Genomic DNA, 115,343 nt, shown 5'->3' with positions numbered 1-115,343 from the left:
ACAAAATAAGATTTCTAGTCACATTAAGGATAGCAACATTGATAATGTGGTTTTTGTAACTGGCGACACCCATTCTTCCTGGGCTTTCGAAGTGACAAATGATCCTTTTCAAAGCTATGACCCAGAAACTTCGGAAGGCGCGTTTGCTGTAGAATTTGGTACAACCAGCATTAATTCAGCGAACTCGAATGAACGTGCGAGTGATGAAGAAGTGTTAGAACATGAATCGAAAATCGTAAACAGCCCAGTAAATCCGCATTTGAAATATGCGAACATGCGGGATCACGGTTTTCTGGTCCTGACGTTGACGGAAGATCAGGCCAAAGCCGAATGGAACATCGTCTCGACTGTTAGAGATAAGCAATTCAATACTACGGTTGATAAGACTTTAACAGTGAATTCCGGAGAGGTGAAATTAAGAGGGGTGAATAAATAATCCTAAAAAGTTAACTATCCCGATCGATATAACCCTGTTTGGGTGCTATAATAAATAAGGAAAAATCGTCGAAGAGATACCCTAACTGGGCGTCCAGTAATTTTTCAAAATCCGTCGGAATTTATATTGAAAAAAACTAGCCGGGCACCCAGCATGATTTCATTTTATATGCGGATGAGCAGAGCCACAAATCATGTTTACTCCGATTTAGACAGGTCCTTGATGTGAATGTTTCGGAACCGGACCACATCACCGTGACCGAGGAATCCGATATGCCCCGAAGTGCGTGCAAGGCCAGGATGTTCTCTGCCATCCATCGTTCCATTTTCGCTTTGATCCAGGTAATCTCCTTCGAGGATCACGTTACCATTCAGGATCACCTGAATCCATGAGCCACGCACAGTCACCTGTTGGCGATTCCATTCTCCAACCGCTTTTTGAAAGCCACGTTTGGCTGGCATTACGCCATACAAAGAGCCATGATACTGGTAAGGTTTAAGGTTGGCGTACTTCTCCGCCGTGTTTTCCAGGATCTGAAGTTCTTTGCCCACATAAGCAGCATCTCCTTCTGGTGGTGCATGGAAACCCAATCCATTATTGGCGCCAGCCGTCAATTGAAACTCGAAACGGAAAACAAAATCGCTGTACTCCCCGGAGGTATAGAGATTGCCGCCACTGCCACCACCTTGAGGATCCACGATGATCATGCCATTTTCGGCACGGTAGGCGCTTTTGTTTCCTACCCATCCATCCAGGTTTTCTCCATTGAAGAGCACGTCAAAGCCTTTTTCTACGCGCTGGCCGTATGAAACTGTGACTAAGGATAACAACATCCCAATGATCAGTACACTGCTTTTTATTTTGATATTCATTGCTGCCTGTTTTAACTGATGACCTCCAAAGGGTTAGTATTTTTCCATTCTCCCCGTGTAAAGTCCGGGAAAGGTTGTGGTGCGCCATCGGAAGCTACAGATCGCTCACTCAATGGAGAAACTGCACTCCAGAAGCAACCTTCATACACATTTTGGTCCAATGGTAAACCTTGTCGCAGGCATTCTACAATGCGATAGACCATCAGGCCGTCCATACCTCCATGTCCGCTTTCTTTGGTCTTTTCACTCAACCTTTTGTAAAGCGGATGATCATATCGTTCATAAAGCTCCTGCAATTGTTCCCCCTGCACCCATCTGTGATGGTCTTCCGTGAGCCCGGGTACTCCTCCTTCAAAGGCCACTCGCGTAGGGAATCCGGCTAGTGTACCCATTGTTCCTTGCACCAGGTTGAGTCTCGAATACGGACGAGGGCTGGTTTCATCCCACTGGACCATAATTGTTCGTCCAAGATTCGTTTTGATGATGGACGTATTCATGTCACCTCCTTTGTAGTCCAGCTGATTCCACTGGTGATCGGGACCGTAATTGTTCTCCGCGTATTCCTTACGGCCAAGGGCAGGGGAAGAAAAAGAAACCAGATTTTTAAACGTATCTTCCGTTCGGCCGAGGTTCATGTATTGCGCAACCGGACCTAATCCATGTGTGGGATAGAGGTTGCCATTTCTTTTGGCATAGTGGAGGGTCCTCCAGGAGCCCGTACCTCGCTCCACTTCATTCATTTGCCAACGCAGCTCGTGAATGTAGGCGGCTTCGGCATGCAGCAGGTTTCCGATACGGCCCTGACGACACATGTTCAGGAACATCAACTCATCTCGACTGTAGTTGACGTTTTCCATCATCATACAGTGCTTTTGAGTGGCCTCGGAAGTATTCACAATTTCCCACATTTCTTTAAGTGTCACGGCGATCGGTACTTCCACAAAAACATGTGCCCCTTTTTTCATGGACTCTATGGCCATTGGGGCATGGTTATGCCAATTGGTACAGATAAATACCACATTCGGTTTTACTTCATCAAGCATTTTCCTCCACTCGTTCTCTGCGCCAAAATAAGTTTTGATGTTCTTGTGACGTTTGCCTTTGCCAACTTCTTCGCAATAGGCTTTTTCTTTCAGGACCAGATCTTCATAGAGATCTGAAATGGCCACAATTTCACAACCATCCAGTTTTGATAAGAACCGCAAATGACTGGGTCCTCTGGCGCCCACACCAATTACTGCGATGCGGAGTTGATCCAATTTAGGAGCAGCGAAATCTCCCATATAACTAGATTGTGAGGGGCGTGGATTCGATTCTTCCGCCTTCAAAGAATTGATAGCGGCTACTCCTGCAACAGACAAAGTGCTTTTGCGGATAAAACTTCTACGGTTGAGTTGCTTCATAGTGAGAGATGAAAAACTTTCTTTTAGGGTGAGGATTAAATATAGGCTTTCCCGGTGAAAGACAATAATCCAAATGGGATAAAGGGCGTGTCCTACACTGATCGTTAGAAAGTCTCCATTCATCGTTGAATTCAACGGGTTCAACCATCAAAAAAGGAATTTCGAAAAGGGATTTCTATCTTAGAGATATGGAAGCTAACCACTTCCGGCAAACTAAGGTCCCGGCATCGCCACTACCTGTGACTGAGCGCCTTGGCGCTCATTTCACAACCACATGGGTAGGTAAATTCTGCCAATCGAGCACTTCAAAAGGGGTGCTCTTTTTTTTTTTTTTATTGTAGGATGTTTTGAGTTGGGCGATGTGGAAGTCCGTGATAATGCAAACTTAGGTTGAGCGAAAGGTATTACTTGATTCTTTAATTGCAGTAAAATAGGGAGGATGTCCATCTTCCCCATTCATGTGACCTGATCAGATTTTGATACAAGACATTGATAGGCTTTTGGGTGCGCTTTAGCACTTTACCAATTGCCCATTGATTGTTACTAAGTTGTAAGCCCTTACTGTTAAGGTATAATGTACAGTCACCAATTCACCATCGTGTGCAAATGTTACAAATTATCGCTATATGTGTCATTTGAAACAGTATTGATAACCTGCGTTGCTCTCTGATAATCCCGAAAGGAAGAAAGGTATTCCTTCTAGACCTGTCTTAGGATAGATTGGGCAGTAGAGTGACTGAATATTCATTGTCACTATTTTTAATTCAAGGCGAACTTCAAGTGGTTCGATCCATGGTAAGTTCTGCTTCCGGTCTTCCGTTATGAATAGATAGTAATTGTCCTGGCTATTCGCAGTATTTCGCGATATAATTCTGGGAAATCTCACTGCCATGGGTAATAGCTGAATTGAAATCTTCACAGGCAGCGGCTAATTTTTTCTGTCTGAGTCTCGCCTGAGCCCGGTTATGGTAAGCCATGAAATTAGTCTCATCGATGGATAGTACTTCAGAGAAGTCCTTTTCAGCTTCTTCATATTGTCTGTTACTGAGGAAGCAATTGCCACGGTTATAATAACAGCTCAAGTCATCGATGGCTACACCACTACTGTCTTGATATTGCAGTGCCTGTGAAAAATAGTCAATGCCTTTATCGAATTGCTTGCTGCGGTAGGCGATGTTGCCAGCCATGACATGATAGGTCGCCTCAAAGGGCTGTAGCGAGAGCGACCATTGAATTTTATTCAATGCCTCGTCGTATCGCTTCAATTTATAAAGTGCATAAGCGGCGGCGTAGGTGTAATCACTGTTGCCTTTGTAAAACTCATAAGCTTGTCGCAGGTATTCGACCGCCTGGTCAAACTGCCCTTCTTCGATCAATAACTTGGACTCTTCAAAAAGCGCCATGCTGGCCTCAAAATCAGCAGCGGAATTGTCTTCTGTGTCCACTGAGTCTGACATCATGGTGTCCTGAGCCTGGCCAATCGAGGAGAGTCCACTACAAATGAGAAGGATTATAAAAAAGCGTCGCATTACTTACATAACTATTTACAGGTGAAGACGTTCCATTGAGAGGATGAAAATATTGGCCATAGTCATGACCTTAGGGCTCCTCTCTTGTCAATTCACGATTTCAGAGGATAAAGTAAAAAAGGAATTCAAAAGCAAAGAGATCGTACCGAAACTTTCTCAATTGAAGGTTGGGGAACGGACCATGAACTATGCTTTTCTGGACAGGGGCAAGGAGACCTTAGCGGTATTTATTCACGGGTCGCCGGGTTCATGGAATGCTTTCATCGACTTCTTTAAGAATGATAGCCTGATCAATGAGGTAGATATACTTTCAGTTGATCGACCGGGGTTCGGCATGTCTGATCCAGGATTACCTGAATCTAGTATGGAAAACCAGGCCTCGCTTATCCACCAGGTGCTCCAGCAGTTCGATCATGAACGCATCTTACTGATTGGACATTCACTTGGCGGTCCGGTGATCGCACGAATGGCCATGGATTATCCGGATGCGTATCATGGATTAATTTTTGTAGCTGCTTCAATAGATCCGGAAATGGAAAAGGAAGAGTGGTATCGTTCATGGATCAAAACCAAAGTAGGAGGCTGGGTCACACCTGAAGGGTTTTGGGTCAGCAATGAAGAGATTGTTACTTTGAAAGCGGAATTGCAGGAAATGATTCCATACTGGAAATACATAAAAGCGCCTTCCATCGTTATTCAGGGAACCAAGGACATGTTGGTGCCCTGGGAAAACGCGGAATTTGCAAAGAAAATGCTCAGTGATCATGCACAAGTCGATGTACGTTACCTGGAAAAGGTGAATCACTTTATTCCTTGGAGTCACCCAGAAACCATTGTTCAGGCTATCTTTGATTTTTTATAAGATATCATGCGTAAGTTCAAATTCAGCAGACAACTATTGATCGCGGCTTTTGCCCTTCCTTTGTTGGCTACCGCTCAAACCAACATCAATATTACCGTCAATGGCCTGGAAGCCTCAGAGGTCTTATTGGGGTATTACCTGGCCGAACAAAAGTATGTGGAGGATACCCTGACCGTGGGGCCAGGAGGAGAGGTTGTCCTCAACTACGAAGAATCACTGCGACCAGGATTGTATTTTCTGTTCGCTGATCCGTTTTATCAGGAGTTTGTCATCAACGAACCTTCCTTTTCCCTGACCATGGGTCGAGAAGGATTCAAAACATTTGATCCGGTTGGGTCACCGGAAAACGAACTATTCAAAAGGTTTCAGTTAGAAGGAGCAGAAATTCAAATCAAGCGCAATGAATTGATGCAGCAACTTCAAGGACTATCGGGAGAAGATTCCCTTCAGTTGGTTACGCAGATACAAGACCTGAGAGAACAAGGTGTAGCTTCCAGAAGTGCGTTGGTTACGGAAAATCCTGATCTTCTGATTTCAAAAATGCTGACACTCATGCAGCCAATTGAATTCAAAGAATTTCCAGAAATAGCCGATGAACGTGAAAGAAAGATTGCCAGTTACCTGGATTACAGGGAACAATTCAAACAGCGACTGGATTTTACAGAAACCGGACTGTTGAGAACGCCTGTCTTTAAGACAAACGTCATCAAGTATTTTAGAGATGTGGTTCGTCCACAGGTTCCTGATACGCTAAATGCTGAAATCGATGAAGTTTTGGCTACGGTCAAAGATGATCAAGTATCGTTCCGGTACTGGCTAGTGACCTTGTTGGATTTCTATCAGGCTAGTAAAACCATGGGACATGATGCGGTATTGGTGCATATTCTGGAGAAATACTACCTCTCTGGAGCCGCAGACTGGATGGAAGAAGAAGGTTTGAACAAAATGAGGGAAGAAGTGGCTTTTCTAAAACCCAATTTGATTGGGCAACCTGCTCCTGCTCTGAATTTGTTAGATACGCTCATGAGCCCGGTCAATGTGTTGAACCTTCCGGATGATTTCCTGGTACTTTTCTTTTATGATCCAGATTGCGGGGTTTGTAAAAAGAAAACGCCATTATTACTGGATGCCTACTACGATCTGAAAGATCTGGGCGCGGAAGTGGTTGCCGTTTGTGTCCCCACCGATATCGAACGATGGAAGGAGTACATCAACGAAGGCCAACTCGATTGGATCAATCTGGCTGATCCTTTCAGGAGAAGTAATTTCAGGGCAGAATATGACGTCCGCTCTTTCCCGCGGGTTTTCGTATTAGATAAGAATCGTAAGATTATTGCCAAACGCCTGGCAGTGGAGCAATTAGTTGGTTTTATTACCGACTACAAAAGACAAGCAATGCCATAAGACTCAACTACTCGTCGTGGTTGATTTTTTCACGTAATTTCCCACGACCATTGTAGTAGTTCCAATAACCAACTTTTTCGCCTTGGGAGAAACTACCATTTGATTCCGGCTTGTCATTAGTGTGCCAGTAGGTCCATTCGCCTTCTTGTAGGCCATATGCCATCTGGCCTTGCGCTTGTCGGTTTCCTGTCGAGTAGTAGATCGTATATTCTCCGTGAAAGAGTCCATCAACGAGATTAGCTGAAATATAAAGTTCTCCTTCGGGGTAGTACTCAAAGTAGGTTCCGGAACCTTCTTTCAACGTGCCCGCTTCCAGGGCCTCGCCTTTGATGGAATAGAACTCCGATGTTTCCATCAGGCTCCCGTTTTTCCAGGTTTGTTCCTGTTGTAGCTGGTCATTGGTATAAAATAGTCCCCAGAGTCCGTCTTTTTCGCCCAATCGATAGCTTCCTACCGCCGACAAGGTACCATCTTCGTAGTAGTAGATCCATTGCCCGTCTCGCAAATCATTCTTGTAACGACCTTCGCTTCGCAAGGTCCCCGTTGCAGAAAAATACTTCCAAAGCCCCGATTTCTGATCCCGAAAGTATCGTCCAATCGTTGCCAGTTCGCCTTCTTCATGAAAAGTGAGCCACTTTCCCTCCCGTTGGTCATAGCTGAAATTACCCTCTTCTTTCTTCTTTCCGTTGCGATAATATTCATTGTATACTCCCTGCAACAGCCCGTTTTCATAAGTAAAGCTCTTTTCGAGCTGTCGGTTGAAATAATAAAATCGCCATTCTCCATGTTTTACACCGTAGCGATAATTTTCAATGGCTTGGATGCGATCATAACTGTATTCCTGATCATAGTAGTAAACACTTTTACCGTGCAACTTACCCTTGGAGTAATTCTCTTCAAATCCTTTTCGCTGATAGCCGAGGTGCTCGGTCCAGGTGCTGTCCTTCAATCCGTTTGAGAAAAATCCTGACAAAGCCACAGATCCGTCATTATAAAATTCATTGTGGTGTCCTTCTTTGATCCCATTGACGAACATGGTTTCACTCACCTTGATTTCTTGTTCATCGTAATACAGCGTCGGGCCACTGATCGTATCATTGTCATATTGGACGATCGTGTTCACCGTGCCATCTTTGCGATAATAGATCCATGGGCCTTTTCTCATTCCAGCCTTCATGCGACCTTTGAACCACAACGACTTGCCGTCTTCATGGTAAACCCTCATGATGCCATCTCTGATGGTATCTTCTTGGAAGATTTTGGTAGAAGGGGACACCTCTTGAGCACTCATAGATAGTGCTAAACCGGAAAAGAACAACGTTGTTAAGTACTTTACGAGCATAGGTGATGCTATACAGGAACTTGGTGCTTCTTCGTGAAACTCAAAAATAGTACCAGAATGTCGCTTACCGGAGACTGTCAAGCATTTTTGCGAAAGTTGTTGCCGCGAAATCCGGTAAATCCTGGATTTGTTCCAGAGGAAGTCGGTCAGTCATTTTATGAAAACCAAATTGATCCATATGGGTTTTTACCTCCTCAGGGCCTATTTTAAAGGCATTCTGGTAATTATCAGGCCCGAAATGATATTCCCAGGGGGAGGAGTGCACAGAAATATATGCTGATGGGTCTTTTTGAAAATTTTTTAGAATGAAGGCTCGAAAATTTTCCAGGTCAGTGCCACCAATATGAAAAAAGCAACTGATTTCATGCCCCCACCAAACCATAGTACGGAAAGAAAAAGTGGCTTCTTTACTGAATTTTCTGGGGTAGTCCAATATCCAATAGGGTAGTCCTTGGTACTGCTCCCCTCGTGAAATCTTACCCGCTTTCAAAAAGGCCTGATCCGGAAATGGGAAATCCGATGATTGAATAATTCCTTTGAGCTTTTGCTCCGCTTCACCTAATAATGCGGTGACTTTTTGATTGATGTCCTGCTTGGTGAGGAGGAAATCCGTATCAGCAAGGAACCGGATTTCCTTTTCAGAGAAAGTCGCCAATTACCAGCGGATCAAGGCTGATGCCCAGGTAAACCCACTACCAAAGGCAGCAAAACATACCAGATCACCTTCTTTGATCTTTCCTTCCTGATGTGCTTCACTCAGAGCAATTGGAATAGAGGCGGCCGTAGTGTTGCCATACCGCATGATGTTGTTGTAGACCTTTTCAGGCCCCAGTCCCATTTTTTGCATGATGAAATGGCTGATACGCAGATTAGCCTGGTGTGGGATCAGCATGTCAATGTCTTCAGGCTTGTAACCATTGGTTGCCAGCGCTTCGTGGATCACTTCCTGAAAACGTACCACGGCATGCTTAAACACAAAGTTGCCGTTCATGTGAGGGTAGTAAGAAGCATCATCAGGGTCATTGTCTGCGATGATCTTGTCTACCCATCGGCTGGTTGCTGGTCCGATCAGCGAAAGTTCTTCAGCATGTTGTCCTTCAGAGTGCAGGTGAGTGGAGAGAATACCTCGTTTTTCTTCAGTCCGTTGTAACACTACTGCGCCGGCACCATCGCCGAAGATCACCGTTACACCACGTCCGCGGGTAGATCGCTCCAGACCTCCGGAGTGGTTTTCTGATCCGATTACCAGGATGTTTTTATACATGCCTGTTTTAATGAACTGATCAGCTACTGACAAGCTGTATACGAATCCAGAACATTGGTTCCTTACATCCAGCGCGCCAATTTCTTTGATGCCCAATTGCTGCTGCACCTGTACGCCAGGACCGGGAAAGTAATAATCAGGACTCAGTGTCGCAAACACGATGAAGTCGATATCGTCAGGGGTAAGACCTGCATTTTCAATAGCAATGCGGGCAGCTTTGGTGCCCATTACAGAAGTAGCGTCTTCCGTTGCTGGATCAATCCAGCGACGTTCTTTGATTCCGGTCCGTTCCTGGATCCATTCATCACTCGTGTCCATATATTGCTTCAGGTCATCGTTCTTAACCACATTTTCGGGTACATAGTGGCCTATCCCTGCGATTCTCGAGTTATACATGCTGTTGCTATTTTTGGGTAATCCTCCAAAGATAATAAGAGCGCAGAAGTTGAAAGGTTTAGTTTTGATCAATGGAATATGCCCAGTACAAAATCACCGGCCATCTCTTGCAATAGACGAGAAGTGATTTCCCAGGTCAATCAGTGTAGTACAAGGATGGTAAGGTGAATATTCGTGGGTTCCTTATGTATAAATTTAGCAACTCTGGGATTTAAAATAGTTATGTTGTAAAATGAATGGATATGTCTACTGAAATCAGACCACATCATTTAAAAGCAATTGAAAATCTGGTGTCAGCGTATAAAGGTGATCCGACATTTCAAGCCATTATCATTGGAGGTTCCGTAGCGAAGGGATGTGCCCGGGATGATTCAGATGTAGACTTTATGATTGTGGCCACTGAAAAAGAATTTCAAAAGCGATTCCAAAATAATGACTTGTTTATCAATCGGACAGATCTCACAGATTACCCGGGAGGGTTCGTAGATGGAAAGATCGTTGACATGGCCTATTTGAAAAAAGTACTTGATGATGGAAATGAACCTTCCCGGGCGGCGTTTGACGGAGCCTTCACTCCCTATTCCAAGATCGATGGACTGCAAGAGATGATTGATTCCATTGCCCGGTACCCCGAGGAGACCAGGGCTGAAAAAATGCGGACATTTTATTCCATGGCATTCATCCAAAACTGGTTGATGAATGAAGCGGATCGACACAATAATCTGTATACTAAAACGCGAGCAGCTTCCCAGTTGACCTTGTTTGCCGGCAGGTTGATCCTGGCGTATAATCGCCTTTTATTCCCTTATCATAAATGGTTCTATGAGTATCTCAGCAGATGTAAGGAGCAGCCGGTAGGTTTGATGGACCAAATGAATCAAGTATTGAACGACCCAAGTCGAGAAAATTCGGAAATCCTTTTTCATAACATTAGATCTTGGCGCGATTGGGGCGTTGAAGATCTGGATGCTTATCTGTGGTTCATGAAAGATGTGGAGTGGAGTTGGATGGACGATAAAGCGACTTTAGAAGACTGGTGAACCAACTTCAGATACGCACAAAACTGCTTAACTTCAAATTTTTATAATCTCATTCAATGAAATCTCCCTTTTATTACCCTTATCAATTCCTGTTTCCACTTGTCTGTGGATTGTTATGCGCTTGTCAGACTGGAAAAAGACAAGCATTAGCCTCGGACATCACGCGTTCTGAAATTCGACTCACGGACGATGGATATCGCATTTTTCTGAACGGGGAACCGGTTTACATCAAAGGGGCAGGAGTGGATAATGGAGACCTTGGAGCATTGGCTGCTCATGGCGCGAATGTCGTAAGGACCTGGAGTTCGGAAAACGGCAAGTATGTTTTGGATCAGGCTCATGAACTTGGGCTAAAGGTTATGATGGGTTTATGGGTGATGCCAGAACGTCATGGATTCGATTATGATGATGAGGCTGCCGTAAAAAAGCAGAATGAACGGATTCGAGAGACAGTCATGGCCTACAAAGATCACCCTGCTTTAGTGGCCTGGTTGATTGGCAATGAATTGAATCATGAATACACCAATCCCAGGGTTTGGGAGGCGGTCAACGACATTTCAAAAATGATCCACGAATTAGATCCTTACCATCTCACTACCACTCCCCTGGCGGGTCTCGACAAGCCAGAAGTCGATTGGCTCAAAAGCAAAGCGCCGGATCTGGATTTCATCAGTGCTCAGCTATATGGACCTATAGACCAGCTTCCGGAGTTAATCGAAGCTACAAATTATCAAGGCCCTCTGATGGTCACGGAGTGGGGTGCTACGGGTTATTGGGAAGTGCCTGAAACTGAATGGGGAGCTCCAATAGAAAACAATAGTTCGATAAAGGCCGATCTCTATTTGTCTCGTTACCAAAACGCCATTCTTTCGCAATCTCAACAAGTAATGGGCTCTTTCGTCTTTCTGTGGGGACAAAAGCAAGAGCGAACACCTACCTGGTTTGGGATGTTCATGCCCGAGGGAAATGAAACCGAATCAGTAGATGTGATGCACTATGCCTGGAACGGACAATGGCCTGAGAATCGATCGCCCAAATTGCTGGATTTCACCCTGGACGGTAATACAGCTTTGGATAATGTTCGATTGAAATCCGGGGAATCCTATCAGTCTTCCGTGTCTATAAATGACCCGGATGGCGATCCTTTGGTATACCAATGGGAGATCAGACAGGAAAGCCGATCCACGAAAAGTGGCGGGGACAAGGAATACATTCCGGAAGTCATTGAAGGCTTGTTTTCTGAAGGATCTGGAGACATAGCACGATTTAGCGCACCTAAAGAATCAGGAGCCTATCGCTTATTCATCTATGTCGAAGATGGCAAAGGTCACACTGCACACGCGAACATTCCTTTTTGGGTAGGGCCGTGAATATGTGACATAAAGTGTCCAGAATAACGGTAGAACAGAATGAAGAATTGAGTTCGAGTTTCACTATTTAGGAAGCTTGCCGGTATAGTATGAGGCTTTTCAATCAAAGCACTTCCTCGCCAGGCCCGTTGCGCAGGTCTGGCGAAATAGCTGGTGTGGTGGGGCGTCTTGGATGTGTGCGGAGTAACAATATGTCGTTGAAATCCACAACCCCTCATAATGCTATTAAGTAAAGAGAAATGGACCGTCATCGCGTGGTATCGAAACGATCTCAAATAAGGATTCGTAGTATAATTATTATGGACTAGACTGCTTCAATTCTTCGCAATGACGAATCTTAACTTAATAGTATTGCACCCCTCCCAGAAGGGAGAAGTATCTTGACCTGACAAAAGTCATATCCTACCCTGCAACCCATCAGCAAGGGGGCTTCGCCTGACGTCTAACATTGCTTCCAACAAAATTGATGCACATGGAAGTACTCTTCTTACTGATCGGGATCAGTCTGATCATTGCCGTATTGTTTTTGGTGGCCTTTCTTAAAGCCAGCAAAGACGGCCAGTTTGAGGATGATTATACCCCTTCTATCCGCATCCTATTTCCAGAGAACGACAATTCAAATGATCACTAAATGGAGAATCAGGAAACCTTGACCCTCACCAAGCCTACCCATGCCGAACCGGAAACGTCGGGCGTGGAGGTCTTTTACTATGACAACAAGATCGTGCGGATGTTCATCATCGCTGCGACGGTCTTCGGCATTGTAGGCATGTCAGTCGGGCTGTTGGTGGCCCTGCAATTTGTTTTTCCCGAACTGAACTTCGGTATCCAGTATACGACCTTTGGAAGGATACGGCCTTTGCATACCAATGCGGTCATTTTCGCTTTCGTAGGAAATGGCATTTTCGCCGGGGTATATTACACCCTGCAGCGGCTATGTAAGGCCCGGATGTTCAGCGACCTCTTGAGTAAAATTCACTTCTGGGGTTGGCAATTGATTATCCTGGCTGCGGCCATCACCTTACCACTTGGAATCACGACATCTAAAGAATACGCAGAACTGGAATGGCCAATTGATATTGCCATCGCATTGATCTGGGTGGTATTTGGGGTTAACATGTTCGGCACCATCCTGAAAAGAAGAGAGCGTCACTTATACGTCGCCATCTGGTTTTTCATTGCGACTTTCGTGACGGTAGCAGTATTGCACATCGTCAATTCCTTTGAGTTTCCGGTAACATTATTTAAAAGCTATAGTTTGTTTGCGGGTGTTCAGGATGCGTTGGTGCAGTGGTGGTATGGCCATAACGCAGTGGCATTCTTCCTCACTACGCCTTATTTAGGACTGATGTACTACTTCATTCCCAAAGCATCGAATCGGCCGATCTATAGCTATCGATTATCGATCATTCACTTCTGGGCGCTGATCTTTATCTACATCTGGGCTGGGCCTCACCACTTACTGTACAATGCGTTGCCTGATTGGGCACAGTCTTTAGGTGTGGTGTTTTCGGTGATGTTGATTGCACCATCATGGGGCGGTATGCTAAATGGTCTGTTCACTTTGCGCGGTGCTTGGGACCGGGTTCGCGAAGATCCTATTTTGAAGTTCATGGTAGTTGCTGTGTCTTGTTACGGTATGGCCACATTCGAAGGACCGATGCTGTCCCTGAAAAACGTGAATGCCATCGCACACTTTACCGATTGGATTGTAGCACACGTTCACGTAGGCGGATTGGGCTGGAACGGCTTCCTGACCTTCGGTATGTTGTATTACCTGATCCCAAAACTTTACGGAACACAGTTGTTCTCTAAGAAATTGGCCAATATCCATTTCTGGGTGGGCACGATGGGCATTGTCTTCTATGCACTCCCTATGTACTGGGCAGGCTTTGTACAAAGCCTAATGTGGAAAGAATTCACCGAAGCAGGTATCCTCGCTTATCCTAACTTCCTGGAAACGGTCACTCAAATCCAGCCAATGTACGCACTGCGTGCCTTTGGTGGAGCGATGTACCTTGGAGGTGTGTTTGTGATGGTTTACAATTTGGTGAAAACCGCCAAGCAAGGGAGCTTTATTCCAGAAACCAAAGATCAGGCGGCACCTTTGACGGCAGGTTATGTACCTCCTAAGAATGAGCACTGGCACAGAAGGATTTTCGAATGGAGACCCATTAACTTACTGGTTTGGTCTTTAGTGATGATTCTTATTGGAGGTCTGGTCGAATTGGTGCCTACCTTCCTGGTAAAATCTAATGTACCTACGATTGCCAGCGTACAACCTTATTCTCCCCTGGAACTAGAAGGGCGTGACATCTACATTCGTGAAGGATGTAATGCGTGTCACTCTCAAATGATCCGTCCATTCCGTTCTGAGACGGAGCGTTATGGTGAGTATGCGAAAGCAGGAGAATTTGTTTATGACCATCCCTTCCTGTGGGGATCTAAACGAACAGGTCCGGACTTGTTAAGAATTGGAGGGAAGTATCCGGATAGCTGGCACTATCATCACATGCTGGATCCAAATTCCATGTCACCAGGTTCTATCATGCCGCCTTACCCATGGTTGTTTGAGCAAGTGCTGAATACGGAAAACTCAGAAAAGAAGCTTGATGTGATGCGTCAAATGGGAGTTCCTTATCCGGAGATGACATACGGAGAGGTTTTGACATCTATCAAAGATCAATCCGATGAAATCGCCAAAACCTTGAAAGATCAGGGTATTGAGGTGAGTTCTGAGAAAGAGATCATCGCTCTCATTGCTTATCTGCAACGATTGGGTACGGACATTAGTAAAGTAGATCCTAAACTGAGCGCAAACAATTAAGATCATGCTAAAATTCATTAAACATCATTTGGAGACCATCACGGGGATTGAATTCTTTCCCCTGCTCTCCTTCATCATATTCTTCTTGTTCTTCACCATTTGCCTGATCTGGGTGATCAAAGCCGATAAGCAAAAGATGGACGAGATAGCCAGACTTCCTTTTGACCAAAACGAATCTCAGCCATGAAGAAGCCATTAGTATTTACCTTTTTGTCCGCTTTGCCAGCATGGGTATTTGGACAGTCTAGCGGAAGTTTTGTCGAGACCTATTTCTCTGAGATCGTTCTTTCCATCGCGCTTGGAGTAGCCCTGGTTGCTTTATTACTGTTGGTCGTGACCCTACAAGCCGTGGCGGTTTTCCGAAAAACAGAAGAGGGTGAAAAAGAAGTAAAAGAGACCTGGTTCAGCAAATGGTGGCAATCCATCAACAGCTTCAAGCCAATCGAACAGGAAACGGTTGTATTGACTACTCATGAGTACGATGGTATCCGGGAATTAGACAACAACTTGCCGCCCTGGTGGAAAGGAATGTTCTATGCGACCATTGTATTTGGTGTACTCTATTTGGTCAACTACCACATTATGGGATCAGGACAGTTACAGGTAGAGGAATACGAGACCGAAATGGCTGTTGCGGCCAAAGAAGTCGCAGCCTATAAAGCGGCTGTACTGGCTATGGAAGGCCCTTCAGAAGAACCTGTGACAGGACCTGAGGCCATTGCTGCCGGAAAGGTCGTCTATCAAAAATTCTGCTCTGCCTGTCATGGTGCGCAAGGTCAAGGAGGCATCGGTCCCAATTTTGTCGACCAGTATTGGATCCATGGCGGTAGTATGGCCAACATCATTACCACGATCGAGGAGGGTGTGCCAACCAAAGGGATGATCGCCTGGAAAAATCAGCTTTCCGGAGCAGAGATTCAGCAAGTAGCAGCTTTTATCTACGATTTGGAAGGCAATGATCCTGATGGCCAGAAGGAGCCCCAAGGTGAGCTTTTTGAAAGAGTAACCGAAACAGAAGTAGAAGGGGAATAAGCAAGTAAGAGGTAAGACAATGGAGACGCTGGAAGAGGTATATGATGAGGCTGGTTTTCGTGATGAAATAAGCACCATTGATAAAGAAGGGAAACGCATTTGGGTTTACCCAAAAAAGCCAAAGGGGCGTTTTCACAATTGGAGATTGGTTGTTTCCATTGCTTTACTGGCATTTCTATTCCTGGCACCGATCATTAAAATTGGAGGGCAACCGTTGTTGCTCTTCAATGTTTTCGAGAGACGCTTCGTGATCTTCGGCCAGATTTTTTGGCCACAGGATTTTCATCTTTTTGTGATAGGTATGATTACCTCCGTGGTATTCATTATTCTTTTTACCGTGGCTTATGGTCGAATATTTTGTGGCTGGGTGTGCCCACAGACCATTTTCATGGAAATGGTTTTTCGCAAAGTGGAGTATTGGATAGAGGGGGATTACATGGCGCAGAAGAAGCTGAGAAAGCAGCCTTGGGACACAGAGAAAATTCTGAAAAAAGGGGGCAAACATGCCATTTTTCTGTCGATTAGCTTCCTCATCATGCACACATTTATTTCTTACCTGATCGGGTTTGAAGATACAATCGCTCTGGTGCAAACTTCACCTACCGAAAATATGGCTGGCTTTATCGCCATGATCGGTTTCACCGGTGCGTTTTATGGGGTATTTGCCAAGCTTAGAGAACAAGTCTGTACCACCATTTGTCCCTATGGGCGATTCCAGGGTGTGATGCTAGACCGCAACAGTGTGGTTGTTGCGTATGATCATGTCCGAGGGGAAGCAAGAGGGAAATTTAGAAAAACTCAGGATCGTCCAGCAATAGGATTAGGTGATTGTATCGATTGCCATCAATGTGTGCAGGTTTGTCCAACCGGGATTGACATCAGAAACGGGACACAATTAGAATGTGTCAATTGCACCGCCTGCATTGATGCGTGTGACAACATCATGGATAAGGTAGGACTTGATCGTGGCTTGATCCGATATGCTTCTGAAGCCAATATTGCGGATGGTAAGCCTTTCGAGTTTACAACCCGGCTAAAAGCTTATACCGGGGTGTTGATTGTCCTTATGGGGGTGATGGTGGCACTATTGGTATTACGTTCAGATATCGAAGCGACGATTCTTAGAACACCAGGCATGCTCTATCAGGAGCAGGCGGAAAATAAAGTCAGCAACCTCTACAACTTCAAGGTGGTGAATAAAACTCTGGAAGAAGTACCCTTTGAATTTAGGCTGGAGAACGTAAATGGCGAGATCAAAATGGTGGGTGATCTGCTGCCAGTCGATGGACAATCCATTGGAGAAGGGGCCATGTTCATTCACCTGGACAGGTCGGCACTCACTGGCATGTCGACAAAAATTGAAATAGGCGTTTACGCCGAAGACGAAAAGCTAGAAACGATCAATACGACCTTCTTAGGTCCAAACTTATAACGATATGAATTGGGGACACGGATTGACATTATCATTCATTGGGTTTGCAGGATTCATCATTTTCATGGCGGTCAAAAGCTTCGATCAGAACATTGATCTGGTGACGGAAGATTACTACCGGGAAGAGCTGAATTATCAACAGCGCATTGATCAGATCCAACAAACCAAAGCACAGGGCATGGAGGCTAAGGTGCAACTTTCTGAAGGTTTACTGGAGCTTACGTTTCCCAGTGCGCCCGAAAAAGGAAAAGTGCATTTGTATCGACCTTCCGATAGTCAGTTTGATAAGCGTTTCGAATTAAGTAATGCTGCGACTATGTCCTTCGATCGGTCTGATCTTCTAAAAGGTTATTACATCCTGAAGATCAGCTGGGAAGCCAATGGTCAAACTTTCTATCAGGAAAAAGGCATTGTTTTATGACTGGAGCCCTGCTCATCGGATTATCCATTGGCTTTGTGGGGAGCTGGCACTGCATAGGCATGTGCGGTCCATTGGCCATGGCCTTGCCTTACCGATCTGCTAATCCTTTGGTGCGATTGCTCAAAAGTTTACTGTACACTTTGGGGCGCACGCTGACTTATGTCTTAGTGGGCTTGTTGCTGGCTTCCGTCGGAGAAGGCTTTGCCTTAGCAGGTTTTCAGCGTTCTTTATCGTTGATCGTAGGATTGGTTCTGGTAGCAATTGTCTTGTTTCCTTCCTTCAATAAACGCTTGGAGCTTTCCGTTTCCCGAACCCGGCTGGGCAGATTTGTGCAACAACGAATTGCCCGACTGTATCAATCTCAACGATCTGGTACTTTCTTTTTGGTAGGGATGCTGAATGGACTGTTGCCATGTGGTATGGTCTACATGGCGGCATTTGCTGCACTCGGTAGTGCCGATACTATTTCGGGTATCCTGATCATGACCGGTTTTGGGCTGGGTACTTTGCCTCTCATGACAAGTTTCACCCTGCTTCCGGTCCGTGAATGGCTCGCACGTTTCAGAGGCATGAAAGTAGCCAATGCGCTCATGTTAGTAGCAGGAGCGATCATGATCCTTCGAGCCACCGCCCTTGAATTACCGGATGTTCCGGTTATGGGTGTATTTAACCCTTCTCAATTGACCATCTGCAAATAAAAATATCATGTTAACCGATCTCGAACTTCTCCAGGAATACGCCATCCCCGTACCACGCTACACAAGCTATCCAACCGTGCCTTTCTGGGATCACGATAACTTTTCTATGGCTGATTGGAAAAATAGCATTCGGAATGCTTATTGGGCCAATGCCGGCGAGATCAGTCTTTACATTCACTTGCCATATTGTGAAAGTTTGTGCACTTACTGTGGTTGCAATACGATCATTACAAAAAATCATTCTGTAGAAGATTCGTATTTGAGCTACTTGCTAAGAGAGTGGATCTTGTATGTGCGTGCTTTGCCTGGCACACCAACATTGAAGGAATTACATATTGGAGGGGGGACACCTACTTTTTTTCAGCCTGAAAACCTGAAACAATTGATTGAGGGAGTCTTTGATTATTGTGAAGTAACGGAAGATACAGATTTGAGTTTCGAGGGGCATCCTGCTAATACCACGCGAGAACATTTACAAGCACTTTATGAGCTTGGCTTCCGGCGGATGAGCCTGGGTATCCAGGATTTCAATGAAGCCGTGCAAAAGCAGATCAATCGGAGACAATCTTATGATGATGTTTTGCGAGTCGCCTCCTGGGCCAGGGCCATTGGATTTAAATCCATCAATTATGACCTGATCTATGGTTTGCCGCTTCAGACTCCCGAAACAGTTGCTGATACCCTGGATAAGACCATTCAATTGCGTCCGGATCGGATTGCATTTTATAGCTATGCGCATGTGCCGTGGATGAAACCCGGACAGAAGTCCTTTGAACATCTTTTGCCCTCTTCTGAAGACAAGCTATCGTTCTTTCTTGCTGGCAAGGAGCAATTCAAAGCAAATGGCTATGAAGAAGTGGGTATGGATCATTTCGTTCTACGAGAAGATGAATTGTGCCAGGCCAAAGAAGCAGGTGACTTGCACCGTAATTTTATGGGCTACACCACACAGCGAACCGAGTTTCTGATAGGTCTGGGAGTGAGTTCTATCGGAGATAGCTGGTCCGCATTTGGGCAGAATCACAAGAACATCAAAGACTACAAAAGAGCCTTGGATGCCGGGGAGTTTCCAATTGCTAAAGGTCATTTACATACGAAGGAAGACTTATTTCTACGGGAGTTGATCCGTGACATGATGTGCAATGGAAAAGTGCAGTGGAAGTCCAGCTTCCTGGAAGAATTTGGCCTGGATATCAACTGGAGTCTCATGGATAAACTCGTCGAAGATGAAGTGATCCAGATGAATGAGACGGGCATGGAAATCCACCCGGATCGCATGATGCTGCTTAGAAATGTATGTTCTGCTTTTGACGTAAGGTTATGGCGATCAAAAGGAGGTTTTGATCAGTTCAGTAAAGCCGTTTAAGCAGATGTGATTACTTACTATTTACTTCATGGTTACATTGGAAGATAATTCCCGGATTACTTCCGGGTCAAACTCACCTGCAGTTTGAATCCCTTGAATAATGAGTATGTTTTCTTCTTTCACAATAGCGTGTACCAGGATACTTGTTTTTGCATCTCCCATTGAGCCTGTTGCCCAAATTTCATAGGCATCATACCCATTTATGGCTTCGTCGGATTCATTGACATATGCAACATCGGTTAGGCCTTTTTGCTTCAGGCCTGTGACCATGGCCTCCGCCATTGATTGGGCGGTAGTAAACATGTCTTTTGGCAAGGGTAATACCAGCGCCATTGGTTGATCTTTTTCATTGTTTTCTTTCCCGTCGACAGTATAGATAAACATGCCCGCACCAGAATGTGCAAATTTCAATTTCGTGTTCGATTCATCAATGCTGAAAAAGGCACTTGCAAATGGGTCAAGCTCAAAGTCTTTATTGTATTCAGCCTGCAGGATCGATTGCTTGATGGTTGCTTCTGCTGATTTGTCTTCAGGGAGATATGCGCCCATGATCATCACGGAAAAAGTGGAATCTCCGAAGACTGCATTGATCATGTGGGAGTCATCTGCGGCAATCACCTTTATCATTTTGGCAGGGTAATTCCCGATTTCCAGCTCCTTGTATTCCAGCACTTCAACCCCTTTCGCTTCAAAATTTTCTCGGGAGAAATTAGCGGCATTAGAATAATAGTTCCCACCATTGAGGTCCATGACGTTGATCATCGCTGTTTCACCTTTTTGATAGCCTGAGAATTGCTCACTTTTCGTGAAACCCTCAGGGGTCGGGATGGAAACCCGGGTACCTGGTACCATCACTTTTGGTTCCTGCGCGAAAACTACCGTACTCATCAGTAGTAGAATGAAAGTCATGGCTTGGTTAGTCATCTTGAAATCTTTTGGTCTCTGTATTTGTTAATATCGAGCGTTGTTTTGCCCTTGTGGTTATATCGTCGAAGGTAAATTAAATTATTGGTCCAGCAGCAATGATAAAAGCCGAAGTAAATAGCTAATTTGTATGCTCCGTTTTCAAAAATCCTCTGAAATGATCAAATACCAGTTCCTTGCCTTTCTTTTCATCCTGGCATGTACACCTGCACCGAAGCAAGCAACTTCCGAACAATTGTCCGGCTGGGAAAGCTGGAAAGTGGATCGAATGGAGGAACTGAAATCCAAAGAAGGCTTCCTGAATCTGGCGGGATTGTATTGGTTGCAGGATGGAGAACATTCCTTTGGTTCCGATAGTAGTAATGCGGTCATTTTTCCCGTGGATTTTCCTGCGAAGAGTGGCGTGTTCAAAGTGGAAGCAGGTGTAGTTTCTATTTCGGAGGTAGCTGAAGGGATTTTGATTGATTCTACTTCTCAGGAAGAAGGCCTGGTTTTTGATCTGAGTCAGGAGGTGTCGAAGGAGATGACTTACGGCAATTATGTGTGGTACATCATCGAAAGGGTAGGGAATGTCGGGATTCGATTGAAGGATCTGGATCATCCTATGCTGGCAGCAGATCCAGACATTCATTTTTACGAGTACAACCCTGATCTGGTCGTTGAAGCAATTTTCAAACCGTATTTACCTAAGAAGAAGTTAACCATAGACAATGTGCTCGGGCATCGTTTTGAAATGGAGATTGAAGGGCAATTGCAATTTCAATTCCAGGGAAAAAACTATTCACTGGAGCCACTCGACGATGTGGATTTCTTTGTCATTTTCAGTGACGAAACCAGCGCCATTGAGACTTACGGTAGCGGGCGTTATTTACACGTTCCTTTGCCAGGCCCAGATGGTAAAACCACCATTGATTTCAATCGAGCTTACAATCCACCCTGTGCTTTCACAGATTTTGCAACCTGTCTTATCCCTCCCTCCGAAAATCGCCTGGATTTTCGTGTAGATGGTGGTGAGTTGGATTTTCATATGGAATAGCATTTAAGGTGACTCGAAAATTGGGTAAAGAATTGTTCGTTGTTGATTTTTATTTCCACTTACATGCACACGTCATTTGTAAGTAATCCCATAATCTGTTATTTTGATTCTCTCTTTGTATGACTAGCTTGTGCTGGCCATTGTATGAACGATCGCTATGGAGGAAATCAAATCACTGCTTGTTGCCGCAGGATTGTTGGCTTTGTGTTCTATTTTCTTGATCAGAGCACATCAAAAAAGGAAGGCCAATCGGCCATATATCTATCATCAATTGTATGGGCCTCTCTTCTTTTTATCAGTATTGACCCCATTTGTGATGCAGTTTGCGCTGGCAAGGAAGAACATCACCTTGCCGGATGTATTGCTGATGGCTTTGACCATTCCACTCTATCTGCAATTGGTCATCGCTTTAGTGATGGTGCTACGGCTGCTATTTAATAACCATGACTATCAGGATCCGGAGTTGGTAGAACTTAAAAAGTATCCGAAGGTAGCGATCATCCTTCCCACGTATCACGAACCATTTGAAATCGCCAAAATGACGCTGGACAGCCTGATTGCGATGGAATATGAGGGGGACTGGAAGATCATTGTCGTAGATAATAGTCGCGATTTTGAAGACCTGGAAAGCTGGAGATCTTATGTGACCCATTTGAACGAATTGTTTCAGGGTAGCAATCTGGAAGTGGAATGGATTTCCAGAGATCCGGAATTGAAAGGTTTTAAACCATTGAACCTGGATGTGGCCTACGAACGCTATGTGGCGAACGATTGGGAAGTGGAATATGTGATGTATGCGGATACGGATTCCACTTTCCACGTAAATACCTTGACGGACCTAGTGAAGACATTTGCTGCGGACGAAGATGCTGCCTACATCCAGCTGATGACGGTTGCGAATAACATGGAAGTCAACAGGCTGAGTAAAGCAGTGGGTATGCAGCAGACCATCTTTCGGTACATACTGGGTGAAATCGGCAATTGGGGGATGCCTATTTTTTATGGACATAATGCGATCTACAAACGAGCTGTGATTGCGCAATTAGGTTCTTTTTTAGAAAAGGATTCCCGAGGGGAGTTCATGTTGACAGAAGATTTTTCTATGACCATTCGAGCTTATTTGCAAGGGAGTTATGGGAAAACTCATTGGATACTTAGTGGAGAAGGGGTTCCCACGTCGCTTGCTGCACTGAAAGGCATGTGGGACCGGTGGGCGGTTGGCGGCTTACAAGTGCTATTCAAATACTTCAAGCGAGTTGTAGTTTCAAACAAAATTAACTTTTATGAGAAGGTATCCTTTCTTTATCATGGACTAAGCTACCCGAGCAATGCATTGATCCCCGTATTCATTTTGCTTTCCCCTATGATTAGTTCTGTTGCTTTGATTGCTTTTGTGCTATTGCTCCTGTTTGGTAGTATTTCGGCAATCGGTTTTCGAAAGAAGTTTGGTATGCTGATCGAAGAGACCAGAACCAATCCATCTTCTTTTGTAGATTATTACTGCTCTTTTTTTGCAGTCCATAGCTATATCTTCTGGGTGATGTTCCTTTCTACCTGGAAATTTATCTATCAGATGATCGTGCCCAGGAAATATAGAGAAAAGCTATCCTGGGTGGTTACCCCTAAAGGGAAAGAGGAGAAAATGAAGTGGTCCACCGTGTTGAGGAATAATGTGTCTATTCTGGTTTTCGTTGGAACATTTTTTGCGATTTCGGGCTATTTTCTCTGGAACAGCTATGCTGGCATGAATGACTTTTTGATTCTGCTTCCCGGTGGATTCTTTTGCTTCAATTTATTGCTTACGCTATTGGTGTTTGGACGTTCGAGAAAAACCTCATCTAAACCTTCAGTCAAGTCCCCGGAGCCTTTTCAGTCTGGTGAAATGCTGGTGGATCCATGAATTACATAACATCATTCAAAGGCAATTTATAGTGATGATTCAGTATTTTATATTAATGGTTTATACCTTTTGTATGTATTTATTAAATAAAATATTGCAGCTGCTTATTTTATTTAAAGTACTGAATATCAGATTTTTAATTATCATTTAAAGTTCTTTTCTCTTTATTTTTCCATATTTATTCCTTCCAAATATTGATATTTTTTCGTATCATAGTGGAAAGGTGATCGCTTGGCTAAAAAGTTCACCTGCATAAATACATCGCTTCGAAATCAAAGCCGTAAGACCGACTTGCGTTGGGACTTCAATCGGCGGAGCCTTATCTATCTTCCAATTACATTCTTATGGAAATGCACAACGAGCCGTTGATGTGGCATGTGCTTCATGTCCAGTCTGGCTATGAAAAGCATGTTGCTTCTCAACTAAAGTACGGTGGTGTGGAATGCTATATTCCAGTGACGAAAGAAGTCAAATACTGGGGCAATCAACACAAGCAAGTCTATGTGCCCTTATTTCCCGGGATAATCTTTTGTCATATGTGTGAGGCTGACCGGATGAACATCAGGGACATTGAGGTATTGCAGTCTTATATTATCCCTGGTCAACCTGAAGGACATGTGATCCTTCCAAAGGAAGAGATAGCCATCATTAAACTTTTGGAAAAAGGAAATCCGGGACTTTGTGAGGAGCATCTTTTTAAAGGAGACGCGGTAGTGGTGATGGAAGGGCCTTTTACTGGATTTCATGGGATCATGATTGATGGCAAAGCATCGAAAAGGCTTTTGGTAAGGTTGACAGGTTTGAAGCAGATTGTCGCCGTTGATATTTCCCCATTTCAAATACAGAAAGCTAAATCGAGTCATGTCCTGGCCAGCTGAATCCTTAGTTCGATTCTAAAACACGCCTTTCAGCGCGTCACTCCAGAATTTTCGGTCAAAAATTCCTAGAAGAGCAGAAAATATCAGACGCCCAGTCCGGGGAATCTCTATCGCGCTGATGAGATTCCCGACAAAATGCTCTCTATGGAGAAATGTTGAGCCCATTTTTCTAGAGTCGAACTCAGTTTGGTGGCATTGTCTCCATTAATACGAGATAGTTGAATAATACTCACAAAATGAAAAAATCAATTTTGAAAAAGACTGTGCGAAAGTTCGTGATCATAAGCATGTTGCTTTTTGTTGGACTGTTCATAGCAGGTGAAATCTACTTTAGATTGGCTGCCCACACGGAATATGGTTATTTGTCTTCTGTGCATCGTTACGATGAAGACCTGGGGTTCACCTTTATTCCCGGAGGTGAACATTACCTGGATAACGACACAGTGAAGTTCAACAAGTACGGTTATGTGGATGATGAATGGTCGCTGGAAAAAGAGCCTTCAACTTACCGAATAGCCATGGTGGGTAGCTGTGTGCTTTCGGGAGTCTTTCATATTGTAGATACAGCCTGCTACAATTACCCAAATATGGCAGAGGCGGATTTACGCAAAAATGGATATAACGTAGAGATCATGAATTTTGGTATGCCCGGGGAAACCCGATCGTACTTTACATTTAAAAGCATAGAAAAGGATGTTCTTGACTTTAAGCCGGACCTGGTGATCATGGAAAATGTATTTCCGTATGCCAGAAAGGAATATGCAAAGGATGATTATTTGGGATATCAACTCGAATATATATTCACCTCTGCTAGGAGCAAAGCGCAGGCCATCATGTGGGCTGAACGAATGAGTGACTGGTCATTTTTCGTGACTTTGATGGACCACAGTTGGGTAATCAAAAAACTAGCCCTTAAGTATCAACAAACACATCAAAATGATATCGCAAATTTCATCAGGTTTGCTGTTAAACGACAGATTTCCTTTATCGATGATGCAGTCACCGGGTTTTATACTATGGAAAGGTCCATCGAAATGACACATGAATTGATGGCGTCTTTAGGGAAAGATTCAATCGATTTTAGGGTGCTGTATTACAAAGAAGATGGAGCCACGGATTCCTTGTTAGTGAATTCCTTTGAAAATATAGCTTTGAAGACGGACCTGACCGAAGATTTGTATTATCCCTATGACACTCATTTTAACAATCGAGGGCAACTATACCTGAAAGAGAAATTTCTTGATGAACTGATAACGATCATACCAGATCAATACAAACCACAATACATCAGCACTAACAATATTCCTGTTAATTGACTTGAGATTGAATGAGTAAAAATCTAAAAATTCGGTCAATGAAAGTTTCCAATTTACTTTTTCTAAGTCTATTCATGCTTTCTGTTGGATGCTCAGGAAGAAAAGCAAAATCTGCCATAGTGACGGTTGCTCAAGAGCGACCAATCATTGATGGGAGCATAGATGACTGTTGGAAAGGACTTCCGGAGTACCCGATCGATGGGACGCTGGGAGGAGACATCAACTGGGATGGTGAAGATGATCTGTCTGCTACCTTTCGTGTGTTGATGCATGACAATGATCTGTTTTTTCTTGTGAAAGTCACCGATGATATTGAAGGTTTTCTGGAGGAAAGCATGATGATCCAACATTGGGAGAACGATAACGTGGAGTTTTTCTTTACCAATGCAACAAAGCTGTCCGTTGGTGAGATGTCTGAGACAGATACGATCTATTTCGTCAACTATAGTGCTCCTTATGATCGCTTGCAGAAACTGGGCAATATCCCGGAATACAAATCAAAGAATATTTCATTTGGTCGTCAAAATATTGAGGGAGGCTACTTACTTGAAGTATGTTTTGAAAAGGAATTGGGTGTTTTTGATTTTGAGAAAAGCACGATCCCGTTCAATATAGGGCTAGCGGACAATGACAATGAGATCGTCGAAAAAGGCTTTATGAAAGGAAGTGAAAGTGGAATTTCCTGGGGGTATAACTCAGGATCAACTTCCTGGAAGGAATCAATCAATTATGGGGATTTAGTGATTGATCGCTGAATTTCTTATCCACAGATTTTTCTTTCCATTTTCCTGGCTTCTTCTTCCATTGGACTCAATAAATAGCCTACGGTACTACATTCCAGGATGTACTGTTTTAGAAAATTTTCAATGCCACCCAATTTTTCATATTGTGTGGTATGAGTCATTTCATGAACTAGCAAAGTCCTGGAAGCTAACCAGCCTTTTCGGACAGCAATACCATATCTAAATGATGTGCCTCTTGTGCTGTCAGAGATAAGTCCCAGAAATTCGGCAGCTTTATGCAGTTCCGTGTCTTCAGGTTTTGGCATTTCTTCAAACTCCATCAGTCGGATTCTTGATGGGTCTTTTACCCCGATTAAATGGGCATCAATGGCTTGATCGATACTCAAATCAATGCCGCACTTTAGGATGTGATTTTCTTGTTTCAGAATCCAATTTGCAGCGGCGGGGATCAATTGTTCGAGATGACTATGTAGCTCCATCACTCAAAACCTAAAATGCAATTCGAAGCTCGTTCCCTCTCCTGGAGTTGAGTGTACTTTGATGCTGCCTTTGTGCGCGCGCATGATCTGACGCGATAAGGGTAGACCAATGCCTGAACCTGTTTCCTTCGTCGTATAGAAAGGAACGAAAATGTTGTTGAGTAATTCTTTGTCCATTCCTGGCCCATTGTCGATGATCCGCACGACTGCCGCATCCGAAACTTCGTCGAGCCACACCTGAATTTCCGCGTCCTCTGTTCCTTCCAGGGCTTCAATACCATTCTTGATCAGGTTGATCAGCACTTGCTCAATCATTCCTGGATCGATCTTTCGGATCAACTTTCTTTTTGACAGACTTCTGATCAGCTTGATGTTGGCTTTTTTCATGTCAGCCGCTTCTAATTCCAACATCTGACTCACTAACTCCGTGAGGTCTACCTCCTCCAATTTTGGCTTAGGCACTTTTGCCAAATCGCCGTAAGAGTTCACAAACTTCACCAAAGACTTGCTTCTTTTCCCAATGGTGAAAAGACTCATCCGCAAGTCAGATTCTTCCTCTTCATCCAACTCTGAGATCGGTCGTTCCGAACCGTCGTTATTTTCCAGCATCTGATAGGCCACCTCTGTTAACGTAGAGATCGGGATCACGCTGTTTTTGATTTCATGTGTCAGTACTCTAATGAGCTTCTGCCAGGATTCGATTTCTTGCTGATCCAACTCGGTATTGATGTTGTGAAAAGCCAACACCTTGTATCGTCTTTCTTGTAAAATGAGCACCTTTGACAACACCGATAGGTGCAGTAGCTCGTCTCCGATCTCCGTTTTTACAAGTATTCTTTCGTCACTTCCTAATTCACGAATCTTTTCTAACAAGAGTTCGCTAGCTCGTCCGATCGAGTCAAGTCGAGTAGAGTAGGGTATGCGAAAGAGGTCCTTGGCTGATTCATTCATCAGGTGAATGCGTTCGTCCGCCAGGTCATATGAAAGTAAGGGTACTCCGCTGTATTCTACCAGTGTCTTGAAAAAATGGAAGTTGGACTCCTTTTCGCTTCTGAGCTTGGTGAATTCACGAGTGATCACATTAAAAGCATGGAATAAGGATCGTGATTGTCGGTTGTGTTCCGGATAGATATTGGAAAAGTCATTTTGCCTGATGGCCAATAGGAAGTTTCCAAGATCGCGATTGGTTTTCTCAACATATCGGATCAAGTCGACTAAAATGATGACAGCAAATAGCGTGAGCCAAAAGACCATTAAAGAGAATGGGGTATACACACCCACATAAAAGGCGGCTGACCCAAGAGCGATCACAGCGAGGATTCGAATCACTACTTTGGTTCTGAAAATCAAGAAACCATCGTGCTGCGAGTCTTCTTTTAATGCTTCATTGGCCATGTGTTGCTTTGTGTTTGAATCATGAACAGTGCTTGATCAGATTAGTTTTTACTATCAAGTCTAAGTTATGTAAACTGATTTAGATCAGCAATTGTTGAATGTCTTACCATAGCCCTCAGAGTCATCTGAAGGGGACTCTGAGAGACCTCCGGCCCTTATAATTGTTTTGTTCAAGGCATCAACTTAGAACTTATAACCCATACTTCTTCATTTTACGGTACAAAGTGGTGCGGCCAATACCCAGCTCTTCTGAGGCTTTACTCAAATTCCCTTCAAATCGCTCGATGGCCTTTCGTATGGCTTCCTTTTCCACATCTTCGACTTTCAAGGAATTGACACTCGGCGAATGACTGACTTTGGGCATAAGAAAGTCACCTGACTTCAAGGTGCGTTCACTGCTCATGATCACGGCCCTTTCTACCGCGTGTTGTAATTCTCTGATGTTTCCAGGCCAGGGATAAGCCATCAGTTGTTTCAAGACCGCCGGGTCAATGCGCATACCAAGCTTCTGATATTTGGAAGCATAAACGCCCAGATAATGCTCGACCAATAGCGGGATGTCTTCTTTTCGTTCTCTCAGTGGAGGCAATTCAATTTCTACCGTATTGATTCGATAGAGCAAATCAAGGCGAAAACTCCCATCTGCGACCATGTCCATTAAAGGTTGGTTGGTTGCGCTAACAATGCGTACATCAAAAGGGTAGATCTTGCTAGAACCAACTCGATTGACCGTTTTGTTTTGAAGTACGGTCAACAGTTTGACTTGCATCGCTGGGCTGATGTTGCCAATCTCATCGAGAAAAATAGTGCCACCATCAGCTATTTCGAACCGGCCCTGGCGATCTTCCTTGGCATCTGTAAATGCACCCTTGACGTGGCCAAACAATTCTGATTCAAATAGTGTCTCAGGCAGCGCTCCTAAATCCACTTTAATCATCGATTCCTTCTTTCGGGGAGACATCCGGTGGATCGTACGGGCCATTACTTCCTTTCCGGTACCATTCTCTCCTGTAATAAGCACGGAAGCATCTGTGATGGCAACCTTCTCCACGATCTGCATAATCTTCTGCATGCTGGCCGAGCCGAAGATCAAATCCGAATAGGCTGAATCAATGTCCTGTGTTAGCGCAGATTCACGTCCTTCGAGCTTTTTGATTTTTTTCTTCGATTGCCGAAGATTGAACACGTTTTGGATGGTAGCCAATAACTTTTCCTTTTCCCACGGTTTGATCAGGAAATCAACAGCTCCTTGTTTCATGGATTCTACCGCCAGGTCAATATCTCCATAAGCCGTATTAAGGATTACGTGAATTTCAGGGTCGAGCTCATGGATTCTTTTCAACCAAAACAAACCTTCATTTCCTGACGTGACTCCCGCTTTGAAATTCATGTCCAGGATCACGAGATCGATCTCCTCTTTCTGCAACAGTGTTTCCAGTCGGTTAGGTGAACTTTCAGTAGTTACCTTCTCGTATTCCCGCTTGAGGATCGTTTTTGCTGTAAACAAAACGTCGTGATCATCATCGACGATCAGTATGTGCCCTTTCTTTTTCAATCGCTTAAATTTTCTGTTTCAATGCTAGTGAGTGTTTCATAATAAAACAAATAATTGTTTCATAAAGGAACAGCATGAAACACCTTGACAAAAATTAACTTTCTGTATTACAGTTAGTTAACTATTTGGCACCATCCATGCCAATAGTATGGCAACCAAATATTGGAGTCATGTTTCGCAATTACTTAACTACCGCATTTCGCAACTTTAGAAAGAACCAGTTATATCTGTTTGTCAATATTGTTGGGCTTTCTATCGGGATCTCTTGCTGTCTGGTTGTGTACAGCATCCTGAAGCACGAACTCACTTTTGATTCATGGCATCAAAATCCTGATCGCTTGTTCCGTGTTGTGGAACACTTCACCGGTGATAATGGAATGGACTTTGATGGGGTGTTGCCGAACCCTATGCCTGAGGCCATCTCGCATGAGTTAGCGAGTATCCAGGCAATTCCTATGCTAGGACCAGTGGGAGTGAATGTTGAATTCGAACTCAATGGCCAATACAAAACCTTTGAGGAAGGATATGTCCTTTTCGCTGATCAACAATTCCTTACTTTATTGGATTTTCCACTTTTGCGGGGGGCTTCTGCCGAGGCATTGAATGAGCCCAATAAGGTATTTCTTACTGAAAAACTCGCTAAGAAGTATTTCGGTGATCAGGAACCTTTAGGACGGACCATTACCATTCGTGAAAGCATTAAGCTGGATGTGGTAGGTATTCTGGAAGATACCCCTACGAATACTTCAGCACCGTTCGATATGCTGATTTCATATGGAACTCGTGAAGCGGCTTACCAGGATTTTGTGACGAATTGGGGGTCGTATTGGGCGGCTACTTGCTACGTGTCCATAGATCCTTCGCAAATCAAGCAGGTGGAAACACAGATCAATACCCTGGCCGATGCGAATTTGAGTGAAAGTGCTGCTGAAAAGAATACCTATTATCTCCAACCACTAAGTGAAGTGCATACCGATAATCGATATGGTGACGCGGTGAATTATGTTGCTCCTGCTGAAATACTGATCGGTTTTATCCTTTTAGGCAGCATCACTTTGATTGCAAGTATGCTCAATTTCATTAACCTGGCTACAGCTCAAGCGGTAAAGCGTGCCAAGGAAATAGGCATACGAAAGACCTTAGGGTCTTTGCGTTCAGACCTGATCATTCAGTTCTTAGGTGAAACACTCATGGTAGTGATCATGGCGGTCGTCCTCGGCTTTACTATCGGTCAATTTTTCATGAACAAGATGAATGAGTTTCTGATTGAAGAGAGCTTCCACATTGAGTACGATATCACTACGATTGTGTTTGCCGCTTTGCTTGCTATCGTAGTTACCATATTGGCCGGATTTTATCCTGCAATGGTACTTGCTCGATATTCACCCATCAATGCGCTACGAAGTAACATCGCGCTAAAGTCCGGTTCCGGTCGAATGTGGATCAGAAGAGGTTTGGTGATCAGCCAGTTTGTCATTGCCAATCTTTTGATCGTTTCAACCATCATTGTAGCTGCTCAAATGGATTTTATCAGAAGCAAGGACCTGGGGTTCAGTACGAAAAATGTAATGACCATTAACTTCCCTCAAGGCATGAATGCCAAGATGGATGTGGCGTTACAGGAGTTTGAAAATGCCAGCTATGTAGAATCTGTTTCCAGAAGCCGTTCTTATCCACACGGAGGAACCTGGAATACGGGATTCAAAGTAGAAGGAACTGAGTACGTTGATGGCATGCATACCGCGCTTCATTTTGCAGATTCAAGGTTTATTGAATTATATGACATCCCATTGATCGCTGGGGAGAACATCAGAAACCAATACAACTCAGATACAACGCTACAGATCCTTGTAAGTCGCGAGTTTGTAAAAGTATCTACCGTACCTATGGAAGAAATCATCGGGAAAGAGGTGGCGATATTGGGTTCGTCCAAAGGCAAGATCACTGGAGTGATGGAAGATTTTCATAACTCAAGCTTGCAAGAAAGAATCCGTCCGGTGATCATTGTATACAATCCAGGATACATGAACCTACTCAATGTTAAGGTTGCGGGAAATGATCCCACAGAGTATTTTGGACAGATTGAAAACAAGTTCAGAGAGCTATCTCCAACCGGTCACTTCAGTGCGACCTTATTACTAGATTCGATCAAAGAGTCCTACGTGGTTGAGAATCTGGTGTACGGCATCTTTCAGGTTTTCGCCGGACTTGCAGTTCTGATTGGAATTTTCGGCTTGTATGGATTGGTTTCTTTCATGTCGGAACGAAACAGTAAAACCATTAGTATCCGAAAAGTATTTGGGGCCGGTACCACCGATGTGTTGTGGACATTCAGTCGGCCTTTCGTCTGGATGGTGATTTTGGCTTTCATCATTGCCAGCCCGATCAGCTATTTGTTGACCGGAGAGTGGTTGAACGAATTTGAATACCAAATTTCGGCCAATGTGACGCACTTTCTGATAGGTTTGGGCATCACCATCATGATCACTGCGATCACGATTGGTTATCGATCCTGGAGAGTAGCCACGAGTAATCCTGTAAATGCATTAAGAAACGAATAATCTAAAGGACCATGTTGAAGAATTATTTCCTGACCATACTACGACAAGTTCGCAAGAACCAGACCTTTTCGCTGATCAATATTTTCGGACTAGCAATGGGCATGGCTGCCTGTATTGTAATTGCCCAGTTTGTTTATTTCCATCTTCAGTTTGATAAACACTACGCTGATTCTGATCGGATTGTCAAGATCGAACGAGTGGTTTCCAGAAATGGTCAAGATCTGGGGGTGAGTGCATACACGTCTCCGATGACCATTGAACAGACCATGCTTGATCTGCCGGAAGTTGAGTCACGGGTAAGGTTTCGAAGTATTGATTATCAAAATAATTCCATCACTTACAAGGGGAATGGCGATGTTTTGACTTTTGAACAACCCGAACTTTATGCCGCCGATAAAGAAGCTTTCGATTTGTTTCAAATTGAATTTTTGGCCGGGAATGCTGAGAAATTTGATCAACCGAATAAGATTGTCCTGAATGAATCTTCGGCTCGTAAATACTTCAGTGATTTTGAAGGTGCAATTGGAGCTAAGATTGACATTTCTGGTAATGTAGGGAGCTTTTCTTATGAAGTGGTAGGGATCATGAAAGACCTTCCTGCTAATACGCACTTTGATTTTAATGTCTTGTTTTCCTTTCCCACTTTGGAATCCTATGGCTTACAACCTGAAAGCTGGACTTCAGGGAATGTACACAGCTATTTGAAACTTCAGAGTCTGGAGGATCAGGAAGTTGTTTTGTCTCATATCAATTCGCTTTTTGAAACCCATGCAAAAGAACGCCTGCAGCAGTATGGTTACGATATCACTTTTCAGGTAATTCCGATTGAAGAAATCCATTTATTCTCGGAAGCTTCGAGCGACTTTAAAGAGTCCATGGATTACCGATTGATCATCGCGCTTGCGACCATTGCTTTTATCATTCTTTTCATTGCCTGGATCAACTACCTGAATTTATCTCTGGTGAAGACCATTGATCGCTTGAAGGAAGTGGGTATCCGAAAAGTATTAGGTTCCAGAACTCGTCAGATCACGGCATTATTCACAACAGAGGCAGTATTCCTGAATTTGATTTCCTTCATTGTTGCTCTGACATTGGCACAGCTCACTTCGCCATTTACCAGTCAGCTGACAGGAGTCAAATTCAGCTTCTTCCAAAATATGGAAGTAACGCTACTCCTTTTTGTGTTGGTCATCGTTGGATCGGTAATCATCGGCCTTTATCCGGCTATTATGCTACGCACGTTCAATATGACCAATATTTTGGTGGGCAATAAGCGTAAACAAAAAGTTGGAGGATTTGGCTTAAGAAGCATTTTGGTGGCCATACAATTTACCGTGACTTTCCTGCTGATTGCAGCTACGATAACGGTATATAAACAGGTTTCATTCATGAAATCAGCGGACCTTGGGATCAACATCAATGATATAATGGTACTCAAGTCGCCCCCAGGAGACATTAATAGCAATGATCGCCAGGATGTCGTAAGTTATAATGCTTTTAAAACCGCGTTGACTCAGCAAACAGGTATCGCATCGATCACTAATGCTGGTGAAATTCCCGGAGAACCGATAAGTTGGGGGACTGGAATTCGTCTCAAGAATGCAGATACGGAAGATTCGCAGCAAGTAAGCCTTGTTTCAATGGGTAAGGAATTTTTGGATTTCTTCGAATTGGAAGTGGTGGCTGGCAGGCAAATCCGGGAAGGTGATGATCCATGGACCAAGGGAGATGTTTGGATCAATGAGAAAATGACAGAAATATTGGGTTTTGAAAAACCCGAAGATGCTGTTGGAGTAGAATTGGAAGGGTTTTACGCACCACTTCAGGTAAGAGGAATCGTTGAGAATCATCATCATAATTCCTTGCATTTTGATTACGACCCTATCGCCTATATTTTGAGTTCCTGGACTGAATTCTACTTTGTCAAATTTGACATTGCGAATGCTATGAGTGATGATCAACGCGTGTCAGAATTCAATAGGTTGGTTAACATCGTGGAGTCCGAGTGGGCTGAAGTGTTCACCAACAACCAGATTGATTATTTCTTTTTGGACCAATCATTCAATCGGCAATATGCCTCAGATGAACGCTTCGGACGCATATTCGGAACTTTCTCCTTATTGGCCATTCTCATTGCTTGTTTGGGCTTATTTGGATTGACATCTTTCACCTTACAGCAGCGAACGAAGGAGATAGGCATTCGAAAAGTACTGGGTGCAGAGCTTACTCATCTGATTTTGTTATTGTCTAAAAGCTACTTCATTGTGATTGGTATTGCCTATGCGATTGCGATGCCTGCGGCCTGGTATTTTCTGTCTGATTGGTTGCAGCAATATCACTTTCAAATTGACCTGGGCTCGTGGTTGTTTTGGGTCCCCTTGACGGTGGTAGTGGTCATTGCCATGGTGACGATTTTGTCAAGAATGTTAAAGTTCATCAAACTTAATCCGGTTAATTCATTGAGGTACGAGTAAGTGTCTTTACCTTAACAATTATTCCTATTCACTGCTAAACAGTTGACACACAAGAAGTAATATCATAGATTGGGTTTCCATTCTTGAGCCAGTTTGGAAAGGAATTTTTAACACTGCCACCATGAAAACCTATCTATCTATGATAGTCCTTGGTTCGTTATTCCTTTGTCAACCACTGAAAGCGCAAGAAGGAATCTTCAAGGACTTTAATACATTCTACAGTCTGTATGTTCATCTCGGGAAGGTAAAGTACGATCAGATCCAGTACAATCGGGATTTGATTGAGTTGCTGGTCAAACGGATAGGTGAGCAATCACTCAACAGACAATCAGATGACTTCAAAGCAGCATTTTACATCAATGCTTACAACCTGTTAACCATCTATCAAATCGTTGAAAACTATCCTGGTATTCAGTCGGTGATGGATATACACGGTTTTTTTAAAGGAAGGAAATTCCTTGTTGCAGGAAACTATATGACCCTTGATGAATTGGAATTCAAGGGCTTATTTGAGATAGAAAAAGATCCAAGATATCATTTCGCCCTGGTTTGTGGCGCTCAAAGTTGCCCCTTGTTGTACAACCAGGCCTTTGTGCCGGAGCAATTAGACAAACAATTGGATGCGCGTGCGCGGGTCATCCTGAATTTCGAGGATTATGTTGATTCCAGCAATGGGCAGTTGTCGCTTTTTAAAGTAATGGACTGGTACCGTGCCGATTTTGCCGCAAACAAATCACTGATTGCCTGGATCAACGATTTTCGGGATAGCCCCATTGCGGAAGGAACACCTATTGTTTATGCAGAGTACGACTGGAAGTTGAATAAGGCTGAGCAATAAAACTGAGCTTACTTTTTCTTGAGAGAAGACTTTCTTACGACTAGCTTCGTTTTCAGGGTCTGTTCATTGTAGATGGGCTCATCATCGTTTTTCACAATCTCGATTTCATTGAGCAATCGATCACAAGCTTTTTGTCCCATCTCATAAGCCGGTTGGGAGATGGCACTGAGTGAAGGTTCGATCAATCGGGACATGGTGGAATCGTTGAACGCAACAATCGCTATATCATCCGGAATGCTCACGTTTTGCTTTTTCAGACCTTCAATCAAACCGAGGGCTGTAACATCGGCGAGAGAAAACACCGCATCTACTTTCGGCTTCAATTCCAGTACTTTGGAAGCCAGCTCAATCCCTTCTTCTATGTCGGAAGTTTTCGTTTCAATGACCAGACTGTCCTGATATTTCAGTCCGTTGGCTTTCAAAGCATCTTTAAAACCTTCTACTCGCTGCTTTATGAGTGGGATCATCTTTCCCCTGATGAGGGCAATGTTTTTACAGCCTTGATCAATCAGGTGTTGCGTAGCGCTGTAAGCTCCTTCGTAATCGTCAACTGAGATCTTGGACGTCTGGATCGCATCAGAGATCCGGTCGAACTGAACCACGGGAATGCCGTAATCCAGGAACTGCTCGATGTGTCGGTAATTGGTCGTCTCAAAGGTGGAAGAGATTAGTAGTCCTTCTAACGGGCTTTGTAGGAGCACCTTCGTTTCTTTTACCTCTTTACGGTACGACTCGTTGGTCTGGACAACCATGACGGTATATCCATGTTGATCCGCCATGTCCATGATCCCGCTGACCACTTCACTGAAAAACGTATGGAACAATTTGGGACATACCACACCAATGATCTTGGTCCTTTGGTTTTTAAGATTTAGCGCAATTGGGTTAGGGCGATACTTTAGTTTCTTCGCCAGATCCTTGACTGCCTTCTTCGTTTTGTCACTGATTCCAGGATAGTCTTTCAGTGCACGGGAGACAGTTCCCATGGACACGCCTAGTTCAGTTGCAATATCTTTTAAGGTTACAGGACCGGTTTTCATACCAGATTAGGGCTCAGTGATATGTCCAAAAGTACCGTTTGTTTTGTAGAAAGTGACTATCGTTCTTCTCTTTTTACGAGGAGAATGAAGCCATTGTCCAATTCCAAATAGCCGTGCTCATAACAAAAATGATACTCATCACCCGCTTTGGTGCTGTACACATGCGTGAAGTATTGAAAGTCAAATCCACGTTTGAGCATTTCTTCCCGATGAGTCTTCTTCTTGCCTTCAGGATTCATGTCGGCAAGTATCCGGCGGTTCTTTCTTAAGGTTCCGTTGATCTTTCTTACCAGATTGACAGCATCTGAATTTTGCTTGTTGTTGAAGGCATTACGGCAGGCGTCGGAACAAAACTTTTTATCAGCCCTTCCAAATACCGGTCGGCCACACTCTTCACAGACTCTTTCACTCATGTTGATAGGTTGCTAGTCGTTTTAATCGGATAATTCTTTATGCTTTTTTGAAGAAAGCGAATCTATGTAACTAATTGATTAATAACAATAAAAACAATTGCAAACGACTACAAACGGATAACAAACGACTACAAATGTTTATAAACCGAGTCCCGTTTGCACCTTGATACAACTTTGCTTCAACGATTTGATCATCTACCGATCAGACACAAAAACAAAGTTCAATTTTAACTATTACACACATGAACACTTTAAAAAATCACGTACAATTAATTGGTAGATTAGGAAACGATCCACAAGTAAAAACTTTTGATTCAGGCAAAACAGTTGCCACCTTCCCGCTCGCAACAAACGAGACGTACTACAACAATCATGGCGAACGCATTTCAGACACCCAATGGCACAACATTGTGGTCTGGGGAAAGAAGTGTGATCTTGTAGAGAACTACCTACACAAAGGGAGTGAGATTGCTTTGCAGGGTAAGTTGGTTAATCGAGCCTATGAAAAAGAAGGTGAGAAGCGTTACGTCACCGAGATCGTGCTCAGCGAACTCCTGATGATGGATAAAAAACCGGCTCAAGCTTAAGATTGCTCCTAAAACACAACTAAGGAAAAAGGTCACTTTGAGGTGACCTTTTTTTATTTATTTTTCTCCTTCGGATAAATAACCTCCAGATCGGTTTTTTCATCGGCTTTAACAGTCACGTTATTGATCTTCTTTTTCTTTTTCCCTACAAATTTGAAGCTGATGTTGTAAGTACCATCTGGGACATCCGAAAACGTGAATTGGCCATCAACAGCCGAGAATGTTTCATTGATTAACTGCTTGTCCGGTTAGAGTTCGATGTGTACTCCAGGCATCAAAGCATGATCCTTGTGGCTATTGACAGTTCCTGAAATTTCGCCAGTGGTGGATGATCCAATCGAAAGATGTTCGAGAATGAGAAGGATGGTGTTCATCATAGTATTATTGTTTTAAGTGCGTTTCGAGCGTGTCTTCGTTTTGTTATTGTAAAATAGGTGATTGATCCACGATAATCAAGTCGCTTAATAATTGTGCCCATGGTAATGACATTAATATTTCAAAGTAATGGAAACGCCTAAGATTCCCACTTTTAGGCATAGCCGTCAACTTTAGGATATAAGCCGCTAAAAAGAAAATGAATTTAGATCGTCATTGCGATGGCACCGGCCACCCGGCGTAGTGAAACAATCTTACGATTATAGTCCTATACTCCCGTAAAAGATCGCTTCGATTCCCTCGCGAAGACGGGAGGTTTTACGTCGTTTTCCTTAAGTTGACGGCTATGACTTTTGTCGAGAAATTGTGAGGGATTCGAAAAGAGAAAAAGTTTCAATTACTTCAATATTGAATTGTGAAATTTTTGATTTCGATTACCCTATTACTCCGCCCTAAGCTGAATGGCCCGATCCAAATTCTGCTGGAATACCTCCAAATTCCGATCCTTTGTTTTTTCAGCTAGTTGAACAGCCCGTTGGTGACATTCGATGGCTGTTTCCTTTTCGCCGCAAGACATGAGCCCTTCTCCATAGCTATCCCATACATTAGGTGATTCAGGAAAGCGAACCGTGTTTTCTTTGAAGAATGTCAATGCGATATTGCAACGGTCTTCCAGTAGCTGATATCCTAATGCATTTACTGAGCCTTCGGTGGGTTCATAGTAAGTAAAATAAGCCTGCTTCAGGCTGTCAGCAATTTTGACATCTCCATTTTCATAGTACATGCTCATGATATGCACAATGGAGTTTTCCGAAGGCAATACCTCATATCCTGATCTTTCGGATAATTCGTGAAAAAATCGCTTGAGTGCCGTCAGACCTCCCTCGCGATGGAATCGTTTCATTGAACTTCTGTCCGGATATCCTTTGATGCCAAAGGTGTCTTTCAGGTGATGTGTTGATAGGTAAAGTTGATGGGTCAATTCCTGATCCTTAATTCGATTTGTGTTAGCTAAATAGATAATTGTAGTGCCATCATCAAAAAGGTTGATGGAAGCGCGATGACCGAACAGGGCTCCACCGTGCGTGTACATTTTCACATTTTTGTTACGTTCAATTAATTCATCCCAATTCCGGAACCAGCCGTAGCAGTATCCTGATTGATTCGGGGTGAGCATAAGGTCGGTGTATTCTTTAGAAAGCAAGATGTTGTTGCGGATGGCTTTTGACCAGACCCAAAGATCTTCTACTGTGGAATGAATGCCTCCCGTACTGTATTTATTGGATTGATCCCTGAAGGGAACTTTTTCAAAATCTCCACCGAGTTTATTGAAGATCATCATGAAAGATTCATCTTCTACAAAGGCATAACCTCTTGCGGTTTCTGCAGCGATAAATTCATTTGAAGCAAACCCCGTGTTTTTTAGGCCCAGGGGAGTAGTGATGTTCTGCTGCAGCAGCGTACTGTAGGATTGACCGCTTACTTCCTCCAGAATGACACCCAGAAGCATATAGCCTAAACTACTGTAGTGAAACTTGGTATCGATGGGATAGTCCAATTCGACCTGATCAATGAGTACAGCCAATTCTTTGGGCGTATAGGCTGTCTTCGCAAACGCATTCCTATTGATCACTTCTCCCAGAAGCCCATCGTAATGGGGTAGCCCGGACGTATGGGAAAGTAGCTGATGGAGGGTGATTTGTTCGCTCCAGGTGCTTGCTAAATAGGGTAAGTGTTTGACGATGGGGTCATCTAAATCAAGATCGCCTTGCTCGACCATTTGCATAACCAGCATTGCGGTAAATTGCTTGGTGACAGAACCTACAGGAAACCTGGTGTCCAAAGTGTTTGGCTTTTTCAATGACCGGTTGCTAAATCCGTAAGCCCCTGTAAACACGACCTGATCATTTTTTGCAATGAGCACGGTACCTGAGAAAGGACTTCCTATTTTTCGTCTACCTCGTAGTTCATAATAAGTCATTAAGTCTTCTGTACTGTCAAAGGAGCTTTTACAACTGATCAGAAGAATGGAGAAAAGGAAACATGTAAGACATGTGTGAATGATTGTTCGTTGTGACATTTTTGACCGATAAATTTTCAGGCCAAAACTATTTTTTCGAAAGGTGGAATGTTACGACAATCGTGTGACACTTCTATGTCACTACGCTTGAAATGCGGATAATTCAGTGTTTTTCATTCAAATCCTAGAAAAAGTTAGGGACGGGGCCACTCATTTTAAAGGCCCCGCTGTTGAGTGAAGCGGTATTTCTTAATAGGGTGTAAATATTGTAGGCAATACATAAAACGTAAATGATCAGTCCAATGTATTGTCCGTTGCCGGCATTTCCGGTGACGAGATTAGAGATGAATACCCCAAGGAAAAACAGCAAGAGAGTTGTAAGGCTCCAAAGCAATTGGAAACTCAGCATATGCCTTACAGGCTCACTTGGCATTTTCTTTTTGAAGAACACCACCAGGAAAGTAACTGTTACCAGAACATTGCCAATCGGGATGGCCATAAACAGAATGATCAATAAGTTCATGACCTTGAGCAGTTTGATGGATCTGCGGGAATTTTCATCGGATTCCTCTGAAGCAGGATACTCCGCACCTAAACTTTCAAAGATCAAACTCAAAGTAGAGTTTCTTGGATGGACTTGTCCCAATTCTATGCGCTGAATCGTCCTAAGCGAAACATTGGATTGGTCGGCCAATGCTTCTTGCGTTAGCCCATTCTTGACTCTTAATTGTTTTAAATGCTCCGCCAGCGTGCTCATTTTTCTTGTTATAACCGATACTGGATGAATTAGAACTGCTTTATCTTTCGAAAGTATTCGAATCGCCAGTGTATTCCAATTAAAACGAACATGCGAAGCATTGTAATGATCGGGGAGAGATCATTGATCTTCACTTTTCTCCAATAACTCATCTGCACCGATCTGATCAAAGACCTTTTCAACCGTATCAATCTCATCTTCGAAACTGTCAAGGTTGATAAAGGAACCTACTACGCTGGCCAAGGCGAAAAATACCGTAGTGATCACCACAGATTTGGTCATGGAGACCAAATGAATTCGTCTGAATAATGACCCTAAATAAAACAGTGAGAATACGAGTGCGGTGGTCATGGCCGTTTGAATCACGCTGGTACCTACAGTGCGCGAGTCATTTTCATAGATGATGGTGATCAGTTGAATGAGTACAATGAAAATCACCGAACTCATGAAGGTGGCAGTCATCGATTCTTTGAAGTCGCCTTGTCCTTTGATGAATTTAAAGGCGCCATGAATCATTAAAGACAGTACAAACATGGGAATGAAGGTGATCAGGACATTTAGAATATCGTATTCAGTCAGGCTAAGCACTTTGGCCAGGGATTGTGCTCGTTCCGGCACCCAATCATTGAGCACTTGACTTACCGTGGCAAAAGCGCCAAAGAATGTCACGAACTTTAACGTAGTGATCCTGTCTTTTTTGATCAGGAAAGCGAGTAATGTTGGGCTGAAGATCATTTTCAATTGTTCCTGAACAAATGATTTGTTAGGAAGTTGATCCATCACCTTATTGAATAATTTGTCGTGCCAATGTTGTCCTCGGTTTTCATCCGCTTCTTTTCCGGTGACTTGTGTGATCAATTCCCTGATCTCGTCTTTAGAAACATCTATGGAATATCCAGATACCCTAAGCTTGTCCATGTCAATCCCAAAGGAGGTAAAGAATACATAAGGCCGCTTTTTGTCCAGGGTGCGAAACCGACGTTTTGATTTTTTTCGGAAGGGATTTCTCGCATTATTGTTAAGTCTGTAGATCTGCTCGAACAGTTCATCATCGACTGGTTGCTCGAATACGAAATAGAAAGCGATCCTCAGGTTATGGTTGTCGTTGAAGCCCAATTCATTGCCTAATTGGTCGAATTCATGACTTATGTTGTCTACCAATTCATGTAATTGATCATAAGAATATCCATCCGCTTTGATGAAGAAAATCAGCTTGGTGATGGACATGACAAAATAGTTGGAGCATCTGCCATACACTCCCTGGTATTGCTTGAAGTTTTCGCCAAATCGCTCAGCAACATTCATCAAGCGAGGGTCCAATGCAATCTGATCCTTGATATTGATGTCCACGAATGCCCGGTCTTTGAACTTGGACTGTAATAAGGTGTAGAATTCTGATCGATCGATCTGGTAGGCAGTTCCGCAATTGGAGCAGAAATTTCCCTGTCCTTCAGTTTGACATTTGGGGCAAAGTAGGTTGGCTTTCATATATACTAGGCTAGATCACGCAATATAAACTAGTTGAGAATTATGAAAATGAAGATGTAGTATGGCATGAAAATGGTCCGGAAGGAGCAAGAAATGACAGTTTGCGTGAGCACTGTATTATTTTTAAAAAATATTTCGGGACCCATGCAACCAATCTGGCAACCCTGACATCTTCCTTATGAAGATCAACAAAATGCTTACCATCCAGAAGTCACCAACACTCGATGAAATCTATCGAGGCTGCCAAGCCGGAAAGGCCAGGGCGCAGAAGGCGCTCTACGACCGATGTGCTTCGAAGATGCTCGGTGTATGCTTGCGATATGTGCACGACAGAGAAGAAGCGGAGCACGTGATGATAGGTGGTTTTGTGAAGGTCTTCGAAAAGATCGACCAATTCAGTGGCGATGGAAGTTTTGAAGGCTGGATCCGACGGATCATGGTCAACGAAGCGCTGATGTATATCAGGAAAAACCAGTCCATGTCCGTAGAAGTGGAGATCAACGAAGTGGAGGGTGATCTGGATTATGATACACTGGATCAGTTTCTGAATGTTGAAGACATCATCAAACTCATTCAGGATTTGCCTGTGGGTTACAAGACCGTCTTCAATTTGTATGCGATAGAGGGATATAATCACGCTGAGATCGCGCAAAAGCTTGACATCAGTGAGAATACTTCCAAGTCGCAATTGAGCAGGGCCAGAAAATTACTGCAACAAAAGCTGGCAACTATGGAACAAGAAGTGAATCGAAAAATATTGAGCCATGAATAACGAAAACATGGATCGGCTGTTCCGGGAAGGAGCTGAAAAATATGAAGTAAAGCCCAGTGCAGCTGCCTGGGACGCCATTCAAGGGCAGGTAGGGACAAAAGCTTCCGTTTGGCCGATGGTGTGGAAAGTAGCCGCCGTATTGGTGGTCTTACTCTCTTCAGTAATCGTATTATTCAGAGGTCAGGATGGCATGACTGAAACATTTGCTGGCATTGCGGATCATCCTCAACTAATGGAGAATGCGATTGCCTGGAATTTACCAGAAAGCGCTGAAGAAGTGGAACAGGTTATGGTTTTGGAAGTTTCAAAACGAGCTGAACTTCCGATGCAAGAGGTTAAAGAAGTATTCGAGGTAAGTGTGGCAACCATCGATTCACGACCCTATTTGGAACTGCAAAGTATTCAGGTATCGTGGGAGATCCAGATGCCTCCTAAACCAGCTTTGTTTAACCTTCCAGTAGAAGAATCTAGTGTAAAGATCAGGTACTACGCCAGTACCTCAGATCCTGAGAAAACAAAGAAAAGCTTTGGTCAATTCATAGCACGTGCCCAGCAGAAACTCAATCCGGATGAGTTATTAGCGGACATTCGCACGGCTAAGGATGACCTCTTTAGAAGCAACAGAGGCGATTAACAACAATTCGGGTACAAGGTCAAAAATCAAAAACGAGAAAGAAATGAAAAGTTTAATGAGAGCAATACTTACAGCTTGTTTATTCATACCATTATTTGCAATGGCAGCGTCAGATTCAAATGGTGCCGATACGGTGATCATCGAACTGGAAGGTGGTAGCAGGGTCGTGATCTACACGGAATCCAAAGCAGATCTGAAAGCCCTGGAGGATTATGATTTCAATAAAATGATCGCTGATCTGAATAATTCTGTCGGTACTTCGGGAACGAATTACATCGAATTAACTGACGAAAACGGTGAAAAATACAAGCGAGAAGCAAAAATCGTTTATCGTGACGAACGTAAGTACGATGAAAGAACCCGAGACAGAGATTGGGATGATCGAGACAGAGATCGTGATCGGGAAAGAAGAAAAAGACGCTATTATCGACGGACGCGAAATGTGTGGGAGGTAGAACTAGGAACGAACAATTGGTTGGAGGATGGTAATTTCCCTAACGATCAGGATGAATTGTACTCAGTACAGCCCTGGGGATCATGGTACCTTGCGCTGAACAGTAATTACCGAACACATATCGCCGGTCCTTTGATGCTGCAATGGGGATTCGGGCTCAGTACCTCTCAGTTCCGATTTGAGAATTCAAACGTTAGAGTAGTGAGAGGAGATGATATGACTGAATTTGTCGTGGATTCAACTGGAAATGCCATACGCAGTAAATTGAGAATGTCTCATTTGAACTTTACCATGGTGCCTACTTTGGTTCTTGGAGACCGAGATGGAGGGACAAGATATGATCGTCGTTCATTCCGATTAGGCGTAGGGGGTTACGTAGGATATCGTCTTGGAGGATCAGCTAAGTTCGTATTTGACGATAATGGAGATAAGGAGAAGGACGTAGATCGTGATGATTACTTTCTAACCAATCTTAGATATGGTGTACGGGCACAATTTGGTTACAAAGCTTTTGACGCCTTCATCAATTATGACCTCAATAATGTCTTTGCCGAAGGCAGAGGACCAGAGTTGAATGCCTTCACTTTTGGAGTGATCTTCTAAATCCCCGTTATAAGGGGGTGGCAGGAAGCCTGCCTGCGGGGGATTTTTACTCAAATTCTCTTTAGATAAAGACAAATAAAAACTCACAGCAGTAGACCAATATAGGTCGAACAGAAGCTGTCTCGAAAGAGACAGCTTCTTTTTTTGCTGTTTCTTCAGCGTCACTCGAAGAGGACTCTAAGTTAAAGTTTGATGTATCCTTTCTATCGCTATCAAAGTCACTTGAAGGGGACTCTGAGTAAGCTAGTCTAAAGAAACGATGTAACCTTCACTTAGAATCAAGCGTATTATTATGATATCAATTTAATATCATAATAATCTTTCCGTCATGAAAAACAACTCCGGATACCTTGAGAAGACCCACGATGCTGTTTCTGGCTACGTGGTAATTGTGATCGACTTTTTTCTATTTTTCATCGCCTTGTTACTTGCTGCTGCGGATACACCCATGGCATTTTTTCCGGCATTGCTGGCAGTGCTTTCATTTCCGGGATTTTTCACGGTCAATCCTAATGGTTCCAGGGTACTTACACTACTCGGAAAATATGTGGGAACAGTAAGGAAGAATGGCTTCTTTTGGGTGAACCCCCTCTATGCGAAGAAGAAAGTTTCTCTCAGGGCACGCAATTTTGATAGCGAGCGACTGAAGGTCAACGACCTGATTGGTAATCCGATTTTGATCTCCGTGATTTTAGTTTGGCGCGTGAAAAACACCTACGCGGCAGCCTTTGAAGTAGATGATTATGAGAATTTTGTGAAAGTTCAGACGGATGCCGCGGTGCGAAAATTGGCAGGAACCTATCCTTACGATAATTTCGAAGACAGTGAAGATGTGGTGACGTTGCGTTCGGGATTGGCAGAAGTCAATCACAAACTAGAAAAAGAGTTAGAAGAACGACTTCAGATTGCAGGCATTGAGATCCTGGAAGCCAGAATTGGATATTTGGCGTATGCCGAAGAAATTGCAAGTGCTATGTTAAGAAGACAGCAAGCCAGTGCCATCGTTTCTGCACGGCATAAGATCGTGGAAGGAGCTGTCGGTATGGTGGAGATGGCCCTTGAAGAGATTGCCAAGAAAGAGGTCGTTTCATTAGATGAAGAGCGGAAAGCGACCATGGTAAGTAACCTGATGGTTGTTTTATGTGCAGACAAAGATGTGTCGCCAGTGATCAATTCAGGTTCACTGTATTAAAGAAGATAAGGAATAACTAGATGGCGAAAAAGAAACCTTTCGCACTGAGATTAGATGAAAAGATGATGGCGGCCCTGGAGAAATGGGCCGCTGATGAATTTCGTAGTACCAACGGACAGATCGAATGGATCATCAATGAAGCCCTGAAAAAGAACAATCGTTTGCCTAAGAAGGACGAGTAAGCGATTGTTTCCTATATGACATAAGGCTAAATCTAAAGGCACTGAACAAACCCATTGCACACTTATTGATGTATCTCTAAGCGATGAAGAAAGTTCTAGCACTCCTAGTTTTTGGCCTAACCACACTACAAGTTTATTCCCAATGCTGTTCCGGAGGTGTTCCTATGTCCGGGAACATTGGATTGCCATCGTCGGAGAAAGGTACCTGGCAATTCACTGCCAGTTATGACCTCAATGTACTGGAAACCCTGAAAGCGGGTACTGAAACGCTGGACGATCGATCCAGAAGGAGAGAAACACATGCTGCATTATTCGAAGCGGGCTATACGATTAGTGATAAGTGGTCCGTGGACCTTTTTCTATCCTTCGTAAGACAAGAACGCACCATCAATCAACGAGGCTTTTCAGAAGATTTTGTCTATACCCAGGGAATAGGAGATGGCGTACTTCTTGTAAAATACAAAGTAACACCCAAGTTCACGGCTGGCCTGGGTGTGAAGCTACCCATCGGATCATCTGATCGCGTACGTTCCAACGGTACGTTTCTCAATGCCGATTTACAGCCAGGTAGTGGCGCCTGGGATCAGGTCGTTTATGGTAGTTACACCACGCAGCTATCCTTTCGTCCAACACTAACGCTTTCCACAACAGGAATTCATCGCTTTACCGGTACCAACAACAACTATTTTGATAATGGTATTTCAAGCTCCACTTACGCATTCGGGGATGAGACCCAATTGATCGTGGCACTGGCTGACCGTTTCACCTTCGGTTCCGTCATCATTGATCCTTCCTTGAAATTCCGTTACCGCCGAGCCGGCCGTGATTTCTTCAACAATGCCCAATTCCCTGCTTCAGGGGGAGATTTCGTTTTCATCAATCCGGGCCTATCCTACGCCATCAACCCCAAGCTGTCCTACCAATTCAACGTAGAGCTACCCATTTTCGCCAAAGTAACCGATACGCAACTATCACCCACAGTACGATTCAATACGGGATTCTTTGTGGTGTTGCCGAGGAAAATAAGTTTATTTAACTGATCTATTCCTTTCGTACCCTTTTTACCATTCTTAAACCATCAATCGTCACAAGCTCCAGCACATAAGGACCCGCTTTGAATGATGAAAGATCAAGTGAAAATGTTGATTGTGGTTTTGTGAATTTTTCGGCGTACATCTTTTGTCCATTGAGGGAAAAGATGCTGATTCTTTCAATGGCGTTGATTGATCTTACCTGAAGATGATCTTTTATCGGGACCGGAAACATTTTTAATTCGACCTTTTCTGCAGCACTGTTTAGTGGCTCTTCCTCTTTTGCTACGATAACCGAATAAGTTTCCTCGGAGCCATCTTCAGCCTTTACTACATAATCGACCTGACTGGTAAAATCATTAACGGTTACGCCACTTACCTGCTCGGTTCCACTGACATATGCGCTGGCTTCTGCTGAGAGTACAAAATTTGAGATCAGACTCGTCACATCTGTGTCAAAAGGCACTTCAAGTTGTACTGTCGTACCACTAATGGTTGCTAACACCACAGGGTCCAGCGACCGGAATCCGAATTCTACCAATTCTTTTTCATCACTTTGAAGTGCCCGTTCTCCCTGCGCGAACCATATACCCCACCTTCCGAACTGGATCAACGGAGAAGGGCTTCCTGAAGCAGTGATTCTGTCTGATTCGAGGGCCAGGCTAGATATGAAGTCCGTTTCTGAACTGAATGTATTGAAAATGAGTTGACTGTCATCTGTTGCGAAGTTTGGATATCCCAGCACATTATTCTCTGTAAGGAAGGAAACCTCTCCGGATTCAATATCGGTGGCTAACAGAAATATTTCCTGCGTGGTAGCATCATAATAGTCGAAAGCCAGAACGTCTGAGGACGTTTTTGAGAAGGAGGGATTAACGATACTTACACCTTCGGGAAGATTAGTGAATAATTTAAAGATTTCACCATCACCAAAACCATTGACATCATTATCCCACACCCTGATAAATCCTACATCCCAGAAGTCGATATCATCTCCGACTTCTTGTTTTATGGTATTGAATCCGTCATAGACAAGAAATTCACCGGAATAGTCCCATTCCATGGCATCAGCGAATTGGACTCCTGCTGCTTGTACACCTTCTGTAAAGGTGGGATTATACAATTCAAATTGTTTGAACTCGCCGGAGACCAGGTCCAACACGTAGATGCTTGGGTCCAGAAAATTTGTATTCAAGGCAATACGATTACCATCTTTCGAAATAGCCACGTTTCCCCAGACCGTCTGATCGTCTATCATCTCTTCGCCATTAGTACCGGTCAGATCAAAGGTGAACAATTGGCTATCTCCGCCTACATACACGGCTAATTCTCCATTATCGGTTACACTAGGTTTATTGCTGACAGTTGTACTGGTCAATGCCACAAAGTCTGTTCCTTGTGTGCTTGATAAGTAAAGTGTGTTGGTATCGTTTTCGTTAGTGTCGAGACTTAGGATAAAATTATCTCCTGTAATGACTTCAAGATCCTCCTCTTCTGGCGTGGGTGCCTGTCCAAAGATACCTACTGCATCAAGTGCATTGGCCAAAGCTGCCACTTCTACCGAAGATTGTCCATGGAGATCAGTGGCTGCCTGTAGTGTGGCTGTACGGAAATCGGCAAAATCAGACGAAGCTGTCAAATAGACATCCAGGGCTCTGTAGAAGATCAATTCGGCAACCTCCAATCCAACTTCCGTGGCAAAAAGGTAATAAGCGTGATTCGGGATGCCGCTGTTAATATGTACGCCGCCATTATCTTCGGGACCAGTAAAAAGATCTCTCATGTGGGCTGGTTGATCACCAATAGCCGGGTTTTCTAAGCTTCTCAATGCGGTTCCATTCAAAACAATATCTTCTCCGATGAGCCAATCATCTCTATCCATCATGGCTCCGAAAATGTCGGCAAAGGATTCGTTCAATGCGCCTGGTTGATCCTGATAAACAAGATCCGCTGTATTGGAGACTACTCCATGTGACATTTCATGTCCGGCAACATCGAGGGAGCCTGCCAGTGGGGAGAAAAAACTATCACCATTACCATAATAAATGGCCTGTCCATCCCAAAAAGCATTGTCCATGGGGTCCCCAGTGTCTGGGTCCGGGACGTTGACAAGTGAAAGAATGTTGCCACCGCTGCCGTTGATGCTGTTTCTTCCGTGTGTTTGTCGAAAATACTCATAGGCGATACCGGCATTAACGTGAGCAGAAACAGCGGAAGCATCGGACCAGACCCCATTGCCGGTTGAGACAATATCATTGTCGGAAGCCGCATCTAGTGTTAGTATGGCACCAACAAGCGTTCCGGCAGCATCAGTTCTGGCCTGATCATACATTTCTCTCGAAATATCGGCCATGTACAGGAGTCCATCTTCCGATACGACATTCATGTTTTGGTTTGTTCCGCTAAGATCTGTCCCTTCGCTAGTCGTCGCATCAAAAAAGCAGATCTTGTTGAATTTATTGAGCACTGTTCCATCATGAGCATCAATGAAATACTCCCAGTGCTCGTGCAAGGCAGACCTAACTTCCAGGTGGTAGGCCAAATACGGGGACTCGTTTACGTGATAAATGACCAGATCACCAGGCATGGACACGTGCGCCAGCATGGATAGGTCGTGTTTGAATTCTGGTAATATTGATGATCCTGTAAGGTCAATTGCGGCCATTTTTTTGGCGGTAGCCAGATCCAGTTGGGGTTCTTTGAGATTGGCTGGTGTCTTGTGAAATATACCGTTGAGCATGTGCAGACCTTTAGCATTCTCGTGAACAATGATTTGGCTGGCGTAAACTTTATATCCCTGGAAATATTGGTCAAATCGAAAGTGTTGGAATCCTTGTTGATCCGTAGTGATACTTTTGAAGTGGAATTCCTCGCTGGGATCCTGGATCAAAAGTTGGCCCTTATGTTGGTTAAGGTATTTTTTGGCATCCGTAACTTTTAGCACATCAGAACCACTTTTCTCATACAGCGACTTTAATGTTCTGGGAGGCCTTGCTTGTTCCCGCGTTTTCACTTGAAGACTCAGGTCTTCGTGATTGAATTTCCTGAGTGCTGTAATGCTGGTATGCTCCGGAGCAGAAGTGGTTACGGAAGAAGTGGTAGGCTTGAATTTCCGTAATGTGATTTCTTCTTTGTTCCTTTCCGATTTCTTTTTGGTATCGAATAATTCCTGAGATTGAGAAAATGCTCCTAAGGTTGAGCAAGTAAGAATAAGTAGTAAAAATCTTTTCATGACGGTGATTTAAGTTGAGGTATTATCTGGCTAAGGTGTATAACCTATCGTACAAGTATTGGAACTTAGGAGGTGCGGTTGCATTTCCTCCCCAGGTAAGCTTATAAGTTTTCCCGTCTTTGTTAAAAGACAAGAATCGATAGGTGTTTCCCGGATTGTTGAGGTCTATTTCAGACCAGTTTAGTCGGTGTGCACCTTTGAATATACTGCGAATTTCTTTTCTATCCAGCCCTTCTTTGGCCAGGGTAAAGCCTCCCTGGATTGATTTTCGGACCATTAGAGACCCATCTCCCTGAAGTTTGTAAGTAGTTTCCTGTCCTGCAAAACCACCGCCTCTACCAAATAGGATTTGATCTTCTGAAGAGAATTGCTTCTGAGATTTACAGGATACACCAACTAGTAACAGGATTATAAAAGCAGATGCAATAAGGAATTGATACACTTTTCCAGATGCATAGAGTTTTTGAGGCAGCATTCTGGAATTTAGGAATTATTAAAATACCAATCCAGTATTTTCAATTGGAATTACCTGTGTGTTTTGCTAGATGTCTGGGGTCAATAGTGAGTTAACCCCCTCCCGAAACCCCTGAAACTCAATTAAATTGTTGTGTTGAGCACCTTCGAGGGTGGTGAAGGTGGCTTTGTCGTGAACGGAATCGTAGAGTTTTTTACCTGACCGGTAGGGAACCACACCATCTTCGGTACCATGGAAGATGTGGATGGGTAGATCAGCTTCTTGCAATCGCTTCCAGTTGAGCATGTCATATTTGACCAGTAGCCTGGTTGGGAGGAAAGGAAAGCGCCAACTGGCCATGCTTTGTAAGCTGTAGAATGGGGTTTCCAGGATCAGCATTTTTGCATCGTTATTGGCAGCTACCTGGCAAGCCATTCCTGAGCCTAAAGACCGTCCATAAAGAATGACCTGTTTGGCCGGCCATTCCTTTAATAATTCGTCATAAACGTGCTGAGCGTCCTGATGGAGTGTTTTTTCGCTTCTTGTTCCGGTACTTTTACCATAACCTCGATAGTCGTAGATCAATACATCGTATCCGAACTGCACAAAATACTCCGCAATGCCGCCCCATCGATCTAGGTTGCCCGCATTGCCGTGATGATAATAGATGATCCCCTTACTGGAATCTGCTTTGAAATGAAGGGCATTGATCACGGCACCATCTGTCATTTCAAAGTTGCGTTCTTCGAAAGGCGAATCAAACGTGTATTGATGATTCTGAGATAGAGGTTCGCCTAGAAAGATGAAATTCTCTTGAAAAAAGTACAAGACCAGGACCATAAGTAGGTACAGCCCGACTATAACACCAATCGTTATTTTGATGAAACTCAAAGTTTGACCTTTTTGCGTTTTTTCTTTCTGGTGAAACTAATGCTTGTCTCTTTTGGACTAATGGCTTCCGGGAGCTTGGAGTTAAGGATTTCGTCCAGCATTCGATGATACTCTTCTTTGGTGTAGAGGTTGTTGTGGCCAGCGCCAATCACAGAATAAAGTCGGGTGATTTTCGGATTGATCTTAGATAGCTTTACTGCTGTTTTATAAGGGATCAATTTGTCATTGGTGCCATGCAGAATTTTGATGGGACATTGCACATGTTTGAGCCATTTATAGGTTCTTATTGGAAACCGTAAAATCAACGAAAGGGGCAGAAAAGGTGTGTAGCGCTTTGCTACGTGCCGCACACTATAATAAGGTGATTCAAGGATCAACATCCTTGGATTATTGGTAGAAGCCAGTTTAGCAGCAAAGCCAGATCCAAGCGAGCGTCCGTAAATGATGATGTATTTCTCTTCGACTTGCTTTTTGATCTCATCGTAGATGTATTGCAAGTCTCGTTTGATGCCATCTTCGGTTCGTTTACCCGTACTCTTACCGAAACCGCGGTAATCTATCATGATCACATCATAACCCAAACGCGTAAAATCCACTGCAAATCGGCCCCAACCTTTGATGGATCGACTATTCCCTTTGAGGTAAAGTACGACACCTTTGGGCTTTTCCTGACAGAAATGAATCCCATTGATGTTGACGCCAGGTACAGGTTCCAGGTTGTATTCCATGAATTCAATGTCGCCATACTTGAATTCAAAGTCTGAGGGAAGTTTTTCAGGCTTGAATAGGAACTTCTCCTGCCAAAAATAGATGACAAAGTTTGCGGCTACATACAGCCCTAGTACCACAAGAACAATGGTCGTGATCATATCCGAAAGGCATAATTTACATGAATTCCGTGAAACTGTAAAAGAACTTCTTTACCAATCCCGGTATTTGATCCGAGTCGCAGCTTTTTTCATTTGACGTTCAAGAATAGCTTTGGCTAGATTTCTGGAGACATTGGTTACATCACCATTGAGGATTTCGGCAACTTTGGATTCGGGAACATCAATGCGATAGAGGGCTTCTACCAGATGTTTGTAATCGTAATCGATGAGGTGGTCTATTTGTTGCGTGAGCCAATCCAGTAGCCGGTCGAAACTAAATTCGTCACCTTTATCAAAATCGCTTTGAGTCGGTAAGGCCGATTGAATAAGTTGTAGGGTAATTAATCCTGTTTCCTTGTCCATCAAATGTAAATTATGAAGTTTCTACGGTACCTGCTCTCAGTCATATCACTCTTTATCATACTGTCCTCACAAGCGCAGGAACAGGAAATCATGAAAGTGGTACAATCAGTCTTTGATGGCATGGCTAGCAATAACGGCGAAATGGTGAAAGGGGCGTTTACGGCAGATGCCGCTATGTTCACGGTGGCTTATGACAAAGAAGGCAAAGTCTTTAAACGGCAAGGTTCATTAGAGAAGTTTGCAGAAGCAGTTAGTGCTCCCAAAGATCAGGCCTATAACGAGCCCATCTGGAACGAACGCGTTGAAATTGATGGTGCGCTCGCTTCCGTATGGGTGGATTACGCTTTTTACCTGGGCAATACTTTTCACCATTGTGGTGTAGACGCATTTCACCTGATGCTAACCGATAATGGTTGGAAGATCTTCCATCTGGTGGACACCCGCAGAACGGAAGATTGTAAGGTGCCTAATTCTGTTAAAAAGAAATATGAGGATTAATCTTTGCTTTCCTCCTCGGCAGGGGTAGCATCTTCTTCCGTGCTTTCTTCGTCAGCATCTGCCGTAAAGACTTCCGGATAATCCGCCGCGAGCTTATTGTACCAGTTGACTAGTTTCTTGATGTCCGATACATATACACGATCCTCATCATAGTTAGGAAGCACGTGTTTTAAAAACGATTTTAACTCTTCAGAATCACTGGTTCCAGATAGCCCGGTATCACCTGCAAATTCTTCATGTATCTTGACCATGACATCCTGCAAAGGAACTGCCCCTTCGCCATCGATCGTGTAAATAGAAATATCTGAAAGTACCGATACTTTCGTTTGCATTCCTGCCACTAACTTCTTTTTGGATCCATCCAAAGACTCAAGGATCACTCCTGTGCGAGTGGGTGTTAGAACTTTGAATAATCCTCCCTTTCCTGAAACTGATGCTACGTCGCTAAACTCCATATGTATATTGATTCGAGCGCAAATCTAATCTAGTTTGGAACTCACTTTTTTTTAATGATGAAAAAATAGTAAAATCGCATGTTCGAGGTATTTGAGATCAACCTTTTCTATACACGCATAGTTATCTTTACCTGGATTCCAGAAAATCTGTCCGATACGAAAAAATGGCCAGTCAAAGCCTTAGAAATGCATTCTTAAGAAAGCCGAAAGACAAGACACAGTTATATAGCTGGTTTACCTCAGGGTCATTCGTATCAGCAAGTTACTTCCTGCTTTTTTATCTCATCTTTGATCCCTGGAGTATGATGTTTTACATCTGTCTGGGCATCGTTCTTGTTTATTTACTGTTGCACTTTTTGGTACTTTGGACCGGAGCAAAGAAGCAATTCTTCGTTATAGCGGTCGGATTTGGTTACCTGAGCTTTTTCATACATATCGCCCTTACCGGAGGAATTTCGTCTTCCGCCGCTCCGCATTTGATCGTTGCAGCCCTGTTTAGTTTTTTCTTCACCTATCAGAAACGCATTTTCGTCTTTTTCGGTATCAGTTTATTCCTTTTGTTTGGATTAGGCATTTCAGATACCTATTTCATTGACCCGATCAATTTGATAAGGGATGATATGTTATTGGCATTTAACTTTTCCAATCACGCATATTCGGCCATTGTTATTTTCTTCTTCGTTTATGTTTTCCGAGCCATGGCCAATGCCAATAACCAGTCTTTGAAGAAAAGCCTGAGTGAGCTTGGAGAGGCAACAAAAAAATTGGTGGAAGTTGAAAAGTTTGCGTCCTTGGGAGAATTGACTGCCGGGCTGGCCCATGAAATCAATAATCCTGTCAACTATGTACAGGGTAATGCCATTCTCATACGTAAGATCGTCGGTGATCTGTTTAAACTTGAAGCGATTCGGGAAGAGCAGGAAGAACAACTTCGAAAATATTTGAGTAATAGAGATGGTCAGGATCCGCAACAGATGATCGAAGAGATGCTGGCAGTCAGTGAAGTCCATAAAAAGAAAATTGAATATTCGATCATCAAAGACGAATTGGCGCAGCTATTGGATGGCCTTCGACATGGGGTGCGCCGTACTTCAGAAATTGTGAAAAGCCTGCGCATTTATTCCTCGGCAGGCAATACGGTTAAAAGTGCCTTTGACCTGAATCAATCTGTAGAATCGGCATTGACGTTGCTCAATCACCTTATTGTTGGAAAAGTTGAGGTGAATAAAGATCTGGGGACCATACCGAAGGTGAATGGAAACCCTGGAAAAGTGAGCCAGGTGATCATCAATGTCGTTTCTAACGCAATACAATCTATAGAGGTAAGTGAAAAGGGCATTATCGCAGTTAAGACTTATTTAGCCGAGGAGGATCAAAAAGTAGTAGTGAGTATATCAGACAATGGCCCCGGGATCCCCGAAAAAGTGTTACCAAAGATTTTCGATCCTTTTTATACTACGAAGGAGGTCGGTACGGGCACAGGCCTTGGATTGTCTATTTCTAAAGGAATTGTTGAAGAACATGAAGGCGAGATCCGCGTAGATACGGCGCAAGGGAAAGGAACCACTTTTCATATTGCTCTCCCTCTGGCCAAGGTAGCAGGATAATTTTTTCGACGTACTGGCAACCATTTGTAGGGTACACTCCGAATTAATGGAAACGTACCTGATATGAACGCTCACCAATCTACCCACCGATCCTCAGCAGTCAAATCATCGGAATTATTTTTTGGCGTTTTGATGCTCATCATCATTTTTCTCACCAGTTGTAGCACAATGGAGGCCAGTCCTAAAGTCAGTTTAGAAAGTACCCATATCGAAAAGACAGCAGAATTCTCCTTAAACAAGTCTGAATGGGTCAATCAGTCTAAATCCGAATTTTATCGAGAAAGCGGGAATTTGATTGTTCCTTTCATGATCATGTTTTTGCTGATTCTTTCTTACAGTGCTTTGACCGGAGGAGCATGCCTGGTTCAGGAATTGAAGAAATAAAACGATTACGTATTTAGGTTGGGGGAGGCTGGCGTCGTGTTGGCCTCCTTCTTTTTTTAAAAAAAATGCCACGGCAAAACCGTGGCATTTTCAAAGAGAATTTTACTACTTAGTTTAAAACGTTCTATTACGTGCTGAAAGCGTGATTCAGCGTCTTATGCTTATCTGGATTTCCAGATCTTCGCTTGCAATTGACCAGTATCCGGATTTAGGGTGGTCTCTTTCAACAGCACAAGGCTTTCATGGTAATACTTGATGGCAGATTTCTTATCGCCAGTCGCGAAATAGTAATCACCCATTACCTCTAAGTTGAAAGAAGTCTTTTGGATCTTAAGGGAGGCGTCTAACCATGATTTGGCTTCTTCCAACGCTACATCTTCCTTGATGATCATGCTTGCAGATTGAGCAAAGACTTTCCAGCTGTTATCAAAATTGCTGGCTACAGCTTTTCGAGCTTTGTTGAGCACTTTGTCCTTGCCGAAATTCGGATTTGCGACGTTCGTGTTTGCGACGTTCGCGTTTACGACGATTGCTGACAGTAGGACCAGTACCGCCAACAAGCTTTTTTTGTTCTTCATAACTTTATTTGAGTTTTAACCTGCCGACTTTATGGCACAGAGTGTTCCATAATTCATAATGCACTGATATTCAGTTGTTTAATTTTACGGAGTTGATTTTCGGTGTACACCTGCGTATAATAAGTGGCCTATTTCGGACAAGACAACTCATAAGGCCCGGATGCGTATAAGGATCCAACGTATTAACCGGATCTTGTGAAAATACCAATCAACTTGTCATACATCCTTATTTCACAAAAACAGAACTTTCAGGACCTCTTTTGGGATAGAATGAGCAACAAAAGGAGCTAAAGTCCCCCTTACAAGGCCGCGCTTTTTTACCATTAAATGAAAGGCTTCCTTATTTTTTACTATTGTTGGTGATCAACTAAATGTCATGTTAAATGATGAGTTAGTTGTAATGCCTTGTAGGGATCAATTCAGTATCCATCGACTTTAAAGAAGGTTATATTGCCATATATCAAATAGTGTACTCTAGTGGACAAGTAATTTTGGATTCATTGTTCGTAAATGAACACTAATTGTGTAATTTACCTGCTTTGAGCGGTCAGAATGCATGTGGCACAATTTCTGACCAATAGAAACTTATGCAAACATCCGTGGAAAAAGAATTAGGTAAAATATTGATCATCGATGACGATGAAGATGTTTTGTTGGCAGCAAAGATGCTTTTGAAAAAGCATGCGAAGGAAGTGACCATCGAAAAGAATCCAAAGAAGATTCCTTTTTTGCTCAACAATCACACGTATGATTTGATTTTGCTGGACATGAACTTCAGCAAGGACATTACCAGTGGAAAGGAAGGCTTCTATTGGTTGGAACAGATCCTGGACAAGGATCCACAGGCGGTGGTGATTCTGATCACGGCTTTTGGAGATGTAGAGATGGCCGTGAAAGCACTGAAAGCCGGAGCTACCGACTTTGTATTGAAGCCGTGGCAAAACGAGAAACTCATCGCTACACTGTCATCGGCTTCACGATTGAAAAAGTCCTACGAAGAAGTCTCACAGCTAAAACAAACCAAAAAGCAGCTACAAGACGACAGTAATCAGGCCTTCAAGGACATCATTGGTAACAGTGAGGCCATGAAAGGTGTATTCAAGATCATCGAGAAAGTAGCGTCTACTGATGCCAACGTACTGATCCTCGGTGAAAATGGTACCGGAAAAGAATTGATTGCCCGTGCAATCCACCAGAAATCCTTGCGGAAAGACAATGTATTTATTGGCGTGGATATGGGAGCAATCACTGAAACCCTGTTTGAAAGTGAGTTGTTTGGTCATAAGAAAGGAGCATTTACAGATGCCAAAGAAGACCGTGCCGGAAGGTTTGAGATTGCCAATAAAGGAAGCTTGTTTCTCGATGAGATCGGCAATCTGAGCTTGCCACTGCAATCGAAGTTGTTGACAGCAATTCAAAAGAGGGAGGTTACAAGAATTGGATCCAATAAAGTGTTGCCCATTGACATTCGACTGATTTGCGCAACCAACATGCCTGTGTACGAAATGGTGGGAGAAAATACGTTCCGACAGGATTTGCTCTACCGGATCAATACCGTGGAGATCCAGTTACCACCGTTGCGTCAACGGATAGAAGATATTCCATTATTGACAGATCATTTTTCCAGACAGTACGCGAACAAATACCGAAAACCGATTTCTAAAATTGCACCGGGTACGGTAAAGAAGCTGCAGAAATACAGCTGGCCAGGAAATATCCGGGAATTACAACATGCGATTGAACGGGCGATCATCATGTCGGATTCGGATACGTTGAATCCGGAAGATTTCTTCTTCCTTTCTCAGAAACAAGAATCCGTTCAAACGGCAGAGCCTGACAGCTACAACCTGGATGATGTAGAAAAAGGTGTCATCGAACGTGTGATCAATAAGCACAATGGCAACATTTCAAAAGCAGCCAAAGAACTAGGACTGACACGGGCGTCACTCTATCGAAGACTGGAAAAGTATGGTCTTTAAGAACTTCAAAGTTCAATTAGTCACCCGAGTTGCTTTACTCATCGGGACCATTTACGTATTTACGAATTTGGCCAATTCTGATGCGTATACTTTCACTCAGGGGCTCTTTTTAGTTTTGATCCTTGGTCAGGTATATTACCTGTACCAATTTCTGAATAAAGTCAATCGCGAACTGGTCACGTTTCTGAAGAGCATCCATTATGACGATTTTTCGCTCACTTATCCTGAACGCGCGACCAAATCCAGCATGGATCTGGTATACCGTGAATTCAATTCGGTGATCAAAAAATTCCGGGAAATCCGAGCGGAAAAAGAGGCGCAGTATACCTACCTCAAGACCATCGTTCAGCATGTGGGCATCGGGATCATTACCGTTGATAAGATCGGGGAGATCCAGATCATCAATACCGCCGCCAGAACACTATTGGGGATCAAACAGATGAAGAACATCTCACAGATCCGAAGTGTTTCTCCGGCACTGGTGGATGCCATGGAGTCCATGAAAACAGGTGGAAGGGATCTGATCAAGATCAATCGGGAAGGTGATGAGGTGCAATTAGCCATTTATGTGATAGAGCTTTCCCTAAGAGGAAAGGAATTTAAGCTCATATCGCTTCAGAACATCCAGAGTGAACTAGAAGAGAAGGAGATGGAGGCCTGGCAAAACCTGATCCGGGTACTGACACATGAGATCATGAATTCGGTGACACCTATTTCTTCTCTAGCAGCAACGGTGGAAGACGAATTGAGCGGGTATCTGGACAATGAAGGAGATGTGAATCCCATTTCCAATGAAGAAGTGGAGGACTTTCACCTGGCCCTGCAGACGATTCACAACAGGAGTGTGAGTCTAATCAAGTTTGTTAGTGATTTCCGGAACATGACCCGGGTGAAACTCCCAACTATCGAGGAGCATAAGGTCTGCGATATTCTCAAACATGTGATTTCACTACTGAAAAATGACATGAAGGAACAGGGTATTGAGCTTGACTATCATGTGGAGCCCGAAGAACTATTGTTCAACGTCGATAAGGAGCAGATTGAGCAGGTAGTGATCAATCTGGTTAAAAATGCCATTCAGGCACTCGCCGAAAACGAAGAGGATGGTAAGGAAAATAAATTACTAAAGATCCGTGCGAATCAAGGTGACGAAAATGCTGTATTGATCACCATTAATGATAATGGACCCGGTATCGAAGAGGAGGCTTTGAAAAAGATCTTTATTCCATTCTTTACCACCAAGAAAAACGGTTCTGGAATTGGGCTTAGTTTATCTAAGCAGATTATGCGCAATCATCGCGGCAACATTTCAGCAAAATCTGTTCTGAATGTTGGTACGGAGTTTACCTTGAAATTTCAGAATTAAGATTTAAAGCTAATTAAGGCTTTTAGTACAACTCGATGTACTTCGTATTGGGATCAATGCCCCTGAGCTTGCGGATCCATTCATAGGTGAGCCCATAGCCATAACCAAACATTTGCAGGAAGGCTGCAATGGGCGTGAGGAATGCGACCGCCAGGGAGCGATTCACGATAAGGCTTTCCACTGCAATCAGGGAAAAGTAAAAGCCATAAGTGGCGATGAGTGGCAGACCCAGAACAGGCCATAAGAAGCTTAACAACAGACTCGCAACTAAGCCCAAACTAAAAATCAATGGAAACAGGTGAATTATTTTGATCTGCTCAGGATGAAATCGCGTCAGGTTGATCCTGGCACGTCCGAAGTACTTGAGCTGCTGATAGAATTTTTTGAGATCCGTTCGACGCTTATGATAAACAAAAGCTTCAGGAATTAGTGCGGTCTTAAATCCATGTTTGATGATGCGCGTACTGAACTCCAGGTCTTCGCCCATGAATGGAATAATATATCCCTGGGTTGCTTCGTAAGTGCGTTTTGATATCCCCATGTTAAAACTACGAGGATGGTATTCCCCTACATGCTTTTTACGGCCACGGATGCCACCAGTGGTGAACACGGAGGTCATGCTATGGCTGATGGCTTTTTGTGTGACGGTAAAATCCGGATGTGCAGCATCGGGTCCTCCGTAGGCGTCCACTTCAGAAGCCGTCAAAAAGTCTGCAACCACCTGTAAGTAGTTTGATGGGATCAGGCAGTCTGAATCAAATACGATCAAAAAGTCCCCCGTGGCGTGCTGATAACCGAAATTTCTGGCAAAACCCTGGCCTTCATTTTCTTTTTCGAGGTATCGGATGGGCAAGGATTGTTCAAAAGACTTTGTGATGGATTTTGAGGAGATCGTAGAGCCATCTTCTACTACAATCACTTCGTCCGGTTTTCTGGACTGTGCGGTTAACGTGTCTAGAAGTTCATTCAACTCATCCGGTCTGTTGTAGACGGGTATGATGATGGAAAGCTTCAGAGACATATTACCCGTTAAGTTTCTCCGCCACCTGATCTTTCTTGCGAGGAACGACGCGCAAAATCAATTCTGCAATAAAGCCGGCCAGGAATAATTGGACACCCACGACCAACGCCACAAGCGCGAGAAAGAACAGCGGTTGATCGACCACATCTCGGACGGGCAGATGCCTGGAAATGCGATAGATTTTATCTCCAATAACGAACGTAGTGATCGAGAGTCCGATAAAGATTGATATCGAGCCTAACCCACCGAAAAAGTGCATCGGCCGTTTTTTGAATCGGGTTACAAAGACTACTGAGATCAGGTCCAGAAAGCCAGTGAGATAACGTTCCAGACCGAATTTGGTTTTACCAAATTCGCGGGCACGGTGTTCGACCACTTTTTCTCCAATCCGGCCAAAGCCATTCCATTTGGCGAGCAGCGGAATATAGCGATGCATTTCTCCATACAATGTGATGGACTTAACGACTTCTTTGCGGTAGGCCTTGAGTCCACAATTGAAATCATGCAATTTGATGCCGGAGACCCAGCGGGTCACGCCATTGAAAAATCGCGATGGAAGTCGCTTTTCTAACGGATCATAGCGTTTCTTTTTCCAGCCAGAAACCAGGTCATAAGCTTCCTCTTTGATCAATCGATACAATTCAGGAATCTCATCCGGGCTGTCTTGCATGTCGGCATCCAGTGTGATCACTACGTCACCCTGCGCCTGATCGAAACCAGCTTGCAGGGCAAATGATTTTCCCTGGTTGCCTTGTAATCGAAGCGCTTTTACCTGTGTTTGTTGTTTACAAAATTCACGTATGATTGGCCATGAACGATCTGAACTGCCGTCATCAATAAAAATGATTTCGGCAGTCAGCTTCGATTCTTTCAATACACGATGGAGCCAATCGTGCAGCTTCGGAAGAGATTCTTCCTCGTTATATACTGGGATTATTAAACTAAGGTCCAATGGATCTTCCGACACTGCTTAAAATTATATGATCTCCGCAGGATCTTGTTTTTTCGTGAACGCTGAGATGATCAATGCCATGATAATACCGCCAATGAAACCACCAATGAGCGCCATGACCGTGAATGCTGCTGGATTCATCATAAAACCAGAAAATTGCTCGGCTGCAGAAATTTCCGCATCTGACATGCCTGCCTCTTCCCAGGTTCTTAGATTTTGTTCGGCCATTCTTTCAAAGTAATCTGTGCTTACAACGGCAACATAGACATACATGATCGCCGCGGACAACAAAGAGCCAAAAAAGGCAGCTGCAGTACCGATACCCATTCCCTGACCAAAGGACATGTAGCCATTACCTTCGTCTTTGAATGCTTTGTGAGCCAAAATCAGGATAACGATGCCAGGTAGGAAACTAATCCATCTTATTTTACTGTCATTAGGTATTCCAGCCAGGTCATAAACGACAAAAAGTACAATGCCGACCAGGCCTGAGATGAGACCATATTTAATACCAATTGATCGGGTTGAGGGTTGGGTTGCTTCTTCCATGAGGATGTTATTTAGGATTCTTTTTTAAAATTATGGAGATTACAGGTGCCACAAAGAAACCGCTGATGATTTTTTTCAACAAGGTGTTCAGGAAAAGTCCAGAAAGCGTGAGGTTCTGGATGTCATTCCACTCCTGTTGGTAGCGATTTTCGTCAAATTTTTGAAGGTATGTCTCTTTTTCTGCTTCCAAAAAAGCCAGAGCTGCTTGTTGATATGCTTCTAGAGGGTCTGCCGAAACAATAAAGTAAATGGCCAACATGATCCCAAACAACAAGGTAGCTTGCGTGTAGACCAAAAATGAGATGGTCATGCCTTCCCAAAATTTCAGGAATCCGGCCTTTTCATGGGTTTTGTATTCGTATGACGCAAATCCGATGAACAATGCAAAAATAAATACATCCAGGATCATATGGCTGACATCCAAGAACGGATTGCCTTCCAGGGCAAAGGTCACGAAAAAGGCTCCAATCGTGAAAACACCACAAATCAGGGCATATTTGATGGATTTTTTAAACATGTCGGATCAGGCCAACGATAGTTTTGATTATCAATTAAGGGATTGATGGGCAAACCTTACCAGAACTACCTCTGCCAATCCGAAAAACAGGGCCAAAAGTAGTGCATATTTCCAAAGCGCTTCCCGATCTTCTTCTCCTGAGAAGAACCCGGCCAATTGAGTTGCATTCTCATAATCTACCCATTCCAATTGCGGAAGCAGTTCGGTTAAGGCGGTCAATTCAGCTTCAGAATACGGCGTAAGGTCCGATTCTTTTTTGGAAGCGTTAAAAGCCAGAGTTGTCAGGGTGTCTGTATCAATGACTACCTGAAAAAAGCCATTATCAAATGCATCAGGAGGCATTTCCATCGTCAGTGCTTTTCCAGTGAAGTAGTAGTTTGGTACGAACTCGCTGCCTTCACCAAATACTTTCACTGCCCCTTGTGCCTCGCCAGGCCTCGCGATAGAAACCACGGACTCATCAAAGGAATGCGCCAATACACCGACTCCTTTAGCACTCAATTGAGCGATTCGATACATGATGGGAACGAATAGGGCATGCTCGGGTAGATCTGTGTATTGCAGGTTCAAGGGCGCGGTAAATAAATAAATATCACTTTGCTGAGCGAAAAGTGTAATGAACGGGCCTCCAAATTCATTGCCGATCAGACTGTTTACTGTAGGTCGATGAGAAAGCACTCTTTTTACTTTTGGTAAGGCCAGGTTACTGTTGGTTTGTTCGATCAGACCATCGAAGAATGGATTGTTGCGATTCATGATGGTGGAGGTGAGAGGGATCGAATCATTTACCTGATTCATGCGGGTGTCCAGGGCTTGCGTAAAACCAGAAGGATTTACATCGTCTGCCGGGACCCAAACCATGTGTCCCACTTGTCCTAATTGCCCTAATACCCAGGCCGGGACTTCTTTCATTCCTTCGATCAACAACAAGTCTATTCCGGCAAGTTTCGAAAAGTCAATGTTGTCCGGTGAAAAAATCGTCAAGTCAAATAATTCGGAATTGCCATAAACCCGGGCCAGATAGGACCGACTATTTTCTGTGACTACTGTCACTTTTACTTTAGGCGATGCAGGAACAGCCAGAGCAAAGTCATTGTCAAAAGTCACTGGGAAATCCTCGAAAGTGAGCATAAGCCGATCGCTCTGCAAGGCAGCCTGGTCGATTTCAAAGTTGACCGTGGATTTGCCACCTGGTGGTATCGTCACTGTTTGTGAACCCACTAGTTTGTTCTCATTCAAAAGCCGCAGCGTCAGGTTATCGTATGCGCTTTCCCTGGTGTTTCTTACATCAAAGATCACTTCATTCTTTTCACCCAGATTTACAAAAGGGTTGAGCAGATAGGTGGTATCTACGTAGACATTTCCCGAAGCGCTTGTTTCAATCAGTGTTGCATAGATCTTTCCTGATGGTGATTCGTCCGTTTCCAATGAACCCATCGTTGATTGTTGGAAATCAGAAAATAGGAATATGTTCGCATCAGATTGTTGATAGCTGGAAATACGGGACATCACCGATGCAAATGTCCTTGATCTGGGACTGAAGCTGATTTCCGTTAAATAATCAAGCGTCTCATCTTGTGACTGGAAACGGCTGGCAAATGAAGCAAAGTCATTGGTCAGGATCACAAACTCATGGTCTCTTGGCTGTCGCTTCACATACGCATTGACCAGATTCAGCGCCTCGTCCAGTCCAGAAATTCCTGGCCCTACTTCTCCTGACATACTGTAGGAATTGTCGATGTACAGAATAGATCTCTTTGATAATTCCTCGCCTTGATTGAAAGAAGGCTGTAAAAAAGCCAGGATCAGTAACAAGAAGAACAACAACCGGCAAGCCATGATCAGGAGGTGCTGCAAACGGCTTCTCGATTTGGTCTCATCTTTGACCTGATTGATCAACGAAATATTAGAAAAATAGACCTTTTTGGTACGTCGAAATGCAAATAGATGGACAATGATAGGGATGGCCAATGCCAGGAAACCCCAAAGAAATACCGGATTTGTTAATGTCATATCAACCTCACGCCTTAGCAGCTTCAATTGCTGAACGATATTAGTGCATTCGGGTTGCTTATCCAATCAATTGAGCACTGGTTGGTGAAGGATTTTTAAAAATGGTTACAATCAGACAAAAGATATTTTTCCAAACATCCATTTCTTAAATAGCTTTTTAATCAGATGTCCATGAGAGTAATTACTGAATTGATAATCAGGAGATTTCGATCATTTTAAGTAATATTTTCGATTGTGCAGGTCGTTATTTCATACCGTTATTATATATGATAAATAAGTAATTACATTATGTATTAAAAATTAGTAATTACATCATGATTCACTTAAATTCCTTCTGAATCAAATCAAATGAACCTATGAAAAATCTGAAAATTTACACACTCGCACTTACTATGATTGCTTTGGCACTGGTTGGTTTCAAACCCGTTGAAGAAGTGGTTGAATTGTCCTATCCGGAAGCTACCGGTTCTGAATTCGTGAATACGGTATGTGATGCATCGTTATTCGAAAGATTCGAAGTGCAATTTGCAGGAATAGAGGAAGTATCCAACATAGAAGCCTATCAATTAGAAGGTTTTGGCTACTACTATGCAGTGACGGCTAAAAATATCGAGGGATTGGAGTTCGTCGAGTATTTCAAGACGACCAAAGAAGAAGTGAATCAGGGCATTTACGACTACATAGAATTGAATGAGAGAACTACGGGAATTTCGTTTTCTCAAACTTGTCGTGAGGATTTCACCAATTTTCCAAACTGGTGTGAAACCTACAATAGCGGACCTGTATGTGGCTACAAGCCTTACCCATGGGGAGGCTGCATCTACTACTAAAATCCAACTAAATCACTAGAACAGAAAAACCAGGCACGAGAGTGTCTGGTTTTTTAATGTTACTGGTTTCTCGATTTGATCTTGTATTTGACCTGATTGATCAGGGAAATAATAGAGAAATAGACCTTTTTGGTACGTCGAAATGCAAATAGATGGACAATGATAGGGAAGGACAATGCCAGAAAACCCCAAAGAAATAGAGGATTTGTTAATGTCATATCGACCTCACACCTTAGCAGCTTCAATTGCTGAACGATATTTGTGCATTCAGGCTGCTTATGCAACGTAGCTTATCTAAATAGTTATCGCCGATGGCGTGCTTGTTTTGATCCTGTATGAGACAAATCTCACCATGCTTGATGGTAGAAATAAATAGAAAATTATATATCAAAAAAAGAGAGTGCCTTTTAAGACACCCTCCTTTTGAAAAGGAAACTCTAATTAACTTCCTAAGAAGCCATTAAGTGCTCCTGTTAACGTCCTTTGAACTGTAGGACTTTGTAATATGGATCCAAAGAAAGACGCTTTGGCTCCAACAGTAACAGCGTCCCCATTGTAGGTTCTGCGCTCTACTGGCCTGGTTTGCACAGGTAGTTTCATGATTTTTAGTTTTAAATTCAACAATAATTAAATCGGAACATGCTGTTCCATTTGTGGGAATATGTTGACTGAGAAGTCAAGCCTACATTTTTGAAAGCATAAAGTGCTATGGCTGTTGCTTTTTACTCATCATATTTCCCTAAATATTGCAGTGATCCCGGGAAAGCTCACTTTTTGATGCGCCTCACTACAATTTTTTCGTTTCTTTTTTAATACGACGGTTGTATCATCTTCTTTTTAAGCTTCCGATGCTCAAGCGTGAATCACACTAACTGGTGAAGACCAGGATTGAATATCTCCCACTATAACAGGTACAATTCCACTAACATCTACTTGCATACTATGTGTTCGGGATGCATGATTCGTATTATCAGGGTTAAAAAAAGTCAACTGTACTTCCCTGAGTAGTGCATTTTGCCGTGAAATTCTTGAGGGGACCACTTGGAGGTGGCTAAATTGCATATGCTGATTAGCGGATTTTTCAACAATATTGGAAATAGTAATGATGTTGTATAAAGCGTAGTTAAGTGCCCGATCCTCTGGTGACTGTCCTCTATTCAAAGTTTCGACGTATAAGCGATTCAAAACATCCTCCACGGTAACTTTTGGAATGCTAGTATTGGCTTCAGTTGAATGTTGATTGGTGCCTTTAATAAGCTCTTTTAATGACCAATTATATAACCCGAAAGCTACTGGAGTCACGCTCTCTATCGAATTCCCATTCATTAGTCTGGTCTGTCCAGAGATGTACCCAGGAAGGACCATTCTCATTAAATCATTTTTGGTATCAAGAATATCTTTCAGATTCGATGTTTCAGTTGGATCACAATCAGTGGATCCCAACTTGTTCTGGTTTATTTTCGACGTATAAGTAATATATTTTTTAGCATCAATTCCGGCGTTATCTGCAAGAAATTCTGCCATCCTTGCGTAAATCTCATCGGAAAAGACTGCAGGCTCCGGGCTAATAGAGTAGGTTGGAGTCTCATTTAGATTTAATAGCCAAATTAACTGGCTTGCCATGAGAATATTTGGATTTTTAATGCCGTCATGATATAAGAGAAATGCTGCCATGGTCTTATGGTCATGAGGAGAATCGGTGAGATACGTTTTGATCGATTTACTTCTATTTCCATCTACTTCATCCGGTAAACTCTCATACCAAGCTCTTATATAAGCTGTGAAGGTGTCCATGTTATTTTGTCTTCCAAAGTCATAGGATGGCTGACCTATGCAGTTGACCAATTGGCTATTTTGAAAAGTAGGGAAGTCTCCGGGATTCAGTGCTGCGTTAAACCTTTCCATTGTTGAGGAAGGGAATGTTCCATTAGAAGGTGTCTGTAGATTATTGGAAGGCATTGTAGCAACTTCATTTTCTTCAACCGGGCTATTGGTCATTGATGATTCATTTTGGTGTTGTGCAACGTTAGAGGTTTCTTCATGCAAAGAAGAGTGTTCCGAATTTTGATCATTTGTATTCATATTATGATTGTTTGATGTTGATGTACTTATTATTTGTTTACTCCTTTCCTTCACAGAACTTGGGTTTGTATTTGACTCTGGGTGGATTTTATAAGACTCTTCAATTATGGTATTCGACTTTATGGAGGGTTGAAGAACTTTATCCATGGCTTTCCTGATATCTAGGTTTCCATTGAGTAGCCTTTGACAAATATTTTGTTCTTTGGTGCATGGTTTGATACTGTCCAATAAAACTTGACGGATAAATCTTAGGTCTTTTTCTTGACCTGTTTGAACTTGTAAGCTTGCCAACAATGCAGCTATACCACTGACCAAAGCCGTAGAGAAACTAGTTCCCGTAGCGATAGCTTTTCCATTATCGGGTATTGCGCCAATTATGTTCTCTCCTGGTACCACCAAACCTTGATTTGGTACTAGGTCCCAATTGCTGAAATCTGATGGTATACCATCTTGACGAATAGAACCAACAGCAAGTACACTTTGATATTTAGCTGGAACATGTAGTTGTCTATCGCCATCATTTCCTGTAGCGGCTACTACCAAGACTCCTCTTTTCTCGCATTCGTCTAGTGCTCTTGCTAAACCATAGATAATTTTTTCATTTTCTTGAAGTTTTTCACCACCGCTTATGTTAATGATATCCGCTTCAGAAGCTAAAGCAGCGAGGATGCCTTGTTCTATATCTGTTTGACTACAAGGTTGAAGATTCCCATTCTCTTCTTCCTTAAAGATCGTTTTTGTTACACCTGAACAATTTGGTGCAATTCCTTTAATCTGGTCATGATTACCAAAAATTAGGCTTGCAACGAACGTGCCATGTGAGGAATAGACTTTCTTTTTCGAAGGAGGATCAAGAGATTTTAAATCAGATGCTTTTAACGTTTTGTGAGCTAGATCAACCGGTCCATCTAATACGGCAATGCTAACCTTTGTATCTCCTTTAGTTCTCGCCCAGATTTCAGAAATTCCCTCTAATGCTTCTAATAAATCTATTGACATTGTATTCTAGATCTCGTTTAACTAATCGAAATATTAATAAGTGATTAGATTTCGTTACAGTGGACCAAGGGGTTTTGAGACCAAAGTACCTGGAATGTTACCTGACCAGTATTGGTGATGATCACTTCGGTTGATTGGTTATATATAATGTCTCCAAATGAGGAATTCGCGGGAACAGGAACCAATATTGAGGAGCCAGCAAATGTGATTCTTATAGTAGAAGGCTGATTTCCCAGGTTAAGAAGATTGAATATTAAGGACCCTCCATTTTGTGTGCTTTTGATGGAGATATTTTCTCCGGGGACTAAAGAACGATGCTCAAAACTGTTATTTTTCATGATACTTTAATTTTGATTTCAATGAGGGAAGATTTTAATTAGTTAAATCTCCCCTCACTCGTTTAGTATGTGAATATTAGGTATTCCAAGAAACCTCAATAGGGCTGGTCGCACTTGTATTTGCTATGGTGATGGCGCTATAGTGATGTGGAATCGTGATCGATTTTGTTCCGCCTGAACCATTGCTGTACTCCGTATGAGACCCATCAGATACAACTGTGTATGTTGCTGCATCTTTGTCATTTAAATTTAAAACAGTTATATCTAAACTTCCTCCTGTTCCACCGGGAATACTAAACTGTTTTCCTGCTTCTAAATATTTAGGACTGTTTATTACTTCAGATCCTGAACTCATAATCTATTCTAATTTTCCCTACTCGTAAGGCTTTTCGGATTTCGCCTCTCGTCAAATTACTGGACGAGAACAGTTCGTTTATTAGTGTGGGTTCTGCTCCACATCAATTTCATTCGCCGGAAGTCTGCAGCCCAAGGCGAAGGCCGTTGATGAGTCAAAGTTGGAAATTGGATAATGCCTAAATAAGAGGGGAATTACGCCTTTGAAGGAATGTAGGTTTCTATCTGAATGCCTTAGTTAGAAATACCTGTTTTATTGAATTGACCAGGCAGAAATATCTGATTTCGTTGACAAGACTTCAATTATTAGCAATGTCCAACTAGGTTGGAAATATGCTAGTGAATCATCATACTTCCGCCCTCTCCATCATAGCTGTCTTGACGCATGGCATTCATCGATGGCCATTTTTCTCAAAGAGGACCAGGTCCATCGGGTCTGCCTATATACTACTGCTGTTAGATGAAATTGTAAAGGAATCTGAATGGTTGTCGGAAGCGTATTACCTGGTACTGGGATGTGTTATTGTTTTGGTGAGCTTTACACTCCAGGTATGTTTTTTTCAGATGCTTTGGAAGACTTACGTCTCTAATCTGTTGCTTCCGATGTTGACCGTCTATTTTCTGACCTATGCATTTGGGAATTTCATCTTTTATGAACATCTAACGATCATCGTACCGCACCTGAGGTGGGTGCAGGCCATTCTGATCCTGATCTTTGCTATTACTTCGATCTACCTGCTTCGCCATCCGGTTTTTCGTAAGTTGAATGACTTATCTTTAAATCGCCTGATTGGTATGTGCGTTGGATTGATTTTGTATTATGTTGGTGTGTTGTTGGGATGGGTATAAATATCTGATTTAAGCAATCTAAGGAGGTGTAATTAACCATTTTCTTATGAATGTTAAGTATTTCAACTAAGTTATATGTAATGTTGATTTACGTTAAACATAAATAGACTAATCATGAAAAAGCATTTATTAATGTTATCGATTCTGTTGAACTTATTATTTCTTTTCTCAGGCTTTTCAATTTTTATTAGTTCTGATGAAAATTATCTACTGCAAGACACGCAGGAAAGTTGTGAAACAAGTAGTTCCAGAGCTGTATCTTACGATCAGTTAGAGTTCGATACTCGGTTTTTGGATCAGTATTGGAAATATGCTCTTCCTGATGCATTAGTATTATCTGAGACAGATAGTGGATCATATATTCGTTATCAACCGAAATTAATCGAGTCTAATTCTCGGGATTCAATGACTGTTTTGGTTTATAATTTTTTAAGAATGTATACTGTAGATGGGATGAAACCTACACTGAATAGAGTTAGTACAGAAGACAATCCCCAGCAGTACATAACATCATATGTCATAGAATCTCGAGATCTTAGTGCTGCACTTAGTTGTAACCCAGAAGTGAGTGGAATTAAAGTTATTGAAGCATTGAAAATGGATACTAATACTAGGGCAATATTGGATAGCGCACTTAATGGAAATACTTCCAAACTGGACCAATTAAATGTAAATTCAATATTATCACATGTTTATGTGGTGCCTGTTAGGCATGAGGAAGATGCAGATTCAGTAAGATATTTTGATATTGAAGTCTTCAGGGATGAAGAGCGTGTGGCTTTTGACTTAACTCTTCCATGTCCAATTTGTGCTAGAGAAGTAAATCCAGATGAATGATGTGTTAGTAGTGATACTACTTTGGATACCAATTCTTCCAATGATTGTGGCGTGTATTTACACGCTGCGGCATTGGAAAAGTACGCCTGTTAGTTTTGATATGATTAAATACTACATCTGCATGTCATTAATAGTCCAATTAGCGGGTAGTGTCATGTGGGTCTTTAAAATCGGAAACCTTTTCCTGTTGCATTTTTATGTCCCTCTGAGTTTTGTTTTACTCTCCAGGTTTTATCAAAACTTATGGCATTCTTTCATTCCATCTTCAATATTAAAAATAGCCTCTATTGGCTTTATACTTTTCTCCATTTGCAATACCCTATACTTTCAGGGATTTTCTACATTCAATACCTATGGCCTTACGTCATTATCCTTACTAATGATTATTTTATCCATAAGTAACTATTATTTATCACTGGAAAAACAGTTTCGAGATAAGCACCAAGGATTAGTTAATTGCATCAATTGGGTCAATTCCGGTTTATTCATTTATTTCTCTTGTACTTTCATTTATCATATCTATGGACGACTTATTAACTTCGATTTACCTCTATTTATAGGGAGGTTGGCCCTACTTCCAAATGCATTATTTGTAACTGTTATGTACGTTTGCTTTTTCATTGGTTTATGGAAGAGTCCCAAGCGTCAGAGTTTGTATCAATCCTAGTCTCCTTTAGCCTCATTGTTTTCATCATTGCTGTAGGAGTGGTGCTGCTCACCTGGCAATTCCGGAAAAACCTGCACCAACAGCAGTTGGAGCAGGAGGCTTTGAAGCTGGCGCATCAGAAACATCTGCTGCAGACGTCTATTGAAGTACAAGAAGAAGAACGTAAGCGAATCGCCAGGGACTTACACGACGAGTTAGGTGCTGCTTTGTCTATGGGGCGCATGTGGCTTACGCAGCTAGAGACGCAAGAAAAAGTAGATACAAACAAGGTAGGAGAGGTGCGTGAATTGGTAGAAAATGCCCTGAATACCTCCCGTCGGATCAGTCATGAATTGGTACCGCTACAACTGTCGGGTCTTGGACTGGAGCGAGCCTTAAGGTCGGTTTTAGATCGAGCGGGAGAAGTCGGTGAGCTTCAGGCTTCGCTTGAAATGAAGCTGCCAGATAAACTGAATAAGAATATTGAATTGGGGCTATACCGCGTTTTTACCGAGTTGATCAATAATACGTTGAAGCATGCAAGCGCTTCAGAAATTCATATTTCTACGGTGCTTGTTGATAATAGGCTGGTTTGCAAGTACGAAGACAATGGTAAAGGCTTGCCGGAAAATCATAACAAAAATGGCCTTGGATTGAAAAGTTTGGAAGGTCGGGTCAGTGCGCTTGAAGGAGAATGGTACCACGGCAATCGGGAAAGCGGCGGTTTCTTTGCCACGATTGACTTGCCACTTGCCTAATCAACTTATGATGATTAATTTTCATGTCATTCTATAAGACGTGAACCGGTAGAAGACATGATAAGCTTAGGCATGGTCGAAGACCAGCAACTTTTCCTCAATGGCATGAAAGCCCTTTTTCGTGAGTGGCCCGAAATGAATTTCGTTTTTGAATCTCCTGATGGACATTCCGTATTACAACGGTTAAGCGAATGTGAGACCATTCCGGATGTGATGCTGGTTGATCTGACCTTGCCCCCAAAAGATAGGGTAGAGCACAGCGGCTGGGAGGTGCTGAAGGAGCTAAAGGAACACTATCCGGATATGAAAGTGATCATCTTATCGGTTCATGATGATGAATACCTCATTGCCCAAATGATTGAACTGGGCGCGCATGGCTACCTGGTCAAAGACAGTGACCCTGATGAAGTTCGCGATGCCATTCATGCAGTATACGATAAGGGAGCATACATCAATACAAGAACGCTTGATGCCATACAAGGGAAAATGGGCGGTAAAGTCAAGACGCCCAAAATACATGAAAACCTCAGTAGACGCGAAGTAGAAGTACTCCAATTGATCTGCCAGCAAATGACTTCCGAAGAGATTGGAGAAAAGCTATTCATCAGTGTGAAAACCGTCAATGGGCACCGAAACAATCTGCTCCAAAAGACGGGTTCCCGCAATGTAACTGGACTAGTCATGTATGCAGTGAAACACCGACTGGTGGAGTTTGTCTAATCATCTACCATCGCCACCACCCTGGCAGGACCGGCGCTAGCTCCTTTGATCTTTAGGGGGAAGGCCGCTACTTTAAATCCTGAATAGGGGAGACTATCGAGGTTAGTAAGCTGTTCCATGTGGCAGTACTCTTTATCCACACCGACGAGATGTGCTTCCCAAAACAGGTCCGAGTTCTGTTGCTTCTTGGCCTCTTCTACTAGATAGGGAAGGGGCAGGTCCCAGCCCCATTGATCAATGCCCATCACTTTCACGCCTTGATCAATGAGCCATGCTGTAGCCTCAGCACTCATGCCTGTGCCATGTGTGAAAAATTGCTGTGTTCCCATGTGTCGATCCCGACCGGTCATAATCAGTACGATCATGTTAGGCTGAATAATCAACTGGTGTTTTATGAGAAAGTCCTGAATATCTTGCTTAGTTATTGCCTGAAAGTCTGGTTTATCTCTCATGTCGATGACCAACCCTTCTCCATAGCACCATTCGAGCGGTATTTCGTCGATGGTTTTGGCCTTTTTCCCCTCACAAAGTGGCCCATAATGCCAGGGAGCATCCAGATGTGTGGTGGAATGGACTCCCATTTTTTGGATCGAATCATCTGCCCAGCCAATAAATTTTTTGGGAAACAATTTGAAAGGCAGGCCCAGGTACCGAATCAACCATTTTGCTTTCTTATGGGGCTTATGTTTGATCTTCACTTTCATGAAGAAAGGATCATCAGGATTATATTGAATGGATTTGGACAGGTCGATGATTTTCATGCTTGCTCCGTTAAAAGTTTCTTGATCAATACCACTTGCCCCAGATGATAATAAGCGTGCTCAATCATGCCTTCAATGTTTCTTCTGTAATCCCCATATTTCTCATCGACAAAAACAGCATTTAGCTGGTCTGCAGTCATTTCTTCCACGGCTAATGCAAATGATTCCACGTCAGACCAGAGTTTTTCCTGCAGATCGGTCCAGTCTTGCTCCGACACAACAGCTGGCATATCGAAGCTGTATTTGTCCCTGATGTCCAATGAGCCACCATTGAATGCCTGTAACACACCAGCGATGTAATAGTCCAGATGGAAGGTCAATGCGGCAATACTATTGAGGGAGTTGATCTTTTTTGTGGCCAGATGAACATCCACCTCAGCTAGTTGCGCCTTAAGATTGGTATTCGCAATCCATTTGCCATCCAGGAGGGGTTCTCGAAAGCGTGAGGCAAGGTTTTTTGGGTCAGTCATGGGATAAAAATAGATATCACCAAGGATATATAGGATTTTATCAGGATATCTATTTCTTAATTTAAAAACACTTTCATCGCACGTTCTAAATTCATATTTTCAATTTGTCATCACCAGACTATGTGTTGATTTTAATAAACCATAGACTGGAATGATTGTTGATTAGAAGAATAATACACCTAAAAATCAAGAGATGAGCGATTTCAAGACACGAGCGAGCAAACTTGGCCATAGTATCGAGCAACTGAAGCATGGCGTGACGCTTATTGGCACTTATCCCATCAGTCATTGGGAGAGGTATGTGGCTAAATCTTTGGACATCAAATCTTTCGCGGACACGGATTTTCATGGATACGCTGTGCATGTGCTAGGGACTTCTGCGCGGGATAAAACAGCCACCAAGGCACACCCGCTGACGATCAATTCCCCGACTTATCTCAATGTCGAAAAACTGACTGTGGCCAAAGGAGGCTTTATAAAAATTGAAGGTGTCGGAGGAAGAATAGTGGTGGATGATCTGGAATTCTGCTGTGATTCAGAAAGTCCGGATGATGCCGACATCATGCTTTATCCGCCAGCTCATGGTGGTTCCCGAAAAGCGGACTTCATCATTCAGGCAACCGAGGCTTACTCTGGTGTGATCAATGTGGGACTGGCTCGTGGAACAGGGAACTTATTTGTCTACTACCCCAAAGGCCAGGAAGCACCTACGTTTGTCGTCAATCACCTGGATGAAGGCCCGGAAGATCAGCCGTATGCGGAAGTAACTCTGGAAGCAGCCTTATTGGATGTTTAATCCAATGAGCCAGCTCTGTCGAATCCGCCTGAAAAGTATGCCTAATTAGGCAGGTTACAGTTTAAGCCACCGATATTACACTTCAAGTGTGACAGAAAATTGGTCAGGTACTGCGGAGGTCGATCTTGTTTTAGAGTGATGGCATACCATTTTCGGTGGATGCCTCTTTTCGTCACTGGTACCAACTCTATGTCATGGCCTTTGAGAAAAGGTTCCACAATCCATTTGGCCATTACATTGACACCAAGGCCAGCCTTGACCATTTCTATGATGGCTTCCAACACCTGCACCTGAATGACATTTTTGGGTTGAATGCCTTCGGGGATCAATACTTGCTTGAATAGGGTAACTGTTTCCAGGGGAAAAGAATGGATGATGATTTGCTGGTTTTCAAAATCCTTAGCCTCAAGATAGGGCTTTTCGGTCCAGGCATGTCCTTTGGGAACAATTGCAAACATTTCGTCCTGGAATAGTTCCACGTAATTGAGGTTGGGATAGTCGGAGGATTCATAGATCACAGCAAAATCGATCTCCCCACGGAGCACCTGCTCTTCTGTGTCGGAGGCATTGTTGTGCAGGATTTCAATTTCCACATTGGGGAACTCTCTTTTGAAATCTGTCAACAAGGACGGCAACCAGTGGTAACAAGTATAGCATTGGGTAGCCAATCGTACGGTTCCTGTTTGTCCGGATACAAAACGCTTGATGGATTGCTCCGTTTGTTCAAGTTCATTCAGGATGCGTTCTGCTGATTCCAACACCATTTTTCCAGCTGTCGTTAGGATCAATTGCTTGTTGACACGATGAAAGATCTGCGTTCCGAGCTGAGTTTCAAGTTCTTTTAGCTGGTGGCTAAGGGCAGATTGTGAAAGAAATAGTGCTTCTTTGGCCTTAGATAGGCTTTTTGTTTGCGCTACTTCACGGATAAGTTTCAGATGCCGGATCTCCATTTCAGTTGGTATTAGAATTTTTCATTGTTTTCTCAAAATCAATTCATCCTATTCATCATACGAAGATATCTAGATACCGTTCATTTACAGGCATATAAATTTTTTGGCAATGAAATTAAAAAGTATACACCTGTTGGTACTCCTGGCCATGTGTTGGGGGCCATCGTTCCTTTTTATCAAGCTGGCACTCTTACAACTAGATCCTGTTTTGCTTTCGGTGCTAAGGATTGGTATTGGCGCTGCGGTGCTCAATATCGTTTTGTTGTTGCGTGGGGACTATCTGCCGAAGGACTTGAAATTTTGGAAGGCATCTGCTGTGGCAGCCTTCTTTTCCGTGGCCTTTCCATTCATGCTGATCAACTGGGGACAGCAATTCATAGACAGTTCATTGGGCGCTTTGCTTAATGGGACAACACCATTTTTCACCGTAATATTTTCGTTTTTATTACTCCAGAGTGAGCCTATTCCAGCGAATAAAGTTCGCGGTATTGTTCTCGGCTTTTTGGGTTTAATAGTGCTGGTATATCCAAACCTTCTTGAAGGAGTGAATGCCAGCCTGAAAGGCATCATCGCTATTGTTTTGGCCTCTACCAGTTATGGAGTAGGATGGGTGTGGGTGAAAAAACACCTGACGAGTACTCCATCCTTTAAGGCTCCGGCGGCTCAGCTTATGATCGCAACCCTATACCTGTTACCATTTACTTTTTTTACAGGTCAAGAGAGTGATCTGGCTTCCTTAAATCTCGTCACCATCAGTTCTATTGTCGCTTTGGGAGTGTTGGGAACAGCCATTGCTTTCATTCTGTATTTCCGATTGATCGCTCAGGCGGGACCTAGCTACGCATCTATGGTTACCTATCTTGTACCCGTGATTGGTGTGGTTTTGGGTATCATTGTTCTCAACGAGACACTGACTCCCTGGATGCTATGTGGTGCTGGAATGATTTTGTTTGGGATCTATCTGGGGAATAAGCCTAAAGGGGAAATACCCAAAGAAAACTGCGCGGACCTGGGGGTGTTGTCAAAGGTCAGGTGATCTGTTGCCTTTGAAGAGGTTTCTACATGAACAATAGTTGGCGATACTGTAGTGATTGTGTTTGTAAGATGTAGTATTTTTAACATTTCTTACAACTTACAGACAACTTATTCCTTATGAAAAGGTCAATACTCCTTGCCACTCTTATTGTTCTGTTGAGTACTATCGTTTATGGACAAACACCAGAAATCACCTCGATAGAGCTTGTTGGTACTACAGTTACAGAAGGTAGTTCAGAACAAATCACATTAAAAGCGGATTTATCATCTCCTGCTGATTTGGATGTGATACTACCCTTAAGTTTTTCAGACTTCCAGGAAGACTTTGCGTTCGAATATGATGGATTATTGGATTTAAGTACGCTTATTACTCTTGATCAGACCAACGCCACGGATTTTGTTTTCGGGGACGATGGCGTTTTGTATTATTCTACGGGTCAAAATGTCTATAAAGTCGATAAGGATGATGTGGAGACCATAATCTACAATGGATCCACAAATGCGATTAGTTCAGGATTCATCTGGAGTATCGATCTTGATCCAGACGGGAATCTGATCGTTTCTGACCAAATGAACAGTTCAATACTTAGGGTGACTCCTGATGGTACGGTGACCAAAATCTCAGGAGGGGACAGTGGTTTTGTTGACGGGAATATTACTGTAGCTCAATTCGATTATCCCACCGATGTAAGGGTTGATAAGGAGGGAAATATTTTTATCAATGACGGAAATAACAATAGAATTAGAAAAATCGATTTGGAAGGAAATGTCTCCAGTGTAGCTGAGATAGATTACATAAGAGCCATGGACCTGGATCAGGATGGTAATCTATGGTTTACAGATGGATACAAAATTCAGGTTTTAACTACCGATGGCGAGGTGGTTACCCGGTATGGAAATGGTAGTTTTTATACGGAAGATGGAAACGCCACAGCGGTAGGTATTGGAAGTATCACAAGTCTCGTGGTAGTAAACAATAACATTTTTTTCTATGATGATAATGCGTATCAGATTAGACAGATTGACCAGTTGGGTAATCTCACGACATTAGCTGGTTCAGGAAGTCAGGGAGTTGTTGATGGAAATGGTCTTGATAGCCAGATAGAAGATGTCGAATCTTTGAGATCCAATGCACTAGGTGACCTCATTTTGTTGGACGAGGATGATGGAGATGGCCATATTCGTAGACTGCAAGTATCTGCAAAAGTATTGATCGACAAGGGGGAAACGTCCGGAAGCATTGATTTTAGTGCAATCAATGATATCATCTATTTGGAACCTGAAGAAGCAGTGACGGTCACCATTGGTGAACCTGAAAATGCAATTTTATCAAGTTCGGTTACTCAGAGTTTTGACTTTTCAGTGGTTGATGATGATGATGAGTTAGCGGATATTACGTTTACCTATGACTCTACTCTTGTCATTAATGAGAGTGGAGAATCATTCAACATTACAGGAAATCTTGATGGAATTGCGGGGGTTGATGTTCAGGTAGATTTTTTGTTTGAGGGAACAGCTATACTGAATGAAGATTTCGAAATAACGAGTGAATCGCTCATTATTTCGGCAGGAGACACGACAGGTAGTATTACGATAACTCCTATTCAGGAAGACTTGGTAGAGGCCATTGAATCTATCCAGATGGTCATCGATACCGTCATTCATGCCAATTCGGCAGTAGATACTTTAATCCTTCAACTTGTTGATGATGATCAACCCACAATTACGTCCATTACCCAAGAAGGTAGTGAGGTTACCGAGGGCAGAGGTGATGAGGTGATACTTAGTGCTACGATTGATGATGCCGCTTCTTTTGACGTTGCCATATCTTTAAATAACAATACACCTGAACAATCAGGAGATATCAGGTATTTCTACCCCGGTTTTGGTACAGTTTCGACTTTGGTCGAGATGTCAGCTGCATCAAGAGGGATGGTGACTGATGCGAATGGAAATATCTATGTTGCCAATGCCAGTAGACATACGATCGATAAAATTGATTCAGAGGGCAATGTCTCAATTTTCGCGGGCTCAAGTTATAATTCAGGAAGCGCAGATGCGTCTGATCCTTTAGATGCTCGTTTTAATCGGCCCACAGGTATCACAATAGATGCGGATGGTAACCTTTATGTTACTGATCATAACAATCACACCATTCGAAAAATTACCTCGGATGGGGTTGTCAGTACACTGGCAGGATCTGCGGAAAATAGTGGAGATGTCGATGGAACAGGTTCAGTTGCACGGTTTTCATCTCCTAGGGCCATTACTATCGGCTCGGACAATAGCTTATATGTGGCAGATAAGTCCAATCATAAAATCCGAAGGGTCACCTTAGATGGAGAAGTGACTACCTGGGCGGGTTCAGGAACTGAAGGATCGAAGGATGGATCAGCCACAGAAGCACGATTGAGTTCTCCGGCAAATGTGTATGCATTGAACAACGATGAATTATTAGTCGCGGATAAGCGTAACGGGCGATTAAGAAAAATCAGTGCATCGGGAGATGTGAGTACTATCGGCAATTACCTGGAAAGGATACAGGGAATCGTGGAAGTAAATGGCGAGATCATTGTCAGTACCACTGCTACAGGGAAACTCTACCGGTTGGTAGATAGTGAATTTGAAGTATTGACCGGGGACGACCAGGGCGCTATTGATGGATCGCTCGATGAGGCAAGATTCAACTATATCTATGATTTAAAGCTTGGGTCTGATGGACGTTTGTACGCGCTGGAGGCGGCGAAGATCAGAGTGCTGGATTTCACGTTGAAGATCCTGGTTCCGGCTGGCGAGACTTCAGGTGATCTTACGATTGTGGCAGTAAATGATACCGAAACTGAAGAAACGGAGACGGTAGAATTAGAAATAAGCGCTGTAACGGGGGCTGATTATACAGTTGGTGATACATTTTCTTTTGAAGTGATCGATGATGAGTTTGTGTTTACTGAAGTTGATAATTCTATTCCTGGTCTAGACAATGCGTCAATTGGTTGGGCTGATTATGACCGAGATGGGGATAAAGACATTGCCATCATGGGAAGCTCTAACACAGAAGGTCGTGTATTGAGGATATATAGAAACGATGAAGCAATCTTTTTAAATAGTAATCAAAACCTGACCAACATGTCAGATGGTGATTTGGCATGGGTCGATATCAATAATGATGGCTTTGTGGATTTAGTAACCATGGGGATTGCCTCCGGAGAAACCAGATTGATCCTTTATCTCAATGAATCCGGAAATTCTTTCATAGGCAAGGAAGATCACGGTATTGAGCCCCTTAGCGACGGTAAGATGGAATGGGGTGATTTTGATAACGATGGATTGAAAGACCTGGTCCTTACTGGTTTGGATGCTAATAATAGTCTTACTACGAAGCTGTACAGAAGTCTTGATGGGCAAGGCAATTTTCAATTGGATGAAGGATTTGGTGAAGCGGGAATTATCAATGGTGATATTAGAATTGTTGATTTCGAACTAGATGGTGACAAAGACCTGATTTACATGGGGGAAGATCTGAATGAGGAAATTTTGTTTGGATATCGAATCAATTCATTGATTGACCCTGCTGATGATAATTATTTCAGTGAGGTAAACAATAGATTGAAGAACAGTACCATTGAGTTTGTGACTCAGTCAGACAGTACCACCATCTTGCTAATCATGGGTGAGGACGAAAACGGATCAACTCAATTCCAATCTGTTTATATCAATCTGGATGATAATGTAGGATTTATCGAGCTGGCCAATAGTACTTTTCTGCAGGAGGTTAAGAACACCTCACGATTCAAAAATGGAGACATGGCTTTAGCAGATGCCAATAACGATGGCCGGCTGGACCTGATCATTTCTGGCGAAGACGAGGATGGTTCTCCCAATACCCATGTATGGTTCTCATCGGACGCTGGACATAAGCTTGTTGATTTCGGATTGAGAGATTTGAGAAACTCTTCTGTCGACTGGATTGATTATGACGGAGATGGAGACCTGGATATTTTCATTTCAGGAACAGATCAAAATGGAAATGTCTCATTGATTTATCAGAATAACTTGATCGAATCCAGAGCCAATTCGAAACCCAATCCACCGACCGATTTGGAAGTAGAGGATTTGGGAAATGGCAATGTCAGGTTCCAATGGACTGCCGGCGAGGACGATTATTCTGATCAATTGGGGTTCAACTTGCGTATTGGGACTTCTACAGGTGAAGCACAGATTTTGAATCCAGCTTCTGACCTGACTTCTGGTGATATCCTGATTCAGGAAGTTGCATTGACCGATAACTCGTTCTATGAAACAAACCTACCTCCAGGAACTTACTATTGGTCTGTGCAGTCTCAGGATGATGGGTTCCGTGGCAGCGAGTTTGCCGAAGAGCAAAGCTTTACCATCCTTTACGAATGGCAAAAGTTAAACCTGGGAGGGATTGTTGATCGCAGACTGCCCGGAACTTCAAACGGTATTTTGGAATTTTTTGATGTCGATTACGACGGGGACATGGATATTCTTTATGTCCGCGATGGATCCAGAGAGCTTTATCTCAACGATAATCAGACTTTTCGACCATTTCGATTTGATAATTATAGTGAAACCATAGGAGCTACCATTGGGGATCTGAATGGGGATGGATTCAGCGATTTTGTTTTTGTCGAGAAATCTGATAACAGCTTCAGAAATAGGATTTATTTTGGAATTAAGGACCTTGCTGAAATCGATTTTAGTAATGATAATGAAAGGACATTCGATTACTTTGAGGTGTTTGAAGACAGTGATTACGGTTTGGCAAATCCACGACTCAGAATCCTGGATGTCAATAATGATGGTTCGAATGATTTGATTATCGCAGGTTCGACAAGTGAATTTTCCAATGGCGTGCCCAAACTCTACATGCTGGGCTTTCAAGACTTTAGTCAAACTTTTGTGGTGGATCTGAGTGATCAAATTGCTCAATTGAGTGATGCGGAATTTGATTTTGGGGATCTGGACAATGATCAGGACATAGATTTCATTATCACTGGATTTGATGACGAATCGGGGATCACGAGTGTGCTTTATTTCAACGAGACAAGCGGTACGAGTACTACTGATGTCAACTTCGTGGCAACGGATGATAATTTGTCATCCACGATTGATGGAACTGTTGATTTAATTGATTTTGATGGAGACGGGGATTTGGATGTCATTTTCACTGGAACCTCGAAAAGCGGTTCGGATGTCTTCGAGCTATATGAAAACAGAGAGAGCGAGGCAGTGCGGACATTTGTGAATGTCTCTATTGGCCTGGATCGGATTCGGGAAAGTAAAATAGATCTGGGAGATTTTAATGGAGATGGTTATTCTGATTTGCTTTTTTCAGGACTAATTGAAGGGGCCGGGCGCGTAACCCGATTAGCAGAATACAACCCGGATACCAGATCATATGAAAATAGTGATTTTGATGTGTCGAGTATACTAAACGCTGAAGTTGAGTTTGGAGATTTGGACGGTGATGGGGATCTGGACTTTATGTTAACCGGAGAAGATGCAGGAAATAGTCAGCAATTTTTGTTTGATGTATTTCTCAATGTTCGAAATGAATCTGCCGTTGCTAGCAGTGCAACTGCTGGGAAATTCTTGGCGAGGCTAAGCAATACAGAGGAATTTGCAGTTAATGAACGGCCGGAACCTCCAACATCGCTGGCCGATCCAGAGGTGGTAGATCTCGGTAATGAGACATATGAAGTAACACTGAATTGGGAGCCTGGTTCAGATGATACTACGCCCACAGATGGTTTATCCTATGCTTTGAAGGTAGGAACTACGCAAGGTGCAGATGACATTCTAAATGCCAATGCCAATGCTGATGGTTTTCGTAGGAAGACTGGAAAAGGTAATGTTGAACATAATACCGGATGGAAGTTGATTTTGCCAGAAGGAACCTATCATTGGGCTGTCCAATCGTTAGATGCTTCCTATAATGGTTCCGATTTTATAGAAGGGGCAACAATTATTGCCGGAGAAGTTCAAAATCAAGCTCCGCTGGCAGAAGATCAGGAGTTTGAGATAGCAGAAAATTCAGAAGTTGGCACAGAAGTAGGTACGATTGAAGCCAGTGATCCTGAAGCCGGGGAATTGACTTTTACGATTTCATCAGGAAACGCACAAGGGGCTTTCGCCCTTGATGAGGATACAGGATTATTGACGGTAGCGGATTCAGAGCCTTTAAACTACGAATTAACCTCTAATTTCCAATTCACGGTAGATATAAGTGATTCCGAAGGCTTAATTACGACGATTAATGTGATCGTGAATTTACTTGATGTCGATGATGGCGAAATGGTAAATGAATTTCCGATATCAGAGAACCAGCAATTTGAATTTAACGAAAATCCTTCTGCTGGATTTGAAATCGGATTCATAGAAGCCACTGATCCGGAAGGAGGTTCACTGACCTATAATATTCTTATTGGTAATGAAGATGGTGCATTCGATCTCGAAGAAAATACCGGTAGGCTGAGCGTTGCGATGGAAGAACAGTTTGATTTTGAGGTGCAATCAGTCTGGGAACTAGAGGTGGAGATCATGGACAGTGTGAGTGCAGGAATCACGATCACAGTGACCGTGAACCTTCTCAACGTTGATGAAACAGTGAATGAATCTCCGATATCAGAGAACCAGCAATTTGAATTTGACGAAAATCCTCCTGCCGGATTTGAAATTGGATTCATAGAAGCCACTGATCCGGAAGGAGGTTCACTGACCTATAATATTCTTACAGGTAATGAAGATGGTGCTTTCGATCTCGAAGAAAATACCGGTAGGCTGAGCGTAGCGATGGAAGAACGCTTTGATTTTGAGATGCAATCAGTCTGGGAACTAGAGGTGGAGATCGTGGACAGTGTGAGTGCAAGTATCACGATCACAGTGACGGTGAACCTTCTCGACCTAGAGGAGACCAATAATGTCCCTACAGTGATTAATGATCAGACCTTTCGGATAGCAGAAGGGCTGACTAATGGATCAGTCGTAGGCACAATTGTATACTCGGATGAAGACTGTTGTACCCCGGAAGTGACACTGATGAGTGGTAATACCGATGGGGCATTTATTGTCGATCTAGCTGGAGAAATCAAAGTTGCGAATTCGACCGCACTAGATATTGACATCAATCCTCAGTTTGAATTAGAAATACAAGTAGATGACCTTAATGGAGGTATCAGCACCGGGATGGTAACCATCCTTTTAGATCCTGTATTATCCGTACCGAGTGAAATCGAAGGATTAAAAATTCATCCGAACCCAGCAAGCTATTCGATATCCTTATCTAACATAAATCCTTCGTGGATTGGAAAACCTTATATCATCACCGACATGACAGGAAAGGTTGTGCTGAAAGGTACGCTGGATACTGTGGACCAGGAAATTCAACTATGGAATCAAAAGGCGGGTGTGTACTTCTTCTCAATTGAAGGACAGCATTCGAAGTTTTTGAAAAAGTAATTTCCATTTTAAGTTAGAAAATGAGCCCGATCAGTGTAGCTGATCGGGCTTTTTTATATCAACCGATTAGAAATGTTGAAACATTAATTCGACATTTACGAATTATATATTAAATTCGTTTTTGTCGAAAAAATAAATCCATGAAGGGAACACATTTAGGAGAACTGGAAGAGATCGTGCTATTGGTCGTTGCCAATCTCTTTGATAATGCATACGGGGTAGTGATAAAGCTAGAGATAGAGGAAAAATGCAACCGGTCGATCACCATTAGTACGGTGCATAATGTGTTGCAGCGCTTGAAGGAAAAGAGCTTCCTTGAATCAAGGTACAGCGATCCTACCGCTGAGCGAGGTGGTAAGCGCAAACTCCTGTTTAGAGTAACCAAAAGTGGTCAGGCAGCACTGGAGAATTCTCGTGGAATGCGGGAAAAATTGTGGGATGGCATTCCTAAAGTAGCCTTTGAATGATCCGGCGACTGATCACTTACCTGATTACGAAACTCTGCCACCCGGAGCTTAAAGAATCCATTTTTGGGGACCTGGAAGAACTCTATGAACTGGATCAGATCAGAAGTCCCGATAAGGCTGATCGCAACTACTGCCTTAATGCGCTCGCCTTCTTGCGCTTTCATCGACTCAGAAAAAAGCAATTGTCAAAAACTCAAAATCACATGTCGTTATTTAAAAACTACGTCAAAGTCTCGTTGAGAGACCTGACACGCAACCGCACCTATGCCACAATCAACCTACTCGGATTGGTTTCCGGACTCACGGTCGCGCTGCTTATTTTTCAGTATGTATTGTTTGAAACTGGTTTTGATCGGTTTCATGCCGAGGCTGATAACATCTTTCGTGTGGTCAATAGTCGCTATCAAAATGGTAATCTGGTCCAACGAGGAACCATCACTTATCCGACCATTGGCCCGACGCTTCATCGTGATTTCCCTGAGGTAGAGGCGTATACACGCATGACCTTGAGCTCTCGGGCTTACATCGGTTTTGAAGAGGAGTTGTACTTATCGCATCGATATATTACAGCGGATGAGTATTTTCTTAATTTCTTCTCGTTCCCCATGTTGCATGGTGATCCTGCTACTGCCTTGAGTGAGCCCTATCAGGCAGTTTTTACAGAAAGTTTTGCGAAGCGATTACTTCCTAAAGGCGAGTCTGTTTCGTCAATGATTGGGAAATCTATTGATCTTTACGGCAATCCAACGAAAGTGACCGGGATCATGAAAGATCCTCCGAAACAATCGCACCTGCAGTTTGACCTTCTGATCTCATATCAAACGTTTATCGCATCAGCAGGGAAAGGTGCTGACAATAGCTGGGCCTGGTCAGATTTTTACCATTATGTGAGATTGACTGAGGGAGTGACTCCAGCATCACTGGACGACAAGCTGGAAGAATTTGGTATCAGGTATTTCAAAGATGGGGAAGTTTCTGGTGGTGTCGAAAGATTTAGTTTACAGCCCATGCTTGACGCGCACATGGACAATACCATGGAGTATGAAATCGGACAGACCATTGATGGAAAGGTGGTTTGGATCATGCTGGCCATTGCCTGTTTCATCGTTGTGGTGGCGTGGATCAATTATATCAATTTGACCTCCAGTCGTTCATTGCAGCGTGCCAAAGAGATTGGCATTAGAAAATCAGTAGGAGCAGGTCAGCAGCAGATTATGTTTCAATTTATTACGGAAGCTTTGTTGTTCAATGTCATATCACTTGGCCTCTCGGTGATGATGATGCTGCTGCTGCAACCCTTCTTCAATTCCCTGACAGGTATTCGATTAGGAATAGATGTCTTATTGGACAATACGGTCTTGGGGCTGCCCTTTGTACTTGTTTTCATAGTCATTTACTTCTTGTTGGTCATGTTTGTAGCCCTGTATCCAGCCTGGTTGATTACTCGATTTCGTGCAACAGACATTACCAACGGACAGTTCAAACTCAAAGGTGAAGCCAGGTGGTTAAGAAAGGGATTAGTGGTATTTCAGTTTGCACTGGCCGTGATTTTGATCAATGCCGCTTTTGGTATATCTCAACAGGTGGATTTTATGATCAAAAAAGACCTGGGGCTCGATATTGAACATTCCATGGTGGTATATGGTCCCGCCATGACGAATTGGGACAGTACCTTCATCCATAAAATGGACCGCTTTAAAAATGAAGCATCAGCAGTCTCTGGTGTAAAGATGGTTTCTTCCACTAGTCGGATGGCGGGTAATCAGATGGGCAGGGTTTTTCAGTTAAGAAATTTGAGTAACCCTGAAGCGAAAGACCTAACCATGAACAATATTCACGTAGATCATGAATTTGATGAAGTTTTGGGTTTGAACATCATTGCTGGAAGAAGTCTGGAGTTTACTGATCATAATTTTGATGGCAATCTGGTGACTTCATTACTGATGAATGAAGCTGCTGTGCCTTATCTGGGTTTTGAAAATGCAGAAGCTTCCATTGGTCGCAGGTTGAATTTCCATGGAAAGGATTGGACCATTGTGGGAGTGGTGAATGATTTTCATCAGATGTCATTACACGATGCCATTGAACCTATTCTTTTCCTGCCGTATATGGGTACGCAGCACAGTTTTCTAGTCAAGTTTGAAGGCAGGGAATCTGAAACAGCCATTGCCAATATCCGTCAGGTATATGATGCCATCTACCCTGGGAATTACTTTGATTATTACTTCCTTGAAGACAGCTACCATCAGCAATATCAGGCTGATCTGAGACTTGGAAAGATCAGTAACATTTTTACCATCCTGTCCATCATCATGGTCGTGCTCGGACTTTATGGTTTGCTCACGATGACCCTGGATCGGAAAGTGAAAGAAATTGGAATTCGCAAGGTACTTGGCGCCAGGATCGATCAGATCCTTATGATTTTGAGTAAGGAGTTTTTAGGTTTGATGATGATCGCCTTGATCGTTGGTATTCCATTGAGTATCATTGGGATTGCCAATTGGAAAGAGGAATTCGCATATGTTGCGGACTTTAGTTCTGTTGGAGTAGTGGTCAGTTCGATACTGATCATTGGCATTAGCCTGTTGCCATTATTGATACAGAGCCGAAAGGTGACGACCAATAATCCAGTGGAGTCTTTGAGGAATGAGTGATCACCACGTTTTGTCAGAAAAATTGACAAAAGCCTTTATCTTGCTTGAAAAGTAAGGACTTTGTCGTATCCGAAATTCTATTTATATCATCGCATCGTTCGGGCGAAGATGTTCATCGATGAACATTTTGCCGAAGACATTGATATAGACAATATTGCGGATGAAGCGAGCTTCTCAAAGTATCACTTCATCCGTACCTTCAAAACGATCTATGGGATTACACCAAGGAAATATTTGATTTCTAAGCGTGTAGATAAAGCGCAGGAAATGTTGAAGGCGGGTAGTACGGTGACTGAAACATGCTTCAAAGTAGGCTTCCAAAGCCTGACGACTTTCAGCGGGCTGTTCAAGAAAAACGTGGGCATGAAGCCATTACAGTTTCAGAAAAAGCAAAAAGCCCTGAAAAAGGATATGATTGAAAAGCCTTTTCACTTTGTGCCTGCCTGCTTCGTTCATCAAAATGGCTGGATCGAGAAAAGCAATTTTCAAGAAGTTTTGGAATAACACTTTTACAACATTTGCTTCATCAATATATAAATCAGGAAGCAAATGATAGCAAGAATGAACCATGTGAGTGTCTATGTCCTCGATCAGGATAGTGCCTACAAATTTTATGTCGATACCCTGGGATTCAAAGTGAAAACAGATGCGCCAATGGGGCCGGGGATGCGTTGGTTGACAGTTTGTCCACCGGAGCAACAAGATCTTGAAATTGTTTTGATGCCTATCATGGAAGGCCCTGTGTTGGATAAAGAAACAGCTGATCAATTAAGGGCATTGATCAAAAAAGGAACCTTTGGATTTGGCGTATTTCAGTGTCATGACCTAAACGCTACCTACGAGGAAATGAAAGCCAAAGGAGTCCATTTTCAGAAACCACCTACCAAAGAATTTTACGGTTATGAAGCATTGTTCTCCGATGATTCTGGGAATTGGTTTTCACTAGGAGAAATTCCCAAGGAAGGATAAAAAGGAGGTCTTGTAGTATTAGCCTCAGAGCACTAAAAAACTATAAGGCCTATCTTCTCTATCGCGGGGAATCCACAGGTGACGATTAAAAAAATTGATCATTGTTGGTTAGTTTTAGTGTCAATGGGCGAGAAGCAAAATCCGATCGTGCCTAAGTGGCTGACCGACCTGCAACAACGAAGTTGGGAACCAGAGATACTGCTTTCAGGTATTGTCCTGTTGGGTATGCTTAGGGTGCCTGCTCTGTTGGATGATCTGCTACGCTATTTTAAACTCAACATTTTTGGTGACCTCAATGACGTAGACAACCTCGTTTCTATGTTCAAGGTGGGCATTTATTGGCTTATTTCAGGATTAATTCTTCATCTGATCTGTCGAGGCGTGTGGATTGGTATGGTCGGATTAAGTTATGCTTTTCCCAAGGGCATCCAAATTGACAAGTTGGCATATAGAGAGCCATTCAAGGATAAGGTGGACAAGATTTTGCCTTTTGAGCAAATAGTTATCCGACTGGAAAAGGTTTGTAGTCTGCTCTTCAGTATTTCGTTTCTACTCTTCATGAGTTTGATCGGGGGCTACTTATTTCTCTTAACACTAGTCATCATTCCTTTTGCGATCAGCTATGTCTTCTTAGATATAGGTTTCTCGGGTACTTTTTTTAACCTCTTTCAGGTCTATGTGCTGATCATGTTGTCCATGGGAATTATAGGACTAGTCGATTTTCTGAGTCTTGGTTATTTCCGAAGGTACAAATGGTTTGCGAAAGTGTACTGGCCCATACATCGGCTGATCAGTGCGCTGACCCTATCGCGCTTCTATCGGCCGATCTATTATGGCATGGTGACCAATTTTAATCGATGGATCTTCTTCATTTTTTTGGCTATATTCAGTGTGGTCAGTTTCATAGGATCAGGTGCCAGTAACGCTTCTTTCTATGATGGAGATGTTTTTTCCCAATTAGAGCTATGGGAAGGAAGACGTGGAACAATCGCTTTTTCGGCTTTCTACCAAAATCAGAATTATGAACGTCCGTCGGAATTTGCACAGATTCCTTCTGATGTTATTACTGGAGATGTTCTTCGTCTGTTTCTGGTAGCCAATATCAAAAAAGAAGGAGATATTTTGACTTACAAGCCCCTTGATTCTTTGCGGCAGGCCAACCCCGAGACTTCTCAGGCCAACCTAAAACTTAAAGCCATTGATGGGTATTATCAGATTTTTCTAGACGATGAAGCTATCGCTACCGATCGATGGTTCTTCCATTTCCATGAGCCTACGAAACAACGAGGTTACCTGACCTATGTTTCCCTGAAGTCAATTGCGCCTGGTACGCACACCCTGCAGCTAAGAGATCCTTCTGGAAATCCCTATGTTACGATCCCGTTTTATCGGGATTGATTCGATGGGCGTAAAAAAAAGGGATGCATGTTTAGATGCATCCCTTTTGTGATTTAATTAACCATCGTCACAGCGCGGCCTGTCTTGCCAGCGCGGCCTGTTCGGCCAATACGATGCACATAGTCGGTGTAATTTCTTGGGATTTCGTAGTTGATGACCAATGAAACGTCCGGCACGTCAATGCCTCTTGCTACTACGTCAGTAGCAATCAATACGTTTATATTCCCTTTTTTGAACTTTCTCAAAGCCGTTTGACGGGCGTTTTGAGTCTTATCTCCGTGAATCGCATCTGCTCGTACGCCTTCGTTTTTTAGTTTTTTAAGCATTTCGTCAGCATTTCTTTTCGTCTCGCAGAACAGAATGACCTTCTCTTCATCTTGTTCAACGATCAGATCGAGCATCAATTGGAACTTATCCTGACCGTTTACACGCAGAACATCTTGATGAATCGCATCCGTTTTTTGCGTATTCATAGCTGCCTGAACTTCCTCAGCGGCGCCTGCGATTTCATCAATCAATTTTCTCTGGGAAGGATCCACCGTGGCAGAGAACAGCATGGTTTGCTCTTTATTTACCATTTCTTTGTTGATCATCTGCATCTCGTCACTAAATCCCATGTCGAGCATTCGGTCGAATTCGTCGAGGACAAGTGTCTCGAAGTTTTCCAGATCTAACAATCCTCGATCATGCATGTCCAATAGACGACCTGGGGTTCCAATAATAATGTGATTGGTTCTCTTCAGTGCCTGTATCGAATCTCTGACAGACAATCCTCCGATCAGGCAAGTGGAATAGATACCTAATCCTTTCACCAGAGAACGGAATTCATCATTGATCTGGCTGGCCAATTCACGGGTAGGAGCGATGATCAATGCGCTTTGGTCTTCAGGCTCTTCCAACAAACGGTCGATGATTGGAATAAGAAAAGCCGCTGTTTTACCGGTTCCAGTTCCTGCAATTCCAATTAGATCGTCACCTTGCAAGAGTACAGGAATGGCCTTGTCCTGGATTTCTGATGGAGCTTTAAAACCTTTCTGCTTGATCCGCTGTAGTAATTCCTGATTCACGTGAAAATCTTCGAAAGAATGATTAGGCTCATACACCGCGGCCTTTTCTTTACTTTCACCTGGTGTGTGAATATACTTACTTAAGTCTCTACCTGAGGATTTTCTGGAGCGATCATTTCGTCGCTTTTTATTTTTACCAAAACGGTCTCGTGTGAATTTTTCACGCTCTTGTCTTGGGCGTTGGTCCTCATAACGATCTCTGGAAGGACGCGATTTTTTCTGCTGGAATTTTTCGTTGCGTTCGCCTTCTACCGGTGTTTCCTCCGTTCGAGATGATTTGCGACGCGCTTGTTTGGCGAGGGCCCAATCAGGAACCTGACGATCTCTTTCTGGTCGATCAAATGATCTTTCACCACGTGCATTATCCTGTCCTCTATGTGGCTTACGGTGATTTTTCGGCTTTCTTTCACCTCGTTCTGAGTTGTCACGATCTGGACGAGATCGGTTTGAGCGGAACTCATTTCGCTCTCCGTAAGATCTTCTTTTGTTTCCTGATGATTGTTCGCCACCCGAACGTCTTCTCGATTGAGAAGGTTTTCTTTTCTTGAAATTGGTATTCTGCATCAATTAAGCAATAAATCCCCGCCTCAACACCAGAGGTGGCGATGATGTGTTTTTCAACCATACTGTTCTTCCTGGAGCAGTGCGGTTGGGCCTTGTGCCTGATTGACTGTTCGGGATTGCAAGAATGACCAGGTGGGTCGTGGATGTTCACCTGGGCCGAGGTATTAAAAATCCTTATGTCCGAAAGACAAAAAGATTCATCGTCTCGTTTGATGCCGCGAATATAGAGAAAGTATTTGCTAAAACCTAAGTATTGTGCAATGTGGTCTTTGAAAAAGAAAATTTACAGCACAAAGTCAACGCTCATCGTCACTAATGGGGTGACCTAAATCAAGGAAAAATACCCTGGTCAAGTCATAAATTCGTTCATCGGCAGCAATCCCTTCTGAAGCGGTACACATACGATCGCAACCGAGACAGACATTTAGAGTGGCAATGACTTGATCCGATTTATCATAGAAAGCAATGGCATCCCTGTAGGTTGGCATACACATTCATTCAGGGATATTGACCGCCGGGATTTTCAGGATCTCCATTAGCTTTTTTACCTCAAGACTATTTGCTGACAAAGAAGTGATTAATTCTGAGGACGGATGAAAATTTCCTTTTTCGTCCATCAACACTTGCGAGGGATGACTCAATTCCATGAGTTCTTCCAGCCCTCGAGACTTCATCTTTGGTGAGCGAGCCAAGTTGTTCCTGCTTTTTCTGCAAAGATTCACGCTCTGCAATCATTGTCCAGATGGAAGCTTTATAAATCTCTTTTCTGAAAAGTGAATAGGTCTCGATTCGGGAAAACTGAATGCTTTCGATAAACTCTTTTGAAGATATCATCTCAATTAATCTGCTTTTTGAATACAAGCCATCGTCCGCTCGAAAAAACCATCTCCACGTTTGTCATCATTCCAGGCCATGGAAGTATTGACTAAACATGACAGATTATTCTTTTTAAGAGTCAAAAACATTTCATGATGTTTATTAAAGTTGTTAATAATGCCTTAATAAATTATTTTGAATAACTGTTATGTTTTTGTGTCTTAAAGATATTTCTAAAATCAACTTTAACAGACAATTCCTATGGCTGATACTTCCAATAAAGATACATGGGTTGATAATACATTGAAAATCACCTTATCAAGGGTTGCTCGCTTTACCACTTATCTGGCAGCTGTAGCGGCTTTAGTTGCAGGATATCAAAAACTTGTTTCAGAATATAATTTTGAGAATTGGCAAGCAATCCTTATTGCTGGAATACCAATTTGTCTAACCGTATTCACTGATACTTATCCGGCATGGCGGCGGGAGCGAAGAAAGAAAAGAGTGGTGGACTATGCGGTGCATGGATCTATTCCTCCTCCCGGTTATTTCCGACTTGTTCCATATAGCGAAAAAGATATTGATGATTTCAATCGAGCTGACGGTCACCATGAGCAGGTTTTGAATTGGATAACAGAAACAAATCAATCAATCCTATACCTAAGTGGTGAGTCAGGTACCGGTAAATCGTCACTATTAAAAGCTTATGTGATTCCAAAGCTTCAAGAACTAGATCCTGCTTTCCGAATAGTAGAAATAAGGGGGTACCACGATCCAGTTCAAGCTTTGATTAAAAGGCTAATAGAACTTAAGCATATACCAGAAAAGAAAGGTAAAGAGAATGACCCGAGGGAATTATTGGAGCAGGCATCTGCAATGTCATCCACTGGCCGAATATTGCTTGTTTTTGATCAGTTTGAGGAATTTTTAATCCTACACGATCACGAAGGCCGCTTGGAATTTGAGAATTTACTGGTATCGCTTGTGGAAAGCCCAATTGATAATGTGACCATTTTGTTGGTGTTTAGGAGCGATTATTTGCCAGAATTGAATCATGTACACATGCCTGCACTTGAGCAGGGAAAGAACTGGTTTCAGGTTGGGTTATTTACACTTCGCGCTTCGCAAGAATTTTTGAAAAAATCTGGGCTTGAGATTAGTGAGGAGCTTATTTACAGTATTGCAAGGGAAGCCGAAGCTATTGAAGGGATTCGGGGGTTAATCCGTCCAATTACACTGAACATGTATGGGGTGGTTCTCGAAAGGTATTTAGGTCGACTTCCCAAAAGTATGGAACCTGGCGCCATGTTGAGGGGATACTTAGAGGAGATAATTAATAACAAGAACATCAAGGAAGAATCAGGATTAATTCTTAAACAAATGATCAGTGATGCTGGTACCAAGAAACCCGTATCCTTATTGGAGTTAGAAGCTGCTACTGGGTTAAAACATAATTTTCTAGAAGGTTTTATGATTCGCCTAGCATCTACAGGTGTAGTCCGCAGAATTGATCGGGTGGCTGGAATTTGGGAAATATCACACGATTTTATAGCGCAACTCCTTTATAAAATTCTTTTTAAATGGAAGAGACCTAAGTTGCATAAAACGACTTTCTGGATAGGACCTATTGCTTTACTGATTTGGTTTATTTCCGTTTTCACTCTTTTACCAATCTATAGAGATAGTGCGCACTATCAAGCTTTGAATAATCTACAGCTTTATGGCTTTGAAACAAGAGTTTTTGAAGATGGAATTTCAGCTAAATTAAATTCGGAATTGGATAGTATCGCGTTATTAAGAGCCTTAGAAGAGTTATCCGACGTTCATAATTTGAGATCATTAATCTTCTCAAAGCCTTTTGATAATGTGAATTTCAATGGTTTAGCTTCCTTAAAAGAAATAAAACATCTAGAGTTAAGTACAAACTATTTTCATATGGATGTTTTGCGTGATCTTCGTAAGCTGGAATATCTCCGTGTTAACAGAGCTACCATTGAGGGTTTGCATAATTTGTCTGGACTAAAAAGCTTAGTTCATCTTGATTTGCAAGGTGCAAGTATTGAAGATATAGATGTTTTGTCAGGTCTTAATGACTTAAAACACCTTAATTTGGGAAGTACACAAATTAGAAATATAGATGTTTTGTCTAACCTAAATCATTTGGAGTTTCTTAATTTAAATTTCACAAATATTGAAGATGTAAATGCTCTTTCAAATCTTAATAATTTAGATCATCTTAATCTGAATGGTACTGCGGTAGATGATATTACTTCTTTACATGGCCTTCAAAGCCTTACAACGCTATTAATAATGGATACACAAATTGTTGATTTAAGCGCTTTAAGTTCTTTATCTACTTTGCGAAGGATTTTTGCTTACGATACTAATATTGAGAACTACGGAGACTTAGATACCTTATCAGTGCGTATTAGAAATTAACTTTATTGTTCAAATTTCTTTATTTAAGGATACAAGCCATCGTCCGTTCGAAAAAACCATCTCCACGATTGTCATCATTCCAGGCCATGGAAGTGATTTTCCATTCCGAGCCGATTTTTACGAATTGTAAGGTATTGATCCCTACTGCAAACGGTTCCCCATCAGGAGTAGTTCTTGCTTCATAGAAGCTGTACCGATGTGCGATGTGATCGTAGATTTTGGTTTTGTGATGAACTTCTACTTCATGCAAACTTGTAATATGCTGCTGTTCAAAGAGTTCATGAAAGTGCTCGATGAATTGGTCTACGGGCAGTGCTTTAGGTGTGTCCTCATTGCAGTTGATCAGCAGGCCATTGTCTATAAACAGGCCCTTGATCCCGCTAATGTTCGGTTCACTACCCGCGTCAAAAGAAATGGCCTTAAACAGGGCTTCGGTGAGTTGATTGAGGTGCTTAACTTCTTCTTTTCCAGGGTAAGACATAGCAAAGTCCGGTTATTGAGTAATAAGTATTTTGGGTATCAATTCAACATCACAAAGGCACCCCAATAATAAGGTTCTTCGTACTGCTCGCGAATCGCGAGTTGTGCACTTTTGAAGGCGGCGAATTTATCTCCAGTAGTTAGCCACTCATCGTAAAAGCGTGTCATGAGTTTTTGGGTCGCTTCATCGTTTACTTTCCATAAGCTCATGATGATGGTCTCGGCTCCGGCAATCTGGAAAGCTCGTTGGAGTCCGTAAACTCCTTCACCTGCCTGGATTTCACCCAATCCCGTTTCACAAGCACTTAGCACGACCATTTTTGTTTCGTCCAGGTCTAGCGTCATGGCTTCATAAGCGGTAAGGATGCCATTGTTGGCATTACTTACTTCTTTGGCATTGGTTATGGTATTTTCAGCGTCCGCCAACATCAGACCAGAACGAAGCAAGGGGTTTTCTTTGGCTTTACTGATCTCAACACCATAGACCACTTCATCGTTTTCAGGGAGGTCGTCTAAAAAGAAACCGTGTGTAGCAATGTGTAATACGCCAGGGTCATCGGTGGCAGATTTAAATTTCGCTTCATTGGCTTGTGCTTGCAGGTACTGCTCCGTTTTTACGCCTTTTGTGCGGGCAATTTTATTGATCTCTTCCAATTCCGCTTTGGTACCGGGCAAAGCAGCCACTTTGCCTGTACCGCCATAATCCGGAAAGCCAAACATGAGCAATTTGTCGTTTAGTTTGCTGGTCTTATTGACTTTCTCTATGTCCCGTGTACTTGACACAGAAATGAGGAGCATTTCATCTCCTAAATAAGATCCGTCCGGTAAGAGGAGGGTGTTCAGGTTGATTTGGTTATAGATGCCATCCATGGACAAGTAAATGGTCTTTTTGTCCGTGACCAAAGGCGCAACGGGTTTCCAGAAGTTGCTGTAGGATCGATTATCCGCTACTTTAAATTCGATGGACCGGCGATACAAGCTTGCCAGTTTCGACTCCATAGCGACCCCATTTTCGAGGACGATATGTTTGATCCCTTCCTTATCCAATACCAGAATAGCATATTTTACCTCATCCGAAAATTGCTTCTTAAAGGCGGGGAACCGTATGATCTCGACTGCTGCTTCGTCATTTCCTAAAGTGGAAGTAAGCGTGGCTACATTCATCGAGGTGAGTTTGCTGGCTTCGGCAAAAGCCTGACTATTCAAACTCATGCGTTTTTCCAGGGCATTGGCCACTCCTTCGATGGAATCCAGGTTGATGCCTTGCTCTGCTAGATCTTGTTTCGACAGGGTATAGTAGTTGGCCAACTCTTCTTTCAGGTACGTCCACTCCAGGTAGTCATTTTTCAGTGATTCGTCATCGCTATTTAGGATCTCCTGCCGCATTTTAGTGGTAGAGCTTAACAATATGCCTTTGATGGCCAGCTGGATGTTGTACATTTCCTCGATGGCTTCGGAGGATCCATGTTCACTCGCAAAGGCGTAGAATTTGATGAACGAGGGGCGAAGTTTTGCCCAGAGCTTGGACTTTTCATTTTCGCTGAGCGCTGGGAAAAACTTGTTGAGTTGTTCCAGCTTCAAATCATTAGCTGCATGAAAATAGTGAAAGGCTGAATCCATTTGATTTTGGTTCCAGGCAATCACCGCCAGATCCTCCTGGATACGTTGATAATCCGGGTGTTGCTCTCCGAAATTGGTAGCTACCAGATTGAATACTTCCTTGCTTTTTATCCAGGCTTGTTCATAGGAGTCGTTCAGGAAATAGAATTGTGCCAGCAACCTCAAAGTACTGGTGTAAGCCGGATGACTTACGGAAAACTTGTTTTTATAGATGTCCAGTGCATGAGTTAAGAGTGATTCCACTTGTTCGGTTTTGCCTTGTCCCATATAGACGGCTGCCAGCAAACTCTCTATGTCCGCATAGTCCTGATGTCGCTTGCCGAGCCGCATTTCTTTGGTTTTTTTCAATTCAAGCAATAAAGACTCTGCGGCATCAAATTGCCTTTGAGATTTGTAGATCAGCGCTTTATTGATCTGAAGTTTGCTGTAATCATCTCCCTTTTTCTTGATGTGTTGTTCGGCAAGGGCCAGCGCGTCATCCATGGTTTCCAGGGCACGATCATATTGCCCGATTTCCTGATAGAGCATGGCCTGGTTGTTTTGGATCACTGCCCGATCCAGCTTTTCTTCATTTCGCCGACCCTGTATGAGCGCGATCGACCGTTCCAGGTATTCTTCGGCTTCACCATAATTGCCCAGGTCGCGTTCGATCAACGCCAGATTGTTGTAGGTGGAGGCCATAGCCAGGCTGGTGCTTCCCAGGTTTTCAGCAATGAAAGGTAGGATGGCCCGATTCAATTGCTCTGCATGCAGGTATTGGCCTCGGGAATGGTAGTAAATGCCAAGATTCATGAAGGTCTTACAAAGCGCATACCGATCAGCAATAGTCAGGGAGTCATTCAAAGTTGCCGGCAGTAGAGAGCCAATGTCTTCGTTCTCATTGTTGCTAAAGAAAGTTTTGAGCTGTTTTGGATCAATATAGGTCTTCAGTGCCAGATTGAAATTGAGCAAGGCCGCTGATTTGTTGACCGTTAGCACCTTGCTGCCAATACGATTGAAATCGAAGGCTTTTTCATGTCGAAGCGGCTTGGCGTCTTTGGTCAGGTATTCGCGGTAACCTTTGGAGGCCGCCAAAACCAGGTTTTGTTCATCATCACGGCTATCGAAAAATGCCACTTTTTCGGCTTGTGCGAGGGTGTAATTGTAATAGGAAGTATCCTTACGAAGTTGCTTGGCTTGTAGTTCATTAAGCTCGGCGATCCGATTCCCCACAAAGGTGCCATTAGTACTGTCACTGGAAGCTTCGGATTCATCACTGTCGTCAGACAATGCATTCACTTCCTGATCCAGCCGTTGCTGGACCTTTTCACCAAACTTCTTGAGTTTTTTTCCAAATTGGGCATAGGTGGGACAAGCGAATGTCAGGATACCCAACACAAAGATCATACGTATCATACAGCGAGTAACTAGCGATGTTCAACTAACTCGAAAATAGCTAAACTCGAGGTAATGTCTTAGTATGGACGCTGGATATTCATGTCGTTAAATGATGGTGCAGTATTCAGTCTCCGCCTTTCTTTCCCAACTTCAATACATTGATGTCAGCCATGACTCCTACAGAAAAAATGAAGGGTTCATGAGAGAACTCAACTTCTTCGTCCATGGGAAGGCTTAATCCTAATTGTCCCGTGAATTTCACATTTTTATGACCAAATCGGAGCGTAGCTGTAGGTTCGAAGAAAGTGTCACGGAATTGTTGATCATTGAGGTTCACCCTGACGAAAGCGATTTTGGGTGTGAAGCCGGCATCAAACTTTTCACTGGAATAGCCGATGGTAGGCTGAATGAAAACTTTATTAAATGTGCTAGAGGTGATGAAAGTATCATCATCGATTTGAACACCGTTGTTGATGGGACCAAAAAGGCTGGTCTCGACATTTTCAAGATTGCCGTGGCCAAAACCTACTATTGCCTCCAGTCGCAATCCATCTTCGGCGATGTGATAATAGCCCAGGCCTGCTTCCCAGATACGATGTTTCTTGTTGTCATTGATGACGATCACATCATCGTCATTTTCCTCAAAGGAAGAAGTTGTAAAATCCCGATCTTTCAAGCTCGCATTGGCGGTAACGACCAGATTTCCGGGAACAGCGGCGGCTACTTGAACATCTAATCCGCTTACACCGGTAGCAATTTCACCATGCATTTCTCCTTCTTCCGTAAAAAGTCCCGTGTTGACTTTGTTGGGGACATAGGCCGGTGAGCAGGAAACAAGCCATAGGCCTATTAAAACGATGATTAGTTGGTGTTGAGAGCATTTCATAGAAAGGCGACTTTAATCGTAGTTCGAGTAGTAAGACAAAACAAAAAAGGGCCACCCCCAAGGCAGCCCTATTATCATTTTTCCAGTCACTTCTGGCATTCAATAGGTAGCCATCAGTTCAGTTTCATTGGTAGTCACCAGTTCGAAAGCAGCTGTCATATCGTTGATCAGATCTTCAAAGTGCTCTACACCCACGGAAAGCCTGATCAGGTCATCATTGATTCCTAATTTCATCTTCAAATCAGCATCCACTCCTACATGGGTCATGGTTGCCGGGTGCTGGATCAGGCTTTCAGTGCTTCCCAGGCTCACAGCCAATTTGATCAATTTCAACTGATTCATGAATTCAAAAGCAGCTTTTTGGCCACCTTCAATTTCAAAAGAGATCATAGCTCCAGGTGAAAGATATTGTCGTTGATAAATTGAGTAATCCGTCGAAGTTTGATCCAGATGCCCCAGGTAATGAACCTTTTTTACCAGGGATTGAGTAGATAGGAAATCAGCAATACATTGTGCATTGTACGCTTGTTGTTCCATCCTCACTTTCAGGGTTTCGAGGCTTCGCATCAAAAGCCAACAAGTATGTGGACTGGCCATATTTCCGAGGAATGTTCTCAGCACTTTCACTCGTCCGATATACTCATCGTTGCCAAGTACTGCACCTGCAATGAGGTCGCTATGGCCTCCTATGTATTTCGTGGCTGAATACAAAACCAGGTCGGCACCATGGTCGAGGGGATGAGACCATAGTGGCCCCATGTAGGTGTTATCGACCGCCACATGTACTTTTTCCTGCTTACTGAAGTAGTCCGCCACTTCCTTGCACATAGAGATGTCAATCAGATCGTTGGTAGGATTGGCAGGAGTTTCCAGATAGATCATTCGCAAGCGATCGGCTTTTCCGCTTTCCTTGATCATTTGAATCAGGGTTGCTTTAGGGGTTCCGGGTAGGAAGCCGATGCTGTCAATTCCTGTGGACTTCAGGTAGTGATTGATGAAGTGATCGGTGCCGCCATAGGTTGGCATGCTGTAAAGGAGGAGGTCTCCGGGTTTGAGGAATTCCAACAATACAGTGCTAATGGCGGACATGCCACTTTCAAATACAGCACAAGCATCTGCACGGTCCCAGAGACAAAGTCGGTCTTCCAGTATTTCCAGGTTGGGGTTGTTGATGCGACTGTAGATCAAGCCGAGTTCTTCTTCTTGTTCCTGATCGCGAAGGCCGTAGGCTACTTCGAAGAAATTTTTCCCTTCTTCAGCGGTTTTGAATACAAAAGTAGACGTTTGAAAGATGGGTGGTTTTATAGCTCCCTCAGATAATTCCGGCTTAAAACCATGGGACATCATTAGACTTTCGGGCTTCATGCGTTTGGGGGTTTTTTCCTCAAAATTAGATTTAATGAAACTGTGTATTGTTGTTGGATGAAATATTGGTAATTGTTCCTGAAATAGTTAAAATTTTAGATTATTTTACTTTTTTGAATAAGGTACGCACGCGTAAAAGGAAAATTTCCGCTTATGAAACTGGATGAAATTGACGTCAAATTACTGGGAAACCTACAAGAAGATTCAAGGGCCAATATCAATGACCTGTCCAAAGCATTGAACCTCACGAAGACTCCCATCTACGAGCGGATCAAGCGCTACGAGAAAGAGGGGTTGATTGAGAAATTTGTTGCCGTGCTGAACAAAGACCTGATCCAGGGAATGGTGGTTTTTTGTTCGGTCTCATTGGATAGTCAGAAGTTAAGCTTGATTGACTCTTTTCGTGAGGATGTGCGTGAGTTGGAAGAAGTGATCGAGTGCTATCTGATGGGCGGTGCCAATGATTTTTTGCTCAAGGTGATGGTGAGAGATCTCAATCACTACCATGAGTTTTCATCCGGGAAATTGGCGGCGATTCCCAATGTACGAGAGATCAAGAGCATGTTTGTCCTCAATACCGTTAAACACACAACTAAACTTCCCATTTACTGAGTTGCTTATACTTGCAACATGAGTTTGATTGCTACCATTCAAGCGCTGGAAAAAGAGAGTGCCGTCCTTTCTCCGAATGAGATTGATAGAGCTTCATTGCGAGAAAGTGTGCTAAAAATCACCGAAGATTTCCTTCAAGAAATTGGAACTTCTCCAGTTTACGGCAAAGATGAAACTGGGAAAAGAACTTATGAACGTCCTTTAAAGGAACCAGAAGGATGGGAAGACCTTCTATCAAAGGTGAAAGATGAACTGGAACTTCCAGGCATTAATGCCGCTTCTGGCAGGCACTTGGGCTACATCCCCGGAGGAGGAATCTACCTGGGGGCATTAGGAGATTATATCGCGGCGGTATATAACAAGTATCAGGGTGTGTTTTTTGCTTCTCCAGGTGGCGTCCGCATGGAAAATCAACTGATCCAATGGATGGGAGATTTGGTTGGTTATCCCGAGGGTTTTGCCGGCAACCTAACTTCGGGAGGGAGTATTGCAAATCTTACGGCTGTGGTAACGGCCAGAGATGCGCACCATATCAAAGGGCGGGACATTGAACGGACGGTGATTTATGTATCGGAGCAGATGCACCACTGTCTGAACAAGGCCTTTCGAATTGCTGGAATGGGAGAGGCGATCATCCGGCAAGTGCCGCTGGATGAACATTTTAAACTCAGACCCGATGCCCTGGAACATCAAATCAAGTCAGATATTTCCGAAGGTTTGAAACCCTGGCTGGTCATTGCTTCAGCGGGAACGACGGACACGGGTGTGATTGATCCGCTTCAAGAAGTCGGGGAGATTGCCCAACGATATGACTGCTGGTATCACATTGATGGAGCTTATGGAGGGTTTTTCTTGCTGTCCGAAGAAGTAAAGGCGCAACTGAAAGGTATCGAATTGTCCGATTCAGTGGTCATGGATCCGCACAAAAGTATGTTTATCCCATACGGGATAGGAGCTGTGGTGATCCGGGATCGGCGCAAGCTGTACCAGTCACATTACTACATGGCAAACTACATGCAGGATACGTTGGAAGCGGAGGAGATCTCGCCAGCCGATCTTTCACCGGAACTGACCAAACACTTTAGGGCATTGCGCATGTGGCTTCCTCTGAAGCTTTACGGCTTGGAGCCATTCAAAGCTTGTCTGTCTGAAAAGATCCATTTGGCCCGGTATTTCCATGTCGAAATCTCAAAAAGAGCGGGTTTTGAAGTGGGGCCTTTTCCAGATTTATCCGTTGTATATTTTCGATATTTACCTAAAACAGGAATGGCCAATGCATTCAATGAAAAGTTGGTCAAGCTCATCATGGAAGATGGAAGGGTCTTTCTCTCCTCTACCGTGCTTCATGGAAATTACGTGATTCGTTGCGCGGTGGTGTCCTTTCGTACCCATCTGACGGATGTTGATCTGGCCCTACAAGTCATTGACGAAAAAGTAGCTGAACTAGAGGCATGAAAAGTCAAACATCGAATCAAAGGAATGTCCTTTACGGGCTGTTGTTAAGCCTGCTGACAGTTGCTTGTTCATTAGAGCAAAGGTCCGCTGAGAGCAATCCAAAAGTTGAGGTATCCTTGAAAGACAAGCAGCGTGGAGCTCATGTGTTTGGACGCATGGATTCCACTGATTTTCAATTCCTGGCAAAGGATCATGTGGAATGGGTCACGCTTGTGCCCTATGGCTACCAGGAAGGCATTGCGAGTTCCGAAGTATTTCATCATCGAGGCGATAGTGCGAGGATGCAACGTAGGAATGAACGCTGGTTGCAGCAGATCAAATCCACCCGAGAAGCCGGTTACAAGGTATTCGTCAAGCCTCACATTTGGATGCGTACTTCAGCTGATGGGAAGTGGCGTTCTGATATCTATCCTGCTGATGATGAAAGTTGGGAGCAGTGGAAATTGACCTATCGCCATTTCATTTTGCGTTATGCACGCCTGGCAGAAGCCGCAGGTGCAGAGATGTTTTGTGTAGGAGCTGAACTTACCCGCCTTACCCTGGAGAAGCCTGAATATTGGCGTGAGTTGATCACAGAAGTCCGTACCGTATTTTCAGGAAAATTAACCTATGCGGCCAATTGGTACCGGGAGTTTGAAGGCATCACCTTTTGGGATCAGTTGGATTATGTAGGGGTTCAGGCGTATTTCCCATTATGCGACCATGAAAATCCGGATGTAGCTAAGATTGCAGAAGGATGGAAACGACATATCCCTGCTTTGGAAAAAATTCATCTGAAGTCGGGGCGTCCAGTACTCTTCACAGAACTGGGTTATAAGAGTACACCTAACAGTGCCCAAAAACCCTGGGAATGGATGGAGTACGAAAATATGGATGAGATGAAAGTCTCTTTTGAAACCCAATCCAATTGTTATCGGGCATTCTTTCAGACCATTTGGCCCAAACACTGGTTTGCTGGTGTACACCTTTGGCAATACCGCAGCGATTTCGAAGCACTCACCAAGGATCTGCAATTCGACTTCACCCCACAAGGAAAACCTGCTGAAGAGGTGATTAAGGAAGGGTTTAAGAGAAAATAGTAAGGAATTTATGCTTCCATTGATTCCAGCTAAAACAGATCACAAATAGGAATAGCAAAACTACAATTAGGAAATAACCTATTTTTTCTTTAGCCTTGCATCAATACTGCAATTAGGAAATAACCATGGGTAAATACCAGTTAGGTGAATTTGAAGAAATTGTTTTGTTGACTGTAGGAGTGCTTTACAATGAGGCTTATGGTGTGTCCATAAAGTTCTCGATTGAAGAGCGCCTGAAGAGATCGGTAAGCGTTGGTGCGCTGCAGTCAGCTCTTAAAAGGTTGGAACAAAAAGGTTACGTGACTTCTCGTGCAGGGGAAGTAACCAATGATCGGGGTGGAAGGCCTAAGCGATATTTTGAATTGACGCCATCCGGTAAAGCGGCGATAGATTATGCTCGTGATCTACGAAATCAACTGTACAGTGAAATTCCGCAAGTGATCATGGACCTTAAACCTAATAAGTCTTGAATGCTCCCGAAACATTCTATGAACTGGCAATTGAAGACAGATCATTTCACATTAGAAGAAACCCGATCTTAAACCCATCACTCATATGAAACAGCAACCACCGAAGTTTTTATTGAATCTGTTTAACTGGTTTTGTCACCCGGAGATCAAAAGATATGTAGAAGGAGACTTGATTGAGATTTTTCAACATTACGTGAAGACCAAAGGCGTCAAAGTGGCTTATTGGAAATTGACCATAGAAATTATTAAGCTCCTTCGTCCTTCCTTAATGAAGAGCCTAGAAGGGAGTCTCCGTTTGAATTATTATGGTGTGTTTAAGAATCATGTTCAGGCCTCGATGAGGAACCTAAGGAAACAAGCTGCCTTCTCCACCATCAATATGCTTGGGCTGGCAATTAGCATGTCAGTTGCGATTTTGATGCTCATATTTCATTCAGAATTGTCTGCGTTTGATGATTTCCATCAGCACCGAGACCGAATTTTTCGTGTGACTAGCACTCAAGTCGGTGGAGCACATTCGATGGAGATCAATCGTGCAACGGCCTCTTTTTTTATAGGTAATGAACTGAAAAGTAAAGTTTCGGGTGTTGAGGAAGTTGCGATTCTAATAGATGATTTGCAGGCAGACCTTGTGGCCAGCGGAAAGGGCATATCAGTTGATGGTTTTTATGGTACGCCAGATTTTTTCAGGGTTTTTTCATTTGCACTCAAACATGGTAACCCGATGACTGCACTCAATGAGCCGAATGCAGTAGTACTCACAGAGCAGGCGGCAAAAAAGTTATTTGGAGAAGAAGACCCAATGGGGCAAGTGATTGAAGTCTTCAAAAATGAGTTCATTGAAAAGGCGATCGTTAGAGGTGTGGTTGAAGATCCCCCGGTCAATTCGCACCTTCGATTCGATGCAATTTTTTCCTTGAGCACTTTGGAAGAACACGTTACTGATCCATATGTTAAGAACCTGAAAAGCAACCCTGGTGAGTTAAGTGATGCCAATGTTTATGTACTCCTTGCTACCGATCAGCCACCCCGAATGATCGATCAAATCATGGCACAAATGATTGATGGGTACAATCAAACCATAGAACATCCCATCACTCATCAGCTTCAGCCTATGGAAAGCTTTGTGTTCAGTGACACTTTCAGAGGTATTGTCGGTCCCACTTTTTCACAACGTCGATCATGGGTGATGATGGGGCTGGCATTGATCATTGTATTGTCTGCCTGCTTTAATTATACCAATCTTTCGTTAGCTCGTGCTATCAGAAGAACGAAAGAGATAGGTATTCGAAAAGTCAATGGAGCTAGCAGTCCCCAGGTGTTTACTATGTTCATGACTGAAGCCGTGATCCTTTCAATGTTTGCTTTGGGTGTTGGTTTTTGTTTGTTCTTGTGGCTTCGGCCAGAATTCTTGAAGCTGTCAATCGATTGGTCCAGTGGCCACAATATGTTTTTATTGGAAGTAAAAAACCATCATCTGCTGTTGTTTTTGGGACTAGCACTTACGATTGGTTTTTTATCTGGAATCGTCCCTGCATTTTTTCATGCCAAAATAAATGCATACAGCCTGTTTCGGGATGCAAGCAAGTTGAAAATGTATAGCGGGGTGAGCCTGAGAAATGTATTGATCGCTACACAGTTTGCCATATCCATCGGTTTGATTACTACGGCAATACTGATCAGAAATCAGTATGAATTTGTTCTCAACTACGATCATGGTTATAACCCGACAAACATTCTATCTGTAATCGTCGAGGGAGACTATATTGATATCCTTGAAAATGGATGTCAGCAACTTCCGGAAATAACAGAGATATCTAAATCTTCATGGGTACTTGGCGTAGGTGGAGATAACCTCAAAATATCCATAGCGAAAAATGAAGATCTTTCTCAATCAACCCCCTTTCTTGTAAATAGTGTAGATCGCAATTACTTGCAGATGCATGATATTACCATGATCGAAGGGCGATCATTTGATCGAGACCTGGGGCCAAATGAACAGCCCAAAGAGATCATTGTTAATGAATCCTTTCTCAAAAAATTAAACCTGGGATCTCCTCAGGAGGCCATTGGGAAACAGATCGGGTATTATAAACGAAAGTTGACAATCATTGGCGTCACAGAGGAAACCGTAAGTATTGGTTTGACGAAAATGCTTTTCGAACCTTTTGCTTTTCTTCAAACCAGCGATCATTCGAATTATACTTCATTAAACCTGAAAATTGAGACGAGTGATCTGGTGGGGACCATTAGTAAGATTGAGAAGATCTACAACCCCCTGGATATTGTTCATCCCTTCAATGCCAGTTTCTATAATGATATGATCGTCCGCAGTTACCAGTCTCGAAAAAGTGAATTTCTTACGATTTCATTCCTGGCATTTCTCGCGGTGGTCATTTCAACCTTAGGGTTATTGGGTATGGCCGTTTTTTCAGCTGAAAATCGGATAAAAGAAATCAGCATTCGTAAAATACTTGGAGCAGGCAGCTTAGATCTGGGTGTGCTACTCTCCAGGAATTTCTTTATTATGACCGTTATTGCAGGTTTGATAGCGGTACCTGGTGCTATTTACATCGCCGATACGCACTTGCTTGTCGATTTCTGGAAACGAGCTCCAATCGGAACCGAGGAAACGCTCATTGGCTTTTTCCTGGTTCTAATTATTGGGATCATTACGACAGGCAGGATCATACAACAGGTAATTTCTAAAAACCCAATTCATTACCTTAGAGATGAATGAGTTGGATTAGATCATCGCTCTAATCATATTAAGAAATATACCTTTGGAAAAATCGCAGCGATTTCAATAAACTCACCGAGGATCTAAATTTGACTTTACCCCACAAGGAAAACCTGCCGAGGAGGTGATTATGGAAGGGTTTGGGATATCTGGCAATTGATGAGCGTTATAAAGATTTATTTCTGGATGACTATGGTTATTACCGTAATTGCTTCCATACTGAATGTGGGATTATTGATGATCATTATAGCGATTGTGGTTATTCCATTAATCGTTTCCCAGATTAAAATTGGTCTAAATCTGGAATACCTCCATAGTCAGCGTCTGATGCTACTTTTCTCATCCACTAATTTTCTGATCTTCAGTTTGATTCGCCCAGATGGAGTGCATGGTTTCAATCAAACCGGGTTTACAGCACTGGTAGTATTCTTTGGTTATTCAAACACTTTTCCTATTGAAATGATCGATGAGGTTTTGCTTATTTCTTGCATCTCGTTATTCGTCCAAATCATTCTGAATGTGGTCATTCTAAGAAAACTCAGGGTACTAAAAAATGAGGATTCGATGATTTCAGGCTAGTCTGACAATATACATCACTTAAACTTGAGCGAGTAAAATGCCTCTTCGGGAAGATGGTTTTGATAAACTTCCTGATCATCAAAAAGAATGAGAATAAAGGCATCGGCTACGTCTTCTTTTGTGAAGGATGTTCATCACACAATATTGATATCCCTCTCCAAAACCGGAATTCAATGGAAAAAAAGTGGTGCCACCATCGTCTGCTCCAAATTCCTCTTGAACAGCTTCAGGATTAAATCGGGTCACCTGATATTCATTCCCACCGGACAAGTTCAATTGGTTAACAGAGGTCAGGCTGATGTACATTTTGTTGGGGTTAGCAGCAATTTCTCCGGAATCTAATTCACGTGCTAACTCATCCTGAATGAAAAAGAACGTGTACCTGATCTCAATGTTGAGGGAGTCATGTTTGATGGCATAATAATAGTAAAGGTCATCATTCTCCTTAGTGGCCGTTTCTGAAAAACCTGTAGGCATATTGAACGTCATGGAATAAGATTCCAGGATGTTATTAAATGCTTCTCTGTCCTGAGCTAGAGAGGAGGAAATAATAACAATTAGAAGTAATGTAGATAAAGAGGATTTCATAGAAGATTGAATGAATATTGACTTTAACTACCCAGCCTCTTCCAACTCCTTTACCATGCCTTTTAGTCGCTTGATCTTTTTACCATAAATGAGGTTAACCATCCAGTTTCCAATCAGAATCATCAGACCAATGCAGATAATGCTTATGCCTATCAGTTTTAACCACGATTGCGCATCCCTGGGAAAATCTTCACCACTTTGCTCGATACCCAACCAAAGGCCGTAGATAAAACTTCCCGGGAATACTGTCCAGATCAGTACTTTGTAGTGAAGCAGGTAGAAGTTAAGGTATTTGTAGAGTTTCTTGAGGCTGCTCCTTACATCAGCCAGGTAGTTAAATTGATTGATGGACCTGATCAGGAATAAGTAATAGACCAAATAGACGGCTACCAGCAGCGAAAAGAAAATCAGGAATCCATAAGATTCCATTTCGAGGAACATCAAGACGATGAATGGGAAAGAAATCACATTGATCCAGAACTCTATCCATAAGATCACCTTGATCCAGTACAAGGTATTTCTGGATTTTCCCTTGATCGCCTCGTCAATATCAATTTCAGGCTCGTTCGATCGGTTGGCCTGTTTACCTTTTGCCCACAATCCTTGAATATCGATATCAGCCATTGATCATCTTCTTTAACTGGTTTTTCAATCGATTCACTTTTACCCCTACGTTCGTGACTGTCATACCCAGGATCTCAGCAATTTCTTTGTAGCTCTTATTCTCCAGATACAACAGCATGATAGCCCGATCACCTTCTTTCAATTTTCTAATAGCTGCATACAACATTTCGATCTGTTCCTTTTCTTCGCTGGAGATGTCTTCGGAGACATCTACTTTATCCAATGAAAAAGTTTGGATCTCGCGTTTGTTTTTCCGGGCCAGAGAGAGGCACACATTCAGTGCCACCCGGTAAACCCAGGTCGATACCTGCGACTTTCCCTCAAATCGCTCATGAGATTTCCAAAGTTGAACGGTCACTTCCTGAATAAAATCTTTTAATTCTTCTTCACTGCGCGCATATGCCCGACAGATATGCCGGATCAGGTCGATATTTTCAGTGACAAACGTCTTAAAAAAGGCCTGAGACACGCGTTTAGAACATTAGTAGAAGAAAATTCAAATTTATTTCAGTTCAACTGTAATAAATCAGCAGAAAGATAAACTAATGAAGCAAATCATCATCCGATGCAAGTAACTCGAAACCGTAAAAATATCGTTCTGCTAGGCTGCGTGCTCGCCCTGGGTATTTGTTTTTACAGTCCAATGGTAGAGATGCCAAGAGAAGAAATGGTTTCTTTTCTGGAGCCGAGAATCGAGTTTTTGAAAAGTGTTCGGTTCACGATCTTCGATCATAGTCTTGATCTGGTTTTAGACTGGCTGAAAACGAAGGCTTAATCAAATAAACCGATGAAATAAAGTTCGCCAGAGGACTTTATACCAAAAACACGACAACCAAGATCAAATCAAAGAGTCATTTTAATTAGAATTTTCGGAAATTAAGGGTTTGATTTTTTTAGCACTAACCCCATTTCCATGCAAACTTTCCAGCACATCATCGTCGGGACCGGACAAGCTACTGGTACGCTTCTCGGTAAATTAATTCCAACAGGCGATAGCATTGCCGTAATCGAAGGTGCCAAAGTGGGTGGCAGTTGCGTGAACTATGGATGTACACCGACCAAAACCATGGTGGCTTCTGCCAAAGCACTGCACATGGCCCGGCGAGGAGAATTCTATGGATTTGAGACAGGAGACATCAAACTCAATTTTAGCCGTGTGCTGGAGCGAATGAATGAAATCCGGAATGGTGGTAGTAATGGGCTGACCGGATGGATGGAGAGTACGAAGAACGTGACCCTGATCAGAGGTTGGGCCAATTTTGTGGAAGACAAGATCCTTGAAGTAAATGGAGATCGGATCACTGGTGAAAAGATATACATCAACGTGGGTACCCGTCCGGGAGTGCCGCCGATCAAGGGGATTGACGAAGTACCATGGATGGATAGTGCCGGCTTATTGGATTTACAGGAAGTCCCTGAACATTTAATGATCGTTGGCGGTGGGTATATTGGCGTAGAATTCGGGCAGGTATTTCGAAGATTCGGAGCAAAGGTGACCATCTTGCAGCGAGGAGATCAGCTGATGCCACAGGAAGACAAAGACATGGCGGATGCTATACAGGAATTCCTTGAAGAAGAAGGGATCGATGTTCGATTGAACACCAGTGTGAATGCGGCAGGACAAGAAGGAAATGGTATTTCACTAGCGTTGGAAAGTGGAGGCAAGGCAGAAACACTTTCAGGGTCTCACCTATTGATTGCTGCGGGGCGTACGTCTAACAGTGATAAGTTAACCTTAGAAAATACCAGCCTTAAAGTGAATAATAGAGGCTTCATTGAAGTAGATGACTATTGCCAAACTGGAGTTGAAGGAGTTTATGCCGTAGGAGATGTGAATGGCCACGGAGCCTTTACCCATACGTCGGTCAATGATGCCGAGATTGTGTTGGATCATATGTTCGGTGGAAAAAGAAAGATCTCCAATCGCATTCCGATCTATGGTTTGTTTACAGATCCACCACTTGGCAAAGTTGGATTATCAGAGAAAGCAGCTATTGCCAAAGGATATAAAATCATGAAAGCCACCCGGGCCATGTCGAGGATCAGTAGGGCAAAAGAAATGGGCGAGACCAAAGGCTTTGCCAAGCTCATTGTCGATCAGGAAACAGATCTGATTCTGGGTGCTGCCATTTTAGGGCCAGGAGGTGATGAGATCGTCAACATGTTTGCGGCCATCATGCACAGCCAGATTCCATGTAAAAGTTATCGCGAAGTTGTTTTAGTGCATCCTACTGTATCTGAACTCATGCCTTGGGTACTGGATGGACTTAAGCCCTTGAATTGAAAATATATCTCAACCACTTTCCGCAATAGCAACAAGCTTGCAGTACCTTCGAGCCTTCAAACTGAAATGACACTTTGCCAAAGGATCGTCATTTGGTAAAAGCTATTTATGTCATTTGAAAAATTAGGCCTGTCCAAGTCGCTCTTGCGGGCCATTACCGATAAAGGTTATTCCGAACCATCTCCCATTCAGCAGAAAGCGATACCGGTAGTCCTGCAGCGCAAGGACGTACTGGCCTCTGCTCAAACCGGAACAGGGAAGACCGCAAGTTTTACACTTCCGATTCTACAGTTGTTGAGTAAACAGCAACCTCAGAAAAAGCGCCCGGTCCGGGCATTGGTGCTTACCCCAACACGAGAATTAGCGGCACAGATCCTGGAAAATTCCGAAGATTATGGCAAATACCTGGATATCCGTTCCGCGGTGATCTTTGGAGGCGTAAAACAATCTAAGCAAGTAGAGCAGTTGCGAAGAGGAGTGGATTTCCTCATTGCTACACCGGGCCGCTTATTAGACCTACATGGTCAGGGACTGATCTCGTTAAAGCAAATAGAGATTCTGGTGTTCGATGAGGCGGACCGAATGCTGGACATGGGCTTCATCCATGACATCAAGAAGATCATGGCTCTACTACCTCGAAAGCGTCAGAGCCTCCTTTTTTCGGCTACCTTTTCGTCGGAGATCAAGAAACTGGCCAAAGGGTTTCTCTTTCACCCGGTCACAGTGGAAGCTACTCCGGAAAATACTACTGTGGAGCTCATCAATCAGAAGGCTTATCGGGTAGATAAGAAAAGGAAAACGGACATGATCCTGGACATGATTGCCGGTGGTAAATGGCAACAAGTTTTGGTGTTTACTCGAACCAAGCACGGTGCTAACCGGCTGGCGCAGAAGATGCAAAAAGCAGATATCAGCGCAGCAGCCATTCATGGCAACAAGACCCAGGCTGCGCGAGTTAAGGCGCTGGCTTCTTTCAAGGCCAATGAAATCCGGGTATTGGTGGCTACGGACATTGCTGCGAGGGGATTAGATATTCCTTTATTGCCACATGTGATCAATTTTGAGATGCCCAACGTGCCGGAGGACTATGTCCATCGGATCGGACGAACAGGTAGGGCGGGTGCGAACGGCGTGGCCATATCGTTGGTCGCGGAAGATGAAGTGGTATACCTACGAGAAATTGAAAAATTGATCGATCAGCAAATTCCTTGTGAAGAGATGGGAGGCTTTGAGCCAACAGAGGAAGCTACGGATGTTGGAGCCGCTTCTAAGCAGGGACAGCATCAGCAGAAAAAGCCTCGGCCTAAAAAGACCGAAGGGCCCAAAAACAAGCAGAAAAGACGGTGGAGGCCCAAGCGGAAGTCTGAGTGAACTGAATTCAACTCACCTTAGCACATATCCCACCTTCACGAAGAAATTTTCAGGGCTTTCAATGGCGGTTCCGAAGACGATATCATTGATTTCTAAATACAAACCTAAAGAGTAGCCTGGGCGAAATATGTTTTCAATAAAATCACCCCCTGATTCTGACGTGAAGGCTGCTCCAGCCATTAAATTGGTAAAAAGTCGGATAGTTTTTTCATCACTCATGAAATAATACCGCACCCCAAATAATGCGTTGATCCCGGCAAAAGTGTTGATCCTGTTTCCTGTAAGGCTCGCTGAAAGTTGCACGTCAGAGCTGAAACGCCTGGCATTTTTACGATACATGTTGATGCCAATATGAACTCCGTTCGGATTTCTTACAAAAGAATCCAGTTTACGTACGTATCCAATAGACGGTGAGAAAGCACGCTTTTTGTCCTGAGCTTGCAAACTCATCACTGCCAGTACCAAAATAATAATTAGTGAAAACCTCATCATGGAGAAGAAACCGCAAGGATCAAAGAAAGTTCGGCCTGTTGAGAAGTCAGACGGAGTTTTTATCCTCCCTGCCGATCAAGTTAGGAAGACTACTTCTTCCTACCTCGTCCTTTTTTCTCAGGAGTCTTTTCGGCCAGTTCCTTGCACTCTTCGTAGGTCAGTTCTTCGGGTTTTTTGTCTTTTGGGATCTTGACGTTTTTCTTTCCAAACTTGATGTAAGGTCCAAATCTCCCATTCAATACAAAGCACTGATCATCCTCATCGAAAGTCTTGATGTATTTGTTTGCATCTGCCTCTCGTTTTTCTAGGATCAACTCGATGGCCTCTTCCAGGTTGATGGTATAAGGATCCTGCTCCTTTTTCAGTGAAGCAAATTTGCCATCGTGACGTATATAAGGACCATAACGACCAGTGTTGGCCTGAACAGGCTTTTCTTCAAACTCTCCAAGTGCACGTGGTAGTTTAAACAACTCCAATGCATCTTCAAGGGTGATGTTCTCGATGAATTGGTCTTTGCGAAGACTGGCATATTGTGGCTTTTCACCCGCTTCCTCCTCATTGGCCCCCAATTGTGCGTAAGCACCATATCGGCCCATTTTCACTGTCACAGGCTTGCCACTCTTAGGGTCATCTCCAAGCTCTCGTGAAGTTGGGACTTCAGAACGTTCAATTTTTTCCGTGCTTTCTACGCGTGAATGGAAACGTCCGTAAAACGCTTCAATCATCTTGTCCCAGGAGACTTTTCCATGGGCAATATCATCGAATTCCTGTTCTACATTCGCTGTAAACGAGAAGTCAATCACATTGGGGAAATGACCTACCAGGAAGTCATTCACGATCATGGCAATATTGGTAGGGAAAAGCTTATTCTTTTCCGCGCCCGTAATCTCTGTTTTAGTGGCTCGTTCGATCTTTTGATTGACCAGGGTCAGTTCGGTGTATTGTCTTTCATGCCCTTCTCTGGATTCCTTCAATACATATTCCCGCTTCTGGATGGTAGAGATGGTAGGTGCGTAAGTAGAAGGTCGACCGATGCCCATTTCTTCCAGTTTCTTCACCAGACTGGCTTCCGTATAGCGTGGTGCGTGTCTGGTGAAGCCCTCTCTGGCAGTCATGTCTTTTAAGTCCAGGTCCTGCCCGATATTCAATGGCGGAAGCATGGACTTGTTGTCCTCATCTTCTTCACCATCATCGTCCTGAGATTCCAGGTACACTTTTAGGAAACCTTCGAATTTGATCACCTCACCACGTGCGACCAGCTTTTCATCAGCTTTTGAAATATCGATGGTAGCTGTGGTTTTTTCCAGTTGAGCATCCGCCATTTGAGAGGCGATGGCTCGTTTCCAGATAAGCTCGTAGAGTCGATTCTCTGCGTTATTAGTCCCGAGTTTGTGCTTGTTAAAATCGGTAGGGCGGATGGCTTCGTGCGCTTCCTGTGCCGATTGAGATTTGGTTTTATAAGCTCTATTCTGAATGTACTCATTGCCATAAGCTCCGGCAATTTCCGTATTGGCACCAGTCACTGCTTCCTGAGAGAGGTTCACGGAATCCGTACGCATGTAAGTAATCCTACCTGCTTCATAAAGCTTCTGTGCCAAAGACATGGTATAAGCCACAGAGTAACCCAACTTTCTACTGGCCTCTTGTTGGAGGGTTGAAGTCGTAAATGGTGGAGCTGGCGATTTCTTGCCTGGTTTGGTTTCCAGGTTGCCGATGGAAAAAGTAGACTCGGCACATTTATCTAAAAACGCCTGAGCGTCAGCTTCATTATCAAATTTCTTTCCTAATTCCGCCTGCAGTACTTTGCCTTTCGGCAACGAAAAATTAGCCACGACCTTGAAGCTGGCAGTTGGTTTGAAGTCGGTGATCTCACGTTCACGTTCTACCACCAATCGTACGGCTACGGATTGTACCCGGCCTGCGGACAAGCCAGTTTTAATTTTTTTCCAGAGGATCGGGCTCAGTTCG

General features: G+C 43.1%; 104 protein-coding genes (2 of these 104 cut by a window edge). 56 read left to right on the top strand and 48 right to left on the bottom strand.

Features of this window, described 5'->3' with window-relative positions:
• Positions 1 to 436: the final stretch of an alkaline phosphatase D family protein gene (locus tag R8G66_16230; GenBank protein MDW3193922.1), read on the top strand. Its footprint begins 1,112 nt before the window's first position; 436 of the gene's 1,548 nt are visible here — the last part of the coding sequence; its start codon lies beyond the left edge, outside the window; the stop codon is at positions 434 to 436.
• A gap of 197 nt (positions 437 to 633) precedes the next feature.
• Here the strand turns inward: R8G66_16230 and R8G66_16225 are convergent, their stop codons facing one another.
• From R8G66_16225 to R8G66_16215, 3 genes are all read right to left on the bottom strand, one after another.
• Complete coding sequence (locus R8G66_16225) at positions 634 to 1,308, bottom strand: DUF1080 domain-containing protein (protein MDW3193921.1); 675 nt, start codon at positions 1,306 to 1,308, stop codon at positions 634 to 636.
• 11 nt (positions 1,309 to 1,319) lie between these two features.
• The gene (locus R8G66_16220) at positions 1,320 to 2,711 is read right to left on the bottom strand and encodes a Gfo/Idh/MocA family oxidoreductase (protein MDW3193920.1); all 1,392 of its coding nucleotides are present in this window, start codon (positions 2,709 to 2,711) and stop codon (positions 1,320 to 1,322) included.
• 845 nt (positions 2,712 to 3,556) lie between these two features.
• Positions 3,557 to 4,240, bottom strand: coding sequence for a tetratricopeptide repeat protein (locus R8G66_16215; protein ID MDW3193919.1), 684 nt, complete (start codon positions 4,238 to 4,240; stop codon positions 3,557 to 3,559).
• 64 nt (positions 4,241 to 4,304) lie between these two features.
• Between R8G66_16215 and R8G66_16210 the strand changes: the two genes are divergently transcribed.
• Together R8G66_16210 and R8G66_16205 are read left to right on the top strand one after the other, a co-directional pair.
• Complete coding sequence (locus R8G66_16210) at positions 4,305 to 5,102, top strand: alpha/beta hydrolase (protein MDW3193918.1); 798 nt, start codon at positions 4,305 to 4,307, stop codon at positions 5,100 to 5,102.
• 6 nt (positions 5,103 to 5,108) lie between these two features.
• Complete coding sequence (locus R8G66_16205) at positions 5,109 to 6,506, top strand: thioredoxin family protein (protein MDW3193917.1); 1,398 nt, start codon at positions 5,109 to 5,111, stop codon at positions 6,504 to 6,506.
• A 7-nt stretch (positions 6,507 to 6,513) separates the two neighbouring features.
• Here the strand turns inward: R8G66_16205 and R8G66_16200 are convergent, their stop codons facing one another.
• The 3 genes from R8G66_16200 to R8G66_16190 all read right to left on the bottom strand — a co-directional run bounded on the left by R8G66_16200 (position 6,514) and on the right by R8G66_16190 (position 9,508).
• Entirely contained in the window at positions 6,514 to 7,797 is a 1,284-nt protein-coding gene (locus tag R8G66_16200) for a hypothetical protein (protein ID MDW3193916.1), read from the bottom strand.
• 115 nt (positions 7,798 to 7,912) lie between these two features.
• Positions 7,913 to 8,503 carry a hypothetical protein gene (locus tag R8G66_16195; GenBank protein ID MDW3193915.1) on the bottom strand — a complete coding sequence of 197 codons (591 nt, stop codon included), beginning with the start codon at positions 8,501 to 8,503 and terminating at the stop codon, positions 7,913 to 7,915.
• Entirely contained in the window at positions 8,504 to 9,508 is a 1,005-nt protein-coding gene (locus R8G66_16190; protein ID MDW3193914.1) for a beta-ketoacyl-ACP synthase III, read from the bottom strand.
• A gap of 242 nt (positions 9,509 to 9,750) precedes the next feature.
• On the opposite strand from R8G66_16190, the gene R8G66_16185 reads away from it, so the two are divergent.
• The 10 genes from R8G66_16185 to hemN all read left to right on the top strand — a co-directional run bounded on the left by R8G66_16185 (position 9,751) and on the right by hemN (position 19,694).
• Positions 9,751 to 10,548 (top strand): nucleotidyltransferase domain-containing protein, encoded by a 798-nt coding sequence (locus R8G66_16185; protein ID MDW3193913.1) that lies wholly within the window; start codon positions 9,751 to 9,753, stop codon positions 10,546 to 10,548.
• 56 nt (positions 10,549 to 10,604) lie between these two features.
• Positions 10,605 to 11,918, top strand: coding sequence for a glycoside hydrolase family 2 TIM barrel-domain containing protein (locus R8G66_16180; GenBank protein ID MDW3193912.1), 1,314 nt, complete (start codon positions 10,605 to 10,607; stop codon positions 11,916 to 11,918).
• A 472-nt stretch (positions 11,919 to 12,390) separates the two neighbouring features.
• Positions 12,391 to 12,549: a cbb3-type cytochrome oxidase assembly protein CcoS gene (ccoS, locus tag R8G66_16175; GenBank protein MDW3193911.1), complete on the top strand. Its 159-nt coding sequence runs from the start codon at positions 12,391 to 12,393 to the stop codon at positions 12,547 to 12,549.
• Complete coding sequence (gene ccoN, locus R8G66_16170) at positions 12,550 to 14,745, top strand: cytochrome-c oxidase, cbb3-type subunit I (protein ID MDW3193910.1); 2,196 nt, start codon at positions 12,550 to 12,552, stop codon at positions 14,743 to 14,745.
• A 4-nt stretch (positions 14,746 to 14,749) separates the two neighbouring features.
• On the top strand, positions 14,750 to 14,932 hold the full coding sequence (locus R8G66_16165; protein MDW3193909.1) for a CcoQ/FixQ family Cbb3-type cytochrome c oxidase assembly chaperone: 183 nt from the start codon (positions 14,750 to 14,752) through the stop codon (positions 14,930 to 14,932).
• Complete coding sequence (locus tag R8G66_16160; GenBank protein ID MDW3193908.1) at positions 14,929 to 15,777, top strand: cbb3-type cytochrome c oxidase N-terminal domain-containing protein; 849 nt, start codon at positions 14,929 to 14,931, stop codon at positions 15,775 to 15,777. The genes R8G66_16165 and R8G66_16160 overlap by 4 nt, the downstream gene beginning before the upstream one ends.
• A 19-nt stretch (positions 15,778 to 15,796) precedes the next feature.
• Entirely contained in the window at positions 15,797 to 17,209 is a 1,413-nt protein-coding gene (ccoG, locus tag R8G66_16155; protein MDW3193907.1) for a cytochrome c oxidase accessory protein CcoG, read from the top strand.
• A gap of 4 nt (positions 17,210 to 17,213) precedes the next feature.
• Positions 17,214 to 17,630, top strand: coding sequence for a FixH family protein (locus R8G66_16150; protein ID MDW3193906.1), 417 nt, complete (start codon positions 17,214 to 17,216; stop codon positions 17,628 to 17,630).
• Positions 17,627 to 18,328 carry a sulfite exporter TauE/SafE family protein gene (locus R8G66_16145; protein ID MDW3193905.1) on the top strand — a complete coding sequence of 234 codons (702 nt, stop codon included), beginning with the start codon at positions 17,627 to 17,629 and terminating at the stop codon, positions 18,326 to 18,328. Before R8G66_16150 ends, R8G66_16145 begins: the two co-directional genes overlap by 4 nt.
• Before the next feature lie 7 nt (positions 18,329 to 18,335).
• Positions 18,336 to 19,694 (top strand): oxygen-independent coproporphyrinogen III oxidase, encoded by a 1,359-nt coding sequence (gene hemN / locus R8G66_16140; protein MDW3193904.1) that lies wholly within the window; start codon positions 18,336 to 18,338, stop codon positions 19,692 to 19,694.
• 21 nt (positions 19,695 to 19,715) lie between these two features.
• On the opposite strand, the gene R8G66_16135 is transcribed toward hemN, so the two are convergent.
• On the bottom strand, positions 19,716 to 20,618 hold the full coding sequence (locus R8G66_16135; GenBank protein MDW3193903.1) for a hypothetical protein: 903 nt from the start codon (positions 20,616 to 20,618) through the stop codon (positions 19,716 to 19,718).
• 157 nt (positions 20,619 to 20,775) lie between these two features.
• On the opposite strand from R8G66_16135, the gene R8G66_16130 reads away from it, so the two are divergent.
• The 5 genes from R8G66_16130 (at position 20,776) to R8G66_16110 (ending at position 26,503) form a co-directional block, all read left to right on the top strand.
• Positions 20,776 to 21,654: a DUF1684 domain-containing protein gene (locus R8G66_16130; protein MDW3193902.1), complete on the top strand. Its 879-nt coding sequence runs from the start codon at positions 20,776 to 20,778 to the stop codon at positions 21,652 to 21,654.
• 157 nt (positions 21,655 to 21,811) lie between these two features.
• A complete protein-coding gene (locus R8G66_16125) occupies positions 21,812 to 23,554 on the top strand; it encodes a glycosyltransferase family 2 protein (protein MDW3193901.1) in 1,743 nt (580 codons plus the stop codon).
• Between the two features lie 344 nt (positions 23,555 to 23,898).
• The gene (locus tag R8G66_16120; protein ID MDW3193900.1) at positions 23,899 to 24,432 is read left to right on the top strand and encodes a UpxY family transcription antiterminator; all 534 of its coding nucleotides are present in this window, start codon (positions 23,899 to 23,901) and stop codon (positions 24,430 to 24,432) included.
• Positions 24,433 to 24,668: 236 nt separating this feature from the next.
• Positions 24,669 to 25,748: a hypothetical protein gene (locus R8G66_16115; protein ID MDW3193899.1), complete on the top strand. Its 1,080-nt coding sequence runs from the start codon at positions 24,669 to 24,671 to the stop codon at positions 25,746 to 25,748.
• Between the two features lie 38 nt (positions 25,749 to 25,786).
• The gene (locus tag R8G66_16110) at positions 25,787 to 26,503 is read left to right on the top strand and encodes a sugar-binding protein (protein ID MDW3193898.1); all 717 of its coding nucleotides are present in this window, start codon (positions 25,787 to 25,789) and stop codon (positions 26,501 to 26,503) included.
• A gap of 5 nt (positions 26,504 to 26,508) precedes the next feature.
• Here the strand turns inward: R8G66_16110 and R8G66_16105 are convergent, their stop codons facing one another.
• The 3 genes from R8G66_16105 to R8G66_16095 form a co-directional block, all read right to left on the bottom strand.
• Complete coding sequence (locus R8G66_16105) at positions 26,509 to 26,970, bottom strand: hypothetical protein (protein ID MDW3193897.1); 462 nt, start codon at positions 26,968 to 26,970, stop codon at positions 26,509 to 26,511.
• Positions 26,971 to 26,973: 3 nt separating this feature from the next.
• Positions 26,974 to 28,365 (bottom strand): ATP-binding protein, encoded by a 1,392-nt coding sequence (locus R8G66_16100; GenBank protein MDW3193896.1) that lies wholly within the window; start codon positions 28,363 to 28,365, stop codon positions 26,974 to 26,976.
• 190 nt (positions 28,366 to 28,555) lie between these two features.
• Entirely contained in the window at positions 28,556 to 29,920 is a 1,365-nt protein-coding gene (locus R8G66_16095) for a sigma-54 dependent transcriptional regulator (protein ID MDW3193895.1), read from the bottom strand.
• Between the two features lie 170 nt (positions 29,921 to 30,090).
• Here R8G66_16095 and R8G66_16090 point away from each other — a divergent pair, with 170 nt between their 5' ends.
• From R8G66_16090 to R8G66_16080, 3 genes are all read left to right on the top strand, one after another.
• Entirely contained in the window at positions 30,091 to 32,481 is a 2,391-nt protein-coding gene (locus R8G66_16090) for an FtsX-like permease family protein (GenBank protein MDW3193894.1), read from the top strand.
• A gap of 11 nt (positions 32,482 to 32,492) precedes the next feature.
• Positions 32,493 to 34,958 carry an FtsX-like permease family protein gene (locus R8G66_16085; GenBank protein MDW3193893.1) on the top strand — a complete coding sequence of 822 codons (2,466 nt, stop codon included), beginning with the start codon at positions 32,493 to 32,495 and terminating at the stop codon, positions 34,956 to 34,958.
• A 121-nt stretch (positions 34,959 to 35,079) separates the two neighbouring features.
• Complete coding sequence (locus tag R8G66_16080) at positions 35,080 to 35,796, top strand: DUF547 domain-containing protein (GenBank protein MDW3193892.1); 717 nt, start codon at positions 35,080 to 35,082, stop codon at positions 35,794 to 35,796.
• Positions 35,797 to 35,804: 8 nt separating this feature from the next.
• Here R8G66_16080 and R8G66_16075 read toward each other — a convergent pair whose 3' ends face one another.
• Positions 35,805 to 36,836 carry a LacI family DNA-binding transcriptional regulator gene (locus R8G66_16075; protein ID MDW3193891.1) on the bottom strand — a complete coding sequence of 344 codons (1,032 nt, stop codon included), beginning with the start codon at positions 36,834 to 36,836 and terminating at the stop codon, positions 35,805 to 35,807.
• A 56-nt stretch (positions 36,837 to 36,892) separates the two neighbouring features.
• Entirely contained in the window at positions 36,893 to 37,249 is a 357-nt protein-coding gene (locus tag R8G66_16070; protein ID MDW3193890.1) for a hypothetical protein, read from the bottom strand.
• Between the two features lie 242 nt (positions 37,250 to 37,491).
• Between R8G66_16070 and ssb the strand changes: the two genes are divergently transcribed.
• Positions 37,492 to 37,836, top strand: a complete 345-nt coding sequence (gene ssb / locus R8G66_16065; GenBank protein ID MDW3193889.1) for a single-stranded DNA-binding protein — start codon at positions 37,492 to 37,494, stop codon at positions 37,834 to 37,836.
• A gap of 248 nt (positions 37,837 to 38,084) precedes the next feature.
• On the opposite strand, the gene R8G66_16060 is transcribed toward ssb, so the two are convergent.
• The 4 genes from R8G66_16060 to R8G66_16045 all read right to left on the bottom strand — a co-directional run bounded on the left by R8G66_16060 (position 38,085) and on the right by R8G66_16045 (position 42,476).
• Positions 38,085 to 38,213, bottom strand: a complete 129-nt coding sequence (locus R8G66_16060) for a hypothetical protein (GenBank protein ID MDW3193888.1) — start codon at positions 38,211 to 38,213, stop codon at positions 38,085 to 38,087.
• A gap of 440 nt (positions 38,214 to 38,653) precedes the next feature.
• Positions 38,654 to 40,291: a serine hydrolase domain-containing protein gene (locus R8G66_16055; protein MDW3193887.1), complete on the bottom strand. Its 1,638-nt coding sequence runs from the start codon at positions 40,289 to 40,291 to the stop codon at positions 38,654 to 38,656.
• Between the two features lie 124 nt (positions 40,292 to 40,415).
• Positions 40,416 to 40,988 carry a helix-turn-helix transcriptional regulator gene (locus R8G66_16050; GenBank protein MDW3193886.1) on the bottom strand — a complete coding sequence of 191 codons (573 nt, stop codon included), beginning with the start codon at positions 40,986 to 40,988 and terminating at the stop codon, positions 40,416 to 40,418.
• Between the two features lie 120 nt (positions 40,989 to 41,108).
• Positions 41,109 to 42,476, bottom strand: a complete 1,368-nt coding sequence (locus R8G66_16045) for a Yip1 family protein (GenBank protein MDW3193885.1) — start codon at positions 42,474 to 42,476, stop codon at positions 41,109 to 41,111.
• Between the two features lie 178 nt (positions 42,477 to 42,654).
• Between R8G66_16045 and R8G66_16040 the strand changes: the two genes are divergently transcribed.
• From R8G66_16040 to R8G66_16015, 6 genes are all read left to right on the top strand, one after another.
• On the top strand, positions 42,655 to 43,248 hold the full coding sequence (locus R8G66_16040; protein MDW3193884.1) for a sigma-70 family RNA polymerase sigma factor: 594 nt from the start codon (positions 42,655 to 42,657) through the stop codon (positions 43,246 to 43,248).
• On the top strand, positions 43,241 to 43,882 hold the full coding sequence (locus R8G66_16035; GenBank protein MDW3193883.1) for a hypothetical protein: 642 nt from the start codon (positions 43,241 to 43,243) through the stop codon (positions 43,880 to 43,882). Before R8G66_16040 ends, R8G66_16035 begins: the two co-directional genes overlap by 8 nt.
• A gap of 100 nt (positions 43,883 to 43,982) precedes the next feature.
• The gene (locus R8G66_16030; protein ID MDW3193882.1) at positions 43,983 to 44,939 is read left to right on the top strand and encodes a hypothetical protein; all 957 of its coding nucleotides are present in this window, start codon (positions 43,983 to 43,985) and stop codon (positions 44,937 to 44,939) included.
• Positions 44,940 to 45,267: 328 nt separating this feature from the next.
• Positions 45,268 to 46,131 carry an SPFH domain-containing protein gene (locus tag R8G66_16025; protein ID MDW3193881.1) on the top strand — a complete coding sequence of 288 codons (864 nt, stop codon included), beginning with the start codon at positions 45,268 to 45,270 and terminating at the stop codon, positions 46,129 to 46,131.
• A gap of 20 nt (positions 46,132 to 46,151) precedes the next feature.
• Positions 46,152 to 46,313, top strand: coding sequence for an Arc family DNA-binding protein (locus tag R8G66_16020; protein MDW3193880.1), 162 nt, complete (start codon positions 46,152 to 46,154; stop codon positions 46,311 to 46,313).
• 83 nt (positions 46,314 to 46,396) lie between these two features.
• A complete protein-coding gene (locus R8G66_16015) occupies positions 46,397 to 47,353 on the top strand; it encodes a hypothetical protein (protein ID MDW3193879.1) in 957 nt (318 codons plus the stop codon).
• A gap of 1 nt (position 47,354) precedes the next feature.
• Here R8G66_16015 and R8G66_16010 read toward each other — a convergent pair whose 3' ends face one another.
• The 5 genes from R8G66_16010 to R8G66_15990 all read right to left on the bottom strand — a co-directional run bounded on the left by R8G66_16010 (position 47,355) and on the right by R8G66_15990 (position 53,153).
• Positions 47,355 to 50,576 (bottom strand): M4 family metallopeptidase, encoded by a 3,222-nt coding sequence (locus R8G66_16010; protein ID MDW3193878.1) that lies wholly within the window; start codon positions 50,574 to 50,576, stop codon positions 47,355 to 47,357.
• A 22-nt stretch (positions 50,577 to 50,598) separates the two neighbouring features.
• Positions 50,599 to 51,051 carry a hypothetical protein gene (locus R8G66_16005; GenBank protein ID MDW3193877.1) on the bottom strand — a complete coding sequence of 151 codons (453 nt, stop codon included), beginning with the start codon at positions 51,049 to 51,051 and terminating at the stop codon, positions 50,599 to 50,601.
• A 66-nt stretch (positions 51,052 to 51,117) separates the two neighbouring features.
• Positions 51,118 to 51,921 carry an alpha/beta fold hydrolase gene (locus R8G66_16000; protein ID MDW3193876.1) on the bottom strand — a complete coding sequence of 268 codons (804 nt, stop codon included), beginning with the start codon at positions 51,919 to 51,921 and terminating at the stop codon, positions 51,118 to 51,120.
• Entirely contained in the window at positions 51,918 to 52,790 is an 873-nt protein-coding gene (locus tag R8G66_15995; GenBank protein MDW3193875.1) for an alpha/beta fold hydrolase, read from the bottom strand. Before R8G66_15995 ends, R8G66_16000 begins: the two co-directional genes overlap by 4 nt.
• A 51-nt stretch (positions 52,791 to 52,841) precedes the next feature.
• Positions 52,842 to 53,153 (bottom strand): hypothetical protein, encoded by a 312-nt coding sequence (locus R8G66_15990; protein ID MDW3193874.1) that lies wholly within the window; start codon positions 53,151 to 53,153, stop codon positions 52,842 to 52,844.
• 12 nt (positions 53,154 to 53,165) lie between these two features.
• Here R8G66_15990 and R8G66_15985 point away from each other — a divergent pair, with 12 nt between their 5' ends.
• Positions 53,166 to 53,651, top strand: a complete 486-nt coding sequence (locus tag R8G66_15985; GenBank protein MDW3193873.1) for a nuclear transport factor 2 family protein — start codon at positions 53,166 to 53,168, stop codon at positions 53,649 to 53,651.
• Here R8G66_15985 and R8G66_15980 read toward each other — a convergent pair.
• Positions 53,648 to 54,106 carry a DUF5606 domain-containing protein gene (locus R8G66_15980; GenBank protein MDW3193872.1) on the bottom strand — a complete coding sequence of 153 codons (459 nt, stop codon included), beginning with the start codon at positions 54,104 to 54,106 and terminating at the stop codon, positions 53,648 to 53,650. The genes R8G66_15985 and R8G66_15980 overlap by 4 nt on opposite strands.
• Before the next feature lie 164 nt (positions 54,107 to 54,270).
• Here R8G66_15980 and R8G66_15975 point away from each other — a divergent pair, with 164 nt between their 5' ends.
• The gene (locus R8G66_15975; protein MDW3193871.1) at positions 54,271 to 55,713 is read left to right on the top strand and encodes an ATP-binding protein; all 1,443 of its coding nucleotides are present in this window, start codon (positions 54,271 to 54,273) and stop codon (positions 55,711 to 55,713) included.
• A 63-nt stretch (positions 55,714 to 55,776) separates the two neighbouring features.
• Complete coding sequence (locus tag R8G66_15970; GenBank protein MDW3193870.1) at positions 55,777 to 56,097, top strand: hypothetical protein; 321 nt, start codon at positions 55,777 to 55,779, stop codon at positions 56,095 to 56,097.
• 161 nt (positions 56,098 to 56,258) lie between these two features.
• On the opposite strand, the gene R8G66_15965 is transcribed toward R8G66_15970, so the two are convergent.
• The gene (locus R8G66_15965) at positions 56,259 to 56,675 is read right to left on the bottom strand and encodes a hypothetical protein (protein MDW3193869.1); all 417 of its coding nucleotides are present in this window, start codon (positions 56,673 to 56,675) and stop codon (positions 56,259 to 56,261) included.
• A gap of 587 nt (positions 56,676 to 57,262) precedes the next feature.
• Here R8G66_15965 and R8G66_15960 point away from each other — a divergent pair.
• Positions 57,263 to 58,654, top strand: a complete 1,392-nt coding sequence (locus R8G66_15960) for a sigma-54 dependent transcriptional regulator (protein MDW3193868.1) — start codon at positions 57,263 to 57,265, stop codon at positions 58,652 to 58,654.
• Positions 58,644 to 60,020 (top strand): ATP-binding protein, encoded by a 1,377-nt coding sequence (locus tag R8G66_15955; GenBank protein ID MDW3193867.1) that lies wholly within the window; start codon positions 58,644 to 58,646, stop codon positions 60,018 to 60,020. Before R8G66_15960 ends, R8G66_15955 begins: the two co-directional genes overlap by 11 nt.
• A 22-nt stretch (positions 60,021 to 60,042) precedes the next feature.
• Here R8G66_15955 and R8G66_15950 read toward each other — a convergent pair whose 3' ends face one another.
• The 5 genes from R8G66_15950 to R8G66_15930 are packed head-to-tail and all read right to left on the bottom strand — an operon-like array spanning position 60,043 to position 65,138.
• Complete coding sequence (locus tag R8G66_15950; protein ID MDW3193866.1) at positions 60,043 to 61,041, bottom strand: glycosyltransferase; 999 nt, start codon at positions 61,039 to 61,041, stop codon at positions 60,043 to 60,045.
• A gap of 1 nt (position 61,042) precedes the next feature.
• Positions 61,043 to 62,008 (bottom strand): glycosyltransferase family 2 protein, encoded by a 966-nt coding sequence (locus R8G66_15945; protein MDW3193865.1) that lies wholly within the window; start codon positions 62,006 to 62,008, stop codon positions 61,043 to 61,045.
• Between the two features lie 9 nt (positions 62,009 to 62,017).
• Positions 62,018 to 62,542 (bottom strand): DUF4199 domain-containing protein, encoded by a 525-nt coding sequence (locus R8G66_15940; GenBank protein ID MDW3193864.1) that lies wholly within the window; start codon positions 62,540 to 62,542, stop codon positions 62,018 to 62,020.
• Positions 62,543 to 62,549: 7 nt separating this feature from the next.
• Entirely contained in the window at positions 62,550 to 63,059 is a 510-nt protein-coding gene (locus tag R8G66_15935; protein ID MDW3193863.1) for a DUF4199 domain-containing protein, read from the bottom strand.
• A 30-nt stretch (positions 63,060 to 63,089) separates the two neighbouring features.
• Positions 63,090 to 65,138, bottom strand: a complete 2,049-nt coding sequence (locus R8G66_15930) for a BatA domain-containing protein (GenBank protein MDW3193862.1) — start codon at positions 65,136 to 65,138, stop codon at positions 63,090 to 63,092.
• 290 nt (positions 65,139 to 65,428) lie between these two features.
• Between R8G66_15930 and R8G66_15925 the strand changes: the two genes are divergently transcribed.
• Entirely contained in the window at positions 65,429 to 65,902 is a 474-nt protein-coding gene (locus R8G66_15925; protein ID MDW3193861.1) for a hypothetical protein, read from the top strand.
• 441 nt (positions 65,903 to 66,343) lie between these two features.
• On the opposite strand, the gene R8G66_15920 is transcribed toward R8G66_15925, so the two are convergent.
• The 4 genes from R8G66_15920 to R8G66_15905 form a co-directional block, all read right to left on the bottom strand.
• Entirely contained in the window at positions 66,344 to 66,502 is a 159-nt protein-coding gene (locus R8G66_15920) for a hypothetical protein (protein ID MDW3193860.1), read from the bottom strand.
• Between the two features lie 252 nt (positions 66,503 to 66,754).
• Entirely contained in the window at positions 66,755 to 68,983 is a 2,229-nt protein-coding gene (locus R8G66_15915; protein MDW3193859.1) for a S8 family serine peptidase, read from the bottom strand.
• 44 nt (positions 68,984 to 69,027) lie between these two features.
• Positions 69,028 to 69,321, bottom strand: coding sequence for a hypothetical protein (locus R8G66_15910; GenBank protein ID MDW3193858.1), 294 nt, complete (start codon positions 69,319 to 69,321; stop codon positions 69,028 to 69,030).
• Positions 69,322 to 69,397: 76 nt separating this feature from the next.
• On the bottom strand, positions 69,398 to 69,676 hold the full coding sequence (locus R8G66_15905) for a hypothetical protein (GenBank protein ID MDW3193857.1): 279 nt from the start codon (positions 69,674 to 69,676) through the stop codon (positions 69,398 to 69,400).
• Positions 69,677 to 70,008: 332 nt separating this feature from the next.
• Between R8G66_15905 and R8G66_15900 the strand changes: the two genes are divergently transcribed.
• From R8G66_15900 to R8G66_15885, 4 genes are all read left to right on the top strand, one after another.
• The gene (locus R8G66_15900; protein MDW3193856.1) at positions 70,009 to 70,524 is read left to right on the top strand and encodes a hypothetical protein; all 516 of its coding nucleotides are present in this window, start codon (positions 70,009 to 70,011) and stop codon (positions 70,522 to 70,524) included.
• 114 nt (positions 70,525 to 70,638) lie between these two features.
• On the top strand, positions 70,639 to 71,361 hold the full coding sequence (locus R8G66_15895; GenBank protein ID MDW3193855.1) for a hypothetical protein: 723 nt from the start codon (positions 70,639 to 70,641) through the stop codon (positions 71,359 to 71,361).
• A gap of 627 nt (positions 71,362 to 71,988) precedes the next feature.
• Positions 71,989 to 72,765, top strand: coding sequence for a histidine kinase (locus R8G66_15890; GenBank protein ID MDW3193854.1), 777 nt, complete (start codon positions 71,989 to 71,991; stop codon positions 72,763 to 72,765).
• Between the two features lie 57 nt (positions 72,766 to 72,822).
• Positions 72,823 to 73,485 (top strand): response regulator transcription factor, encoded by a 663-nt coding sequence (locus R8G66_15885; GenBank protein ID MDW3193853.1) that lies wholly within the window; start codon positions 72,823 to 72,825, stop codon positions 73,483 to 73,485.
• Here R8G66_15885 and R8G66_15880 read toward each other — a convergent pair.
• On the bottom strand, positions 73,482 to 74,246 hold the full coding sequence (locus R8G66_15880; protein MDW3193852.1) for a cyclase family protein: 765 nt from the start codon (positions 74,244 to 74,246) through the stop codon (positions 73,482 to 73,484). The two genes, R8G66_15885 and R8G66_15880, sit on opposite strands and share 4 nt — an antisense overlap.
• Entirely contained in the window at positions 74,243 to 74,716 is a 474-nt protein-coding gene (locus R8G66_15875) for a hypothetical protein (GenBank protein MDW3193851.1), read from the bottom strand. The genes R8G66_15880 and R8G66_15875 overlap by 4 nt, the downstream gene beginning before the upstream one ends.
• A 193-nt stretch (positions 74,717 to 74,909) precedes the next feature.
• Here R8G66_15875 and R8G66_15870 point away from each other — a divergent pair, with 193 nt between their 5' ends.
• The gene (locus R8G66_15870) at positions 74,910 to 75,512 is read left to right on the top strand and encodes a hypothetical protein (protein MDW3193850.1); all 603 of its coding nucleotides are present in this window, start codon (positions 74,910 to 74,912) and stop codon (positions 75,510 to 75,512) included.
• Between the two features lie 41 nt (positions 75,513 to 75,553).
• Here the strand turns inward: R8G66_15870 and R8G66_15865 are convergent, their stop codons facing one another.
• Complete coding sequence (locus tag R8G66_15865) at positions 75,554 to 76,462, bottom strand: LysR family transcriptional regulator (protein ID MDW3193849.1); 909 nt, start codon at positions 76,460 to 76,462, stop codon at positions 75,554 to 75,556.
• A 109-nt stretch (positions 76,463 to 76,571) separates the two neighbouring features.
• Between R8G66_15865 and R8G66_15860 the strand changes: the two genes are divergently transcribed.
• The 7 genes from R8G66_15860 (at position 76,572) to R8G66_15830 (ending at position 90,467) form a co-directional block, all read left to right on the top strand.
• On the top strand, positions 76,572 to 77,498 hold the full coding sequence (locus tag R8G66_15860) for a DMT family transporter (protein MDW3193848.1): 927 nt from the start codon (positions 76,572 to 76,574) through the stop codon (positions 77,496 to 77,498).
• A 116-nt stretch (positions 77,499 to 77,614) separates the two neighbouring features.
• Positions 77,615 to 84,979, top strand: a complete 7,365-nt coding sequence (locus R8G66_15855; GenBank protein MDW3193847.1) for a cadherin domain-containing protein — start codon at positions 77,615 to 77,617, stop codon at positions 84,977 to 84,979.
• A 140-nt stretch (positions 84,980 to 85,119) separates the two neighbouring features.
• Positions 85,120 to 85,446, top strand: coding sequence for a helix-turn-helix transcriptional regulator (locus R8G66_15850; protein ID MDW3193846.1), 327 nt, complete (start codon positions 85,120 to 85,122; stop codon positions 85,444 to 85,446).
• Positions 85,443 to 88,100: an ABC transporter permease gene (locus R8G66_15845; protein ID MDW3193845.1), complete on the top strand. Its 2,658-nt coding sequence runs from the start codon at positions 85,443 to 85,445 to the stop codon at positions 88,098 to 88,100. Before R8G66_15850 ends, R8G66_15845 begins: the two co-directional genes overlap by 4 nt.
• Positions 88,101 to 88,160: 60 nt before the next feature.
• Positions 88,161 to 88,604 carry an AraC family transcriptional regulator gene (locus tag R8G66_15840; GenBank protein MDW3193844.1) on the top strand — a complete coding sequence of 148 codons (444 nt, stop codon included), beginning with the start codon at positions 88,161 to 88,163 and terminating at the stop codon, positions 88,602 to 88,604.
• A 45-nt stretch (positions 88,605 to 88,649) separates the two neighbouring features.
• A complete protein-coding gene (locus tag R8G66_15835) occupies positions 88,650 to 89,069 on the top strand; it encodes a VOC family protein (GenBank protein MDW3193843.1) in 420 nt (139 codons plus the stop codon).
• Positions 89,070 to 89,192: 123 nt separating this feature from the next.
• Positions 89,193 to 90,467 (top strand): hypothetical protein, encoded by a 1,275-nt coding sequence (locus tag R8G66_15830; protein ID MDW3193842.1) that lies wholly within the window; start codon positions 89,193 to 89,195, stop codon positions 90,465 to 90,467.
• A 53-nt stretch (positions 90,468 to 90,520) separates the two neighbouring features.
• On the opposite strand, the gene R8G66_15825 is transcribed toward R8G66_15830, so the two are convergent.
• The 4 genes from R8G66_15825 to R8G66_15810 form a co-directional block, all read right to left on the bottom strand.
• Positions 90,521 to 92,098 (bottom strand): DEAD/DEAH box helicase, encoded by a 1,578-nt coding sequence (locus R8G66_15825; GenBank protein MDW3193841.1) that lies wholly within the window; start codon positions 92,096 to 92,098, stop codon positions 90,521 to 90,523.
• Between the two features lie 296 nt (positions 92,099 to 92,394).
• A complete protein-coding gene (locus R8G66_15820; GenBank protein MDW3193840.1) occupies positions 92,395 to 92,586 on the bottom strand; it encodes a hypothetical protein in 192 nt (63 codons plus the stop codon).
• 6 nt (positions 92,587 to 92,592) lie between these two features.
• Positions 92,593 to 92,772 (bottom strand): hypothetical protein, encoded by a 180-nt coding sequence (locus R8G66_15815; protein MDW3193839.1) that lies wholly within the window; start codon positions 92,770 to 92,772, stop codon positions 92,593 to 92,595.
• Positions 92,773 to 92,937: 165 nt separating this feature from the next.
• A complete protein-coding gene (locus R8G66_15810) occupies positions 92,938 to 93,063 on the bottom strand; it encodes a hypothetical protein (protein ID MDW3193838.1) in 126 nt (41 codons plus the stop codon).
• Positions 93,064 to 93,175: 112 nt separating this feature from the next.
• On the opposite strand from R8G66_15810, the gene R8G66_15805 reads away from it, so the two are divergent.
• A complete protein-coding gene (locus tag R8G66_15805; protein MDW3193837.1) occupies positions 93,176 to 95,353 on the top strand; it encodes an AAA family ATPase in 2,178 nt (725 codons plus the stop codon).
• A gap of 19 nt (positions 95,354 to 95,372) precedes the next feature.
• On the opposite strand, the gene R8G66_15800 is transcribed toward R8G66_15805, so the two are convergent.
• The 4 genes from R8G66_15800 to R8G66_15785 form a co-directional block, all read right to left on the bottom strand.
• Complete coding sequence (locus R8G66_15800) at positions 95,373 to 95,834, bottom strand: hypothetical protein (GenBank protein MDW3193836.1); 462 nt, start codon at positions 95,832 to 95,834, stop codon at positions 95,373 to 95,375.
• Between the two features lie 38 nt (positions 95,835 to 95,872).
• Positions 95,873 to 98,848, bottom strand: coding sequence for a CHAT domain-containing tetratricopeptide repeat protein (locus tag R8G66_15795; protein ID MDW3193835.1), 2,976 nt, complete (start codon positions 98,846 to 98,848; stop codon positions 95,873 to 95,875).
• Between the two features lie 106 nt (positions 98,849 to 98,954).
• A complete protein-coding gene (locus R8G66_15790) occupies positions 98,955 to 99,716 on the bottom strand; it encodes a hypothetical protein (GenBank protein ID MDW3193834.1) in 762 nt (253 codons plus the stop codon).
• A gap of 99 nt (positions 99,717 to 99,815) precedes the next feature.
• A complete protein-coding gene (locus R8G66_15785; protein MDW3193833.1) occupies positions 99,816 to 101,081 on the bottom strand; it encodes a cystathionine gamma-synthase family protein in 1,266 nt (421 codons plus the stop codon).
• Between the two features lie 153 nt (positions 101,082 to 101,234).
• Here R8G66_15785 and R8G66_15780 point away from each other — a divergent pair, with 153 nt between their 5' ends.
• From R8G66_15780 to R8G66_15755, 6 genes are all read left to right on the top strand, one after another.
• Positions 101,235 to 101,693, top strand: coding sequence for an Lrp/AsnC family transcriptional regulator (locus R8G66_15780; GenBank protein MDW3193832.1), 459 nt, complete (start codon positions 101,235 to 101,237; stop codon positions 101,691 to 101,693).
• Positions 101,694 to 101,711: 18 nt separating this feature from the next.
• Positions 101,712 to 103,148 (top strand): aminotransferase class V-fold PLP-dependent enzyme, encoded by a 1,437-nt coding sequence (locus R8G66_15775; protein MDW3193831.1) that lies wholly within the window; start codon positions 101,712 to 101,714, stop codon positions 103,146 to 103,148.
• Complete coding sequence (locus R8G66_15770; GenBank protein MDW3193830.1) at positions 103,145 to 104,227, top strand: glycoside hydrolase TIM-barrel-like domain-containing protein; 1,083 nt, start codon at positions 103,145 to 103,147, stop codon at positions 104,225 to 104,227. Before R8G66_15775 ends, R8G66_15770 begins: the two co-directional genes overlap by 4 nt.
• 125 nt (positions 104,228 to 104,352) lie before the next feature.
• Positions 104,353 to 104,697 carry a helix-turn-helix transcriptional regulator gene (locus tag R8G66_15765; protein MDW3193829.1) on the top strand — a complete coding sequence of 115 codons (345 nt, stop codon included), beginning with the start codon at positions 104,353 to 104,355 and terminating at the stop codon, positions 104,695 to 104,697.
• Between the two features lie 85 nt (positions 104,698 to 104,782).
• Entirely contained in the window at positions 104,783 to 107,437 is a 2,655-nt protein-coding gene (locus tag R8G66_15760; GenBank protein ID MDW3193828.1) for an ABC transporter permease, read from the top strand.
• Positions 107,438 to 107,596: 159 nt separating this feature from the next.
• Positions 107,597 to 108,016, top strand: a complete 420-nt coding sequence (locus R8G66_15755; GenBank protein MDW3193827.1) for a hypothetical protein — start codon at positions 107,597 to 107,599, stop codon at positions 108,014 to 108,016.
• Between the two features lie 78 nt (positions 108,017 to 108,094).
• On the opposite strand, the gene R8G66_15750 is transcribed toward R8G66_15755, so the two are convergent.
• The 3 genes from R8G66_15750 to R8G66_15740 are packed head-to-tail and all read right to left on the bottom strand — an operon-like array spanning position 108,095 to position 109,697.
• On the bottom strand, positions 108,095 to 108,604 hold the full coding sequence (locus R8G66_15750) for a hypothetical protein (GenBank protein ID MDW3193826.1): 510 nt from the start codon (positions 108,602 to 108,604) through the stop codon (positions 108,095 to 108,097).
• 27 nt (positions 108,605 to 108,631) lie between these two features.
• The gene (locus tag R8G66_15745; GenBank protein ID MDW3193825.1) at positions 108,632 to 109,228 is read right to left on the bottom strand and encodes a hypothetical protein; all 597 of its coding nucleotides are present in this window, start codon (positions 109,226 to 109,228) and stop codon (positions 108,632 to 108,634) included.
• Positions 109,221 to 109,697, bottom strand: a complete 477-nt coding sequence (locus tag R8G66_15740; protein MDW3193824.1) for a sigma-70 family RNA polymerase sigma factor — start codon at positions 109,695 to 109,697, stop codon at positions 109,221 to 109,223. The genes R8G66_15745 and R8G66_15740 overlap by 8 nt, the downstream gene beginning before the upstream one ends.
• Positions 109,698 to 109,793: 96 nt before the next feature.
• Here R8G66_15740 and R8G66_15735 point away from each other — a divergent pair, with 96 nt between their 5' ends.
• The 3 genes from R8G66_15735 to R8G66_15725 all read left to right on the top strand — a co-directional run bounded on the left by R8G66_15735 (position 109,794) and on the right by R8G66_15725 (position 112,883).
• Positions 109,794 to 110,003 carry a hypothetical protein gene (locus R8G66_15735; GenBank protein ID MDW3193823.1) on the top strand — a complete coding sequence of 70 codons (210 nt, stop codon included), beginning with the start codon at positions 109,794 to 109,796 and terminating at the stop codon, positions 110,001 to 110,003.
• Between the two features lie 138 nt (positions 110,004 to 110,141).
• Positions 110,142 to 111,512 carry a mercuric reductase gene (locus R8G66_15730; protein MDW3193822.1) on the top strand — a complete coding sequence of 457 codons (1,371 nt, stop codon included), beginning with the start codon at positions 110,142 to 110,144 and terminating at the stop codon, positions 111,510 to 111,512.
• Between the two features lie 108 nt (positions 111,513 to 111,620).
• Positions 111,621 to 112,883: a DEAD/DEAH box helicase gene (locus R8G66_15725; GenBank protein ID MDW3193821.1), complete on the top strand. Its 1,263-nt coding sequence runs from the start codon at positions 111,621 to 111,623 to the stop codon at positions 112,881 to 112,883.
• A gap of 12 nt (positions 112,884 to 112,895) precedes the next feature.
• On the opposite strand, the gene R8G66_15720 is transcribed toward R8G66_15725, so the two are convergent.
• Both R8G66_15720 and topA read right to left on the bottom strand, forming a co-directional pair.
• Positions 112,896 to 113,375 carry a hypothetical protein gene (locus R8G66_15720; GenBank protein ID MDW3193820.1) on the bottom strand — a complete coding sequence of 160 codons (480 nt, stop codon included), beginning with the start codon at positions 113,373 to 113,375 and terminating at the stop codon, positions 112,896 to 112,898.
• Between the two features lie 89 nt (positions 113,376 to 113,464).
• A protein-coding gene (gene topA / locus R8G66_15715) for a type I DNA topoisomerase (GenBank protein ID MDW3193819.1) crosses the window boundary here: on the bottom strand, positions 113,465 to 115,343 show its 3' portion. 443 nt of this gene lie beyond the right edge of the window; only the last 1,879 of its 2,322 coding nucleotides appear in the window; the start codon falls outside the window, past its right edge; the stop codon is at positions 113,465 to 113,467.

This window comes from Cytophagales bacterium (genome assembly GCA_033344775.1).
Lineage (GTDB): Bacteria > Bacteroidota > Bacteroidia > Cytophagales > Cyclobacteriaceae > JAWPMT01.
Note: the sequence above shows the minus strand (reverse complement) of the source record. Positions and strands in the feature narration are given on the sequence as shown.

Excerpts from the sequence above, each read along its gene's own strand:
- R8G66_16225 (MDW3193921.1), bottom strand. The coding sequence starts at position 1,308 with ATGAATATCAAAATAAAAAGCAGTGTACTGATCATTGGGATGTTGTTA.
- R8G66_16220 (MDW3193920.1), bottom strand. The coding sequence starts at position 2,711 with ATGAAGCAACTCAACCGTAGAAGTTTTATCCGCAAAAGCACTTTGTCT.
- R8G66_16215 (MDW3193919.1), bottom strand. The coding sequence starts at position 4,240 with ATGCGACGCTTTTTTATAATCCTTCTCATTTGTAGTGGACTCTCCTCG.
- R8G66_16210 (MDW3193918.1), top strand. The coding sequence starts at position 4,305 with ATGACCTTAGGGCTCCTCTCTTGTCAATTCACGATTTCAGAGGATAAA.
- R8G66_16205 (MDW3193917.1), top strand. The coding sequence starts at position 5,109 with ATGCGTAAGTTCAAATTCAGCAGACAACTATTGATCGCGGCTTTTGCC.
- R8G66_16200 (MDW3193916.1), bottom strand. The coding sequence starts at position 7,797 with ATGAGTGCTCAAGAGGTGTCCCCTTCTACCAAAATCTTCCAAGAAGAT.
- R8G66_16190 (MDW3193914.1), bottom strand. The coding sequence starts at position 9,508 with ATGTATAACTCGAGAATCGCAGGGATAGGCCACTATGTACCCGAAAAT.
- R8G66_16185 (MDW3193913.1), top strand. The coding sequence starts at position 9,751 with ATGTCTACTGAAATCAGACCACATCATTTAAAAGCAATTGAAAATCTG.
- R8G66_16180 (MDW3193912.1), top strand. The coding sequence starts at position 10,605 with ATGAAATCTCCCTTTTATTACCCTTATCAATTCCTGTTTCCACTTGTC.
- ccoS (MDW3193911.1), top strand. The coding sequence starts at position 12,391 with ATGGAAGTACTCTTCTTACTGATCGGGATCAGTCTGATCATTGCCGTA.
- ccoN (MDW3193910.1), top strand. The coding sequence starts at position 12,550 with ATGGAGAATCAGGAAACCTTGACCCTCACCAAGCCTACCCATGCCGAA.
- R8G66_16165 (MDW3193909.1), top strand. The coding sequence starts at position 14,750 with ATGCTAAAATTCATTAAACATCATTTGGAGACCATCACGGGGATTGAA.
- R8G66_16160 (MDW3193908.1), top strand. The coding sequence starts at position 14,929 with ATGAAGAAGCCATTAGTATTTACCTTTTTGTCCGCTTTGCCAGCATGG.
- ccoG (MDW3193907.1), top strand. The coding sequence starts at position 15,797 with ATGGAGACGCTGGAAGAGGTATATGATGAGGCTGGTTTTCGTGATGAA.
- R8G66_16150 (MDW3193906.1), top strand. The coding sequence starts at position 17,214 with ATGAATTGGGGACACGGATTGACATTATCATTCATTGGGTTTGCAGGA.
- R8G66_16145 (MDW3193905.1), top strand. The coding sequence starts at position 17,627 with ATGACTGGAGCCCTGCTCATCGGATTATCCATTGGCTTTGTGGGGAGC.
- hemN (MDW3193904.1), top strand. The coding sequence starts at position 18,336 with ATGTTAACCGATCTCGAACTTCTCCAGGAATACGCCATCCCCGTACCA.
- R8G66_16135 (MDW3193903.1), bottom strand. The coding sequence starts at position 20,618 with ATGACTAACCAAGCCATGACTTTCATTCTACTACTGATGAGTACGGTA.
- R8G66_16130 (MDW3193902.1), top strand. The coding sequence starts at position 20,776 with ATGATCAAATACCAGTTCCTTGCCTTTCTTTTCATCCTGGCATGTACA.
- R8G66_16125 (MDW3193901.1), top strand. The coding sequence starts at position 21,812 with ATGGAGGAAATCAAATCACTGCTTGTTGCCGCAGGATTGTTGGCTTTG.
- R8G66_16120 (MDW3193900.1), top strand. The coding sequence starts at position 23,899 with ATGGAAATGCACAACGAGCCGTTGATGTGGCATGTGCTTCATGTCCAG.
- R8G66_16115 (MDW3193899.1), top strand. The coding sequence starts at position 24,669 with ATGAAAAAATCAATTTTGAAAAAGACTGTGCGAAAGTTCGTGATCATA.
- R8G66_16110 (MDW3193898.1), top strand. The coding sequence starts at position 25,787 with ATGAAAGTTTCCAATTTACTTTTTCTAAGTCTATTCATGCTTTCTGTT.
- R8G66_16105 (MDW3193897.1), bottom strand. The coding sequence starts at position 26,970 with ATGGAGCTACATAGTCATCTCGAACAATTGATCCCCGCCGCTGCAAAT.
- R8G66_16100 (MDW3193896.1), bottom strand. The coding sequence starts at position 28,365 with ATGGCCAATGAAGCATTAAAAGAAGACTCGCAGCACGATGGTTTCTTG.
- R8G66_16090 (MDW3193894.1), top strand. The coding sequence starts at position 30,091 with ATGTTTCGCAATTACTTAACTACCGCATTTCGCAACTTTAGAAAGAAC.
- R8G66_16085 (MDW3193893.1), top strand. The coding sequence starts at position 32,493 with ATGTTGAAGAATTATTTCCTGACCATACTACGACAAGTTCGCAAGAAC.
- R8G66_16080 (MDW3193892.1), top strand. The coding sequence starts at position 35,080 with ATGAAAACCTATCTATCTATGATAGTCCTTGGTTCGTTATTCCTTTGT.
- R8G66_16075 (MDW3193891.1), bottom strand. The coding sequence starts at position 36,836 with ATGAAAACCGGTCCTGTAACCTTAAAAGATATTGCAACTGAACTAGGC.
- R8G66_16070 (MDW3193890.1), bottom strand. The coding sequence starts at position 37,249 with ATGAGTGAAAGAGTCTGTGAAGAGTGTGGCCGACCGGTATTTGGAAGG.
- ssb (MDW3193889.1), top strand. The coding sequence starts at position 37,492 with ATGAACACTTTAAAAAATCACGTACAATTAATTGGTAGATTAGGAAAC.
- R8G66_16060 (MDW3193888.1), bottom strand. The coding sequence starts at position 38,213 with ATGATGAACACCATCCTTCTCATTCTCGAACATCTTTCGATTGGATCA.
- R8G66_16055 (MDW3193887.1), bottom strand. The coding sequence starts at position 40,291 with ATGTCACAACGAACAATCATTCACACATGTCTTACATGTTTCCTTTTC.
- R8G66_16050 (MDW3193886.1), bottom strand. The coding sequence starts at position 40,988 with ATGAGCACGCTGGCGGAGCATTTAAAACAATTAAGAGTCAAGAATGGG.
- R8G66_16045 (MDW3193885.1), bottom strand. The coding sequence starts at position 42,476 with ATGAAAGCCAACCTACTTTGCCCCAAATGTCAAACTGAAGGACAGGGA.
- R8G66_16040 (MDW3193884.1), top strand. The coding sequence starts at position 42,655 with ATGAAGATCAACAAAATGCTTACCATCCAGAAGTCACCAACACTCGAT.
- R8G66_16035 (MDW3193883.1), top strand. The coding sequence starts at position 43,241 with ATGAATAACGAAAACATGGATCGGCTGTTCCGGGAAGGAGCTGAAAAA.
- R8G66_16030 (MDW3193882.1), top strand. The coding sequence starts at position 43,983 with ATGGCAGCGTCAGATTCAAATGGTGCCGATACGGTGATCATCGAACTG.
- R8G66_16025 (MDW3193881.1), top strand. The coding sequence starts at position 45,268 with ATGAAAAACAACTCCGGATACCTTGAGAAGACCCACGATGCTGTTTCT.
- R8G66_16020 (MDW3193880.1), top strand. The coding sequence starts at position 46,152 with ATGGCGAAAAAGAAACCTTTCGCACTGAGATTAGATGAAAAGATGATG.
- R8G66_16015 (MDW3193879.1), top strand. The coding sequence starts at position 46,397 with ATGAAGAAAGTTCTAGCACTCCTAGTTTTTGGCCTAACCACACTACAA.
- R8G66_16010 (MDW3193878.1), bottom strand. The coding sequence starts at position 50,576 with ATGAAAAGATTTTTACTACTTATTCTTACTTGCTCAACCTTAGGAGCA.
- R8G66_16005 (MDW3193877.1), bottom strand. The coding sequence starts at position 51,051 with ATGCTGCCTCAAAAACTCTATGCATCTGGAAAAGTGTATCAATTCCTT.
- R8G66_15995 (MDW3193875.1), bottom strand. The coding sequence starts at position 52,790 with ATGATCACGACCATTGTTCTTGTGGTACTAGGGCTGTATGTAGCCGCA.
- R8G66_15990 (MDW3193874.1), bottom strand. The coding sequence starts at position 53,153 with ATGGACAAGGAAACAGGATTAATTACCCTACAACTTATTCAATCGGCC.
- R8G66_15985 (MDW3193873.1), top strand. The coding sequence starts at position 53,166 with ATGAAGTTTCTACGGTACCTGCTCTCAGTCATATCACTCTTTATCATA.
- R8G66_15980 (MDW3193872.1), bottom strand. The coding sequence starts at position 54,106 with ATGGAGTTTAGCGACGTAGCATCAGTTTCAGGAAAGGGAGGATTATTC.
- R8G66_15975 (MDW3193871.1), top strand. The coding sequence starts at position 54,271 with ATGGCCAGTCAAAGCCTTAGAAATGCATTCTTAAGAAAGCCGAAAGAC.
- R8G66_15970 (MDW3193870.1), top strand. The coding sequence starts at position 55,777 with ATGAACGCTCACCAATCTACCCACCGATCCTCAGCAGTCAAATCATCG.
- R8G66_15965 (MDW3193869.1), bottom strand. The coding sequence starts at position 56,675 with ATGAAGAACAAAAAAAGCTTGTTGGCGGTACTGGTCCTACTGTCAGCA.
- R8G66_15960 (MDW3193868.1), top strand. The coding sequence starts at position 57,263 with ATGCAAACATCCGTGGAAAAAGAATTAGGTAAAATATTGATCATCGAT.
- R8G66_15955 (MDW3193867.1), top strand. The coding sequence starts at position 58,644 with ATGGTCTTTAAGAACTTCAAAGTTCAATTAGTCACCCGAGTTGCTTTA.
- R8G66_15950 (MDW3193866.1), bottom strand. The coding sequence starts at position 61,041 with ATGTCTCTGAAGCTTTCCATCATCATACCCGTCTACAACAGACCGGAT.
- R8G66_15940 (MDW3193864.1), bottom strand. The coding sequence starts at position 62,542 with ATGGAAGAAGCAACCCAACCCTCAACCCGATCAATTGGTATTAAATAT.
- R8G66_15935 (MDW3193863.1), bottom strand. The coding sequence starts at position 63,059 with ATGTTTAAAAAATCCATCAAATATGCCCTGATTTGTGGTGTTTTCACG.
- R8G66_15925 (MDW3193861.1), top strand. The coding sequence starts at position 65,429 with ATGAAAAATCTGAAAATTTACACACTCGCACTTACTATGATTGCTTTG.
- R8G66_15920 (MDW3193860.1), bottom strand. The coding sequence starts at position 66,502 with ATGAAACTACCTGTGCAAACCAGGCCAGTAGAGCGCAGAACCTACAAT.
- R8G66_15915 (MDW3193859.1), bottom strand. The coding sequence starts at position 68,983 with ATGTCAATAGATTTATTAGAAGCATTAGAGGGAATTTCTGAAATCTGG.
- R8G66_15910 (MDW3193858.1), bottom strand. The coding sequence starts at position 69,321 with ATGAAAAATAACAGTTTTGAGCATCGTTCTTTAGTCCCCGGAGAAAAT.
- R8G66_15905 (MDW3193857.1), bottom strand. The coding sequence starts at position 69,676 with ATGAGTTCAGGATCTGAAGTAATAAACAGTCCTAAATATTTAGAAGCA.
- R8G66_15900 (MDW3193856.1), top strand. The coding sequence starts at position 70,009 with ATGCTAGTGAATCATCATACTTCCGCCCTCTCCATCATAGCTGTCTTG.
- R8G66_15895 (MDW3193855.1), top strand. The coding sequence starts at position 70,639 with ATGAAAAAGCATTTATTAATGTTATCGATTCTGTTGAACTTATTATTT.
- R8G66_15890 (MDW3193854.1), top strand. The coding sequence starts at position 71,989 with ATGGAAGAGTCCCAAGCGTCAGAGTTTGTATCAATCCTAGTCTCCTTT.
- R8G66_15885 (MDW3193853.1), top strand. The coding sequence starts at position 72,823 with ATGATAAGCTTAGGCATGGTCGAAGACCAGCAACTTTTCCTCAATGGC.
- R8G66_15880 (MDW3193852.1), bottom strand. The coding sequence starts at position 74,246 with ATGAAAATCATCGACCTGTCCAAATCCATTCAATATAATCCTGATGAT.
- R8G66_15875 (MDW3193851.1), bottom strand. The coding sequence starts at position 74,716 with ATGACTGACCCAAAAAACCTTGCCTCACGCTTTCGAGAACCCCTCCTG.
- R8G66_15870 (MDW3193850.1), top strand. The coding sequence starts at position 74,910 with ATGAGCGATTTCAAGACACGAGCGAGCAAACTTGGCCATAGTATCGAG.
- R8G66_15865 (MDW3193849.1), bottom strand. The coding sequence starts at position 76,462 with ATGGAGATCCGGCATCTGAAACTTATCCGTGAAGTAGCGCAAACAAAA.
- R8G66_15860 (MDW3193848.1), top strand. The coding sequence starts at position 76,572 with ATGAAATTAAAAAGTATACACCTGTTGGTACTCCTGGCCATGTGTTGG.
- R8G66_15855 (MDW3193847.1), top strand. The coding sequence starts at position 77,615 with ATGAAAAGGTCAATACTCCTTGCCACTCTTATTGTTCTGTTGAGTACT.
- R8G66_15850 (MDW3193846.1), top strand. The coding sequence starts at position 85,120 with ATGAAGGGAACACATTTAGGAGAACTGGAAGAGATCGTGCTATTGGTC.
- R8G66_15845 (MDW3193845.1), top strand. The coding sequence starts at position 85,443 with ATGATCCGGCGACTGATCACTTACCTGATTACGAAACTCTGCCACCCG.
- R8G66_15835 (MDW3193843.1), top strand. The coding sequence starts at position 88,650 with ATGATAGCAAGAATGAACCATGTGAGTGTCTATGTCCTCGATCAGGAT.
- R8G66_15830 (MDW3193842.1), top strand. The coding sequence starts at position 89,193 with ATGGGCGAGAAGCAAAATCCGATCGTGCCTAAGTGGCTGACCGACCTG.
- R8G66_15825 (MDW3193841.1), bottom strand. The coding sequence starts at position 92,098 with ATGCAGAATACCAATTTCAAGAAAAGAAAACCTTCTCAATCGAGAAGA.
- R8G66_15820 (MDW3193840.1), bottom strand. The coding sequence starts at position 92,586 with ATGCCAACCTACAGGGATGCCATTGCTTTCTATGATAAATCGGATCAA.
- R8G66_15815 (MDW3193839.1), bottom strand. The coding sequence starts at position 92,772 with ATGAAGTCTCGAGGGCTGGAAGAACTCATGGAATTGAGTCATCCCTCG.
- R8G66_15810 (MDW3193838.1), bottom strand. The coding sequence starts at position 93,063 with ATGTTTTTGACTCTTAAAAAGAATAATCTGTCATGTTTAGTCAATACT.
- R8G66_15805 (MDW3193837.1), top strand. The coding sequence starts at position 93,176 with ATGGCTGATACTTCCAATAAAGATACATGGGTTGATAATACATTGAAA.
- R8G66_15800 (MDW3193836.1), bottom strand. The coding sequence starts at position 95,834 with ATGTCTTACCCTGGAAAAGAAGAAGTTAAGCACCTCAATCAACTCACC.
- R8G66_15795 (MDW3193835.1), bottom strand. The coding sequence starts at position 98,848 with ATGATACGTATGATCTTTGTGTTGGGTATCCTGACATTCGCTTGTCCC.
- R8G66_15790 (MDW3193834.1), bottom strand. The coding sequence starts at position 99,716 with ATGAAATGCTCTCAACACCAACTAATCATCGTTTTAATAGGCCTATGG.
- R8G66_15785 (MDW3193833.1), bottom strand. The coding sequence starts at position 101,081 with ATGAAGCCCGAAAGTCTAATGATGTCCCATGGTTTTAAGCCGGAATTA.
- R8G66_15780 (MDW3193832.1), top strand. The coding sequence starts at position 101,235 with ATGAAACTGGATGAAATTGACGTCAAATTACTGGGAAACCTACAAGAA.
- R8G66_15775 (MDW3193831.1), top strand. The coding sequence starts at position 101,712 with ATGAGTTTGATTGCTACCATTCAAGCGCTGGAAAAAGAGAGTGCCGTC.
- R8G66_15770 (MDW3193830.1), top strand. The coding sequence starts at position 103,145 with ATGAAAAGTCAAACATCGAATCAAAGGAATGTCCTTTACGGGCTGTTG.
- R8G66_15765 (MDW3193829.1), top strand. The coding sequence starts at position 104,353 with ATGGGTAAATACCAGTTAGGTGAATTTGAAGAAATTGTTTTGTTGACT.
- R8G66_15760 (MDW3193828.1), top strand. The coding sequence starts at position 104,783 with ATGAAACAGCAACCACCGAAGTTTTTATTGAATCTGTTTAACTGGTTT.
- R8G66_15755 (MDW3193827.1), top strand. The coding sequence starts at position 107,597 with ATGAGCGTTATAAAGATTTATTTCTGGATGACTATGGTTATTACCGTA.
- R8G66_15750 (MDW3193826.1), bottom strand. The coding sequence starts at position 108,604 with ATGAAATCCTCTTTATCTACATTACTTCTAATTGTTATTATTTCCTCC.
- R8G66_15745 (MDW3193825.1), bottom strand. The coding sequence starts at position 109,228 with ATGGCTGATATCGATATTCAAGGATTGTGGGCAAAAGGTAAACAGGCC.
- R8G66_15735 (MDW3193823.1), top strand. The coding sequence starts at position 109,794 with ATGCAAGTAACTCGAAACCGTAAAAATATCGTTCTGCTAGGCTGCGTG.
- R8G66_15730 (MDW3193822.1), top strand. The coding sequence starts at position 110,142 with ATGCAAACTTTCCAGCACATCATCGTCGGGACCGGACAAGCTACTGGT.
- R8G66_15725 (MDW3193821.1), top strand. The coding sequence starts at position 111,621 with ATGTCATTTGAAAAATTAGGCCTGTCCAAGTCGCTCTTGCGGGCCATT.
- R8G66_15720 (MDW3193820.1), bottom strand. The coding sequence starts at position 113,375 with ATGATGAGGTTTTCACTAATTATTATTTTGGTACTGGCAGTGATGAGT.